The organism is Pseudomonas sp. DY-1, assembly GCF_003626975.1.
Taxonomy (GTDB): Bacteria; Pseudomonadota; Gammaproteobacteria; order Pseudomonadales; family Pseudomonadaceae; genus Metapseudomonas.
Map to the genome: position 1 here is coordinate 4,581,408 of NZ_CP032616.1, position 114,191 is coordinate 4,695,598.

The 114,191-nt window shown below is 63.4% G+C and carries 103 protein-coding genes, 1 tRNA gene and 1 pseudogene (2 of these 105 cut by a window edge); 59 read left to right on the forward strand and 46 right to left on the reverse strand.

What is annotated here, in order from left to right; all coding sequences use genetic code 11:
• The 6 genes from D6Z43_RS21590 to D6Z43_RS21615 form a co-directional block, all read right to left on the reverse strand.
• Positions 1-385 carry the 5' portion of a heme NO-binding domain-containing protein gene (locus D6Z43_RS21590; RefSeq protein ID WP_120654086.1) on the reverse strand. Its footprint begins 167 nt before the window's first position, so only the first 385 of its 552 coding nucleotides appear in the window; it begins with the start codon at positions 383-385; its stop codon lies beyond the left edge, outside the window.
• Between the two features lie 162 nt (positions 386-547).
• A tRNA-Phe gene (locus D6Z43_RS21595) sits at positions 548-623 on the reverse strand.
• Between the two features lie 76 nt (positions 624-699).
• Positions 700-972, reverse strand: coding sequence for an oxidative damage protection protein (locus D6Z43_RS21600; protein ID WP_077525683.1), 273 nt, complete (start codon positions 970-972; stop codon positions 700-702).
• Positions 969-2,036, reverse strand: a complete 1,068-nt coding sequence (gene mutY, locus D6Z43_RS21605; protein WP_120654087.1) for an A/G-specific adenine glycosylase — start codon at positions 2,034-2,036, stop codon at positions 969-971. Before mutY ends, D6Z43_RS21600 begins: the two co-directional genes overlap by 4 nt.
• Positions 2,033-4,264, reverse strand: coding sequence for an AsmA family protein (locus tag D6Z43_RS21610; protein ID WP_120654088.1), 2,232 nt, complete (start codon positions 4,262-4,264; stop codon positions 2,033-2,035). The genes mutY and D6Z43_RS21610 overlap by 4 nt, the downstream gene beginning before the upstream one ends.
• 158 nt (positions 4,265-4,422) lie before the next feature.
• The gene (locus D6Z43_RS21615) at positions 4,423-4,821 is read right to left on the reverse strand and encodes an acetyl-CoA sensor PanZ family protein (protein ID WP_120654089.1); all 399 of its coding nucleotides are present in this window, start codon (positions 4,819-4,821) and stop codon (positions 4,423-4,425) included.
• 130 nt (positions 4,822-4,951) lie between these two features.
• Here D6Z43_RS21615 and hisB point away from each other — a divergent pair, with 130 nt between their 5' ends.
• From hisB to D6Z43_RS21650, 7 genes are all read left to right on the forward strand, one after another.
• Entirely contained in the window at positions 4,952-5,545 is a 594-nt protein-coding gene (gene hisB, locus D6Z43_RS21620) for an imidazoleglycerol-phosphate dehydratase HisB (RefSeq protein ID WP_028629882.1), read from the forward strand.
• Entirely contained in the window at positions 5,545-6,183 is a 639-nt protein-coding gene (gene hisH, locus D6Z43_RS21625) for an imidazole glycerol phosphate synthase subunit HisH (RefSeq protein ID WP_120654090.1), read from the forward strand. The genes hisB and hisH overlap by 1 nt, the downstream gene beginning before the upstream one ends.
• Positions 6,184-6,185: 2 nt before the next feature.
• A complete protein-coding gene (locus D6Z43_RS21630) occupies positions 6,186-6,443 on the forward strand; it encodes a DUF2164 domain-containing protein (RefSeq protein ID WP_120654091.1) in 258 nt (85 codons plus the stop codon).
• 40 nt (positions 6,444-6,483) lie between these two features.
• Positions 6,484-7,221, forward strand: coding sequence for a 1-(5-phosphoribosyl)-5-[(5-phosphoribosylamino)methylideneamino]imidazole-4-carboxamide isomerase (gene hisA, locus D6Z43_RS21635; protein WP_016495212.1), 738 nt, complete (start codon positions 6,484-6,486; stop codon positions 7,219-7,221).
• 180 nt (positions 7,222-7,401) lie between these two features.
• The gene (hisF, locus tag D6Z43_RS21640) at positions 7,402-8,172 is read left to right on the forward strand and encodes an imidazole glycerol phosphate synthase subunit HisF (RefSeq protein ID WP_077525689.1); all 771 of its coding nucleotides are present in this window, start codon (positions 7,402-7,404) and stop codon (positions 8,170-8,172) included.
• A gap of 134 nt (positions 8,173-8,306) precedes the next feature.
• Positions 8,307-9,062: an ABC transporter substrate-binding protein gene (locus D6Z43_RS21645; protein WP_120654092.1), complete on the forward strand. Its 756-nt coding sequence runs from the start codon at positions 8,307-8,309 to the stop codon at positions 9,060-9,062.
• A gap of 160 nt (positions 9,063-9,222) precedes the next feature.
• The gene (locus D6Z43_RS21650) at positions 9,223-9,978 is read left to right on the forward strand and encodes an ABC transporter substrate-binding protein (protein ID WP_120654093.1); all 756 of its coding nucleotides are present in this window, start codon (positions 9,223-9,225) and stop codon (positions 9,976-9,978) included.
• A 139-nt stretch (positions 9,979-10,117) separates the two neighbouring features.
• Here D6Z43_RS21650 and D6Z43_RS21655 read toward each other — a convergent pair whose 3' ends face one another.
• The 4 genes from D6Z43_RS21655 to gpmI form a co-directional block, all read right to left on the reverse strand.
• Entirely contained in the window at positions 10,118-10,882 is a 765-nt protein-coding gene (locus tag D6Z43_RS21655) for a divergent polysaccharide deacetylase family protein (protein ID WP_120654094.1), read from the reverse strand.
• A gap of 1 nt (position 10,883) precedes the next feature.
• Positions 10,884-12,197, reverse strand: coding sequence for a S41 family peptidase (locus tag D6Z43_RS21660; protein WP_120654095.1), 1,314 nt, complete (start codon positions 12,195-12,197; stop codon positions 10,884-10,886).
• A 28-nt stretch (positions 12,198-12,225) separates the two neighbouring features.
• Positions 12,226-13,491, reverse strand: coding sequence for a murein hydrolase activator EnvC (locus tag D6Z43_RS21665; protein ID WP_120654096.1), 1,266 nt, complete (start codon positions 13,489-13,491; stop codon positions 12,226-12,228).
• A 150-nt stretch (positions 13,492-13,641) separates the two neighbouring features.
• Positions 13,642-15,177 (reverse strand): 2,3-bisphosphoglycerate-independent phosphoglycerate mutase, encoded by a 1,536-nt coding sequence (gpmI, locus tag D6Z43_RS21670; protein WP_120654097.1) that lies wholly within the window; start codon positions 15,175-15,177, stop codon positions 13,642-13,644.
• Positions 15,178-15,344: 167 nt separating this feature from the next.
• Here gpmI and D6Z43_RS21675 point away from each other — a divergent pair, with 167 nt between their 5' ends.
• From D6Z43_RS21675 to secB, 3 genes are read left to right on the forward strand one after another with little or no spacing between them, the layout of a single operon-like run.
• On the forward strand, positions 15,345-15,758 hold the full coding sequence (locus D6Z43_RS21675; protein ID WP_120654098.1) for a rhodanese-like domain-containing protein: 414 nt from the start codon (positions 15,345-15,347) through the stop codon (positions 15,756-15,758).
• A gap of 1 nt (position 15,759) precedes the next feature.
• Entirely contained in the window at positions 15,760-16,035 is a 276-nt protein-coding gene (gene grxC / locus D6Z43_RS21680) for a glutaredoxin 3 (RefSeq protein ID WP_120654099.1), read from the forward strand.
• A 14-nt stretch (positions 16,036-16,049) separates the two neighbouring features.
• Positions 16,050-16,520, forward strand: coding sequence for a protein-export chaperone SecB (secB, locus tag D6Z43_RS21685; RefSeq protein ID WP_120654100.1), 471 nt, complete (start codon positions 16,050-16,052; stop codon positions 16,518-16,520).
• A 120-nt stretch (positions 16,521-16,640) separates the two neighbouring features.
• Here the strand turns inward: secB and trmL are convergent, their stop codons facing one another.
• Positions 16,641-17,102 carry a tRNA (uridine(34)/cytosine(34)/5-carboxymethylaminomethyluridine(34)-2'-O)-methyltransferase TrmL gene (gene trmL / locus D6Z43_RS21690; RefSeq protein WP_120654101.1) on the reverse strand — a complete coding sequence of 154 codons (462 nt, stop codon included), beginning with the start codon at positions 17,100-17,102 and terminating at the stop codon, positions 16,641-16,643.
• Positions 17,103-17,178: 76 nt separating this feature from the next.
• On the opposite strand from trmL, the gene D6Z43_RS21695 reads away from it, so the two are divergent.
• Positions 17,179-17,541, forward strand: coding sequence for a hypothetical protein (locus tag D6Z43_RS21695; protein ID WP_305955674.1), 363 nt, complete (start codon positions 17,179-17,181; stop codon positions 17,539-17,541).
• Positions 17,542-18,242: 701 nt separating this feature from the next.
• Here the strand turns inward: D6Z43_RS21695 and D6Z43_RS21700 are convergent.
• The 5 genes from D6Z43_RS21700 to D6Z43_RS21720 form a co-directional block, all read right to left on the reverse strand.
• Positions 18,243-18,494, reverse strand: coding sequence for a hypothetical protein (locus tag D6Z43_RS21700; RefSeq protein ID WP_256660897.1), 252 nt, complete (start codon positions 18,492-18,494; stop codon positions 18,243-18,245).
• 198 nt (positions 18,495-18,692) lie between these two features.
• A complete protein-coding gene (ntrC, locus tag D6Z43_RS21705) occupies positions 18,693-20,129 on the reverse strand; it encodes a nitrogen regulation protein NR(I) (protein ID WP_120654104.1) in 1,437 nt (478 codons plus the stop codon).
• A complete protein-coding gene (glnL, locus tag D6Z43_RS21710; RefSeq protein WP_120654105.1) occupies positions 20,126-21,211 on the reverse strand; it encodes a nitrogen regulation protein NR(II) in 1,086 nt (361 codons plus the stop codon). Before glnL ends, ntrC begins: the two co-directional genes overlap by 4 nt.
• 234 nt (positions 21,212-21,445) lie before the next feature.
• A complete protein-coding gene (locus tag D6Z43_RS21715; protein WP_120654106.1) occupies positions 21,446-22,072 on the reverse strand; it encodes a DUF4124 domain-containing protein in 627 nt (208 codons plus the stop codon).
• A 3-nt stretch (positions 22,073-22,075) separates the two neighbouring features.
• Complete coding sequence (locus D6Z43_RS21720; protein ID WP_120654107.1) at positions 22,076-22,627, reverse strand: DUF4124 domain-containing protein; 552 nt, start codon at positions 22,625-22,627, stop codon at positions 22,076-22,078.
• 278 nt (positions 22,628-22,905) lie between these two features.
• Here D6Z43_RS21720 and D6Z43_RS21725 point away from each other — a divergent pair, with 278 nt between their 5' ends.
• Entirely contained in the window at positions 22,906-25,107 is a 2,202-nt protein-coding gene (locus D6Z43_RS21725; RefSeq protein ID WP_120655329.1) for a mechanosensitive ion channel family protein, read from the forward strand.
• A 251-nt stretch (positions 25,108-25,358) separates the two neighbouring features.
• On the opposite strand, the gene glnA is transcribed toward D6Z43_RS21725, so the two are convergent.
• Positions 25,359-26,762 (reverse strand): glutamate--ammonia ligase, encoded by a 1,404-nt coding sequence (gene glnA, locus D6Z43_RS21730; protein WP_120654108.1) that lies wholly within the window; start codon positions 26,760-26,762, stop codon positions 25,359-25,361.
• 331 nt (positions 26,763-27,093) lie between these two features.
• Between glnA and thiI the strand changes: the two genes are divergently transcribed.
• Complete coding sequence (thiI, locus tag D6Z43_RS21735) at positions 27,094-28,548, forward strand: tRNA uracil 4-sulfurtransferase ThiI (RefSeq protein ID WP_120654109.1); 1,455 nt, start codon at positions 27,094-27,096, stop codon at positions 28,546-28,548.
• 126 nt (positions 28,549-28,674) lie between these two features.
• On the forward strand, positions 28,675-30,492 hold the full coding sequence (gene typA, locus D6Z43_RS21740; protein ID WP_120654110.1) for a translational GTPase TypA: 1,818 nt from the start codon (positions 28,675-28,677) through the stop codon (positions 30,490-30,492).
• Between the two features lie 193 nt (positions 30,493-30,685).
• Here typA and D6Z43_RS21745 read toward each other — a convergent pair whose 3' ends face one another.
• Positions 30,686-31,888 (reverse strand): ISL3 family transposase, encoded by a 1,203-nt coding sequence (locus D6Z43_RS21745; RefSeq protein ID WP_120654111.1) that lies wholly within the window; start codon positions 31,886-31,888, stop codon positions 30,686-30,688.
• Between the two features lie 98 nt (positions 31,889-31,986).
• Here D6Z43_RS21745 and D6Z43_RS21755 point away from each other — a divergent pair.
• Positions 31,987-32,337 (forward strand): annotated as a pseudogene (locus tag D6Z43_RS21755) (GNA1162 family protein); the annotation flags it as partial.
• 402 nt (positions 32,338-32,739) lie between these two features.
• Here the strand turns inward: D6Z43_RS21755 and D6Z43_RS21760 are convergent.
• A complete protein-coding gene (locus D6Z43_RS21760; protein ID WP_120654112.1) occupies positions 32,740-34,497 on the reverse strand; it encodes a carboxylesterase/lipase family protein in 1,758 nt (585 codons plus the stop codon).
• 327 nt (positions 34,498-34,824) lie between these two features.
• Here D6Z43_RS21760 and cptA point away from each other — a divergent pair, with 327 nt between their 5' ends.
• The 3 genes from cptA to D6Z43_RS21775 all read left to right on the forward strand — a co-directional run bounded on the left by cptA (position 34,825) and on the right by D6Z43_RS21775 (position 38,792).
• Entirely contained in the window at positions 34,825-36,597 is a 1,773-nt protein-coding gene (gene cptA / locus D6Z43_RS21765; protein ID WP_371924265.1) for a phosphoethanolamine transferase CptA, read from the forward strand.
• Between the two features lie 76 nt (positions 36,598-36,673).
• Positions 36,674-37,588, forward strand: a complete 915-nt coding sequence (locus D6Z43_RS21770; RefSeq protein WP_120654114.1) for a DUF808 domain-containing protein — start codon at positions 36,674-36,676, stop codon at positions 37,586-37,588.
• A gap of 274 nt (positions 37,589-37,862) precedes the next feature.
• Positions 37,863-38,792, forward strand: a complete 930-nt coding sequence (locus D6Z43_RS21775) for a pentapeptide repeat-containing protein (protein ID WP_120654115.1) — start codon at positions 37,863-37,865, stop codon at positions 38,790-38,792.
• 42 nt (positions 38,793-38,834) lie between these two features.
• On the opposite strand, the gene D6Z43_RS21780 is transcribed toward D6Z43_RS21775, so the two are convergent.
• The gene (locus tag D6Z43_RS21780) at positions 38,835-39,230 is read right to left on the reverse strand and encodes a YkgJ family cysteine cluster protein (protein WP_077524693.1); all 396 of its coding nucleotides are present in this window, start codon (positions 39,228-39,230) and stop codon (positions 38,835-38,837) included.
• A gap of 263 nt (positions 39,231-39,493) precedes the next feature.
• Between D6Z43_RS21780 and D6Z43_RS21785 the strand changes: the two genes are divergently transcribed.
• The 7 genes from D6Z43_RS21785 (at position 39,494) to D6Z43_RS21815 (ending at position 48,957) form a co-directional block, all read left to right on the forward strand.
• A complete protein-coding gene (locus D6Z43_RS21785; protein WP_120655330.1) occupies positions 39,494-43,096 on the forward strand; it encodes a DUF2339 domain-containing protein in 3,603 nt (1,200 codons plus the stop codon).
• Positions 43,093-44,478, forward strand: a complete 1,386-nt coding sequence (locus D6Z43_RS21790; RefSeq protein WP_120654116.1) for a DUF3999 domain-containing protein — start codon at positions 43,093-43,095, stop codon at positions 44,476-44,478. The genes D6Z43_RS21785 and D6Z43_RS21790 overlap by 4 nt, the downstream gene beginning before the upstream one ends.
• Before the next feature lie 172 nt (positions 44,479-44,650).
• Positions 44,651-46,300 (forward strand): histidine kinase N-terminal 7TM domain-containing protein, encoded by a 1,650-nt coding sequence (locus D6Z43_RS21795; RefSeq protein WP_120654117.1) that lies wholly within the window; start codon positions 44,651-44,653, stop codon positions 46,298-46,300.
• A gap of 154 nt (positions 46,301-46,454) precedes the next feature.
• Positions 46,455-47,465: a class 1 fructose-bisphosphatase gene (locus D6Z43_RS21800; RefSeq protein ID WP_120654118.1), complete on the forward strand. Its 1,011-nt coding sequence runs from the start codon at positions 46,455-46,457 to the stop codon at positions 47,463-47,465.
• A gap of 2 nt (positions 47,466-47,467) precedes the next feature.
• Complete coding sequence (locus D6Z43_RS21805; RefSeq protein WP_120654119.1) at positions 47,468-48,067, forward strand: DUF924 family protein; 600 nt, start codon at positions 47,468-47,470, stop codon at positions 48,065-48,067.
• Positions 48,068-48,136: 69 nt separating this feature from the next.
• A complete protein-coding gene (bamE, locus tag D6Z43_RS21810; protein WP_120654120.1) occupies positions 48,137-48,391 on the forward strand; it encodes an outer membrane protein assembly factor BamE in 255 nt (84 codons plus the stop codon).
• The gene (locus D6Z43_RS21815) at positions 48,388-48,957 is read left to right on the forward strand and encodes a lipocalin family protein (RefSeq protein WP_120654121.1); all 570 of its coding nucleotides are present in this window, start codon (positions 48,388-48,390) and stop codon (positions 48,955-48,957) included. Before bamE ends, D6Z43_RS21815 begins: the two co-directional genes overlap by 4 nt.
• Before the next feature lie 123 nt (positions 48,958-49,080).
• Here the strand turns inward: D6Z43_RS21815 and D6Z43_RS21820 are convergent, their stop codons facing one another.
• Positions 49,081-50,445 carry a formimidoylglutamate deiminase gene (locus D6Z43_RS21820; protein ID WP_120654122.1) on the reverse strand — a complete coding sequence of 455 codons (1,365 nt, stop codon included), beginning with the start codon at positions 50,443-50,445 and terminating at the stop codon, positions 49,081-49,083.
• A gap of 179 nt (positions 50,446-50,624) precedes the next feature.
• Here D6Z43_RS21820 and hutC point away from each other — a divergent pair, with 179 nt between their 5' ends.
• From hutC to hutG, 11 genes are all read left to right on the forward strand, one after another.
• Positions 50,625-51,377: a histidine utilization repressor gene (hutC, locus tag D6Z43_RS21825; protein ID WP_120654123.1), complete on the forward strand. Its 753-nt coding sequence runs from the start codon at positions 50,625-50,627 to the stop codon at positions 51,375-51,377.
• Positions 51,374-51,958 carry a HutD family protein gene (locus D6Z43_RS21830; RefSeq protein WP_120654124.1) on the forward strand — a complete coding sequence of 195 codons (585 nt, stop codon included), beginning with the start codon at positions 51,374-51,376 and terminating at the stop codon, positions 51,956-51,958. The genes hutC and D6Z43_RS21830 overlap by 4 nt, the downstream gene beginning before the upstream one ends.
• A 90-nt stretch (positions 51,959-52,048) precedes the next feature.
• Complete coding sequence (locus D6Z43_RS21835) at positions 52,049-53,056, forward strand: ABC transporter substrate-binding protein (protein ID WP_120654125.1); 1,008 nt, start codon at positions 52,049-52,051, stop codon at positions 53,054-53,056.
• A gap of 291 nt (positions 53,057-53,347) precedes the next feature.
• Entirely contained in the window at positions 53,348-55,018 is a 1,671-nt protein-coding gene (gene hutU / locus D6Z43_RS21840; protein WP_120654126.1) for a urocanate hydratase, read from the forward strand.
• Positions 55,015-56,553 (forward strand): histidine ammonia-lyase, encoded by a 1,539-nt coding sequence (hutH, locus tag D6Z43_RS21845; protein ID WP_256661046.1) that lies wholly within the window; start codon positions 55,015-55,017, stop codon positions 56,551-56,553. The genes hutU and hutH (D6Z43_RS21845) overlap by 4 nt, the downstream gene beginning before the upstream one ends.
• 206 nt (positions 56,554-56,759) lie before the next feature.
• On the forward strand, positions 56,760-57,728 hold the full coding sequence (locus D6Z43_RS21850; RefSeq protein WP_120654128.1) for an ABC transporter substrate-binding protein: 969 nt from the start codon (positions 56,760-56,762) through the stop codon (positions 57,726-57,728).
• A gap of 74 nt (positions 57,729-57,802) precedes the next feature.
• Positions 57,803-58,654 carry a proline/glycine betaine ABC transporter permease gene (locus tag D6Z43_RS21855; RefSeq protein WP_028629837.1) on the forward strand — a complete coding sequence of 284 codons (852 nt, stop codon included), beginning with the start codon at positions 57,803-57,805 and terminating at the stop codon, positions 58,652-58,654.
• Entirely contained in the window at positions 58,651-59,481 is an 831-nt protein-coding gene (locus D6Z43_RS21860) for a glycine betaine/L-proline ABC transporter ATP-binding protein (protein WP_120654129.1), read from the forward strand. Before D6Z43_RS21855 ends, D6Z43_RS21860 begins: the two co-directional genes overlap by 4 nt.
• Positions 59,482-59,492: 11 nt before the next feature.
• Positions 59,493-61,025, forward strand: a complete 1,533-nt coding sequence (gene hutH, locus D6Z43_RS21865; RefSeq protein ID WP_120654130.1) for a histidine ammonia-lyase — start codon at positions 59,493-59,495, stop codon at positions 61,023-61,025.
• The gene (hutI, locus tag D6Z43_RS21870; protein ID WP_120654131.1) at positions 61,022-62,230 is read left to right on the forward strand and encodes an imidazolonepropionase; all 1,209 of its coding nucleotides are present in this window, start codon (positions 61,022-61,024) and stop codon (positions 62,228-62,230) included. Before hutH (D6Z43_RS21865) ends, hutI begins: the two co-directional genes overlap by 4 nt.
• Positions 62,223-63,026 carry an N-formylglutamate deformylase gene (hutG, locus tag D6Z43_RS21875; protein WP_120654132.1) on the forward strand — a complete coding sequence of 268 codons (804 nt, stop codon included), beginning with the start codon at positions 62,223-62,225 and terminating at the stop codon, positions 63,024-63,026. The genes hutI and hutG overlap by 8 nt, the downstream gene beginning before the upstream one ends.
• 30 nt (positions 63,027-63,056) lie before the next feature.
• On the opposite strand, the gene D6Z43_RS21880 is transcribed toward hutG, so the two are convergent.
• The 4 genes from D6Z43_RS21880 to D6Z43_RS21895 form a co-directional block, all read right to left on the reverse strand.
• Positions 63,057-64,016: an alpha/beta fold hydrolase gene (locus tag D6Z43_RS21880; protein WP_120654133.1), complete on the reverse strand. Its 960-nt coding sequence runs from the start codon at positions 64,014-64,016 to the stop codon at positions 63,057-63,059.
• A gap of 15 nt (positions 64,017-64,031) precedes the next feature.
• Entirely contained in the window at positions 64,032-65,444 is a 1,413-nt protein-coding gene (locus D6Z43_RS21885) for an FAD/NAD(P)-binding protein (RefSeq protein ID WP_120654134.1), read from the reverse strand.
• Positions 65,445-65,591: 147 nt separating this feature from the next.
• Complete coding sequence (locus D6Z43_RS21890; protein ID WP_120654135.1) at positions 65,592-66,065, reverse strand: NUDIX hydrolase; 474 nt, start codon at positions 66,063-66,065, stop codon at positions 65,592-65,594.
• The gene (locus D6Z43_RS21895; protein WP_120654136.1) at positions 66,062-66,493 is read right to left on the reverse strand and encodes a hypothetical protein; all 432 of its coding nucleotides are present in this window, start codon (positions 66,491-66,493) and stop codon (positions 66,062-66,064) included. The genes D6Z43_RS21890 and D6Z43_RS21895 overlap by 4 nt, the downstream gene beginning before the upstream one ends.
• A gap of 93 nt (positions 66,494-66,586) precedes the next feature.
• On the opposite strand from D6Z43_RS21895, the gene pip reads away from it, so the two are divergent.
• The 5 genes from pip (at position 66,587) to D6Z43_RS21920 (ending at position 70,836) form a co-directional block, all read left to right on the forward strand.
• A complete protein-coding gene (gene pip / locus D6Z43_RS21900) occupies positions 66,587-67,561 on the forward strand; it encodes a prolyl aminopeptidase (RefSeq protein WP_120654137.1) in 975 nt (324 codons plus the stop codon).
• The gene (gene dtd / locus D6Z43_RS21905) at positions 67,561-67,998 is read left to right on the forward strand and encodes a D-aminoacyl-tRNA deacylase (protein WP_120654138.1); all 438 of its coding nucleotides are present in this window, start codon (positions 67,561-67,563) and stop codon (positions 67,996-67,998) included. The genes pip and dtd overlap by 1 nt, the downstream gene beginning before the upstream one ends.
• A gap of 264 nt (positions 67,999-68,262) precedes the next feature.
• A complete protein-coding gene (locus D6Z43_RS21910) occupies positions 68,263-69,054 on the forward strand; it encodes a transporter substrate-binding domain-containing protein (RefSeq protein WP_120654139.1) in 792 nt (263 codons plus the stop codon).
• Between the two features lie 92 nt (positions 69,055-69,146).
• The gene (locus D6Z43_RS21915) at positions 69,147-70,109 is read left to right on the forward strand and encodes an amino acid ABC transporter permease (protein WP_120654140.1); all 963 of its coding nucleotides are present in this window, start codon (positions 69,147-69,149) and stop codon (positions 70,107-70,109) included.
• Entirely contained in the window at positions 70,102-70,836 is a 735-nt protein-coding gene (locus D6Z43_RS21920; protein ID WP_028629825.1) for an amino acid ABC transporter ATP-binding protein, read from the forward strand. The genes D6Z43_RS21915 and D6Z43_RS21920 overlap by 8 nt, the downstream gene beginning before the upstream one ends.
• A gap of 123 nt (positions 70,837-70,959) precedes the next feature.
• Here D6Z43_RS21920 and D6Z43_RS21925 read toward each other — a convergent pair whose 3' ends face one another.
• From D6Z43_RS21925 to ubiE, 10 genes are all read right to left on the reverse strand, one after another.
• Positions 70,960-71,382 (reverse strand): UPF0158 family protein, encoded by a 423-nt coding sequence (locus D6Z43_RS21925; protein WP_120654141.1) that lies wholly within the window; start codon positions 71,380-71,382, stop codon positions 70,960-70,962.
• Positions 71,383-71,435: 53 nt separating this feature from the next.
• Entirely contained in the window at positions 71,436-72,143 is a 708-nt protein-coding gene (locus tag D6Z43_RS21930) for a 16S rRNA (uracil(1498)-N(3))-methyltransferase (RefSeq protein WP_120654142.1), read from the reverse strand.
• The gene (gene tatC, locus D6Z43_RS21935; protein ID WP_077524723.1) at positions 72,140-72,934 is read right to left on the reverse strand and encodes a twin-arginine translocase subunit TatC; all 795 of its coding nucleotides are present in this window, start codon (positions 72,932-72,934) and stop codon (positions 72,140-72,142) included. The genes D6Z43_RS21930 and tatC overlap by 4 nt, the downstream gene beginning before the upstream one ends.
• Positions 72,931-73,434, reverse strand: coding sequence for a Sec-independent protein translocase protein TatB (gene tatB / locus D6Z43_RS21940; protein ID WP_120654143.1), 504 nt, complete (start codon positions 73,432-73,434; stop codon positions 72,931-72,933). Before tatB ends, tatC begins: the two co-directional genes overlap by 4 nt.
• Positions 73,435-73,440: 6 nt before the next feature.
• Positions 73,441-73,701 carry a twin-arginine translocase TatA/TatE family subunit gene (locus D6Z43_RS21945; RefSeq protein WP_120654144.1) on the reverse strand — a complete coding sequence of 87 codons (261 nt, stop codon included), beginning with the start codon at positions 73,699-73,701 and terminating at the stop codon, positions 73,441-73,443.
• Positions 73,702-73,726: 25 nt separating this feature from the next.
• Positions 73,727-74,062: a phosphoribosyl-ATP diphosphatase gene (locus D6Z43_RS21950; RefSeq protein ID WP_120654145.1), complete on the reverse strand. Its 336-nt coding sequence runs from the start codon at positions 74,060-74,062 to the stop codon at positions 73,727-73,729.
• Complete coding sequence (hisI, locus tag D6Z43_RS21955) at positions 74,055-74,456, reverse strand: phosphoribosyl-AMP cyclohydrolase (RefSeq protein ID WP_120654146.1); 402 nt, start codon at positions 74,454-74,456, stop codon at positions 74,055-74,057. The genes D6Z43_RS21950 and hisI overlap by 8 nt, the downstream gene beginning before the upstream one ends.
• Positions 74,457-74,534: 78 nt before the next feature.
• Positions 74,535-76,127: a ubiquinone biosynthesis regulatory protein kinase UbiB gene (ubiB, locus tag D6Z43_RS21960; protein WP_120654147.1), complete on the reverse strand. Its 1,593-nt coding sequence runs from the start codon at positions 76,125-76,127 to the stop codon at positions 74,535-74,537.
• Positions 76,124-76,741: an SCP2 domain-containing protein gene (locus D6Z43_RS21965; protein WP_120654148.1), complete on the reverse strand. Its 618-nt coding sequence runs from the start codon at positions 76,739-76,741 to the stop codon at positions 76,124-76,126. The genes ubiB and D6Z43_RS21965 overlap by 4 nt, the downstream gene beginning before the upstream one ends.
• The gene (gene ubiE / locus D6Z43_RS21970) at positions 76,741-77,511 is read right to left on the reverse strand and encodes a bifunctional demethylmenaquinone methyltransferase/2-methoxy-6-polyprenyl-1,4-benzoquinol methylase UbiE (RefSeq protein WP_120654149.1); all 771 of its coding nucleotides are present in this window, start codon (positions 77,509-77,511) and stop codon (positions 76,741-76,743) included. The genes D6Z43_RS21965 and ubiE overlap by 1 nt, the downstream gene beginning before the upstream one ends.
• A gap of 142 nt (positions 77,512-77,653) precedes the next feature.
• Here ubiE and D6Z43_RS21975 point away from each other — a divergent pair, with 142 nt between their 5' ends.
• The 3 genes from D6Z43_RS21975 to D6Z43_RS21985 all read left to right on the forward strand — a co-directional run bounded on the left by D6Z43_RS21975 (position 77,654) and on the right by D6Z43_RS21985 (position 79,464).
• On the forward strand, positions 77,654-77,929 hold the full coding sequence (locus D6Z43_RS21975) for a polyhydroxyalkanoic acid system family protein (protein ID WP_120654150.1): 276 nt from the start codon (positions 77,654-77,656) through the stop codon (positions 77,927-77,929).
• Positions 77,930-78,104: 175 nt separating this feature from the next.
• A complete protein-coding gene (locus D6Z43_RS21980; protein WP_120654151.1) occupies positions 78,105-78,536 on the forward strand; it encodes a phasin family protein in 432 nt (143 codons plus the stop codon).
• 10 nt (positions 78,537-78,546) lie between these two features.
• A complete protein-coding gene (locus D6Z43_RS21985; RefSeq protein WP_120654152.1) occupies positions 78,547-79,464 on the forward strand; it encodes a phasin family protein in 918 nt (305 codons plus the stop codon).
• Positions 79,465-79,512: 48 nt separating this feature from the next.
• Here the strand turns inward: D6Z43_RS21985 and D6Z43_RS21990 are convergent, their stop codons facing one another.
• From D6Z43_RS21990 to D6Z43_RS22035, 10 genes are all read right to left on the reverse strand, one after another.
• Positions 79,513-80,127: a TetR/AcrR family transcriptional regulator gene (locus D6Z43_RS21990; RefSeq protein WP_120654153.1), complete on the reverse strand. Its 615-nt coding sequence runs from the start codon at positions 80,125-80,127 to the stop codon at positions 79,513-79,515.
• Positions 80,128-80,202: 75 nt separating this feature from the next.
• Positions 80,203-81,885 carry a class II poly(R)-hydroxyalkanoic acid synthase gene (gene phaC / locus D6Z43_RS21995; RefSeq protein WP_120654154.1) on the reverse strand — a complete coding sequence of 561 codons (1,683 nt, stop codon included), beginning with the start codon at positions 81,883-81,885 and terminating at the stop codon, positions 80,203-80,205.
• Positions 81,886-82,056: 171 nt separating this feature from the next.
• Positions 82,057-82,914 carry a poly(3-hydroxyalkanoate) depolymerase gene (phaZ, locus tag D6Z43_RS22000; RefSeq protein ID WP_120654155.1) on the reverse strand — a complete coding sequence of 286 codons (858 nt, stop codon included), beginning with the start codon at positions 82,912-82,914 and terminating at the stop codon, positions 82,057-82,059.
• Between the two features lie 153 nt (positions 82,915-83,067).
• A complete protein-coding gene (gene phaC, locus D6Z43_RS22005; RefSeq protein WP_120654156.1) occupies positions 83,068-84,747 on the reverse strand; it encodes a class II poly(R)-hydroxyalkanoic acid synthase in 1,680 nt (559 codons plus the stop codon).
• A 276-nt stretch (positions 84,748-85,023) separates the two neighbouring features.
• Positions 85,024-85,398 (reverse strand): gamma-butyrobetaine hydroxylase-like domain-containing protein, encoded by a 375-nt coding sequence (locus D6Z43_RS22010; RefSeq protein ID WP_120654157.1) that lies wholly within the window; start codon positions 85,396-85,398, stop codon positions 85,024-85,026.
• Positions 85,399-85,456: 58 nt separating this feature from the next.
• The gene (gene hslU, locus D6Z43_RS22015) at positions 85,457-86,794 is read right to left on the reverse strand and encodes an HslU--HslV peptidase ATPase subunit (protein ID WP_120654158.1); all 1,338 of its coding nucleotides are present in this window, start codon (positions 86,792-86,794) and stop codon (positions 85,457-85,459) included.
• Between the two features lie 29 nt (positions 86,795-86,823).
• The gene (hslV, locus tag D6Z43_RS22020; protein WP_069086003.1) at positions 86,824-87,354 is read right to left on the reverse strand and encodes an ATP-dependent protease subunit HslV; all 531 of its coding nucleotides are present in this window, start codon (positions 87,352-87,354) and stop codon (positions 86,824-86,826) included.
• Between the two features lie 240 nt (positions 87,355-87,594).
• Positions 87,595-88,320, reverse strand: a complete 726-nt coding sequence (locus D6Z43_RS22025) for an SPOR domain-containing protein (protein ID WP_120654159.1) — start codon at positions 88,318-88,320, stop codon at positions 87,595-87,597.
• 6 nt (positions 88,321-88,326) lie between these two features.
• Positions 88,327-90,066 (reverse strand): arginine--tRNA ligase, encoded by a 1,740-nt coding sequence (gene argS, locus D6Z43_RS22030; RefSeq protein WP_120654160.1) that lies wholly within the window; start codon positions 90,064-90,066, stop codon positions 88,327-88,329.
• Between the two features lie 136 nt (positions 90,067-90,202).
• Positions 90,203-92,461, reverse strand: a complete 2,259-nt coding sequence (locus tag D6Z43_RS22035) for a primosomal protein N' (protein WP_162945864.1) — start codon at positions 92,459-92,461, stop codon at positions 90,203-90,205.
• A gap of 130 nt (positions 92,462-92,591) precedes the next feature.
• Here D6Z43_RS22035 and rpmE point away from each other — a divergent pair, with 130 nt between their 5' ends.
• The 4 genes from rpmE (at position 92,592) to D6Z43_RS22055 (ending at position 96,450) form a co-directional block, all read left to right on the forward strand.
• The gene (gene rpmE / locus D6Z43_RS22040; protein WP_028629801.1) at positions 92,592-92,804 is read left to right on the forward strand and encodes a 50S ribosomal protein L31; all 213 of its coding nucleotides are present in this window, start codon (positions 92,592-92,594) and stop codon (positions 92,802-92,804) included.
• A 26-nt stretch (positions 92,805-92,830) separates the two neighbouring features.
• Positions 92,831-93,631, forward strand: a complete 801-nt coding sequence (locus D6Z43_RS22045) for a thermonuclease family protein (protein ID WP_120654162.1) — start codon at positions 92,831-92,833, stop codon at positions 93,629-93,631.
• Positions 93,628-95,082 carry a M48 family metalloprotease gene (locus D6Z43_RS22050; protein ID WP_120654163.1) on the forward strand — a complete coding sequence of 485 codons (1,455 nt, stop codon included), beginning with the start codon at positions 93,628-93,630 and terminating at the stop codon, positions 95,080-95,082. Before D6Z43_RS22045 ends, D6Z43_RS22050 begins: the two co-directional genes overlap by 4 nt.
• 99 nt (positions 95,083-95,181) lie before the next feature.
• Positions 95,182-96,450: a malic enzyme-like NAD(P)-binding protein gene (locus tag D6Z43_RS22055; RefSeq protein ID WP_120654164.1), complete on the forward strand. Its 1,269-nt coding sequence runs from the start codon at positions 95,182-95,184 to the stop codon at positions 96,448-96,450.
• Positions 96,451-96,506: 56 nt separating this feature from the next.
• Here the strand turns inward: D6Z43_RS22055 and D6Z43_RS22060 are convergent, their stop codons facing one another.
• Positions 96,507-98,942: a penicillin-binding protein 1A gene (locus D6Z43_RS22060; RefSeq protein WP_162945865.1), complete on the reverse strand. Its 2,436-nt coding sequence runs from the start codon at positions 98,940-98,942 to the stop codon at positions 96,507-96,509.
• A gap of 184 nt (positions 98,943-99,126) precedes the next feature.
• Here D6Z43_RS22060 and D6Z43_RS22065 point away from each other — a divergent pair, with 184 nt between their 5' ends.
• The 11 genes from D6Z43_RS22065 to hemE all read left to right on the forward strand — a co-directional run.
• Positions 99,127-100,191 (forward strand): pilus assembly protein PilM, encoded by a 1,065-nt coding sequence (locus D6Z43_RS22065; protein ID WP_120654166.1) that lies wholly within the window; start codon positions 99,127-99,129, stop codon positions 100,189-100,191.
• A complete protein-coding gene (gene pilN / locus D6Z43_RS22070; protein ID WP_120654167.1) occupies positions 100,191-100,805 on the forward strand; it encodes a type 4a pilus biogenesis protein PilN in 615 nt (204 codons plus the stop codon). Before D6Z43_RS22065 ends, pilN begins: the two co-directional genes overlap by 1 nt.
• Entirely contained in the window at positions 100,802-101,425 is a 624-nt protein-coding gene (gene pilO / locus D6Z43_RS22075; protein WP_120654168.1) for a type 4a pilus biogenesis protein PilO, read from the forward strand. Before pilN ends, pilO begins: the two co-directional genes overlap by 4 nt.
• Positions 101,422-101,955, forward strand: coding sequence for a type 4a pilus biogenesis lipoprotein PilP (pilP, locus tag D6Z43_RS22080; RefSeq protein ID WP_120654169.1), 534 nt, complete (start codon positions 101,422-101,424; stop codon positions 101,953-101,955). The genes pilO and pilP overlap by 4 nt, the downstream gene beginning before the upstream one ends.
• A gap of 57 nt (positions 101,956-102,012) precedes the next feature.
• Positions 102,013-104,115: a type IV pilus secretin PilQ gene (gene pilQ, locus D6Z43_RS22085; protein WP_120654170.1), complete on the forward strand. Its 2,103-nt coding sequence runs from the start codon at positions 102,013-102,015 to the stop codon at positions 104,113-104,115.
• A gap of 5 nt (positions 104,116-104,120) precedes the next feature.
• Complete coding sequence (gene aroK, locus D6Z43_RS22090) at positions 104,121-104,639, forward strand: shikimate kinase AroK (RefSeq protein ID WP_077524753.1); 519 nt, start codon at positions 104,121-104,123, stop codon at positions 104,637-104,639.
• Between the two features lie 51 nt (positions 104,640-104,690).
• Entirely contained in the window at positions 104,691-105,794 is a 1,104-nt protein-coding gene (gene aroB / locus D6Z43_RS22095; RefSeq protein ID WP_120654171.1) for a 3-dehydroquinate synthase, read from the forward strand.
• A gap of 9 nt (positions 105,795-105,803) precedes the next feature.
• Entirely contained in the window at positions 105,804-107,489 is a 1,686-nt protein-coding gene (locus D6Z43_RS22100) for an AAA family ATPase (protein WP_120654172.1), read from the forward strand.
• A 253-nt stretch (positions 107,490-107,742) separates the two neighbouring features.
• Positions 107,743-112,188 carry a glutamate synthase large subunit gene (gene gltB / locus D6Z43_RS22105; RefSeq protein WP_120654173.1) on the forward strand — a complete coding sequence of 1,482 codons (4,446 nt, stop codon included), beginning with the start codon at positions 107,743-107,745 and terminating at the stop codon, positions 112,186-112,188.
• Between the two features lie 36 nt (positions 112,189-112,224).
• Positions 112,225-113,643: an FAD-dependent oxidoreductase gene (locus D6Z43_RS22110; RefSeq protein WP_120654174.1), complete on the forward strand. Its 1,419-nt coding sequence runs from the start codon at positions 112,225-112,227 to the stop codon at positions 113,641-113,643.
• A gap of 133 nt (positions 113,644-113,776) precedes the next feature.
• Positions 113,777-114,191 carry the start of a uroporphyrinogen decarboxylase gene (gene hemE, locus D6Z43_RS22115; RefSeq protein WP_120655331.1) on the forward strand. It continues 653 nt past the right edge of the window, so the window shows 415 of its 1,068 coding nt (coding positions 1-415); it begins with the start codon at positions 113,777-113,779; its stop codon lies off the right edge, out of view.

Consider the following 114,191-nt stretch of genomic DNA (forward strand, 5'->3'; position numbering starts at 1 on the left):
TCATCAGTGTGCCGTCGGGGTCGTCGCGGAACCCGAAAGTGGGAACGTCCGCGCCGGGATAGATCATGCGAACTTCGGGATGAATGATCTGATTGACGCTGAGGATGAAGGAGTGCGTCGAGTCGTGGGCATCGAAATAGGCCGGGTAGCGTTTGGCTAATAACGGCATGGCCTCGCGGCCGAACCAGCGCAGCACTTCGAAGGAGGGCATGTCGAGGGCCTCGGCGGCGGCGGCCACCAGGCGGTAGATGTGCTCGTCGGGGTAGCTGCCGAGGGCCGTGTATACACCGTCCAGGCCGCTGCCATCCAAAAGGGCGTCCCAGGCATCTTCGCCCTGGTGCCGGGTGACCACTTCTTCGAGCAGGTTGAAGACGATTCCCTTCATGCAGCCCCCCCCAGGTGCCCTCGGGTCGAGTCCCGTTGGGGGCTGCTTCGAGGCGCTTCGCAGTGAGGTTAGCAGCGCCGTTCATATCGTGCCCGGCGGCTTTGAGGGGTGCTGAAAACAAAAAGCCCCAGCACATGGCCGGGGCTCTTTGGATGGTATTAGTGGTGCCCAGGGACGGAATCGAACCGCCGACACGGGGATTTTCAATCCCCTGCTCTACCAACTGAGCTACCTGGGCAACGGGGCGCTATTAAACGGATTTGCCGGCCCCTCGTCAACACCCTTTTGAAAATTTTTTTAGTTATTACGGGCGCTTACGCGCTTGGGGGGACGTAACCCTCTGCCTGGGCGTAGTCCTCGCCGGAAAGGAACTTGTCCATTTCAGCCTGTAGGAACTTGCGGTCCTCGGCGTTCATCATGTTCAGGCGGCGCTCGTTGATCAGCATGGTCTGGTGGGCCTGCCACTCATCCCAGGCCTTCTTCGAGACGTTGTTGAAGATGTCCTCGCCCTTGGCGCCCGGATACGGCGGACGCTCGAGGCCCGGCAGTTCCTCTTTGTATTTGCGGCACATGATGGTGCGGGTCATCGCGGTTCTCCTGCATTCAATACGTCGGCCGCGCGCTTGAGTAGCTTCTTCACCGGGGCTGCTAGCCCCAGGCGCGGCGGGGTGGCGAGGTTATACCAGAGCCAGTCGCCCTCGGCCACGGCGGGGGCGCTGCCTTCCACGGCCACCAGCCAGGGCTCGATGGCCAACTGGAAGTGACTGAACGTATGCGTCAGGCCGGGCAGTTCGCGGCGCTCGCCAAGGCGCAAGGCATGCTGGCTCGCCAGCGGGGCGAGCGCGTCGAGATCGTCCATTTCCGGCAGGCTCCAGAGCCCGCCCCAAAGTCCGCTCGATGGCCGGCGGTAAAGCAGGATGGAGCCATCTCGGCTGGCCAGCAGGGGCATCAGCGTGCGCTTCTGCGGCAGGGACTTGCGCGGCTTCGGGACGGGGTAGTGGGTCTCCCGGCCAAGCTGGTGCGCGCGGCAGCCTTTCTGTAGCGGGCACAGCAGGCAGCTGGGCTTGCTGCGGGTACAAAGGGTGGCGCCCAGGTCCATCATCGCCTGGGTGTAGTTGTTGACCCGCGCATGAGGGGTGAAGCGCTCGGCTACTTCCCAGAGCTGCTTTGCCACTTTCGGCTCGCCCGGGTAACCGTCCTGCGCGACGTAGCGGGCCAGTACGCGCTTGACGTTGCCGTCGAGAATCGGTGCGCGCAATCCCATGGACAGGCTGGCGATGGCGCCGGCGGTGGAGCGGCCAATGCCCGGCAGCTCCGCGAGTTGGTCTACATCGCGCGGGAATTCGCCGCCGTACTCGGCCACGACCTGCTTCGCGGTCTTCTGCAGGTTGCGGGCGCGAGTGTAGTAGCCAAGGCCGGTCCAGAGGTGCAGCACTTCGTCTTCCGGCGCTGCGGCCAGGTCCTGCACGCTGGGCAGGGCTTCCATGAACCGGTCGAAGTAACCCAGGACCGTGCTGACCTGGGTCTGCTGCAGCATGATTTCGGATACCCAGACGCGATAGGGAGTAATGCCCTGCTGCCAGGGCAGATCCTTGCGGCCGTGGCCGTCGTACCAGTCGAGTACGGCGCCGGAGAACTGCTCGGGGGTCATCGTTTGAACAGCCCCTTGAGCGCGTCCTTGAGTTCCGGGCTGACCTTGTCGCCGAGCTTTTCTTCGAGTTTTTCGTTGAGCTTGTCTCCGGCCAGCTTGGCGGCGACCTTGCCCATGCCGTCCTTGTCCAGACGACAGGCCTTGGCGCCCAGTTCCAGCGGGCCGCGGCAGCGCAGTGGCCACTCGATGCCGACATAGCGCTCGTTGACCTGGCAGGCCGGGTCCGGCATTGCGCTCTTGTCACCTTCGATGATCACGCCGACGCGGTAGTCCAGGCCAAGCACGCGCAGGTCCACGGCTCCGTCGCCCTTGACGCTCAGGCCGGGAATGCTGGCGAGCAGGTCGGGGTTGGTGGCTACGCCGTTGTTGAAGGCGAGGGAGCCCTTGAGTTCGCGGAAGGGGGTCTCGCTGCCACCGCGGGTTTCACTCAGGCTCTTGCGATTAAGGGTGGCGATGCCCTGGCAAAGCTGCTGTTCGAGGTTGGCGTCGAGCAATGCCCCGTCGTTCAAGGCAAAGCTGGCCGTGCCGTTAAGGCCATCGATCCACGCCTTCTGGCTATTGCCGCTGCTGGTGATGTTGGTGTTGAGGTCGAGCAGGCCGCGCACCGGGGGTTTCTGGTCCTGGGCCTGGAGGAGTTTCTCCACCGGCACGTTGTTGATGCGTTTCTGCGCCTTGAGCAGCGGCACGGCCGGACGCGCGTCGATCTGCGCGTTGGCCACGAAGCTGCCGCCGAACAGGCCACCGCGCAGGTCTTCCAGTGTCAGCAGGCCGCCTTTGCCGTTGGCCTTGAGGCTGACGTCATCCATGGGCAGCTTGTCGACGGTGAGCTGGCCGAAGTTAAGGGTGGCCTCAAGGTCGACCTTGCGCAGCTGATCCACAGGCAGTACCGGGTTTTCGCTCCAGGCAGCCTGGGTAGGCGCATTGGGCAGAGGCGTGTTGCCCTGGCTGGCTGCGGCCACGGCGGGCTTCACCTCGGCCTGGCGGGCGGTCTGGGCTTCCTGTTTGGCCTTGGACTTGGGCGGCAGGTAGCGATCGAGGTCCAGCTTGTCGCCCTTGAGCTGAATGCGTACGGCTTTCCTGGCGAAGTCAGCCACGGCCAGGCGGCCACTGAGGGTACTGTCGTCGAGCTTCAGGTTCAGGCCTTCAAGAGCGAGGCTGTTGGCGCTGCCGTTGAGCTTGGTGACCAGCTCGAGTTTCTGCAGGGTCGTGGCGTCGCTCATCGGCGGCAACTCCACACCGATGCCGGTGAGGAATTCGCGCAGATTGAGTGGGGCGATGGACAGGCCGCCTTCCAGCCGCGCGTCCTTGTCCAGGTCATGCACTTTCAGTTCGCCGAGGGCGCGCAACTGGTTGCCTGACAGCTTGAGTCCGTTCCACTCGGCGACGTTCGCTGCCAGGTCGGCAAGCAGTTGGCCCTGGGCATTGAAGGTAAGGGTCTTGCCCTTGAACGGTTCGCCCGAGGCTTCGCCGTTCAGCTTCAGGTCTTCCAGCTGGTAGCGCTTGAGTGCGCGTTCGAAGCGCAGGTTGGCAACGAGTTCGGTCTTGGCGCGCAGTACCGGTTGGTTGGTGCCAAAGAAGGCGCTGAGCTTGAGTGGAATACTGGTGCCTTCGCGGATGGCGCCTGTGGTCAGCTCGATGCCTTCAGCGCTGAATTGCTTGCCGCTCTTGGCATCGGTGTAGTCGATGCGGGCGTTGTGCACGGTGAGGCTGTCGATATCCAATTTGATCGGGCGTGCGGGCTCTTCGTCACTGGGCGCCGGTTTGGTCTCTTCCGCAGGGGCGCTGGGCGTTGGGGTGCCTGTCTGGGCGGTTTCCGGCGCCTTGGCCGGGCGGCCGATATCTTCCCAATTACCGCGGCCTTTTTCGTCGCGCTGCAGGTCAAGGTTGAGACCTTCTACACGGATGTCGCTCATCTGCACTTCACGGCGCAGCAGTGGCAGTACGCGCACCGACAGGCCAATCATGTCGAGATTGGCGAAAGGTTTTTCCGGGGTGACGGCGCTGGCCAGGGTCGCCTGGTGCAGTTCGAGGCCAAGCCAGGGGAACAGGCTCCAGCCGATATCGCCGTTCAGGGTAAGTTCCAGGTTGGCCTTGTCCCGGGCCAGTTGCTGGATTTCATCCTTGTAGTCGTTCGGGTCGAACAGGTGGGTCAGGGCGAAGCCCAGGGCCACTATGATCAGCAACAGCCCGACGAAGATAAGGCCCAGAATTTTGCCGAAGGCTTTCATTGGCCAGTCCTTGTGGTGGATCGTGTGTGAATTGAAGGTGCCGAGTATAGCGCCGGGCCATTAGCGATGGCGCGTGGCGGCACGAGGCTCGGTGCCCTGGTCAGGGACTTTGGATGGTGATTTTCGCCGTCGGTTCAGCGCAGCGGCCGGGCGTTGGCTTAGAGGCTTTCCAGCGGCAGGTGCAGATGCGCGGCCAGTGCCTGGCATTCCAGGTGGTCCAGTGGAGCGGCCAGGTGCAGAGATTTGCCTGATTCCCGTGCCAGGCGTACGGCTTCTTCCACAATTCGACGGCCGACGCCGCGATGGCGGGTTACTTTGCGCACGCACAGATGGGACAGTCGCCAATGAGTTTCGCCGCGCTCCAGAAGGGCTGCGCCCAGCAGGCGGTCGTTGAAACGCCCCGTAAAAAGCAGGCCATCGGCCTCGCCGCATGTCACCAGTTCCGCCGCGCTGGCGTAGGGCGCAAGCAACCAGTCAGGGGCGTCGGCGTAGATTTTCGCCAGGTCGCCACGGTCCTGTTCGGAGGGGCTGTTCGGGGTCTCGACGATCACGGGCATGGTGGCTCCTGGAGGGCATTGCGGGCGCGGCCCGGCAGTGTAAACGCCGCCGACCGTCGTCGGTAGCGGCGCTAATGGCCTGCGGCCTATAATGGCGCTCTTTTTCGTGAGCCTTTTTGTGGAGCTGGTGATGGCCGAACGCACGGCGTCCGTCGAACGCAATACCCTGGAAACCCAGATCAAGGTTTCGATCAACCTGGATGGCACCGGCAAGGCACGCTTCGATATCGGCGTACCTTTCCTCGAGCACATGCTCGACCAGATCGCCCGTCATGGCCTGATCGACCTGGATATCGAGTGCAAGGGCGATCTGCATATCGACGACCACCATACCGTGGAAGACGTCGGTATCACCCTTGGCCAGGCCTTCACCCAGGCGATCGGCGACAAGAAGGGCATCGTCCGCTATGGCCATTCCTATGTGCCCCTGGATGAAGCCCTGTCTCGCGTGGTCATCGACTTCTCCGGCCGTCCCGGCCTGCAGATGCACGTGCCCTTCACCCGTGCCGTGGTTGGTGGCTTCGACGTCGACCTGTTCCAGGAATTCTTCCAGGGCTTCGTCAACCACGCTCTGGTGAGCCTGCACATCGACAACCTGCGTGGCCATAACACCCACCACCAGATCGAGACCGTGTTCAAGGCATTCGGTCGTGCCCTGCGCATGGCCGTCGAGCGTGATCCGCGCATGGCTGGCCAGATGCCCTCCACCAAGGGCGTGCTCTGATGCAGACGGTTGCAGTCATCGACTACGGCATGGGCAACCTGCACTCGGTCGCAAAGGCTCTGGAACACGTCGGTGCAGGCCGCGTCCTGGTCAGCAGTGACGCCAACGTGATCCGCGAAGCCGACCGGGTGGTTTTCCCCGGTGTTGGCGCCATCCGCGATTGCATGGCCGAGATCCGTCGCCTGGGCTTCGACGAGCTGGTACGCGAAGTCAGCAAGGATCGCCCGTTCCTCGGCATCTGCGTCGGCATGCAGGCGCTGCTGGAGCGCAGCGAAGAGAACGACGGCGTCGATTGCATCGGCCTGTTCCCTGGCCAGGTACGCTTCTTCGGCAAGGGCCTGGTGGAAGATGGCGAGCACCTGAAGGTGCCGCACATGGGCTGGAACGAGGTGGAGCAGAGCGTCGCCCACCCGCTCTGGCACAACATTCCCGACCGCGCGCGTTTCTACTTCGTGCACAGTTACTACATCGAGGCGGGCAATCCCAAGCAGGTGGCCGGTCGCGGCCATTACGGCAAGGACTTCGCCGCGGCGCTGGCCGAGGGTTCGCGCTTCGCCGTGCAGTTCCACCCGGAAAAGAGCCACACCCACGGCCTGCAGTTGTTGCAGAACTTCGCCGCCTGGGACGGCCGCTGGTAAGCATGAGCCGCGCGAAGAAGGCCCCGGGCCTGCAACTCGACGCCGCCCAGACCGACACTGCGGTGCTGGCGATCAAGCGTTTCATGGCTGATCGCTTCGAGCTGGAGCTGGGGTCCTTCGAGGCTGAGGAAGTGCTCGACTTCTTCGCCCGGGAATTCGCGCCGCATTTCTACAACAAGGCGATCTTCGATGTGCAGGCGCACCTGAAAGACAGGTTCGAGAGCATCGAAAGCGACTTGTGGGCGCTCGAGAAAGACTGAGCGTCAAGCCGATACCACTGACTTCGAACAGGTTGAACCGATGCTGATTATCCCCGCTATCGATCTGAAGGACGGCGCCTGCGTGCGTTTGCGCCAGGGCCGCATGGAAGACTCCACCGTATTCTCCGACGACCCGGTGAGCATGGCTGCCAAATGGGTGGAAGGTGGCTGCCGTCGCCTGCACCTGGTGGACCTCAACGGTGCCTTCGAGGGCAAGCCGGTGAACGGTGAGGTGGTCACTGCAATCGCCAAGCGCTATCCGAACCTGCCGATCCAGATTGGCGGCGGTATCCGCTCCCTGGAAACCATCGAGCACTACGTCAAGGCCGGTGTCAGCTACGTGATCATCGGCACCAAGGCGGTGAAAGAGCCTGAGTTCGTCACCGAGGCCTGCAAGGCTTTCCCGGGCAAGGTCATCGTCGGCCTGGATGCCAAGGATGGATTCGTCGCCACTGACGGCTGGGCTGAAGTCAGCAGCGTGCAGGCCGTCGACCTGGCCAGGCGTTTCGAGGCTGATGGCGTCTCCGCCATCGTCTACACCGACATCGCCAAGGACGGGATGATGCAGGGGTGCAACGTCGAGGCTACTGCAGCCCTGGCCGCTGCCAGCCGCATCCCGGTGATCGCTTCCGGTGGTATCCACAACCTCGGTGACATCGAGAAGCTGCTCGCCGCCAAGGCCCCCGGCATCATCGGTGCCATTACCGGCCGCGCCATCTACGAAGGCACCCTGGACGTCGCCGAGGCCCAGGCCTTCTGCGACAGCTACAAGGGTTAATCGACGGCTAACGGTGCGCGCGGCGCACCCTGCGATAGCTGAAGCCCTCTCTGGCCGAGCGAGCCGCTCAGCCACCAGGCGCCTGGCGCGCAGCGACGAGACAGTACTTCAGGACGGCGAGGAGCGAGCACCACGCAACGACGTGGATGTGCGGCGCAGCCGGTAACAGAGGGTTTCAGTATGGCTTTGGCAAAACGCATCATCCCCTGCCTCGACGTGGACAACGGCCGCGTGGTCAAGGGCGTCAAGTTCGAGAACATCCGCGACGCCGGTGACCCGGTGGAAATCGCCCGCCGCTACGACGAGCAGGGCGCCGACGAGATCACCTTCCTCGACATCACTGCCAGCGTCGACGGTCGTGATACCACCCTGCACACCGTCGAACGCATGGCCAGCCAGGTGTTCATCCCGCTGACCGTTGGCGGTGGCGTGCGCACCGTGCAGGACATCCGCAATCTGCTCAATGCCGGCGCCGACAAGGTATCGATCAACACGGCCGCGGTCTTCACGCCCGAGTTCGTTGGCGAGGCCGCCGCGCGTTTCGGCTCGCAGTGCATCGTGGTCGCGATCGACGCCAAGAAGGTTTCCGCACCTGGGGAAACACCGCGCTGGGAAATTTTCACCCATGGCGGGCGCAAACCCACTGGCCTCGACGCCGTGGCCTGGGCGAAGAAGATGGAAGACCTGGGGGCCGGCGAGATTCTTCTCACCAGCATGGACCAGGACGGCGTGAAGAGCGGCTATGACCTTGGCGTGACCCGTGCCATCAGCGAAACCGTCGGGATTCCGGTGATCGCCTCCGGCGGCGTCGGCAATCTTGAGCACTTGGCGGCCGGTATTCTCGAAGGCAAGGCTGACGCCGTGTTGGCAGCCAGTATCTTCCACTTCGGTGAGTACACCGTGCCCGAGGCCAAGGCGTATCTCGCCAGCCGTGGAATCCTCGTGCGCTGAGCACGATTCTTGCCTAGCATTCGCCCAGGCTGTCTGCGTGACGGACTTCGCAGCCTGGGTTGCTGATGCCCGAGCCTTGCTCCCGCAAGGTTAAGCTCAGCGCATTTCCCATCTCTCCTGGAAGGTAGTCGCATATGTCGAAACGCCTGCTGCTGGCGCTGGCTGGCACCCTGATGGTGTTTGTCGGCGCCGCCCGCGCCGAAGTGGATGAGAACTACAGCGTCGTTCTCCTGACCGAAAACTTCCCGCCCTACAACATGTCGATCAACGGGAAGAACTTCGCCCAGGAAGACAACATCGACGGTATCGCCGTCGACATCGTGCGTGAGATGTTCAAGCGCGCCGGGGTCAAGTACAGCCTGACCCTGCGCTTCCCCTGGGATCGTATCTACAAGCTGGCGCTGGAGAAGCCGGACTACGGCGTCTTCGTGACTGCTCGACTGCCTGAGCGTGAGCAGTCCTTCAAGTGGGTCGGCCCGATCGGTCCGGATGACTGGATCATGCTGGCCCGTGCCGACAGCCAGATCGCACTCGGCAGCCTGGAAGATGCGCGCAAGTACAAGGTGGGTGCCTACAAGGGCGACGCTATCGCCGAATACCTGGGCCAGCAGAAGCTCGAGCCCATCACCGCCCTGCGCGACCAGGAAAACGCGAAGAAACTGGAGAAGGGGCAGATCGATCTCTGGGCAACCGGCGATCCGGCTGGCCGTTACCTGGCCAAGCAGGAAGGCGTGGGCGGCCTGAAGACCGTGCTGCGTTTCAACCAGGCCGAGCTGTTCCTGGCGCTGAACAAGGAGGTCCCCGACGAAGTGGTGAAGAAGCTGCAGGGCGCGCTGGACCAGATGCGCGCCGAAGGTTTCGTCGACGAGATTCTCAACAGCTACCTGTAACGGGTAGCGCTTCGAAAGTAGTTACAAGACCTCAGCGACCGGCCAAAAGCCGGTCGCTTGCCATGGAAGGCAGGACGGGTCGAGCCGTACGTCCGTGGGTGGGGAGCCCACGCAAGGAAGCCGCTTAGCCACAACCACAAATCAAGCGAGCGGTATGACAATGCAGAAGTTGATCCAACGTGCCCTGACCCTGGGCCTGATGTTCCTCGCCTTCACAGCGCGCGCCGAAGTGCCGGCGGATTACAAGGTGGTGTTGCTCACCGAGAACTTCCCGCCGTTCAACATGGCGGTGGATGACAAGAACTTTGCCCGTGACGACGGCATCGACGGTATCAGCACCGATATCGTGCGCGAGATGTTCAAGCGCGCCGGCATCAACTACAGCCTGACCCTGCGCTTCCCCTGGGACCGCCTCTATCGCCTGACCCTGGACAAGCCCAGCTACGGCCTGTTCTCCACCACCTTCACCCCTGAGCGCCAGCCACTGTTCAAGTGGGTCGGCCCCATTGCCAAGACCGAGTGGGTGCTGCTTGCCGCACCGGGCAACAACCTCAGCGTCAAGGACCTGAAAAGCGCCTCCCAGTATCGAATCGGCGCCTACAAGAACGATGCGGTCAGCCAGCACCTGGAGAGCCAGGGCATGGCACCGCAGAACGCCCTGCGCGACCAGGAAAACGTGAAGAAGCTGCTCAAGGGCCAGATCGACCTCTGGGCCACCACCGATCCGGTGGGCCGTTACCTGGCCAAGCAGGAAGGCGTCACCGGTCTGCAGACCGTGCTGCGCTTCAACAGCGCCGAGCTCTATCTGGCCTTCAACAAGGACACGCCGGACGAGGTCATCGAGCGCCTGCAGAAGGCTCTCGACCAGATGCGCAGCGACGGTTACGTCGACGAGATCACCCAGAACTATCTGTAATCGCCGGCTTATTCGCGATGCTTTTCTGTAGGGGCGATTTCAATCGCCAAGGGCGGCGAAGCCGCCCCGTGAGGGCTTGCAGGGCAGACCTGCGGCCTGCTTGGCGAATGAATTCGCCCCTACAAGGTGTCCCGACCGCCTACCGGTAAACCCCCGCCTTGCCATGGGCCGCCATGGCTCGATTGCCGCGCAGGGCGATCAGCATTTCCACATCGATCAGTTCGAAGCCCCTTTCCTTCAGGCGCGGCAACTCGCGCTCGAGCAGCTCCAGGGTCGCCGGATGCGGATGGCCGATCATCAGTGCCGAGCCTTGCTTTCGCGCGAGCTTGAGGGCGGCATCGAACTGCGCGGCTACGGCGGCCGGGCTCTGGTCGTCATCGAGGAAAATGTCCCGCGAGAGGCTGGGCAGCCCGACTTTCTGGGCTTCGGCGGCGGCCACCGTGGCGGCGCTGGTGCGGCTGTCGATGAAGAAGCGGTGCTCCTGCTGCAGGCGATGCATCAGCCAGGACATGGCTGGGCGCTGGGCAGTCATGCGGCTGCCCATGTGGTTGTTCAGGCCGCGTGCGTAAGGCACCTGGCGCAGTGCGGAGTCGAGGCGCTTCTCAAGCTCGGCTGTGGATAACTCAGGGCGCCAGGCGTAAGGACCGGTGGCCGGGTCCATGGGTAGGTGCAGCATCACGGTCTTGCCTGCTGCGTGAGCGGCCTCGGCCAGTTCGCGGGAGTGGCGTGCATCCGGCAGGATGGAAAGCGCCACCGGGCCGGGTAGGGCAAGGACGCGACGGTCTCGGACGGGGGTCTGGCCCAGGTCATCGATCACCAGGGCCAGCCGCGCGACAGGGGCGGCCCAGGCACCAGCTGCCGTCGCGCTCAACCACAGCGCCAGCAGCCAGATGCCCCATTTCATGTCAGTTCTTGCGAGTGACGTTCAGGCCTTTCAACAGGTTGAGGGCCTGACTGAGTTGGAAGTCGTCGTCCTGCGGGCGTGGTTCCGCGGATTTCTTGCTCGAACTCGGGCGGTCGGCGCCGCCATTGCCATTGCCGAGGTGGCCTGCGAGGTCGGCTTCCTTGAAGGTTTCGCCGTCCTGCTCGCGGGTTACCTTGGCACGTGCTACCTCGATATCCGGGACGATGCCCTGGGCCTGGATCGAGCGGCCGTTCGGGGTGTAGTAGAGCGCAGTGGTCAGCTTCAGGGCGCGGTCGTTGTTCAGCGGCAGAACGGTCTGCACCGAACCCTTGCCGAAACTGTCGGTGCCCATCAGAACACCACGCTTGTGGTCCTGCAGCGCGCCGGCAACGATCTCGGCTGCCGAGGCACTGCCGCCATTGATCAGCACCACCAGTGGTACGCCTTCACTGGCGTCGGCCGGGTCGGCGGAGAAGCGAAGCTCGGAGTTGGCGATGCGGCCCTTGGTGTAAACGATCAGACCCTTACGCAGGAAGTGGTCGGAGACTTCCACTGCTGACTGCAACACGCCGCCCGGGTTGTTGCGCAGGTCCAGGACCAGGCCGGAAAGCCGGCTGCCGTTGTCCTTGCGCAGCTTGGCCAGGGCCTTGCCGACTTCTTCGCCGGTGTTGACCTGGAACTGGGTGATGCGCAAGTAGCCATAGCCTTTCTCGAGCAGCTGGCTCTTCACGCTCTTGACCTTGATCGCGGCGCGCACAAGTTCAACGTCGAAGGGCTGCCCGCCATCGCGTACCAGGGTCAGGGTGATCTTGCTGCCGGCCTTGCCGCGCATCTTGTCGACCGCTTCCATCAGCGAGATGCCCTTGGTCGGCTGGCCGTCGATCTTCACGATCAGGTCGCCAGGCTGGATGCCGGCCTTGGATGCCGGCGTGTCATCGATGGGGGAAACCACCTTGACGAAGCCGTCCTCGGTGCCGACCTCGATGCCGAGGCCGCCGAATTCACCACTGGTGCTTTCCTGCAGCTCCTGGAAGTCTTCTGGCTCCAGGTAGGCGGAATGCGGGTCGAGGTTGCTGAGCATGCCCTTGATGGCGTTTTCCAGCAGGGTCTTGTCGTCAACTGGCTCGACGTATGCGGATTTGATGCGGTCCAGCACCTCGGCGAAGGTTCGCAGCTCGTCAAGTGGCAGCGGCGCCTTGCCGTTCACCGCGGTGGCAGGGAGGGTTGCCGGCTCCTCGGCGGCCAGCAGCTGCGAGGCGCCACCGAGCAGCGCCAGTGCCATGGCCAGGGAAGTGAGGCGGGACAAATGCGGCATGCGAAACTCCTGCTAGATGGGATGGCGCCTATCCTTGCGCGCGGCACCACTGTGCCGGGTCGGTGGGTCGGCCCTGCTGGCGAATGGCGAAGTACAGCGCGGGCGTGTCCTGCCCGCCGCTGTTGCCGACGGTGGCGATGGATTCGCCCGCCTTCACGATATCGCCGGCACTTTTCAATAGACGCTGATTGTGTCCGTAGAGACTCAGATAGCCATTGCCATGATCGAGAATGACCAGAAGCCCGGCGCCGCGCAACCAGTCAGCGAAAACCACGCGACCGCCGTGTACAGCGCGGACAGAGCTGCCTTCGCTGGCGCCGATCAGCACGCCATCCCATTTTGCGCGGGAGTCGCCGCCACGGGCCGAGCCGAAACGCGCCACCAGTCGGCCATCCACCGGCCAGGGTAACTTGCCGCGCGCCTGGGCGAAGGGGCCACCGAAGTTGCCACCGGTGCTGGATACCATCGGTCCGCTAGTGGGCCTGGCTGGGCTGCCGGCTGGATGCTCGCGGAGCTGGCGCTGCTGTTCCGCGAGGGCACGCTTGCGGGCTTCCTCAGCCTCGCGGGCCTCACGCTCCTGGCGAGCCAGCGTCTCTTCGATGGTCTTGAGTACCTTGCCGAGCTGCTCCTGGTCCTGCTGGCGGGACTTGAGCTTCTTGTCGCGGTCGCTGACGTCCTGGTTGAGCTTGGCCAGGGCCTGCTGACGCTCCTTGCGCGCCGCCGCCAGTTGCTCGCGACGGCCATCGAGCGCTGCCTTCTGCTCGTTGAGCTGGTTCTGCTGGACAGTAATTTCCTGCTCGACGTTGTTCAGCTGGCGAAGGGTTTCGTTGAATGCGGCCAACTGCTCCAGGCGCGCCTTGCTCAGGTAGTCGTAGTAAGTAAGGGTGCGGGCGAACTTCTCGGGGTGCTGCTGGTTGAGCAGCAGCTTGACATATTCCTGCTGGCCGCTCTGGTAGGCGGCGCGGGCCTGGATACCGATCAGGCGCTGCTGTTCAGCGCGCGCTTCCTGGAGTTTTTTTTTCTCCTCGCCCAGGCGCTGGACTTCGCCTTCGCTGTCCTTGAGCTCCTGCTGCAGGTCTTTGACCTGCTGCTCCAGGTTGCCCATTTCGGTTTCGGTCTTCTTCAGGTCGGCCTGGACGCCGGACTTTTCGTCCTGCAACTGCTTCAGCAGTTTCTTCAGTTCGGCGACATCCTTGCCGGCCTGGTCCAGCTGCTGCTGGGTTTCGGCGCGTTGGTCGGCCATGACCGGGGTGGTCAGGCTGGCGAAGATAACGAGGGCGAGGGCGCGAAGCATGGGGGGTGGGGTACCAGGGGGGAGGACCGGCCTAGTATGCCCGTGGCGCGGGGCAAAAAAAACGCCCGGAACCAGAGGTTCGGGGCGTTTCCTGACAAGGCGCGCAGATTTGCTGCGCCTGGGCCGCGCCATGGCGTCGGCCCGGGTCGATCATTGCAGTTCGACGATGGTCTTGCCGGACATCTCGGCCGGTACCGGCAGGCCCATCAGGGTCAGCAGGGTCGGGGCCACGTCGGCCAGCACGCCGCCTTCGCGGATCTTCGCCGGGCGCTTGCCAACATAGATGAAGGGCACCGGCTCGCAGGTGTGCGCTGTATGGGCCTGACCGGTCATTTCGTCTTCCATCTGCTCGACGTTGCCGTGGTCGGCAGTGATCAGCGCTTCGCCGCCGACCTTGTCCAATGCTTCGACGATGCGGCCGACGCAGTTGTCCAGGCACTCCACGGCCTTGACCGCAGCTTCGAACACGCCGGTGTGGCCGACCATGTCGCCGTTGGCGTAGTTCACCACGATCACGTCGTAGCGCTGGTTCTCGATGGCATCGACGATCTTGTCGGTGACTTCGGGGGCGCTCATTTCCGGCTGCAGGTCATAGGTGGCGACCTTGGGCGACGGGATCAGAATGCGCTCTTCGCCTTCGAAAGGCTCTTCACGGCCACCGGAGAAGAAGAAGGTCACGTGAGCGTACTTCTCGGTCTCGGCGATGCGCAGCTGGGTCTTGCCGTTCTTCGCCAGGTATTCGCCCAGCACGTTTTCCAGGGATTCCGGCTTGAAGGCGCTGGGAGCGGGGATGCTCGCCGCGTACTGGGTCAGCATCACGTAGCCGGCCAGTTTCAGCTCGCGCTGGCGGGCGAACTCCTTGAAACCGGGCTCGACGAAGGCGCGGGACAGTTCACGGGCGCGATCGGCGCGGAAGTTCATGAAGATCACGGCGTCGCCATCTTCCACTTTCACCTGATCGCCAATGCGGGTGGCTTTCACGAACTCATCGCTCTCGCCGCGCTCATAGGCCGCGGCTAGGCCTTCAACCGCGCTGGCAGCGGTGAATTCGGCCTGGCCTTCGGTAATCAGGTTGTAGGCGGCTTCCACGCGGTCCCAGCGATTGTCGCGGTCCATGGCGAAGTAGCGGCCGATGAGGCTGGCGACGCGACCCTTGCCGAGGCGGGCGAAGGTTTCGTCCATCAGCTTGATGGAGGGCTCGGCGCTCTTGGGCGGCGTATCACGGCCGTCGAGGAAGGCGTGCAGGTAGATCTTCTCGGCGCCGCGCTGGGCGGCCAGTTCGGCCATGGCAACCAGGTGGTCCTGATGGCTGTGCACGCCGCCATCGGAAAGCAGGCCCATGAAATGCACGGCCTTGCCGGCAGTCACGGCCTTGTCCACTGCGGTGGTGATTTCCGCGTTGGTGAAGAAGTCACCGTCGCGGATCGACTTGGTCACGCGGGTGAAGTCCTGGTAAACCACGCGGCCTGCACCCAGGTTCATGTGGCCGACTTCGGAGTTGCCCATCTGTCCGTCAGGCAGGCCGACGTCCATGCCGCTACCTGAAATCAGGCCATGGGGCTGGGTGGCGCGCAGGCGATCGTAGACTGGGGTGCTGGCGGCGTAGATGGCGTTGTATTCGGGGCTGTCACTGTGACCGAAACCGTCCAGGATGATCAGGACCAGGGGTTTGGGCGTGGCTGTCATAGTGTCCGACTCGTCTGCGGCAATAGAAGGAAAGTTGCGGGCAAGGCCCCGGAAAAAGGACGCGGCATTCTACGTTCTGGTTCCATCGGCGTCACCGCCGGACGGGGTTTGGCCGACCTGTGGGGCTGTGTATACTGGCCGGCATTTTACCGTCCCGGAAGCCGACGATGCTCGCTAAGCTGATTGAATTTGCCACTAACCACTATGTACTGAGTGGATCGTTCGTGCTGCTGCTGGCCCTGCTGCTGGCCCACGAACTGCGCCGCAGTGGCCGCGCCATCTCCACCCGCGAGCTGACCTCGCTGGTCAACGGCGGTCAGGCCGTAGTGCTGGACGTGCGCGGCACCAAGGATTTCTCCGGCGGCCATATCGTCGACGCCCTGAACATCCCCTACGAAAAGCTCGCCAGCCGCCTCGCCGAACTGGAGAAGCACAAGGACAAGGCCATCATCGTGGTCGACTCCATGGGTCAGCACGCCGGCACTGTCTGCCGCGACCTGAAAAAGGCCGGCTTCAATGCCATCAAGCTGTCCGGCGGTATCGGCACCTGGCGTGGCGACAACCTGCCGCTGGTGAAGTGAGATGGCCGGGACAGTCATCTATTCGAGCGCCTGGTGCCCTTTCTGCATCCGTGCCAAGCAGCTGCTGGACAGCAAGGGCGTGCGCTATGAAGAGATCAGCGTCGACGGCAACCCCGCAATTCGTGCCGAGATGACCCGCAAGGCCGGGCGCACCTCGGTGCCGCAGATCTGGATCGGCCAGACCCACGTGGGCGGCTGTGACGATCTGTACGCCCTGGAACGTGCCGGCAAGCTCGACGCGTTGCTCCAGGCCAGCCCGCAAACGGAAACGCACTAGAACAAGGCAGAACCATGACCGAACAAGCAAGCAACGGCGCCAACCAGAACCCTCAGTTCTCCCTGCAGCGCATCTACGTGCGCGACCTGTCCTTCGAAGCGCCGAAGAGCCCGGAAATCTTCCGCCAGGAGTGGGCGCCGAACGTTGCCCTGGACCTGAACACCCGTCAGAAGCAACTGGACGGCGACTTCCACGAAGTCGTGCTGACCCTGTCCGTGACCGTGAAGAACGGCGAAGAAACCGCCTTCATCGCTGAAGTGCAGCAGGCCGGCATCTTCCTGATCAAGGGCCTGGATGCGGCTTCCATGAGCCACACCCTGGGTGCCTTCTGCCCGAACATCCTGTTCCCCTACGCCCGTGAAACCCTGGATAGCCTGGTTATCCGTGGCTCCTTCCCGGCGCTGATGCTCTCCCCGGTGAACTTCGACGCCCTGTACGCCCAGGAACTGGCGCGTCTGCAGGCTGCTGGCGAAGCCCAGGCCTGATTATCAGGCTCCATGAAAAAGCGCCCTTCGGGGCGCTTTTTCATTGGGGTGAGGAAACCCTGTAGGGGCGAATGAATTCGCCCCTACAGGGAAAGTGCGTCCGGAAACGCTCTGCGCCATTCAATCCAGGCTGAAATCATGCTGCCGCCACGCCTCGTAAACCGCCACGGCAACGGTATTGGACAGGTTCAGGCTGCGGCAGTTGGGGCGCATCGGCAGGCGCAGGCGTTGTTCCGGGGGCAGGCTTTCACGGACTTCCTGGGGCAGGCCACGGCTTTCCGGACCGAAGAGGAAGGCGTCGCCCTTCTCGAAGGCCACTTCATGGAACAGTTTGGTGCCCTTGGTGGTGAAGGCGAATACCCGAGGTTGGCCCAGGGCCGCCAGGCAGCTTTCCAGGTCGCTGTAGCGCTTGAGCGTGGCGTACTCGTGGTAGTCCAGCCCGGCACGGCGCAGACGCTTGTCGTCCAACTCGAAACCGAGGGGTTCGATCAGGTGAAGGTGGCAGCCAGAATTGGCGCACAGCCTGATAATGTTGCCGGTGTTCGGCGGAATTTCCGGTTGAAACAGGATGACGTGAAACATGGGTAGCCCCGGGCCCGAAGACGGGCGGCATTCTACTCCCGATGATGATCCGCGACCGAGCCTATGGCCGCGCTTTTTGTTCTCCCTTGCCCTGCTGGGGCTGCTGGTTGGAATGATGCTCGGCCGCCTGACAGCGCCGGAGCCCGTGCACCTGGAGCGGATCGAAGTGCGCCAGGGTGGCCTGGCTCTCTGGTTCGACCACGAACCCGAAGTGCGCGAGGAAGCGTTGGAAGGCGCCTACGCACTGGTGATGGGTGCGGATGGGCAGTCTGCCAAGGGCCAATTGATCCTGGGCGATGCGCCGGTGAGCTGGAAAGTGTTGCGCTCGACCCACGGGGTGATGGTGCGCTTCGTTGCGGCGCGGCCACTGCACGGAGAGTGGCGCGGTGCCGCGGAGAATGGACGCTGGCGGCTGGAGGTCAGCCTGCGCGCCGAATAAGAAAGGGGATTCCCCGGCCTGCCTGTACCAAGGCCCCCTGAAGGGTGGTCACCCGCCGTGACGAGTGACGCGGTCCTGCATCGGGCCTTGGCGTGGCCCGAGGCGACTGGATTCCAGTGCGCCTGTGGATAAAAGAGGGGATTCCCCGGCCTGCCTGTACCAAGGCCCCCTGAAGGGTGGTCGCCCGCCATGGCGAGTGACGCGGTCCTGCATCGGGCCTTGGCGTGGCCCGAGGCGACTGGATTCCAGTGCGCCTGTGGATAAAAGAGGGGATCCCCGGCCTGCCTGTACCAAGGCCCCCTGAAACCTGGTCGCCCCAGGGCGACGCTGTCTTGCTTAGCCCCTTCTGGGGCCGTGGCGGCTAGAGGTCAGCCTGCCTGTCATAAGAGTGGGGATTCCCTGGCCTGCCTGAACCAGGGGCCCCAAAACCGCTGTTGCCTGGACTATTGCAGGGGGCGTGCCAGTTTTCCGGAGAGTCGTCCGATGAGCCTTATGACCCAGCGGTAAGCCGCGCCATTGCTGACGTTGACGATGGTGTGCGGGCTTCTGGATAGGTGCTTTGGGGTGGATTTCATACCAGCCGTGAAGCACTTTTTTGAGGCGGGAAGGTGAATCTGGCACCAGGGATGATCCTTTTTCCTGGTCCGAACCGGCTGGGAACGATTGAAAAGGACCCCGTCGAGGCGGGGCCCATTTCGGCATCAGTGCTTGGGGGAGGCGAGGTAGTCTTCGGTGGATTGGCACTTGCGCAGCCGCTCCACCTTCAACGAGAAACCCTTCGGCGCGCGAATGCCGATACGTGAACGGCCGCCTTCCATTGGGCCTACCACGATCTCGATGCCTGTCGTTCGAAGCATCTGCGCCAGTTCGGCGTCGCTACAGCCGTCCAGCGCCTTGAGTCTCAGAACGTCTCCTTCCTTTCGAATACCCATATGTAACTGCATGGTTTTCATCCTGTCTCTGGTTCAGGTCCGGGCAGCATCACGCCCTGATTCGCCGGGGTCCACGACCTCAGGGAAAACCAGATTTTTCATACGGGGGAGTTGGAGAAGGAGCGCAGCTGTGATGGCGCAGGTGGCCGGTGTGATAGGCGGAAAGCGCAGCGGGTGTCGGAAGGGGAGTGACGGGGCGCATGGCCCCGCCAGGGTGGATCAGGCGTCGTCACCGTCGTCGTCGTCGCCGCCGTCCACCTTCATGCCCAGTTCCTTGATCTTCCGCGTCAAGGTGTTGCGGCCCCAGCCCAGTAGTACGGCAGCGTCTCGGCGACGTCCTGCGGTGTGCTTGAGGGCGGTCTCGATCATGATTCGCTCGAAGGCCGGCACGGCGGAGTCGAGCAGGCTGGACTGGCCACGGGCCAGGGACTGATCGGCCCATTGGCGCAAGGCCTGCTCCCAGTTGGTCACCGGGGTGGCGTCCTGGGGCTGGGTGAGCAGTTCCGGAGGCAGGTCGTCGACGTGCACCTCTCGACCCGAAGCCATCACGGTGATCCAGCGGCAGGTGTTCTCCAACTGACGCACGTTACCCGGCCAGGGCAGGTGCTTGAGGTAGTCCTCGGTCTCGGCCTTCAGCAGCTTGGGCTCCACCGCCAGTTCCTGGGCGGCGCGGGCGAGGAAGTGCCGCGCCAGTGCCGGGATATCTTCGCGGCGGTCGGACAGGCGCGGAATATGAATGCGGATGACGTTGAGGCGATGGAACAGGTCTTCGCGGAACTTGCCGGCCTGCACCAGGTTTTCCAGGTTCTGGTGAGTGGCGGCGATGATACGCACATCCACTTTCACCGGGGTGTGGCCGCCGACCCGATAGAACTCGCCATCGGCCAGCACTCGCAGCAGGCGGGTCTGGGTATCCGCCGGCATATCGCCTATCTCGTCGAGGAACAGCGTGCCGCCGTCGGCCTGCTCGAAGCGGCCGCGCCGCTGGTTGGCCGCGCCGGTGAAGGCGCCCTTTTCATGACCGAACAACTCGGACTCCATCAGATCCTTCGGGATTGCCGCCATGTTCAGGGCGATGAAGGGTGATGCGGCGCGCGGGCTATGGCGGTGCAGGGCGTGGGCCACCAATTCCTTGCCGGTACCGGATTCGCCGTTGATCAGTACGGTGATGTTGGAGTGGCTGAGACGGCCAATGGCGCGGAAGACCTCTTGCATGGCCGGGGCTTCGCCGATGATTTCCGGAGTGCGCGCCTGGCTTGCTGGTGCCTCCAGGCCTTGCTGCTCCTGGGCGTGCTGGAAGGCGCGCTTGACCAGGGACACCGCTTCGTCCACGTCGAATGGCTTGGGCAGGTACTCGAAGGCACCGCCCTGATAGGAGGCGACCGCGCTGTCCAGGTCGGAATGAGCGGTCATGATGATCACCGGCAGACGCGGATGCGCCTCGCGGATCTGGGCCAGCAGATCGAGGCCGCTGGCGCCGGGCATGCGGATGTCCGAGATGATCACGTCCGGCTGTTGCCTGGAGAGGCGTCCGAGCAGGCTGTCGGCACTCTCGAAACTCTGGGTGGTCATGCCTTCCTGCTGCAGGGCCTTCTCCAGGACCCAGCGGATGGAACGGTCGTCGTCGACGATCCAGACGGTTTCACTACGGCTCATGACGAGGAAGCTCCTTGTTCCAGCGGCAGGAAGATCGAGAAGACGGTATGGCCGGGATGGCTTTCACACTCGATCAGGCCCTGGTGCTGACTGATGATGTTCTGGGCGATGGCCAGGCCCAGCCCGGTACCGTCCGGACGACCGCTGACCATGGGATAGAAGATGGTTTCCTGGAGCTCGGCCGGGATGCCCGGGCCGTTGTCGATGATTTCCACCTTGGTTACCAGCCGATGGCGCGTATGGCCGATGGTGAACTGGCGCAGGGTGCGGGTGCGCAGGGTAATGCGGCCGAGGCGCAGATCGCTCTGGGCGGAGAGGGCCTGCATGGCGTTGCGCACGATATTGAGCACGGCCTGGATCATCTGCTCCTTGTCGATGAACACGTCAGGAATGCTCGGGTCGTAGTCGCGCACCAGATTGATGCCGCCCTGGCTTTCCGCTTCCACCAGGCTGAAGACCCGCTCCAGCACTTCGTGGACGTTGGTCATGGCCAGCGACGGCAGCTTGTTCGAACCGAGCATGCGGTCCACAAGGTTCCGCAGGCGATCGGCCTCTTCGATGATGACGTTGGTGTAGTCCTTCAAGTGCTCTTCCGGCAGTTCCCGGGAGAGCAGCTGCGCGGCACCACGGATACCGCCGAGGGGGTTCTTGATTTCGTGGGCGAGCCCGCGTACCAGCAGCTTGGTGGTTTCCTGTTTGGACAGCTGCGCCTCTTCCTTGGTTATCCGCAATAGGCGGTCACGCGGATGGACTTCCAACAGCAACAGGGTTTCGCCGCGATTGAGGATAGGCGTCACCGCATAGTCCACGGTCAGGGTCTGGCCCGAAAGCGAAGTCAGCATCGCCTCGCGCTTGGTGAAGGGGTGCGCCTGTTCAACCGCCTGGCGTAGCGAGGTGAGGGCTTCGGGAGATTCGGTGAAGAGTTCGCTGATGAACTGGCCATGGCTGCGCTGGCCGCTGACGGCCAGGAGCATTTCCGCCGCCGGGTTCATGTACTCAAGGCGCAGGTCGGCGTTGAGCAGGATCACCGCGGTGGTCAGGTTGTCGAGCAACAGTCGGTGCAGGGCGTCGTTGATGGTCATGGCTTCGGCGCTCGTGGCGATGACAGGAAAATGCAAGAAGCAAACCAAAGCCCTGAAAAGTCGCGTTGATACAGGATTTATGCCGGTGGCGGCCGCTTTTCAGAGCAGATCGTCCGGTTCGAGGTGAACCAAAATGGGGAGAGTATAGAAAGCGGTGCAGTGCGTTGCACCGCAATGGTGCGCATTGGTCGGGTGGGCCAGGGCGAACCTCAGCCCACCGCTGGGAGGGTGGGATCAGATGAACGGCAGGATGGCGATGTCGTCATCCTCTTCCTCGGGCTTGTCCTTGAGTGGGCATTCGGGGCGTACGCCGTAGTCGTCTTTCTCGCAGGGGCGGGCCAGACGCTTCTGCGATAGCGATATACGCACGATATGCACTGGCTGACCGGGGGTGCGCTCAACCATTCGGCCCTGAGCGTCGATGATCTCAACTGCCAGTTGATGGGTGCCGCGGTCCAGGTTCTTCAGCGGGAACACCGGGCTGCGGCCCGGTTCGCCCACAGGTTTGCCGTCCAGCAGCAGGCGATAGCTGTGATTGGCGCGCAGGCCGGGTTCGCTCACCGCACTGACGATCAGGTTGCCTTCGCCATCGCGAATAGTGGCGTCGGGCTCGGGTACCAGGATACGCAGGACCTGATAGCCCTGTTCGCGGGGAATGGGCTTGGGGTAGAGAGGCGGCGGCTGGATATCCCTGGGTGCGTTCATTTCGTTGGGAGCGGGGGCGATTTCCAGGCGCTTGGCGTTGCCCGGCTTGGGCTGGTCGGTGAAGACGCGGTTACCTTCATCGTCGATGTAGGTGTAGACCTCGGCCAGCGCGGGCTGGCCGAGGAGCAGCAGGGCGAGGAGCAGGAATCGGGTCATCAGTCAGTTACTGGGCCGTGGAGTGGGAGCTGGCGGCGGGCGCAGCGCTGGGCTGCTGGTGTTGACCCGCTGGACGGTGAAGGAGACGGGGGCGCTGCTCTGCACCACAGTGGTGCCGGAGAGAACATCCACCGCCACGCTGTGTTCGCCGCGGTCGACGTTCGTCAGTTGCAGGCGCGGCACGTTGGTTGGCGGCCCATAGGGCTCGCCGTCCAGGCGCAGGCGCAGGCTGTGGCCGGGTTGCAGGCGCGGTTCCAGGCGCACGCCGACGCTGAAGGTGCCGTTGTTGGCGCGCAGGGCCTCTTCATCCGGAATGTCGGTCAGTTCTAATACGCGGTAGGCCGCCTGCTGTTCCGCGCTGGCGTCGTTGATCGGTTGGCTCGGCGGCTGGATCTGGACGGCGTTGGTTGGTGGCAGCTCTACCTTCTCGGTGGCGGTGCCATCCGGAGGCTGGTTGGTGAATACCGTGTTGCCGTTGGCGTCCGTGTACTTGTAGATCTGTGCGGCGGCTGGCAGCGCGACGGCAAGCAGCAGGCAACTGATGATGAGGCGCATGGTGGCGGTCTCCGGAAGGTCATGCCAAGCCTTGCACCCGGATGGCGGGCTGGCAAGTCGGGCATTGTGCGACAGCGTCGGGGCCGCCGGTGTGCGCTGCAACACGTTGGGACATTTCTGGAATTCCCGTGCTACTCCCGGCCCGAGCGAACTGTGGGCGACCGCCGCTGTCAGTCTTGCCTTCGTGGCCTGCTCCGCCGCCCGCTGCTTGCGGATGGGCCGGGAGCCGGCTTTTGTATGATGCGGATCGCTTTCATCGTTTGTTGGATGACTCTCTCGTGCCGATACCATCCTTTTTCGCCCCCCGTTTCCTGTATCCGTTGCTCCTCTGCCTGCTCGTCGGACTGCTCTGTCCGGCGCAGGGGCAGGCGGCGCTGCCCAATCCGCTGGCGGGGAGTACCTCGGGCGGCGAGCAGGTCAGCAATGCCCAGCTCGAACAGTCGCTCAACCAGGTGATCAAGACCCTGGAGAACGATCAGCAGCGCACCGACTTGCTGAAGAAACTGAAGCAATTGCGTGACGTTACCGGCAAGGAGAAGGAGAGCGAGAGCGGGGTGCTCGGCTTGATCGGCGATACCCTGGGCAGCCTGGAGAAGCAGTTCCAGGGCGACAACAGTCCGTTGGTGATCTGGAGTAACCAATTCCAACTGGCGCGCGCGGAGGTGGAGGAGCGCCTGCCCGGATGGCGCGACTGGCCGGGCATCGTGTTCAACTTCGCCGTGGTCATCCTGCTCTGGGCCTGCCTGGCCAGCGCCCTGCTCTGGCTGGGGCGGCGCATGCGCGAGCGTTTCGGACTGTCGGCTGAGCTGCCACAGCATCCGAAGACTCGCGACCTCGTGCTGTTCGCACTGCGCAAGCTGGGCCCGTGGCTGATCGCCTTCTTCATAACCCTGTACCTGTCGTTCGTGTTGCCAAGTTCACTGAGCAAGATGCTGGCGATGCTGATGGCCTACGTGCTGGTTTGCGGCACCTTGTTCTCCGCGCTCTGCGTGATCTGCCTGTCACTGCTCAGCGGTCCGCACCGTATTCGGGCACTGGACATCCTGCGTCGCCAGGCTTTCCGACCGCTGTGGTTGATTGGCAGCCTGGCTGCGCTCGGTGAGGCGGCCCATGACCCAAGGCTGATCGCCGGCCTCGGCGAGCACACGGCGATTTGTCTTAGCACCCTGGCCAACGCCACTGCCGCCGTGCTCACTGCGCTGTTCGTGCTGCGTTTCCGTCGTCCCATCGCCCACCTGATCCGCAACCAGCCGCTGGAGCGCCGCCTCAAGCGCCGGGGCCTGCACGAGCTGGTGGAGCTGGTCGGCTCCCTGTGGTTCGTGCCGGTGCTGCTGCTGGTAGGGACCTCGCTGTTCGCCACTTTCGTGTCCGCGGCCGACAGCAGTGTCGCCTTGCGCCGCGCCCTGGTCTGCGCCGTGCTGGCAGTGGTGGCCATGACGGTGATCGGCTTGCTCAGTCGCCGCTCCGGTCGCAGTGGCGATGGGGGCCGGCGCAGTGCTCCTTACATCGAGCAATTGCAGAAGTTCGGTCTCACCCTGGTGCACCTCTTCGTGGTGCTGTTCTTCATCGAGGTGGGGCTGAGGGTCTGGGGCATGTCGCTGATTCGCTACGCCGAAGGCGAGGGTTCGGAAATCAGCATGAAGATGGCCAGCTTCGGCACCACCTTGCTGGTGGCCTGGCTGATCTGGATCCTCACCGACACGGCCGTACAGCACAGCCTCGGCGTTGGTGGCCGGAGCCGGCCGAATACCCGCGCCCTGACCATGCTGCCGCTGATTCGCAATGTGCTGTTCGTTACCATCGCGGTGATCGCCCTTATCGTTGCCCTGGCCAACATGGGCATGAATGTCACGCCGCTGCTGGCCGGCGCCGGCGTAATCGGCCTGGCGATCGGTTTTGGTGCGCAGTCTCTGGTGGCGGACCTGATCACCGGCCTGTTCATCATCATCGAGGACTCGTTGTCCATCGACGACTACGTCGACGTCGGCGGGCACCTTGGCACGGTGGAGGGGCTGACTATCCGCACCGTCCGTCTGCGCGACCTGGATGGTGTGGTGCACACCATCCCGTTCAGTGAGATCAAGAGCATCAAGAACTACTCTCGGCAGTTCGGCTACGCCATGTTCCGCTGGCCAGTGCCGTCGAGCATGCCGATCGACGATGCCGTTTCGCTGGTGCAGGAGGTGGCGAAAGAGCTACGCGGCGATCCGTCGGTCTACCGGAGCCTGTGGTCACCCCTGGAGTTGCAGGGCGTGGAAAGCTTCGACAATGGCCAGGCAATCCTGCGCTTCCGCTTCAAGACCGCTCCGATCAAGCAATGGGAAGTGCAGCGGGCGTTCAACCTGCGCCTGCGCAGGCGTCTCGACCAGAGTGGCCTGGAGTTGGCGATGCCGCGCCTGAACGTGCAGCTCAGCCGGATGCGCCAGCCAAGGGCTGAACCGTCGGAAGGGCAGGGCGTGCCGGCGGATGGCGGGATCTGAGGGGAGGGATCGGCTCCCACGGTACAGGGTGTCCGGGCAACAAAATGGCTTCCCGGACGTAGGTTGGGTAGAGGAGCGAAACCCAACAATAGGGGCATCCAGGCCCGGCGTATGTCGAACCGCACCGCTAATCGTTGGGTTTCGCTGCGCTCTACGCCAACCTACCTTGCGGTCACGCTCCGCGTTTCCTCAATAAAAAAGGCCTCCCGAGGGAGGCCTTAATGTTGACGCTATTTATAGGTATTCGTGGATCAGACGCTGTAGTACAGGTCGTATTCCAGCGGGTGCACGAAGGTGCGCACCTTGATTTCTTCTTCGCTCTTCAGCTCGATGTAGGCATCGATGAAGTCGTCGCTGAACACGCCGCCCTTGGTCAGGAACGCGCGGCCCTTGTCCAGCTCTTCCAGGGCTTCTTTCAGGCTGCCGCAAACCTGCGGGATTTCCTTGGCCTCTTCCGGCGGCAGGTCATACAGGTTCTTGTCAGCGGCATCGCCGGGGTGAATCTTGTTCTGGATACCGTCCAGACCGGCCATCAGCAGAGCTGCGAAGCACAGGTAGGGGTTGGCAGCCGGGTCCGGGAAGCGCGCTTCGATACGGCGGGCTTTCGGGCTGTTCACGTACGGGATACGGATCGAGGCGGAGCGGTTGCGGGCGGAGTAGGCCAGCATTACCGGGGCTTCGAAGCCCGGGACCAGACGCTTGTAGGAGTTGGTCGACGGGTTGGTGAAGCCGTTCAGGGCCTTGCCGTGCTTGATGATGCCGCCGATGAAGTACAGGGCGGTGTCGGACAGGCCGGCATAGCCTTCGCCAGCGAAGGTGTTCTTGCCATCTTTGGAGATGGACATGTGAACGTGCATGCCCGAACCGTTGTCGCCGTACAGCGGCTTCGGCATGAAGGTCACGGTCTTGCCGTAAGCGTCAGCCACGTTGTGCACGCAGTATTTCAGGGTCTGAACTTCGTCAGCCTTGGCAACCAGGGTGTTGAACTTCACGCCGATTTCGTTCTGGCCGGCAGTCGCCACTTCGTGGTGGTGAACTTCCACGACCAGGCCCATTTCTTCCAGTGCGTTGCACATGGCGGTGCGGATTTCGTGGTCGTGGTCGACCGGCGGTACCGGGAAGTAGCCGCCTTTGACGCCCGGACGGTGGCCTTTGTTGCCGCCTTCGATGTCAGCGTCGGTGTTCCAGGAAGCCTGCTCGGAGAAGATCTTGAACATGGAACCGGAAATGTCGGACTTGAACTTCACTTCGTCGAAGATGAAGAACTCCGGCTCCGGGCCTACGAATACGGTGTCACCGATGCCGGTGGTCTTGAGGAACTCCTCGGCGCGGCGGGCAATGGCGCGCGGGTCGCGATCGTAGCCTTGCATGGTGCTCGGCTCGATGATGTCGCAGACCAGGATCACGGTCGGCTCTTCGGTGAACGGGTCCAGAACGGCGGTGCTGTCGTCCGGGAGCAGGATCATGTCGGAGGCTTCGATGCCTTTCCAACCTTCGATGGAGGAGCCGTCGAACATCTTGCCGTGTTCGAAGAAATCGTCATCGGCGTCACGGGCCGGCATGGTCACGTGCTGCTGCTTGCCTTTGGTATCGGTGAAGCGCAGATCAATCCACTTCACGTCGTGTTCTTTAATCAGTTGAAGCGACTTCGACATGTTGTCCTCCAGGTGGTTGGGGGCAGGGACCTTGCCTCCCAAAAAATCGGGGTGAAGCCGGAGCGGGATAGTCCGCCAGGGCGACCTGCCTCACAAGGGAGCAAATTGCGTGCCAGTGCCCCGGAATGGGCAGATGGCCCTAAACTCGCGGCTGGCGGGGGCTTCGCTCCGTTTGTGCACAGTTTTGCGCACCGTTTTCGTGCCATGCGTGGTGCGCGTGATCCAATTTGGTGCAGAGAAAGCTTTGCTGAATGATTTTGGTCAAACCTTGAACAATTTCCGCTATAATCCGCGCCCCTCTTTTTCGGCCGCCGTCGCAAGCGCTGTTTTCATGAAACTCATCGTCAAAGTCTTCCCGGAAATCACCATCAAGAGCCGGCCGGTGCGCAAGCATTTCATCCGTCAGCTCTCGAAGAACATCCGCGCGGTCCTTAAAGACCTGGACCCGGAGCTCGAGGTGACCGGCGTTTGGGACAACCTGGAAGTGCAGACGCGGCAGACCGAGCCGAAGCTGCTGCGCGAGATGATCGAGCGGCTCACTTGCACTCCGGGCATCACGCACTTCCTGGAAGTGCACGAGTACCCGCTGGGCGACTTCGACGACGTACTGGAAAAGTGCAAGCTGCACTACGCCGACCAGATCCCCGGCAAGATTTTCGCCGTGCGCTGCAAGCGCGCCGGCAAGCACGAATTCACCTCCATGGAGCTGGAGCGCCATGTCGGCAGCCGCCTGCGCCAGGAGTGCAACGCAGCCGGCATCTCGCTGAAGAACCCGGAAGTGGAAGTGCGGATGGAAGTGCGCGACCAGCGCCTGTTCGTCATCCACCACCAGCACAATGGCATGGGCGGCTATCCGCTTGGTTCCCTGGAACAGACCCTCGTACTGATGTCCGGCGGCTTCGACTCCACCGTCGCCGCCTATCAGATGATGCGTCGCGGCCTGATGACCCACTTCTGCTTCTTCAATCTGGGCGGGCGTGCCCACGAACTGGGCGTGATGGAAGTGGCCCACTACCTGTGGGAGAAATTCGGCCGTTCCCAGCGCGTGCTATTCATCAGCGTGCCCTTCGAGGAAGTGGTCGGCGAAATCCTCAGCAAGGTCGACAACAGCCAGATGGGCGTGGTGCTCAAACGGATGATGCTGCGCGCCTCGACTCACATGGCGCGCAAGCTGACCCTGGATGCACTGGTGACCGGCGAAGCCATTTCCCAGGTATCCAGCCAGACCCTGCCCAACCTCTCGGTGATCGATTCGGCCACTGACATGCTGGTGCTGCGTCCGCTGATCGCCAGCCACAAGCAGGACATCATCGACACTGCCACTCGCATTGGCACTGCCGAGTTCGCCAAGCACATGCCCGAATACTGCGGCGTGATCTCGGTGAACCCGACCACCAAGGCCAAGCCCGGTCGCATCGAGCACGAGGAAGAACAGTTCGACATGGCCATCCTCGAGCGCGCCCTGGAGCGTGCTCGGCTGGTGCCCATCGATCGCGTGATCGATGAACTGGGCCAGGATGTAGCCGTGGAAGAAGTGTGCGAAGCCCTGCCGGGACAGATCGTCATCGACATCCGTCACCCCGATGCTCAGGAAGACGACCCTTTGGAGTTGCCTGGCATCGAAGTGCAGGCGCTGCCGTTCTATGCGGTCAACAACCGATTCAAGGAACTGGACGCCAATCGCCAGTACCTCCTGTATTGCGACAAGGGCGTAATGAGCCGCCTGCATGCTCACCACTTGCTCAGCGAGGGGCACGCCAATGTGCGCGTTTATCGCCCGGCCTAAGCAACCCGGGCTGTTCGGCGGCAGCATCCGCCACCGCCCTCCCGATTGCCGGCCCTGAGTCGCAGTTCATTCATCTGCGCCGCATAGACTTCGCGGCAAACCGAATCCTCTGATCGAGATACAAACGTGATCGAAAAACTCCGCAATATCGCCATCATCGCCCACGTCGACCATGGCAAGACCACCCTGGTGGACAAGCTCCTGAAGCTGTCCGGCACCCTCGACCGCAAAGAAGCGGAAAGCGAGCGCGTGATGGACTCCAACGACCAGGAAAAAGAGCGCGGCATCACCATCCTGGCGAAGAACACCGCCATCAAATGGAACGGCTACAACATCAACATCGTGGACACCCCCGGCCACGCCGACTTCGGCGGTGAGGTTGAGCGCGTGATGTCCATGGTGGACTCCGTACTGCTGGTGGTCGACGCCCAGGACGGCCCCATGCCGCAGACCCGCTTCGTGACCCAGAAGGCCTTCAAGGCCGGCCTGCGTCCGATCGTGGTGGTGAACAAGATCGACCGTCCGGGCGCGCGTCCTGACTGGGTCATCGACCAGATCTTCGACCTGTTCGACAACCTCGGCGCCACCGACGAGCAGCTGGACTTCCCGATCGTCTATGCCAGCGCCCTGAACGGCATCGCCGGTCTGGACCACGAGAAGATGGACGACAACATGGACGCCCTGTTCCAGGCCATCATCGACCACGTGCCGGTACCGGACGTAGACGTCGACGGTCCGTTCCAGATGCAGATTTCCCAGCTGGACTACAACAGCTTCCTCGGTGTGATCGGCATCGGCCGTATCGCCCGTGGCCGCGTCAAGGCCAACACCCAGGTCGTCGCCGTGAGCGACGACGGCACCAAGCGCAACGGCCGTATCCTGAAAATCATGGGCCACTCCGGCCTGCAGCGCGTGGAAGTGGCTGAAGCCGAAGCCGGCGACATCGTCTGCGTCAGCGGCATGGAAGAACTGTTCATCTCTGACACCCTGTGCGACCCGCAGAACGTCGAAGCGCGTCCGCCGCTGACCGTTGACCAGCCGACCGTGAGCATGACCTTCCAGGTCAACGACTCGCCGTTCGCCGGCAAGGAAGGCAAGTTCGTCACCAGCCGCAACATCAAGGACCGACTGGACAAGGAACTGCTGCACAACGTCGCCCTGCGCGTTGAAGCCGGCGAATCCGCCGAGAAGTTCAAAGTCTCCGGTCGTGGCGAGCTGCACCTCTCCGTACTGATCGAAACCATGCGCCGCGAAGGCTTCGAGATGGCCGTTGGCCGTCCGGAAGTGGTGATCATCGAGAAGGACGGCGAGAAGCAGGAGCCTTACGAGAACGTCACCATCGACATCGAAGAGCAGCACCAGGGCTCCGTGATGGAGCAGATGGGCCTGCGCAAGGGCGATCTCACCAACATGATCCCCGACGGCAAGGGCCGCGTGCGCCTGGAATACACCATCCCGGCGCGTGGCCTGATCGGCTTCCGTAACAACTTCCTGACCCTGACCTCGGGTACCGGCATCCTGACCTCGACCTTCAGCCACTACGGCCCGATCAAGGCTGGCGAAGTCAGCAACCGTCAGAACGGCGTACTGGTCTCCATGGCCACTGGCACCGCACTGACCTACTCGCTGGAAACCCTGCAGAGCCGCGGCAAGCTGTTCCTCGCCCCGGGCGACGAGATCTACGAAGGCCAGCTGTGCGGTATCAACAGCCGTGACAACGACCTGGTGATCAACCCCACCAAGGGCAAGAAGCTCGACAACATGCGCGCTTCCGGCAAGGACGAAGTCATCGCCCTGGTTCCGCCGATCAAGTTCACCCTGGAACAGGCGCTGGAATTCATCGCCGACGACGAGCTGGTGGAAGTGACTCCGAAGTCCATCCGCCTGCGCAAGAAAATGCTGAACGAGAACGACCGCAAGCGCTACGAGCGCACCAAGGTCTAACTCGACCCGCTGCTGAAATCGCCCCCGCCGGCCCTGCCTGCGGGGGCGTTTTCGTTTTGGGCAAGGTCGGCCCGGAAGGCTCAGCTTTCAGTCTTCGTGCGCTCGCTTCGTGCCGCAGCGCTCGTCGTGCGCACCTGTCAGGGGTGGGGATATCCATCAGGTGGAGCCTGCGAAGCTGAGGGAAATATTTGGTTCATCGCGCTTTCCCGGGGAAGGCGGCCTTGATCTTCAGGAAGAAGTAGGCTGAGTCCCGGAAGCCATAGGCCATGCGTTTGATCACCTTGATGCGGTTGTTCACGCCCTCGAGGACGCTGGTGTGCAGGGGGAAGCGAGCACTGGCGAGGATGCCCCGGACGTATTTGCGCAGGTTGCGGGCAAAGCGTTGCAGCGGCGCGAGGCCGCTGTCCCGGGCGTGCCGCAGCCAGGTTCGCCAGCGCCGCCAGCCCTCGCGTACGCTGGGGGCGTACCAGAGGTCCTTTAACGCATCCTTGAGCACATAGACCGTGGCCAGTGGCTGATTGGCCGCGAGCAGTTCCTGCAACTGCACGGCCTGCCCGTCCTTGAGGTTTTCGCGATTGCGCAGCAGCAGCCAGCGGCTCTGCTTGACCACCTTGCGCGCCGGTTTGTCTTCGCGCAGGAGGTTGGCCTGGTCGACCCGAATACGGTCGATCACCTCGCGGCCGTAGCGCGCCACCACATGGAACAGGTCGTACACCACTTCGGCCTGCGGGCAGTGCTGCTGCACTTCCAGGTCGAAAGCGGTGTTCATGTCCATGGCCACCGCCTCGATCTGCTGGCAGCGCGCACCGAGGAGCTCGAAGAACGGGCGAATGGCCTCGCGGCTATTGCCGTGGCCGACCCACAGCACTCGCGTGCGCTCGGCATCCATGATCACCGTGGCGTAGCGATGGCCCTTGTGCAGGGCAAACTCGTCCATCACCAGGCGGCGTACGTCGCCCGGCTCGAAGGCCCCTACTTCAGCCTCCAAACGGCGCTGGTCGAGGGTCTTGAGGGTGTGCCAGTGCAGGCCGGTGAGGCGGCTGACCTGGCTGATCGGCAGCAGTTGCAGCAAGCCCTCGAGCCAGACCCGCAAGCGCTGGGTCAGGCGGGAGGCCGGCGCCAGCCAGTCGATCCGCTCCGTCACGCGCCCGCAGCTGAGGCAGTCGAGGCGACGCACCGGCAATTGCAGCAGCACCCGCTGGTCCAGCAGGTCACGCTCGCGCACCTGGCGCATGCGCCGCTCGTGGATCAACGGGCAGGGCTGGTGGCAGCGGCCACACACCGGCAGACGCTCGGCTTGGGGCTCCAGGCTGATCAACAGCGTGTGGGGATCGGCTTGGCGACAGGCAACGACGTCGTAGCCTGGCCAGAAAGCGGCAAGATCAATAGGATGCACGGCGACAGCAGGGGGTGGGGATTGGTGTGTTTGGCGACTGCCAATCTACCCGCTTCCCTGACTGTCAACTCGCTCTTCCCCCAGACTCCGCGAAGAACCAAATATTTGGGGCGGACGCCGCCCTGTATCTCTCGGTCAAGGAGTACGGCACCAGTTACAAGCTGATCGCCAGCGAGACGGTGGTAACCGTCAGCGCCAGGTTGGTCGACACCAGGACCGGAGTCGCGCTCTGGACGGGCAGCGCACGGGCTTCCAGCGAAGAGAACAACCAGAACAGCGGTGGTCTGGTGGGCATGCTGGTGGCCGCTGCGGTCAAGCAGATCATCAACAGCGTCCAGGAGGATGCGGCATACCCGATCGCCGGCCTGGCGGCCGGGCGTTTGCTGCTTCCCCGGCAACCCGCTGGCATCCTGCATGGGCCTCGCTCACCCCACTACATGACCGACTAGGGCATCGTGGCTCTATGAAGCAAGCCCCCGCCGAATCACCTCGGCGGGGGCTTTCTTATGGGGGCAGTTCTTTAGTTCGCTGCATCCAGCAACCGCAGCACCGCCTTCTCCCCGCTGTCCAGCGCGCTTTCCACCAAGCGCGGGTGGCTGCCGTCGTCGGACGGAAATGGGGACAGATTTATTCTCCCTACTCCAATTTGGGGGGAAGAGCAGGCTTTATCTATCCATGGAGAGAGAATCTAGTCCCCTCTCTCGCAGACACGAAACCCACCAACTCGTCCGTCAAACGTTGGGCTTCGCTGCGCTCTGCACCAACCTACAAAGACCGGTACGCACAGGTGCTGTGTTCGTCCCCTTCCCGAACGCGCGACACTTTGACAAGCGCTGCGTGGTCAATTCCGGTCATTCGTAAGACACGTCTGCATCCTCCAACTGAACCTGCTGCCCCGCCATCACATCCAGCACCCTCTGCCGGTCATCGGTGCCGAGCTGGTTCAGTGCGTTGTTCACGTCCGATAGCCAGACGTCGTGTGAGCTGGTCTTCACCGTGTTATCCAGGATCAGGCGTTTCTGGAAGATCCAGAAGTTCGACCAGTCGTACCAGTCGGGCAGGGCATCGAAGGCCTTGTTGGGGTTGCCGGTGCGCATGAATTGGGACGTGTACTGGGTGAACTTGGCGGATAGCGCGGTGCGCTGGCCTTGGTTGGCGGTGGTGCTGATGAAGCGCAGCAGGTCCTGCTGCGGTGCCACGGGGAAGTTACCGAAGAGGAAGGGCAGGTCCATGCCGTGCACTGCGCCGAAGGCTTCCTGCCAGGGGGCTGGCGAGTCGTCCCAGTCGAAGTTGTAGCGGTAGATGCTGCCTTGCAGCAGGCGCAGGTAGCGGCAGATGTTGTCCACCGTCAGGTCCACGCCCAGGCTCAGGGCGCGGTGCACCGGGCGGTAGGTGGGGTAGAGCTCCGGTTTGACGATGTCGGTGATGGCGAGGCTGGCAGGGTTCTGGTTGTTGACCATGTCCCACATCTGCGCGTGGCTGGGTTTGTAGTAGCGGAGCAGTTCGCCGGCGAAGTAGGTGCCTTCGTCCTTGGTGGTGCCGAGGATCATCGGCACCTTGTGGTAGCCGCCGGCGATGAGGTCGACGTAGCCGGCCCAGGGAATCACGTGGCCGTCGGTGAAGTGGCCCATGACAACGGGCGTCGGCGTATGGCGCACGATGTCGGTCGCCGGCAGCCCCCTCAGGAAGCTGCGAACCCAGGTCGGGCCCTGGCTTGCGCGATAGGCCGCCGCCTGCAGCTTGTCGCTGGCATAGCCCTTCTCCACCAGCAGGCCGTCGATCATGTCGTTGGATTGCAGCTCGCCCAGGGCCTTGGGGTAGGCGTTGGGCAGGCCGGACATGCAGATCATTCGGTCCACCAGCGAATCGGCCAGGGGTGATTGCAACAGGCCCCAGGCATTGATGCAGCCGGCGGATTGCCCGGCGATGGTGACGCTGTTCGGATTGCCGCCGAACTGGGCGATGTTGTCGCGCACCCATTCCAGGCCCTTGATCAGGTCCAGGGTTACGTAGTTACCAGAGTCGTCTTTGGCGTTGCCTTCTTGCAGGGCGGAGTTGTACAGCCAGCCCAGGCTGCCGAGGCGGTAGTTCACCGTCACCACCACCGCGTTGGCGTTGCGGGCGAAGTTGGCGCCGTTGTAGAGCAGTTCCGAGCCAGCACCCTTGAGGTTCGAGCCGCCGTGTATCCAGAACAGCACGGGCAGGTTGCTTTCAGTGCTCTTTGGTCGCCAGACGTTGAGGTAGAGGCAATCTTCCGAGCCAATGGGTTGGCCGAAGGTGGTCGGGTTGGGTGCTCCAAAGAAGCTGCCCAGTTGCGAACAGATGTTGGCGAACTGGCTTGCAGGACGCACGCCGGTCCAGGTCGCGGGGTCGCGAGGCGCCTTCCAGCGCAGCTCCCCAACGGGCGGCGCCGCATAGGGAATGGCGCGCCAGGACTGGGTGTTGTTGGCATCAGTCACGCCCTGCACTTGAGCGCCGCCCAGGGAAGTGATCGAGCGTGTGAGGGACTGGTTGTCGGCGCCTTGACTCAGCTGGGAGAGGGCGGAAAGCACCAGTATCGAGCTGCCGAACAGGCAGCCACGGAAACGCAGCTTTGCAATCGAATTCATTGTTGTTATCTCGATTCGAGCCACTGGATTGGCGGAGCGCTGACTGTTCTAGCCCCGCCGTCGGGTCCATGTGAGTCCAACTGCGAATCCCGAATACGGATATGGCACTCGGGTGCCAGTACTAGTCAGGCTGTGCCCTTCGGTCAAACGCTGGAGCCCCCCGAACCGCTGACCGGTTGGTCACATGTCGTGTCGGAGGAATGAACCGAAGCTGGCGAATTTCTGACCAAAACCGCCGGCCTTTGACGAACTTTTCACACATTCACAGTCATATTCCCTGCTTTTCGATCAGATGGACTGGTCAAGGCTCGACTAGGGCGGATGTCTATGAAGTTCGATCTAAACAACACTGGCGAGCGTCGGTTCGACTGGGCCGGGCTCGGCTGGCTCTTTCTCTTCTTCTGGTATTTCTCGGGTGTCACGCAGCTCCTGATTCAGGTCACCGGTACCAGCGGCTTCACCGGCTTTCGCCAGGCGTTCCTGCTGAGCGGACTGTGGCTGATCCCGGTGCTGTTGTTCCCGGGGCGCACGCGGACCGTCGCGGCGGTCATCGGCGGGCTACTCTGGCTGGCCTCTCTGCCGGCCTTCGGTTACTTCCTGGTATACGGCCAGGAGTTCTCCCAGAGCGTCATCTTCATCATGTTCGAATCGAACGTGGCCGAAGGCTCGGAATACCTGGCCCAGTACTTCGCCTGGTGGATGGTGCCGGCGTTTCTTGGCTATGCACTGGGCGGTGTATTGCTGTGGACGCGGCTGCGTCCGGTCTATCTGCCACGAAACAAGGCGATGGTTGCGAGCCTGGCACTGCTGGCGGCGCTGGTGGGCTATCCGGCGGTCAAGCAGGGACTTGGCAACGATACCTTCGCGGCGGCGCGCGACAGTTTCGAGAAGCGCATGGAGCCGGCAGTGCCCTGGCAGTTGCTGGTCGGCTATCGCCAGTACCGCCAACAACTGGCGGACATGCATGACTTGCTGGAGAACAGCGCCAATATCGCTCCCCTGGCCAACCTGCAGGACGCCAATGCCGGGCTGCCGGCGACCCTGGTGCTGGTGATCGGCGAATCCACCAATCGTCAGCGGATGAGCCTCTATGGCTATCCGCGTGCGACCACGCCGAAGCTCGACCGCATCCGTGACCAGCTGGACGTCTTCGACAACGTCATCACACCGCGCCCCTACACCATCGAAGCCCTGCAGCAGGTTCTGACCTTCGCCGACGAGCGCAATCCAGACCTCTATCTGACCAAGCCTTCGCTGCTGAACATGATGAAGCAGGCCGGGTACAAGACCTACTGGATCACCAACCAGCAGACCCTGACCAAGCGCAACACCATGCTCACCACCTTCTCCAAGCAGGCGGACGATCAGTTCTACCTGAACAACAACCGCAACCAGAACGCGCGCCAGTACGACGACGACGTGCTCCCGCCGTTCGAGAAGGTGCTGGCCGACCCTGCGCCGCGCAAATTCATCGTGGTGCACCTGCTGGGCACCCACATGAGCTACCAGTACCGTTATCCGCCGGAGTACGACCGCTTTACCGATCGCCAGGGCGTTCCGGACTCGGTCACCGACGATCAGCTGCCCACCTACAACAGTTACGACAATGCCGTGCTCTTCAACGACCACGTGGTTTCCAGCCTGATCGAGCGCTTCTCCGGCAGTAACTCCAACGGCTTCCTGCTCTACCTCTCCGACCACGGTGAGGCGGTGTTCGACCCTGAGCAGCCGGATGTCCTGGGGCGCAATGAGGCGGCGCCTACCGCGCCCATGTACACCATCCCCTTCATGCTTTGGCGCTCCCCGCAATGGCGAGCCGCCCATCCACGGGAGCTGTCCTCCAGCCTGCAGCGGCCCTACAGCAGCTCCAGCTTCATCCATACCTGGGCGGATCTGGCCGGTATCGGCTTCGATGACTTCGACCCCAGTCGCAGTGTGGTCAATGCCCGCTTCCAGCCGCGCCCGTTGCTGATCGGCGACCCCTATCAGCCGAAGACGCTGATCGACTTCAGCCTGATCAAGCCCAAAACCAAGGCGCCCGATATGGAAGTGGTCAGCGGGGAGCGTGAACCGACTGGCAGAAAGGCTCCGCCGGGTTGACCGCCGGGGCGTTTTTGTCTGTAGTTCGCCTTCGCCGGACTACGGCGCCCCGTCACTCCCTCTGCAAGGACATCCCATGGCCGGAGCCAGCCTGCTGACCCTGATCGACGACATCGCGACCCTGCTCGATGACGTCTCGGTAATGACCAAAGTCGCCGCGAAGAAAACCGCGGGTGTCCTGGGCGATGACCTGGCGCTGAACGCCCAGCAGGTCAGCGGCGTGCGGGCCGAGCGCGAGTTGCCGGTGGTCTGGGCGGTGGCCAAGGGTTCCCTGGTGAACAAGGCCATCCTGGTGCCCGCAGCCCTGCTGATCAGCGCCTTCATTCCCTGGGCGGTGATCCCGCTGCTGATGCTGGGCGGCGCTTTCCTCTGCTTCGAAGGCTTCGAGAAGCTGGCGCACAAGTGGCTGCACAGCGACGAGGAAGACGCGCAGCACCATGCGGAGCTGGCCGAGGCCGTGGCCAACCCGGAAGTGGATCTGGTGGCCATGGAGAAGGAAAAGATCAAGGGCGCCATCCGCACCGATTTCATCCTTTCCGCCGAAATCATTGTCATCACCTTGGGTACGGTGGCCGATGCCGCCTTCGGCAGGCAGGTGGCGGTTCTCGTGGGCATCGCGCTGATCATGACGGTGGGCGTGTATGGCCTGGTGGCCGGCATCGTCAAGCTGGATGACCTCGGCTTCTACCTGGTGCGCCAGGCCAGCTCGACGGCACAGGCCATCGGCCGCGCCATCCTTGCCGCCGCACCCTGGATGATGAAGGGGCTGTCGGTACTGGGAACCGCTGCAATGTTCCTTGTGGGGGGCAGCATCATCCTCCACGGCATCCCTGCGGCCCATCATCTGCTGGAGCCGGTGCTGGCCGCGGTTGGCGGCTTTGCCTGGCTGGTACAGATTCTGGTGGATGGCCTGGCAGGTATCGCTGCCGGTGCGCTGGTTCTGGCCGGGGTGAGCCTGGTGAAGAAGGTGCTGTCGGCCGTGAAGGGCTGAACTATTGGCTGTACGGGGGGCCAAGGGCAGATGCGCCGCCTTTGGCGATTGAATTGGCTCTGTCTGCGTTAGCTGTTGCGAGAAATTGACCATCGGGCCAAGAGCCTTGTAGGAGCTGGCTTGCCAGCGAAACGCGGCCATTCGCTGGCAAGCCAGCTCCTACGGGCAATGCAGACATAGCCATTGAAATCCCGCCACAGTGTTTCGACGCTGATGCGGCGCGATTCCTGGGGCTTTGGGCTAGGCTGAAAATCCGTACCCCGGGTTTGCCAACATGCTCGACATCCCACCTGAGGACGACTTCTGGCGGGATGCCAAACAGGACAAGTCGCAAGCGCCCGAACTCGGCTCGGCCTTGGAGGCGCGGGCCCGCAGCGGTATGCCGATGCGCGGTTTCTGCCTGAAGAAATGCCAGTTGGCGGGCCTCGATCTGGTGCACCGTGGCAGCCACACCGGGTACGACCTTTCCGGAAGCGATTTCTACCGCGCCAATTTGCGCGGTGCCCATCTGTTCGCCATAAACCTGCGCGGCGCCTCGCTGATGAAGGCCGATCTACGTGATGCCAACCTGCACTGCGCCGACCTGCGTGACGCCAATCTGCTCGGGGTGAAGCTCGACGGTGCCCGTCTGGATAACGTGGTCTGGGACGAGCGGGTGCTACAGGAACGCGAGGCCCGTGACGCCTGCAAGAACAGGCAGCCGGCGTTGATGCTGGACTTCCTGCAACAGGCCGAGGAGGTCTATCGCAACCTGCGCATTCATCTGGAGAAGGCCGGGTTGTTCGAGGAAGCGGGGCGCTTTTTCTATCGCGAAATGGTCATGCGCCGCCTGCAAATGCCGCGTTGGTCAGCCCAGCGGCTGTTTTCCTGGCTGGTGGACCTGTTCTGCGGCTACGGCGAGCAGCCCCTGCGCGTGGTGCTGTTTTCCCTGGGCTTCGTGCTGTTCTGCGCGCTGCTTTATTTCCTGACGGGGATTCACCACGGCGATGTGCGGCTGGCCTTTTCCCTGGAGCAGGACCTGTTGACCAACCTCGAGGAGCTGGGCGCCTGCATGTACTTCAGCGTGGTGACCTTCACCACGCTCGGCTACGGCGACATCGCGCCGCTTGGCTTGTCGCGACCGCTGGCTGCCTTCGAGGCCTTCGTCGGCAGCTTCACCATGGCGCTGTTCGTGGTGGTGTTCGTGAAGAAGATGACGCGCTGAGGCTTTGTCCGAAAGACGGCTTATTGCTGAAAAACCTGGAAATCAGTCCTTCGGCTTGAACGCGCAGTAGCCGGGGCGCGGGCCGATTCTCGGGTGGTTTCGGCAGGTATCCGGGCGCTTGTCGTACACGGTGCACAGGCGACTCTTGCGGTCGAGGAAGTAGCAATCGTTGTTGCCCATGCGGGTGAGCGTGAAAATGCCGGACTTCTGGTTGAAGCGCTCCACCACGCCGTCCTTCATCAGCCTTTTCGCGATGTTCTTCGGCGGTTCGCCACGCTCGAACTCGGCCACCAGTTCCAGGCGGATCAAGTCGTTCAGGCGCGCTTCGACCGGCATGGTGCAGCAGCTGGAAACGCATGCGTGGCACATGGTCTTTTCGTATTTGATCCAGGTGTCCGTCCGGTCGAGGTCGGCACCGACGATCATCATGGTCTTCATGGTCGGCGAGCAGGCTAGGGTAGAAGGGCGGGCATCATAGCGATGTCGGTGAAAAAGTGAACAGTTTCCCGTCGGGGAACGCGAAATTTCCCTTTGTCTCAGCGGATTTGTGTCTATACGACACCGGGTTGTAGGAATCTTCTGTGTCTGTGAGCCAGGACTCAGGCGTCTCTATTGGGACGATGCCGGTTTCCTGTAGCTTCCGGCCGTTCGTGGCTGCGATGGATGCGGCCCCAGTGCTCAATCATCCGGGTAATCGCTGCATGCAATGGATCTTCATGCTGGTTGGCCTGGCCTTCGGGGCCGGGATTGATGAAAGCGTCACCGGAGCCCTGCTCGGCGGCCTGATGGGGCTGGGGCTGGGGCAGGCTATCCGCCTCCAGTGGCTGACGCGGGAAAATGCCGAGCTGCGCAAGTCGCTCGTCAGTTTTGCCGCACGGTTCGACAAGGGCACCCAGGCCATCCATGAGCGCCTGCTCAAGGTGGAGCAGGGAAGGGCGCAGTCGGCCGAGACAGCACCGCCTCAGGCTGTCGAACCCGCCGTGCCGGTTGCCAAAGCCGCGCCCGAGACCGTGGCCGAAGACGATGCCGACCTCGTCTGGGAACTGCCGGCGGATGTGCTGGCCGAGCCTGCGGCTGCCGCATCGCCAGCGCCCACACCTGCACCAGCGGCTGCGGCGCCCGCTGACGCCTGGGGCCGGGAAGCCCGCCCCGCTGTTCCTCCCAAGGCGCCGCCGCGTCCGCCGAAACCCCGCGAACCTTCTCTGCTCGAACGGGGCTTCGCCGCTGCCCGTAACTGGCTGTTCGGCGGCAACACCGTGCTGCGCATCGGCGTCGTGCTGCTGTTCCTCGGCCTGGCCTTCCTGCTGCGCTACGCCACCGAAGGCATGGTGGTGCCCGTGGAGCTCCGCTACGCCGGCGTGGCCCTGGCCGCCATCGCGCTGCTAGGCCTTGGCTGGTGGCTGCGCAGACGCAATCCGAGTTATGGCTTGATGCTTCAGGGCGCCGGCATTGCCGTGCTCTACCTGACAGTGTTCGCTGCCATGCGCCTGCATCCGTTACTGGACCCGAAGATGGCCTTCGGGCTGCTGGTCGCGGTAACCCTGTTTTCCGCCATCCTCGCCGTGGCCCAGGACGCCCTGGGCCTGGCCGCTGCCGCCGCGCTTGGCGGGTTCGCCGCGCCCATCCTCACCTCCAGTGGCAGTGGCAACCATGTGGCGCTGTTCAGCTATTTCGCGCTGCTCAACGCCGGCATCTTCGCCATTGCCTGGTTCAAGGCCTGGCGTCTGCTCAACCTGATCGGCTTCGTCGGCACCTTCGGTATTGGATTTGCCTGGGGCCTGCGTTCCTACCAGCCGGAGCTTTTCGCCAGCACCGAACCTTTCCTGGTGTTGTTCTTCCTGATGTATGTCGGCATCGGTCTGCTGTTCGCCCGGCGCAAGCTGGCAGAGGCGATGGACGCGCCGGCGGAGCGGGACGAGCTGTTGCGCTGGTCGGCGCGCCAGGGCGACACGGTGGACGGCACGGTGCTGTTCGGTCCGCCGATCATCGGCTTCGGCCTGCAGGTGGCGCTGATCCGCCATATCGAGTTCGGCGCGGCCTTCAGCGCGCTGGCCCTGGGGCTGTTCTACATCGTTCTGGCACGGGTCCTGGCCGGCCGTACCGCCGGGCGCGCCTTGCTGCTGGTGGAAACCTGTCTGGCCCTCGGTGTGGTGTTCGGCAGCCTGGCCATCCCGCTGGGGCTGGATGCGCGCTGGACTTCCGCTGCCTGGGCGGTGGAAGGCGCTGGCATCTACTGGCTTGGTCTGCGCCAGGGTCGGCCGCTGGCGCGGGCCTTCGCGCTGTTGCTGCAGTTCGGCGCCGCGATTGCTTTCCTCGGCGGGCTGCGCACCGGCGCCTATACATTGCTCGACGGTTCGCCCCTGGGCGCCCTGATGCTGGGCGCGGCACTGCTGTTCGTGTTCTGGCAACTGCGCCAGGCGCCAGATGACGCTGCCACCGACCTGGAGCAACGCCTCTCGCCGGCTCTCGCTTGTGCCGGGCTGGCGTTCCTTTATCTGATGGCGCCGCTCGCCTTCGCGGCGGAAGGCACCGCCATTGCCTGGGCACTGGCCGGGCTGGCGACGCTTTTCGTCGGGTTGCGACTGAACTCGCGCACCTTCCTCTTCAGCGCGTTCGCCGTGCAGTTGCTCGGCGGCGCGATCTTCTTGCTCGACCTGGACGGCTCGGGCCTGGGCAGCGGCTCCATGCCGGGCTGGCGTGGGCTGATGGTGGCGTCGCTGATCGGTCTGGCGCTGATCGCCGGGATGATCCTGGCTGCTCGCCACCCGCTGGCACGCAGCGATGCGCGATTGTTGCGTGGTCTGTCGCTGGTGCTGCTGGCGGGGCTGGCTTTCGTCAACCTGGCGGTGCTCTTCGTGTTGCCTTGGCGCACCGCCGCTGGGGTCTGGGCCGGCAGCGGTCTGCTGATCCTCTGGCTCAGCTTGCATCTGCAACAGCGCGCCGGGTTCTGGTTCGGTCTGTTCCTGCAATTGTTGGCTGGCATGAGTTTCCTCGCGGTAAGTCCGCTTCTACTGGGCGAGCTGAGTAGCGAAGGCCTGCGACCGCTGGCCCACGCCGGTTTCTGGACGCCGACCGTGCTCGCTCTGGCAGCCTTCGTCGGTGCCTGGCGCTTACAGCGTGCCGCCCGTGCGGAAGCGGCATTGGGCGGGCTGAGCCTCGCACATCTGGCCCAATTGCTGCTGGCCTGGAGTGCCGGCTGGTGGGCGCTGGCCTGGCTGGCGGAGATCGCGCGCTTTGCCAAGCCTGAACTGCAAGTGCCCCTGGCCCTGTTGCTGGCGGCGGCCAGCGTCGCCTTCACCACCTGGCTCGCGGGGCGCGAGCAGTGGCGTGCACTGGCCTTGCTCTGCCTGGTGCTGGCGCCTGCCGGCGTTGTGGCGCTGGCGGTTGCCTGGGACCCGCAGTATCACCCGGCAGCCAGCTTCGGCTGGGCCGGTTGGGGTGCCCTGTTCCTCGTGCACGTGCTGGCCCTGCGCAGGTTGGATCACCTCTTGCCCGCGGGGGCACGTAGTGCCGCCCATGTGCTGGGCTGTTGGTTGCTGCTCGGCGTGCTGGCGCTGGAGTTGCGCTACCTGTTGATGCTGCTCTCCGAGCAATACAACGCCTGGCGCTGGCTGGGTTGGGCCCTGCTGCCGAGCGCCTGGCTGTTGCTGGTGGCTCTGCGTCCGCGCCTGCCTTGGCCGGTGGCGGCTTATCCGCGTGAATACCGTCTGTGGGCGTCGTTGCCGCTGGCGCTGCTGATGCTCGCCTGGTTCTGGATCGCCAACGCCTGGAGCGATGGAGCAGCCGAACCGCTGCCGTACCTGCCGCTGCTCAACCCGCTGGAGCTGGGCCTGCTGTTCGCGCTGCTGGGTATCTGCCTCTGGCTGCGTGACTGCCTGCCGCAGTTCGGTGTGCGCGCACTGCCGGCATGGCTGCCCCAGGGCGTGGCCGGTGTATCGCTGTTCGCCCTGGCGACCGCGGCGGTGTTCCGCTGCGCGCACCATTGGGGTGGCGTGCCCTATCAACTGGAAGCACAACTGGATTCCATGCTGGTGCAGGCTGGCCTGTCCATCGTCTGGACCAGCATCGCCCTGGGCCTGATGGTTGGCGGTCACCTGCGGGCGCGGCGCGAACTCTGGCTGGTGGGCGCGGCGTTGATCGCGTTGGTGGTGGCCAAGTTGTTCTTCGTCGAACTGGGCAATCGCGGTGGCCTGGAACGCATCGTTTCTTTCATTGGCGTCGGCGTCCTGCTGCTGGTCGTCGGCTACTTCGCGCCGCTGCCGCCAAAGCGCGCGGAATCTCAACAGGAACAGGTCAACGCATGATCGGATTGTCTTGTCTGCGCCGCCCCGGCCTGGCCTTGCTGGCCAGCCTGGGATTGCTCTGCCAGCCGCTGCTCGCCGCTGAACAGCCAGACGACTTCACTACGCGCGTCGAGCTGCGGCTGGACGGGCAGGGCCCCTGGTATCGCATGGACCTGCCCATGGCTCTGCACTTCGCCGCGCAGCATGCCGACCTGCGCGACCTACGCGTGTTCAACGCCGAGGGCGAGTCCCTGGCCTATGCCCTGACTCGCAGCAGCGCAAGCGAACGCCGTGCCCGTCACGAACAGACCGTACGCTGGTTCCCCTTGCGTGGTCCGGCGGACGGGAGTGGTGCCTTGCCCAGCGTAAGGATCGAGCGCAGTACTACCGGAACGGTCGTGCAGGTGGTGCCGGAGAATCCCGTGGCCGAAGGTGAGCAATTGCGTGGCTGGTTGCTGGACGTCAGCGGTGTGGGAGCTCCGCTGGAGAAGCTCAGTCTGGAGTGGAACAGCGCAGCTGACGGCTTCCAGCACTTCAGCATCGAGGCCAGCGATGACCTGCAACATTGGGAGTCATGGGGTGATGGACAGGTGGCGCGCCTGTCGTTCGCCGATCAACGCATCGACCAGCGCGAAGTGGCCCTTCCCGGGCGTTCCGCGCGGTACCTCAGGCTTCTCTGGCAGAGCCCTCGGCACGCGGCGGAACTGACTGCGGTGAAGGTATCGAGCGCCAGCCGTGAAAGCCTGCCGGCGGCCATGGCCTGGTCCGCGCCGCTGGACCCGGTCAGCAGCAAGGATGGCCAGTACATCTGGGACCTGCCGCTGGGGTTGCCCATCGAGCGACTGCGCGTTGCCGTGGAGCGGCCCGGCAGCCTGCTGCCGGTGCAGGTGGAGGCTCGCCGCGATGGCGCTCCGCAATGGCAGCCGGTAATGTCCGGCCTGCTTTACCGGTTACCGCAGGACGGAAAGGAGGTCGCCCAGGAGGAGCTGGACCTGCCGGGATGGATGGCGATCAAGCAGCTGCGCCTGACGGTTGATCAGCGTGCCGGCGGCTTCGGCCAGCAGGTACCCCGTCTGGAAGTGGGCATGCATGCCACCCAGGTGGTATTCCTCGCTCGTGGCAATCCGCCGTTCACGCTCGCCCTGGGCAATCTTGAGGCCAGCCGCGCGGAACTGCCCCTGTCCACGCTGGTGCCGGGTTTCGACAGCGCCAGTCTGGAGAAGATGGGGCGCGCCGAAGCAGTGGCGATTCCTGCGCAGACTGGCGTCCATCCGGCAGAGCGGCAGGCGGCCGGTCAGATCGTCTGGAAACGTGTCGGCCTCTGGGCCGTCCTGCTGCTGGGTGTCGGTCTATTAGGGGGCATGGCGTTCAGCTTGCTGCGTCGCCCGGCGGCGCGGTCTTGATGAATTGCGAATGACCATACGGTGATAGTGGCTTTTTGATGTATCTTTGTTCGGTCATTCCAAAGGCCGCAGCAGGCGGCTCCACGTCAGGTCAGGACGATCAGGTGCCCAGCCTTCAGCCGCTCCATCCGGAACCCTTGCCCCCAATTGCCGTGCCCTCCGGGGAGCTGCGTTGAACACCTGCCTGGCCAGTGGATGGAGCTTCAGCGGGCCGGTGGCGCTGACCATTGCCGTCGGTATCGGCGTGGTGTTCATAGCGCTCTGGGTCCGCCGCCAGCCTCATTTTCCTGGTCGCGAAAGCTTTCTCGTCCTGCATGCCGGCATCTGTTGGTGGCTTGCGGCCGCCTGCCTGGAGCTGGCAGCGCAGGGTCCGCAGTGCAAGGTCTTCTGGGCCAGCATGGCCTGGCCGGGCATTATCGGCGTACCGACCTTCTGGGCCGTGTTTCTCTGGCAGTACGTCAACAGCATCCGTGAACCCCTGAGCCCGCGAGCCTTCCTGTTCCTGGGTATTGGTCCGCTGGTCGCCTCCGCCATGGCCCTTAGCAACCCCTGGCACCAACTGTTCTACGGCCCCGGCACCCTGCCGGCGGACGATACGCTGGGGGCGGCGATCCGCTACGACCATGGGCCGCTCTTCGATGCCGTGGCCGTCTACGTCTACGTGTTCATGGTTTTCTGCCTGGCCGTGGTGACCCGCGCCGCCCTGGCCAGCCATGGCCTGCACCGCCGTCACTATCTGGCATTCGTGCTGGTCACCTGCGTGCCCTGGGGCGTCAACCTGAGCTACGTCGTTTACGGCTGGACCTTGTTCGGCTTCGACCCGACGCCGTTCAGCTTCGCCTTCACCCTGGTGGCCTTCACCTTCCTGATTCTCGGCGTTCGTCTTTTCGACCTGGTGCCGGTGGCGCGCCATCTGCTGCTGGAGGAGCTGCCCGACCCGGTGCTGGTGGTTGACCCCAAACGCCGGGTGATCGATGCCAACCCCGCCGCACTGACACTGGCCGGGCAACCCGTGGGCTGGCAGGGCATGGCGCTCTCCAGGTGGCCGGTGTATGGCCTGGAGCTGGAAGCGATGCTGGTGGCGGGGGAGAAGGAGATGCTGCTGGTCCCGGCCAGTTCTTCGCGCTACTTCGAGGTCCGCTCCCGCGATATCGAGCGGGTGACCCGCAGCGGCACATCGATTCTCGGACAGATGCTCTACCTGCGTGACATCACCGAGCGCCACTGCAGTGAACTCAAGCTGGCTGAGGCCCTGGCGACCAGCGAAGAGCGCCTGCGTACCATCACTCGTCTGCATGAACAGTTGCAGGAGCAGGCGCTGCGGGACCCGCTGACCGGTCTCTACAACCGCCGACATCTCGGCGAACTGTTCGCTCGCGAGCAGGCTCGCAGCCAGCGCGAGCGCACGCCCATCGCCCTGGCATTGATCGACCTCGACCACTTCAAGCAACTCAACGACCGTCACGGTCACCTGGTCGGCGACGATGTGTTGCGCGCGGTGGCCATCCATCTCACCGGCAACCTGCGCGGCAGCGACGCGGTATTCCGCATTGGCGGTGAGGAGTTCCTCCTGCTGCTGCCCGGCGCCAGCGGCGATGAGGCGTACGCGCGGTTGCAGGCGCTCTGCCAGGCACTTGCCGGCCTACCGCTGCCGACCCGGGAAGGGCCAGTGTCGGTGACCCTGTCCGCCGGCCTGGCGGTCTGGCCGATGCAGGGCCAGACCCTGGAAGAGCTGATGCAGGTGGCCGATGCCGCGCTCTACGAGGCCAAACGCAACGGCCGTAACCAGGTGCGGAGACTCGCCGCGAACGATGTCGGCTGACCGCTGAACCAGTGGCTGACACCGGCGTCAGATATTTTCGTGGCCTGTGTGGCCCGCATTCACTGCCGATTCAGCACCTTCCATCCCGCTGAGAGGCAATGCCATTCGACTCGCGCTAAACTGCGCGCATTTTTCCACCCTCCGGAGCCATTCCATGTCCCGCGTTACCCTGAGTCGCTACCTGATCGAGCAGACCAGAAGCCACAACACCCCTGCCGATCTGCGCTTCCTCATCGAGGTTGTCGCGCGCGCCTGTAAGGAAATCAGCCATGCGGTGTCCAAGGGCGCGCTGGGCGGCGTGCTCGGCAGCATGGGCACCGAGAACGTGCAGGGCGAAGTGCAGAAGAAGCTGGACGTAATGTCCAACGAAATCCTGCTCGAAGCCAACGAGTGGGGCGGTCACCTGGCCGGCATGGCCTCCGAGGAAATGGACAACGCCTACCAGATCCCCGGCAAGTACCCCAAGGGTGCCTACCTGCTGGTATTCGACCCGCTGGACGGCTCCTCCAACATCGACGTCAACGTGTCGGTAGGCACCATCTTCTCCGTGCTGCGCTGCCCTGAGCAGTACCTGTCGCAGAACGACAGCCTGGACGAAAAGGCTTTCCTTCAGCCGGGTGTTCAGCAGGTTGCCGCCGGTTACGCCATCTACGGTCCGCAGACCATGCTGCTGCTGACCCTGGGCGACGGCGTGAAGGGCTTCACCCTGGATCGCGAGCTGGGCTCCTTCGTGCTCACCCACGACAACATCCGCGTGCCGGAAACCACCGCCGAATTCGCCATCAACATGTCCAACCAGCGCCACTGGGAGGCCCCGGTAAAGCGTTACGTCAGCGAGATGCTGGCCGGTAAGGAAGGCAACCTGGGCAAGAACTACAACATGCGCTGGATCGCCTCCATGGTGGCCGACGTGCATCGTATCCTCACCCGCGGTGGCATCTTCATGTACCCCTGGGATGCCCGTGAGCCGGAGAAACCCGGCAAGCTGCGCCTGATGTACGAGGCCAACCCGATGTCCTTCATCATCGAGCAGGCCGGCGGTGCTTCCACCGATGGTCGCCAGCGCATCCTCGACATCCAGCCGACCTCCTTGCACCAGCGCGTGCCCGTCTTCCTCGGTTCCAAGGAAGAAGTCGCCCGCGTCACCGGTTACCACCAGGAGTAACCGTGCAGCCCTGGCAGCCGTTGCTGGACTGGTGGTTTGGCCCCGAGGCCTCCGCCAGCCAGACCGCCGCAGCGCGCCAGGGGCTGTGGTTCGGCAAGAAGGACCATCAGGACGCCGAAGCCCGCGAGCGCTTCGGTGGCCTGGTTGAACAGGCACTCGATGGCGGTCTCGCCAACTGGGCCGAACAGCCGGACGGCTGGCTGGCGCTGGTGCTGCTGCTGGACCAGCTGCCACGCATGATCTACCGCAACGACCCACGCGCCTTCGCCGGCGACGCCCGCGCGCAGGCGCTGGTGGCCGACGGGCTTGTCCGTGGCCAGGAACGGGGCCTGGCGCCGATCCGCCAGATCTTCATCTATCTGGTGCTGGAGCACGCCGAAGACCTCGCCAGCCAGGAGCGTGCCCTGTATCGCTATCGGCTGCTGCTGGACGCTGCGGACGCCGCCGAGCGCAAGCTGTTCGAGGGCTTCCTCGATTTCTCCGAGCGCCACCGGGTGGTCATTGCCCGATTCGGCCGCTTCCCTCATCGCAATTCCGTGCTCGGACGCGCGTCGAGCGACGAAGAATCCGTTTTCCTGCGGGAACCCGGTTCGCGCTTCTAGAATCGAATGGAACAATCTCGTGACCCGCCGTGTCCGGTCGGTCGCTTTCCATCCGCCAAGGAGTGCTTCATGTCATTGCGTACCCTCGCCCTCTTGTCCTGCTGCCTGGTGCTGGCCGCCTGCAACAAGCTCAACCAGGAGAACTATTCCAAGCTCAAGTCCGGCATGACCAAGGCCGAAGTGGAGCAACTGCTCGGCAGCCCGACCGAGTGCTCCGGCGCCGTGGGATTCACCAGCTGCACCTGGGGTGACGAGAAGGCCTTCGTCAGCGTGCAGTACGCCGGGGAGAAGGTGCTGATGTTCTCCGGCAAGGGGCTCAAGTGAAGCGCGCAGCTGCGCTGCTGGCGGCCCTGTTGCTGGCCGGCTGCGCCAGCCATGGCGGGGCGCCTGTACCGCCGCGTACCGTGTCGGCGGTGGACCTCGGGCGTTACCAGGGCACCTGGTATGAGTTGGCGCGATTGCCGATGTTTTTCCAGCGCGGTTGCGCCCAGTCCGAAGCCCACTACAGCCTGCAAGACGACGGAAGCCTGGGTGTGCTGAACCGCTGCCGTACCCTCGATGGCGACTGGAAAGAGGCACGCGGCAATGCCGTGCCCCAGGTGGAGGGGCGCACCGACAAGCTCTGGGTGCGTTTCGATAACTGGTTCTCCCGGCTACTGCCAGGCATCGCCAAGGGCGATTACTGGGTGCTCTACCTGGACGACGACTACCGCACCGCCTTGGTGGGCAATCCGGATCGCAAGTACCTCTGGCTGCTGTCGCGCACGCCAGTGGTCTCGGAGAAGACTCGCGAGCAATTGCTCGAAGTGGCGGAGGAGCAGGGCTACGACACGGACCTGCTGATCTGGCGTGTGTCGGATGCTGCCCTCTCCTCCCACCCCTCTCCCTGAAGGGCGAGGGGTGCTTGTCCGTGCGATGGCAGGTTCAAAGCCTGGATAGACTCGGAGTAGCCGGTGAGCTTCGTGGTCTCAGGCGCGGGTCACCCCTCTCCTCTTAAGGGGGAGGGTAACGGGTCAGCGCAAGACTTCCCGCAGAACCCCTGCAAAGGCCTGCGCAGTTTCCGCTTCGGCCGCATGCCGGCCATCCCTTACCACCCAGTTCCCGCCCACCATCACATCGCGCACCTGACGATCGCCGCCGGCAAACAGCCAGCGGTTGAGCAGGGCATCGCCTTCGGCGGTGGCCAGGTAGGGATCGTTGCCATCGAGCACCAGCCAGTCGGCGCGCTTGCCGACTTCCAGGGCGCCCACCGGCTGTCCGAGGGCTTGGGCGCCACCGGCCAGGGCAGCGTCGAACAGGGTGCGGCCAACCTGGGGCTGATCGGCGCGATAGAGACGGTTACGACGCTGGTCGCGCAGGCGCTGGCCGTACTCCAGCCAGCGTAGTTCCTCCACCACGCTGACCGACACATGGCTGTCGGAGCCGATGCCGAGGCGACCGCCCCGGGCGAGGAAGTCCACCGCCGGGAAGATGCCGTCACCCAAGTTGGCCTCGGTGGTCAGGCAGAGCCCGGCCACCGCGCCGCTGGATGCCATGGATGTCACTTCTCCCGGCTCCGCATGAGTGGCATGGACCAGGCACCAGCGCTCATCCACCGGGGCATTCTCGTACAACCACTGCAGCGGCCGGCGGCCGCTCCAGGCCAGGCAGTCGTCCACTTCCTTCTGCTGTTCGGCGATATGGATGTGGATGGGGCGCTTGCCCAGTTCCGCTGCCAGCACGGCCTTGATCTGTTCAGGCGTCACCGCGCGCAGCGAGTGGAAGCACAGACCCAGGCGCTGGTTGGGCTGGCGAGCGATTTCTGCGCGCAGGCGTTCCTGCAGGGCCAGGTAGCTGTCGGTGCTGTTGATGAAGCGGCGCTGTCCCTCGTTGGGCGACTGGCCGCCAAAACCGGCGTGGCTGTACAGCACCGGCAGCAGGGTGAGGCCGATGCCGGCATCGCGGGCGGCCTGGCTGACCTGCAGGGACAGCTCGGCGGGGTCGGCATAGCGGCGGCCGTCGACATCGTGGTGCACGTAGTGGAACTCGGCGACGCTGGTGTAGCCGGCCTTGAGCATTTCGATATAGAGCTGACGGGCGATGATCCCGACTTGCTCCGGCGACAATCGCCCTACTAGTCGGTACATCAGGTCGCGCCAGGTCCAGAAGCTGTCATTAGGGTTGCCCGCCACCTCTGCAAGGCCAGCCATGGCGCGCTGGAAGGCATGCGAGTGCAGGTTCGGCATGCCCGCCAGCACCGGGCCTTGCAGGCGTTCGGCGCCTTCTGCGTCGGCATCGGCGAGGACCTGTTGGAGCAGGCCGTCGGAGGAAACTTCGAAGCGGACGTTGCGCGCCCAGCCCTGCGGCAGCAGGGCGCGTTCGGCGAAGAATGCGGACATGGTGAGGGCCCCTGGATGGGTGGTTTTATTTGTATATACATATACAGACGTTTGAGGGTAACGTAAACTCACCGTCAGTCGCACACTTGTCTGGAGTTGTCGAATCCGGTACATGCCGGAGACGGGCGCCACGTTCCGGGCACCGCCAGTTCTGCCTCTTCGCCGACAAGGAGAATCTCGTGTCCAGTTCGCCCTCAGCGCCTTCGTCGCTGGCCGCCCAGATGGGGGGCACCCCCGCGCCGCTCTATGCCCGCGTCAAGCAGATGATCAGCCAGCAGATCCAGAGCGGCGCATGGCCGCCGCACTATCGAGTGCCCTCGGAGAGCGAGTTGGTCAACGAGCTGGGTTTCAGCCGCATGACCATCAACCGTGCCCTGCGCGAGCTGACTGCCGAAGGGCTGCTGGTGCGCATGCAGGGCGTCGGAACCTTCGTCGCCGAGCCCAAGGGCCAGTCGGCGTTGTTCGAAGTGCACAACATCGCCGAAGAGATCGCCGCTCGTGGCCATCGCCATCATTGCGTAGTGGTCAGCCTGGTGGACGAAGTGGCCGGTCCCGAGCGGGCACTGGCGCTTGACCTGCGTGAGGGCCAGCGCGTGTTCCACTCGCGCATCGTGCATTTCGAAAACGATGTGCCGGTGCAGATCGAAGACCGCTTCGTGAACCCGGCCGTCGCCCCCGATTACCTGAAGCAGGACTTCACTCGGCAGACGCCCTACGCCTACCTGTCCCAGGTGGCGCCTCTCACTGAAGGCGAGCATGTGGTGGAGGCCATCCTGGCCGACGCCGATGAGTGCAAGCTGCTGCTGATCGAGCGCGGCGAGCCCTGCCTCCTGATTCGCCGGCGTACCTGGTCCGGACGCAATACCGTGACCAGCGCGCGCCTTCTCTATCCCGGTTCCCGCTACCGCCTCGAAGGACGTTTCGGTTCATGACCCAATCCCGCTTGCTGCGTGCCGCCGATTACCCCCGCATGCCGTGGAAGAACGGCGCAGGTTCCACCCTGGAAATCGCCCGCGACGCAGGCGACGGTCTCGACGGCTTCGGCTGGCGCCTGTCCATCGCGGATGTCGGCGAGTCCGGCGGCTTCTCCGCCTTCACCGGCTATCAGCGGGTAATCACCGTGCTGGAAGGCGCTGGGATGCGCCTTGCGGTAGACGGGCAGCAATCCCGCGACCTGACCGCTCTCGACGCGTTTGCCTTCAATGGTGGCAGTGCGGTGAACTGCGAGCTGATCGACGGCCCCATCCGCGACTTCAACCTCATCTATTCGCCGAAGCGCTATGCCGCTCGCCTGCAATGGCTGCAAGTCGAAGGCGAACTCAAGCTGTTCAGTGCCGCCAGCACCATGCTGTTGTTCGCCGCTGAAGGCGGGGTGAGCCTCACGCTGGATGGCCAGGCATTCGAATTACTCGGCCGACATGATTGCCTGCACATCGAAACCACCAGCGCCCTGGCCGAGGCGAAGCTGGACGGCAAGGGTGCCTGCTGCCTGATCGAGCTGACACCACGCTAAGGCGCACGGCCGATTCTTTTGTAGGGGCACATTGGCGCTACAGGGTCTAAACCTAATCCTGTCGCCCGCCACGCCTATCGGAGCTGCACCATGCCACGCCACAGCGTCCTCGCTGCCGTCGTCCTGTCGCTGGCGCTGTCCGCCTCGCTGGAAGCCGGAGCCGCCGAATGCCCCTATCCCAAGCCCGTGGTGCTGGCCGGGCTGAATTGGGAAAGCGGCATGTTCACCACCGAAGTGCTGCGCTACCTGCTGGAAAAGGGCTACGGCTGCAAGACCGATGTGCTGCCGGGTAACACCCTGACCATGGAAAACGCCTTGCGGCAGAACGACATTCAGGTGATTGCCGAGCAGTGGGCTGGCCGCAGCGAGTTGTGGCGCAAGGCCGAAGCGGCCGGTGAAGTCTTTGCCGTCGGCGAGCCAGTGAAGGGTGCCACCGAGGGCTGGTGGGTGCCGGATTACCTGGTGAAGGGGGAGGGCGCGCCCGCCGCGGACCTGCGTTCGGTGACCGACCTGCCGCGCTTCAAGGCGCTGTTCAAGGACCCGGAAGATCGCAGCAAGGGGCGCTTCTACAACTGCCCCACCGGCTGGACCTGCGAAGGGGTCAATAGTCAGAAGCTCAAGGCGTACGGCCTGGAAGACAGCTATGTGAACTTCCGCACCGGCACGGGACCGGCGCTGGACGCGGCCATTACCTCGGCGATCCGACAGCGCCAACCCATCCTCTTCTACTACTGGTCGCCCACACCGCTGATGGGTCGCTATCAGCTGGTGCAACTGGAAGAGCCGCCCTTCGACCAGAAGGCCTGGGAAACCCTGATCGACCCGAAGAATCCCAAACCGATCGGCACGCGCTCGCTGCCGGCGAAAATCTCCATCGGCGTGTCCCGCGAGCTGCATGAAAAGGCACAGCCCCTCGTGGACGCCTTCGCCCGGTTGGAAATACCCCTGCCACTGTTCAACGGCATCCTTGCGCGCATGGCCGAGCAGCACGCCGACGCCGCTCCCATGGCCATCGACTTCTACCGCCAGCATCGGGATGTCTGGTCGAACTGGGTGCCGAAAGATGTCGCACAGCGCATCGACGACTCCCTGAAGTAACTGTTACCTAAGGCCCCAAGTTGGGGAGCGCATGCTTCTAAATCGGGCATTTCCCCTGTGCGGTAACAGTTTTTTCGCCGTCCGCCTCTCTGCTTGTCTATACATCCTGGCGCTCTGCGACCCTTGTGGCGCAAGGCTTCGAGCGGACTTTTCCGATTGCCTGAGAGAGTTTGGCCTCTCGCTTGCATATGCTTGTATGTACAAGTTTATATGTGTGCAGATGTCCACTGCTTTTCCCGCGCAGTCAGGCAGTAACGTTGCTCACCGCTACCACCCTACGAGGAGCCAGGCATGACCAAATTCCGTGACACCGAAATCCGCGCCCCGCGTGGCAACAAGCTGAACGCCAAGAGCTGGCTGACCGAAGCGCCGCTGCGCATGCTGATGAATAACCTCGACCCCGAGGTGGCGGAGAACCCAAAGGAACTGGTGGTGTATGGCGGCATCGGCCGTGCCGCGCGCAACTGGGAGTGCTACGACAAGATCGTCGAGACCCTTAAAGAGCTGAATGAAGACGAGACTCTGCTGGTGCAGTCCGGCAAGCCGGTCGGCGTCTTCAAGACCCACGCCAACGCCCCGCGCGTGCTGATCGCCAACTCCAACCTGGTGCCCCACTGGGCCACCTGGGAACACTTCAACGAACTGGATGCCAAGGGCCTGGCCATGTACGGCCAGATGACCGCCGGCAGCTGGATCTACATCGGCAGCCAGGGCATCGTCCAGGGCACCTATGAAACCTTCGTCGAGGCGGGCCGTCAGCACTACAACGGCAACCTTGCCGGTCGCTGGGTACTCACCGCCGGCCTCGGCGGCATGGGCGGCGCCCAGCCGCTGGCCGCGACACTGGCCGGCGCCTGCTCGCTGAACATCGAATGCCAGCAGACCAGCATCGATTTCCGCCTGCGCAGCCGTTACGTCGATGAGCAGGCCACCGACCTGGACGACGCCCTGGCGCGCATCGCCAAGTACACCGCCGAAGGCAAGGCGATCTCCATCGCCCTGCTGGGCAACGCCGCCGAGATCCTGCCGGAACTGGTACGTCGGGGCGTACGTCCGGACATGGTCACCGACCAGACCAGCGCCCACGACCCGCTCAATGGTTACCTGCCGATCGGCTGGAGCTGGGAGCAGTACCGCGACCGCGCGAAGAGCGACCCGGCTGCGGTGGTCAAGGCTGCCAAGCAGTCCATGGCCGTCCACGTACAAGCCATGCTGGACTTCCAGAAAATGGGCGTGCCCACCTTCGACTACGGCAACAACATCCGCCAGATGGCCAAGGAAGAGGGCGTGGCCAATGCCTTCGACTTCCCCGGCTTCGTCCCGGCCTACATCCGCCCGCTGTTCTGTCGTGGTATCGGTCCGTTCCGCTGGGCCGCGCTGTCCGGTGATCCGCAGGACATCTACAAGACCGACGCCAAGGTCAAGGAGCTGATTCCGGACGACGCCCACCTGCACCGCTGGCTGGACATGGCCCGCGAGCGCATCAGCTTCCAGGGCCTGCCGGCACGTATCTGCTGGGTTGGCCTGGGCCTGCGTGCCAAGCTCGGCCTGGCCTTCAACGAAATGGTGCGTAGCGGCGAGCTGTCGGCGCCCATCGTCATCGGTCGCGACCACCTGGACTCCGGCTCGGTCTCCAGCCCGAACCGCGAAACCGAAGCCATGCAGGACGGTTCCGACGCCGTTTCCGACTGGCCGCTGCTCAATGCCCTGCTGAACACCGCCAGCGGCGCCACCTGGGTGTCACTGCACCACGGCGGCGGCGTGGGCATGGGCTTCTCCCAGCACTCGGGCATGGTCATTGTCTGCGACGGTACCGACGAAGCCGCTGCTCGCATCGCTCGCGTACTGACCAACGACCCGGGCACCGGCGTGATGCGCCATGCCGATGCGGGCTACCAGATCGCCATTGATTGCGCACGTGAGCAGGGCCTGAACCTGCCCATGATCGGCAAAGGAGACTGAGCGTGAACGCGCTGAACCTGAAACCCGGAAGCCTGACCCTGGCGCAGCTGCGCCAGGTCTTCCACGCGCCCGTGCATGTGACCCTGGATGCCAGTGCCGGCAAGGCCATCGACGCCAGTGTTGCCTGCGTCGAGAGCATCGTCGCTGAAGGCCGCACTGCCTACGGCATCAACACCGGCTTCGGCCTGTTGGCTTCGACCCGCATCGCCCCGGCCGACCTGGAGAAGCTGCAGCGCTCGCTGGTGCTGTCCCACGCCGCAGGTGTTGGCGAAGCCTTGGACGACGCCATGGTGCGCCTGATCATGCTGCTCAAGGTGAACAGCCTGGCGCGCGGTTTTTCCGGCATCCGTCGCAAGGTAATCGACGCTCTGATCGCCCTGATCAACGCCGAGGTCTATCCGCACATTCCTCTGAAGGGTTCGGTAGGCGCTTCCGGCGACCTGGCACCCCTGGCGCACATGTCGCTGCTGCTGCTCGGCGAGAGCAAGGCGCGCCACAAGGGCCAGTGGCTGCCGGCCACCGAAGCACTGGCTGTTGCCGGACTCGAGCCGCTGACCCTGGCTGCCAAGGAGGGCCTGGCCCTGCTCAACGGCACCCAGGTCTCCACCGCCTATGCCCTGCGCGGCCTGTTCGAGGCCGAGGACCTGTTCGCCGGTGCCACCGTCTGCGGCGGTCTCAGCGTCGAGGCCATGCTTGGTTCCCGCGCGCCGTTCGATGCGCGCATCCACGCCGCCCGTGGCCAGCGCGGCCAGATCGACGTGGCTGCTGCCTACCGTGAGCTACTTACTGCCAGCAGCGAGATCGCCCGCTCCCACGAGAAGTGCGACAAGGTGCAGGATCCGTACTCCCTGCGCTGCCAGCCGCAAGTCATGGGCGCCTGCCTGACCCAGCTGCGCCAGGCCGCCGAAGTGCTGGAGATTGAATCCAACGCGGTTTCCGACAACCCGCTGGTATTCGCCGAATCGGGTGATGTGATCTCCGGTGGCAACTTCCACGCCGAGCCGGTGGCCATGGCCGCTGACAACCTGGCGCTTGCCATCGCGGAAATTGGCTCGCTGTCCGAGCGTCGTATCTCGCTGATGATGGACATGCACATGTCCCAGCTGCCGCCCTTCCTGGTGGAGAACGGCGGGGTCAACTCCGGCTTCATGATCGCCCAGGTCACGGCCGCCGCCCTGGCCAGCGACAACAAGGCCCTGGCCCACCCGGCCAGCGTCGATAGCCTGCCCACCTCGGCCAACCAGGAAGACCACGTGTCCATGGCGCCGAACGCCGGCAAGCGTCTCTGGGCCATGGCCGAAAACGTGCGCGGCATCCTCGCCATCGAATGGCTGGGCGCCTGCCAGGGGCTGGACTTCCGCACCGGCCTGAAGAGTTCGCCGAAGCTGGAAGAAGCCCGCGGCCTGCTGCGCTCGAAGGTCTCCTACTACCAGGAAGACCGCTTCTTCGCCCCGGATATCGAAACCGCAAGTGATCTGCTGGCCAGTGGCTGCCTGAATGCACTGGTTCCGGCAAGGCTGCTGCCGAGCCTGTGAACCTGAGGTAGGGAGCGGGAGGGTGGGGCGAGCGTCCCGCCCAGGTCGGGAAGACCGCAACTGCTTGAGGTACCCGGGGCGATCACGAGTCGTGACCGGTCGTCAAAACAACAATTGCCAGTCACTGGCACCGGGAGCCGGCACAACCGGCTTCTGTCGATGAACGAACTGCCTTAACCCTTACCAAGTTTCAGGAGCGTCGGAACATGCAATTCAAGAAGCGAGTGTTGGGTCTGATGTGTGCAGCGGGTCTGCTGGCCGGGACGGCTTCCGCCCAGGCGGCGGGCTGGTGTGAATCCGGCAAACCGGTGAAGTTCGCCGGGCTCAACTGGGAAAGCGGCATGTTGCTCACCGACGTGCTGCAACTGGTGCTGAAGAACGGGTATGGCTGCGAGACCGACAGCCTGCCGGGCAACTCCATCACCATGGAGCAGGCCCTGGGCAACAACGACATCCAGATCTTCGCCGAGGAGTGGATCGGCCGGAGCGACGCCTGGAACAAGGCCGCCTCCGCCGGCAAGGTGGTGGGCGTGGGCGCACCGATCGTCGGCGCCACCGAGGGCTGGTACGTGCCGCGCTACGTGATCGAGGGCGATGCCAAGCGGGGCATCGAGGCCAAGGCGCCGAAGCTCAAGGCCATCGCCGACCTGGGCCAGTACGCCGAACTCTTCCGCGACCCGGAAGAACCGGGCAAGGGCCGTTTCTACAACTGCCCGGCTGGCTGGACCTGCGAGCTGGACAACAGCGAAATGCTGAAGAGCTATGGCCTGGAAGAGAAGTTCACCAACTTCCGCCCCGGCACCGGCCCGGCCCTGGATGCGGCCGTGTTGTCGAGCTATCGCCGTGGCGAGCCTATCCTTTTCTATTACTGGTCGCCGACGCCGCTGATGGGCCAGGCGGACCTGGTAAAGCTGGAGGAGAAGCCCGGCGTGGACAAGAGCGTGACCATCCAGGTCGGCCTGTCCAAGACCTTCCATGACGAGGCTCCGGAACTGGTGGCCGTCCTGGAGAAAGTCAATCTGCCGATCGACCTGCTGAACCAGAACCTGGCGAAGATGGCCAAGGAAAAGATGGATTCCGCCGACCTGGCCAAGGTCTTCCTCAAGGAGCACCCGGAGGTGTGGCACGCCTGGGTGAGCGAGGATGCGGCGAAGAAGATCGAAGCCGCTCTCTGAGGCTGGGGCAGTCCCTAAATCACGGCCCGCTCCTTGGACGGAGGAGCGGGTTCACCACCTGACCGGAGCGAGCTATGTTCCCCGAACGCTTCACCTTTTCCATCGCTGACTGGGTCAATGGCTGGGTAGACAGCCTGGTGACCAACTACGGCGATGTCTTCCGCCACATCTCCGACACCCTGCTCTGGGCCATCGTCTATCTGGAAGGCACCCTGCGCGCCACGCCCTGGTGGCTGGTATTGGCGATAGTCGCCGGCATCACCTGGCATGCCACCCGACGCATCCTGCCGACGGTGGTGATCACCGGCCTGCTGTTCCTCGTTGGTGCGGTGGGGCTCTGGGACAAGCTGATGCAGACCGTGGCGCTGATGCTGGTGGCCACCTTCATCTCGGTGTTGATCGGCATCCCCCTGGGCATCCTTGCGGCCCGCAGCGACCGCCTGCGCGCCGTGCTGATGCCGCTGCTGGACATCATGCAGACCATGCCCAGCTTCGTGTACCTGATCCCGGTGCTGATGCTCTTCGGCCTGGGCAAGGTGCCAGCCATTTTCGCCACCGTTATCTACGCCGCGCCGCCGCTGATCCGCCTGACCGACCTCGGCATCCGCCAGGTTGACGGAGAAGTGATGGAAGCCATCAACGCCTTTGGCGCCAACCGCTGGCAGCAACTGTTCGGCGTGCAGCTGCCGCTGGCCATGCCGAGCATCATGGCCGGTATCAACCAGACCACCATGATGGCCCTGTCGATGGTGGTGATCGCCTCGATGATCGGCGCCCGTGGCCTCGGTGAAGACGTCCTGGTGGGCATCCAGACCCTCAACGTCGGCAAGGGCCTAGAGGCCGGCCTGGCCATCGTCATCCTGGCTGTGGTCTTCGACCGCATCACCCAGGCTTACGGCCGTTCGCGGCACGCAGTCAGCAAATGAGTGGCGAGAACATGAGCAAGATTGTCGTCAAGAACGTATTCAAGATCTTCGGCCAGCGCGCCGAGGAGGCCCTGGCACTGATCCAGCAAGGCAAGAGCAAAGCCGATGTGCTGCAAAACACGGGTTGCGTGGTCGGGGTAAACGACTTGTCGCTGTCCATCGGCGCGGGCGAGATCTTCGTGATCATGGGCCTGTCCGGTTCCGGCAAGTCCACCCTGGTGCGCCACTTCAACCGCCTGATCGACCCCACCAGCGGGCAGATCCTGGTCGATGGCGAAGACATCCTGCGCTACGACATGGAAGAGCTGCGGCAATTCCGTCGCAAGAAGATCAGCATGGTGTTCCAGAGCTTCGGTCTGCTGCCGCACAAGTCGGTGATCGATAACGTGGCCTACGGTCTCAAAGTCCGTGGCGAGACCAAGGAGTACTGCCTGGAGCGCGCCCAGCACTGGATCACCACGGTGGGCCTGAAGGGCTACGAGAAGTCCTACCCGCACCAACTTTCCGGTGGCATGCGCCAACGCGTCGGCCTGGCCCGTGCATTGGCCTCCGACACTGACATCATCCTCATGGACGAAGCCTTCAGCGCCCTCGACCCGCTGATCCGCGCCGACATGCAGGAACAACTGCTGGAACTGCAGAAGACCCTGCAGAAGACCATCGTCTTCATCACCCATGACCTGGACGAAGCCGTGCGCATCGGCAATCGCATCGCCATCCTCAAGGACGGCCAACTGATCCAGGTCGGTACGCCGCGTGAAATCCTCCATCAGCCCGCGGACGATTACGTCGACCGCTTCGTCCAGCGCCGCGTGGCCAATCTGTAAGGAACATCCGAATGTCGTTACCCGAGAAAGTCCTGCTGGGCGATTCACCGCTGAACTGGCGCCAGGTGGTGGCCGTGGCCCGTCACGGCGCCCGCCTGGAGCTGACCCCGGCAGCCTGGGCGCGCATCGAGAATGCCCGTGGCATCGTCGAACGTATCGTCGAACGGGGCGAACGCGCCTACGGGATCAGTACCGGCCTCGGCGCCCTGAGCGACATTGTGCTGAACGCCGAACAATTCGCCGCGCTGTCGCGAAACACGCTGCTCAGCCACGCCTGCGGCGTTGGTCCCGTACTGGCCGATGAGCAGACGCGCGCCATCATCTGCTGCGCCATCGCCAACTACAGCCACGGCCGTTCGGGCCTGCAAAGGGCTGTGGTGGAAGCGCTACTGGCGCTGCTGGAGCGCGGCATTACCCCACGGGTGCCGTCCCAGGGCTCGGTGGGTTACCTGACCCACATGGCCCATGTCGGCATCGCCTTGCTCGGCGTTGGCGAGGTGAGCTATCGCGGCCAGGTGGTGCCTGCCGTCGAGGCTCTGGCCGCCGAAGGGCTGGAGCCCGTGCGCCTGGGCGCCAAGGACGGCCTGTGCCTGGTCAATGGTTTGCCCTGCATGACCGGCCTGACCTGCCTCGCCCTGGACGACGCCGAACGCCTGATGCGCTGGGCTGATGTGATTGGTGCCATGAGTTTCGAAGCCCTGCGCGGGCAGATCGCCGCCTTCGACCCGGACATCATCGCCCTCAAGCCGCACCCGGGCATGCAGACGGTAGGCGCCAACCTGCTGGCCCTGCTCGCTGGCAGCGAGGTGGTTGCCGCCAGCCGCGGCATTCGCACCCAGGATGCCCTGAGCATTCGCTCTATCCCGCAGGTCCACGGCGCCTGCCGCGACCAGTTCGCTCATGCTGCCCGCCAGGTGGATACCGAACTGGCCGCCGCCAATGACAACCCGCTGCTGCTGGGGACGCCGGATGCCTACAAGATCGTCTCCCAGGCCAACCCCCATGGCGAGTCGGTGGCCATGGCGGCCGACCTTCTGGCCATTGCCGTGGCTGAACTGGGTGGCATTGCCGAGCGCCGCCTGGATCGCCTGGTCAATCCGCTGGTCAGCGGACTGCCGGCGTTCCTGGTGAGCCAGCCCGGGGTCAACTCGGGAATGATGATCGCCCAGTACGTCGCTGCCGCCCTGGTCGGTGAGAACCGTCAGCTGGCGCAGCCGGCGGTTGTGGACAACTTCGTCACCTCCGGTCTGCAGGAAGACCACCTCAGCCTCGGTACCAGCGCCGCGCTCAAACTGGGCAAGGCACTGGAGAACTGCGGCCGCATCCTTGCCATCGAGTACCTGTTTGCCGCCCAGGCTTTCGAGTTCCACAAGCCCAGGGGCTTCGGTGCCGGCACAACCGCCGCGTGGGAAACCCTGCGCGAACGGGTGCCGGCTTATGACCAGGACCGTTGGCTGGCACCGGACATCGCCCGTGCCGCCGACCTGTTGCGCGACGGTGCCGCGCTGGAAGGGATAGCCGCTCGCACCGGAGGACTGCAATGAAACACCTCTGGGATAACTGCCACGTCGCCACGATGCGAGGCGGCAAGTACTCGATCATCGAAGACGCTGTACTGGTGACCTATGCCGGGCGCATCGAGTGGATCGGCCCGCGCGAGGCACTGCCGGCGATTCCCTATGACGTGGAAGTCGACCTTAACGGCGCTTGGGTCACCCCGGGGCTGATCGACTGCCACACCCATCTGGTATTCGGCGGCGATCGCAGCCGCGAGTTCGAGCAGCGTCTGGAAGGCGTCAGCTACGCCGAGATTGCCGCCCAGGGCGGCGGCATCGCCAGCACCGTGCGCGCCACCCGCGAGGCCAGTGAGGAGGAGTTGCTGGAAAGCGCTACCCGTCGCGCCCGAAAGCTGCTGCGCGACGGCGTCACCACCCTGGAAGTGAAGTCCGGCTACGGCCTGGACCTGGCCAGCGAGCGCAAGATGCTGCGGGTCGCCAGGCGCCTGGGCGAATCCCTGCCGATCACCGTGCGTGCCACTTGCCTGGCCGCCCACGCCCTGCCACCGGAATATGCGGGGCGTGCCGACGACTACATCGCGCACATCTGCAACGAGATGCTGCCGGCGCTGGCCGATGAAGGGCTAGTGGATGCAGTGGACGCTTTCTGCGAGCACCTGGCGTTCTCCCCGGCCCAGGTGGAGCGCGTCTTCAAGGTGGCGCAGAAACTTGGCCTGCCGGTGAAACTGCATGCCGAGCAACTGTCCTCCCTCCACGGGTCCGCCCTCGCGGCGCGCTACCAGGCGCTGTCGGCGGATCACCTGGAATACATGACCGAGGATGACGCCATCGCCATGGCCAAGTCCGGCACCGTTGCCGTGCTGCTGCCGGGTGCCTTCTACCTGCTGCGGGAAACCCAGCTGCCGCCCATCGAGGCACTGCGTAAGCACGGTGTCGCCATGGCGGTGTCCACTGACCTCAACCCCGGCACGTCCCCGGCGCTGTCGCTGCGGATGATGCTGAACATGGCCTGCACCTCCTTCCGCCTGACCCCGGAGGAAGCGCTGGCCGGCGCCACGTTGCACGCCGCGAAGGCCCTGGGCCTGGCCGATAGCCATGGCAGCCTGGAAAGCGGCAAGGTGGCCGACTTCATCGCCTGGGATATCCAGCGCCCGGCGGAGCTCGCCTATTGGCTGGGCGGCGACCTGCCCAAGCGGGTGATTCGACACGGACAGGAGATCGACTGTGGATAACGTACTGAGCTTCAGCCGCGGCAACGCACCGCTGCTGATCAGCATGCCGCACCCCGGCACCCTTCTGACCCCGGCAGTGGAAGCCGGCATGGTGGAAGCTGGCTGGGACCTCACCGACACCGACTGGCATATCCCGCGCCTCTACGACTTCGCCACCGAACTGGGGGTGAGCACGCTTGCCGCGCAGTACTCGCGCTACGTCATCGACCTGAATCGCCCGGCCGACGACAAGCCGCTCTACGCCACCGCCACCACCGGTCTCTATCCGGCGACGCTGTTCGATGGCGAGCCCCTGTACCACGAGGGCGAAGAACCCACTGCGGCGGAGCGGGCGCGTTACCTGGCGGACATCTGGACCCCGTATCACCAGACCATCAACGAAGAACTGGCGCGGATGAAGGCCGAGTTCGGTTACGCGATGCTGCTCGACGCGCACTCCATCCGTTCCTTCGTGCCGCGACTGTTCGATGGCCGGCTGCCGGACTTCAATCTCGGCACCAACGCCGGGGCCAGTTGCGATCCGGGCCTGGCCGACTCGCTCGTCAGGGTATGCGCCGATGCCCAGGACTATAGCCACGTGCTGAATGGGCGTTTCAAGGGCGGCCACATCACCCGTCACTATGGCCAGCCGGACCAGCACATCCATGCTGTCCAACTGGAGCTCGCGCAGTGCACCTACATGGATGAGCAGGTGCCTTTCGACTACCGCGAGGACCTGGCCGTGCCGACCCAGGTGGTGTTGAAGCAATTGCTGGAGGCGATGTTGGCATGGGGACGCCAGCGTTACGGAGTCTGATCGTCGCTTGATAAGGCAAGCAGCCGGCGATCAGAGCCCGCGCAAGAAGTCCAACAGAAGCTCATTCACGTCCGCAGGGCGTTCCTGCTGCACCCAGTGCCCGGCGCCTTGCAGCAGGTGGCAGCCCCGCAACTCCGGTGCCGTGCGCGGGAGGGCCTCGATCAACTGGGGAATGCCCGGGAAATCCAGAACCGAGTCCCGAGCGCCTGCCATGAACAGGGCCGGCTGCCGGACACGGCAACCACGCCATGGCGACATGAGTTCGCAGGACGTCTTCAGGGTGCGGTACCAGTTCAGCCCACCGCGAAAGCCCGTGCGGGTGAACTCACTGGCGTAATAGGTTATGTCCTCTTCCGTGAGCCAGGGCGACAGCGTCGCCGGCTCCCGCATGTTGCCCAGGAAACCCCTCTCCAGTGCGATGCGACCGAACGCCGGTTCGCCCTGCCAATCGCCGGAGCCACAGTGCAGGATCTTGCGCATGGACGATTCGACGTCCCGCTCCAGCTCTGCCTCCGCCACGCCCGGCGCCTGGAAGTACTGGATGTAGAAGTCGTGGATTCCCCAGGTTTCCAGCGTGCTCAGGACGTCTGTCGGGTCGGGCGGCGAGTAGGGGACGCTTATCCCAACGACGGCCCGGAACAGGTCGGGCCGCAGTAGGGCGGCGGTCCAGGCCACCACGGCCCCCCAGTCGTGGCCGACGATGACTGCCTGCCGTTCCCCCAGGGCGCGGACCAGGCCGACCATGTCGCCTACCAGGTGCAAGCGGGTATAGGCCTCCACTGATGGCGGTGCGCTCGTGCCGCCGTATCCACGCATGTCCGGGGCCGCAACCCGGAATCCGGCGCCGGCCAGCGCCTGGAGCTGGTGTCGCCACGAGTACCAAAGCTCGGGGAAACCGTGGCAAAGGATTACCAGTGGTCCCTTCCCCTGCACCGCCACCCGCATTTGCAACCCGTCCCTGACCAGGGTGTTCAGTTGCAGGTCGCTCATGTCCGTCCCCCTCTGTCAGTTCAGCGTGGCCATGAGTGTCGGCAGGTTCGCCGCTGCCTGCTGCCGCGCCACGGACAGTTCCTTGAGCAGCGCATGGCGCTCCGTGTCCTCCGGCTGCACGTCGCGTATCACGGTCGTCATCAGGAACAGGCGGGAACTGAACAGCCACCGGAACAAGGCCTCGTTCTCGCGCCATTTCAGGAAGTTGCCCAGGTAGCTGTCCCAGATCCTGACCCAGTCCTCCGGGGTGTGTGGAGCCGGAACCGGCCGGCAGTTCGCATTCTTCTCGGCGTTGTCCGCGACGTGGCACTCGACGTAGGCGATCAGGGCCGCGGAAAACACTGGCTGGTTGTTGCTCACAAGGGTGAGGTTGATGCGCTCATCTTCGAACACCTGCGGCACCCGCCAGCCGGCCAGGCCACGGGCGCTGCAGTCGACGATCAGCGCCCCGGCAGGAATCTCGACGCGCCCTCGTTCGAGCTGGATATTCCCTGGCTCGACCGCCAGCACATGGCCCAGCCGGACCTTGTTGCCGATGCTGCGCAGGGCACGGAGTTCGGCCTGGGTGACGGTGGCGCCGCGATAGGCTGTCGGCGTGATGGCGGGATCGATGCGCAGCAGCTGGCCTGATCGTTCGAGGCGCTCGAACAGGTCGGCCAGCGAGCCGGCTGTGGCGATGGCCGAGTACTGTGCAGTGACGCCACGGACGCACTGCTCGAAAAACTCGAGGCCGGGTTGCAGGGTGGCGCGGTCTACCAGCCACGGATCGTTAGGCATGACCCAGTGGATCGACGTTGATGGCACGCCGTTCTTCAGTAGCCACAGGCAGGTGTCGATGCCGGTCTTGCCGCAACCGACCACTACATAGGCCCGCCATGGCTGGCTGATTGACGGCAGCGAATTGGGCGCCAGGCAGGTGACCCCCTGGCCGACCCGGTACCTGGGAGGGTGGGTGGAGGGAACCTCGGTCTGGGCGTGGGTACCGTCCACCAGCTTTCGGCGTACCTGCACGCGCAGTTCCTGGCCACTGAGCCGGGACCGGCAACGATGGTCGGAACCACGGTCGCCGATGTAGTCGTGCATGGGGAGGTAGCGTACCCGTCCCGACGGGAGGAATCGCTGGTTCATGACCTGGTCGTAATAACTGAGGATCTCTGCGGCGGAGGCCAGTTCGTACAGGCCTTCACCCAGCGCGGACAGATCTTTCTTGCCACTGCCAAGCTCTCGTGAGTTGACGCCATAGCAGGCTGAAGGCTGGTGCAGCCGTACAAAGGGGTAAGCATCGTTCCAGTGGCCGCCGGGATGGCCGTGCTGGTCGACCATCAGCACGGTAGCATTCGACTCGCTGAGCAGGGTGTCGACGAAGGCCATTGCCGAAGCCCCCGCGCCGATGACCAGATAATCGGTGTCCAGAAGCTCGGCACTCATGGCGACTGTCTCCGCGCAGCAGGTATACCCAACTGTTCAAGGCTAGCCCCACGGGGCTGGGGCTCCAGAACAAGAGCTGATTGCCGAGATAGCCAAGGACTCTATGACCGGTTGGCGGACGCTCCCGCACAGGGCTGTCGCACGGTTTCAGCGTTGCAGGCCAAGATGGCGGATCACCACGTCCTCGTTCGCCACCCGCTCCCAGACATCGTCCAGTAACTCCGCCGGATAGAAGGGCAGGGTGGTCAGCTCTTCGCGACTGATCCAGCCCACTTCGCGAATCTCGAACTCGTCGCCACCCAGGCCATTCAGGTTGGCCAGGCTGAGTTCGCCGCGCCAGGCATCGATCCGGTAGAACAGTTCCATGTGGAAACGCCCCATGGCCGGCTCGGCGAACTCGCGGACGTAGACCAGTGGGCCGACGTTCACGTCTAGACCGGTTTCTTCCCTGAACTCACGGCGCACCGTGTCGCGGGTGGATTCGTCGCTGACCGATTCGAAGCCGCCGCCAGGTGGAATCCAGTAGGTATCGTCCCCCACCACGTGCTTGACCAGCAGGATGCGGCCCTCGTGCACCAGCAGGCCGGCAGCGCGGATGCGATGGGTGAGTGGCGCGCTCATTGCCAGTCCAGCCGGGCGAGCTTCCATTCACCGTCGTCCAGCCACCATTCCAGCTTCACCGCGTAATGGCGTGCGCTGTCGGGGATAAGCCCCTCGGCGCCGGTGAGGGCCACCTGGGCGTCCGTATAGCCTTTCTCGCGGTAGGTCGGGTCAAGGCTGTTCGCCTTGCTGAGGGCGAGAACGCTGACGTTCTTGTGGCGCATGAAAAGCAGGGTCATGGTGCGCCTGGCCCAGTCCCGGTCGTTCTGTTGCTGGGCAATGAACTGCGGGTGCAACTGCTCCAGCACCGCGGTGGTTTTTTTCGCTTCGAGGTTCTCCTGCAGCCGTTGCACTGCCGCATCCAGCTCCGCTGCCGGGTCGTTCCGGCCACAACCGGCTAGGATTGCCAGAACGTATAGCATCGGCAGAGCGAACTTCCTGAGTAACATGCTGAACTCCTTTTTCCTCGTTATGATGCCCGGCAGATTAGAAGGCCGGACTCGCCCAGGAGTCGACCTTTCGCACAGATTCGGGAGCCCAGAATGCAGACTTTGTATCCGGAGATAAAACCCTACGCCCGGCATGAGCTGGCGGTGGATGCACCGCACGTACTCTACGTGGACGAGAGTGGCACGCCGGAAGGCCTGCCGGTGGTGTTCATCCACGGTGGCCCAGGAGCCGGCTGCGATGCCTTGAGCAGACGCTTCTTCGACCCGAACCTGTACCGCATCGTCACCTTCGACCAGCGCGGTTGTGGCCGTTCGACGCCGCACGCGACCCTGGAATCGAACACCACCTGGGACCTGGTCGCGGACCTCGAGCGCATTCGCCAGCACCTCGGGATCGACAAGTGGGTACTGTTCGGCGGCTCCTGGGGTTCCACCCTGTCCCTGGCGTACGCCCAGGCGCATCCGGAGCGCGTGCTCGGGCTGATCCTGCGCGGCATCTTCCTGTGCCGTCCGCAGGACTTCCACTGGTTCTACCAGGAAGGCTGCAGCCGGATGTTCCCGGACTACTGGGAGGATTACCTGGCGCCGATTCCGGCCGAGGAACACGGTGACCTGATGCAGGCGTTCTACAAGCGCCTGACCGGTCCCGACCAGATCGCCCAGATGCACGCCGCCAAGGCCTGGTCCACCTGGGAGGGCCGCACCGCGACCCTGCGCCCCAGCGCGCCGGTGGTGGAGCGCTTCAGCGAGCCGATGCGTGCCCTGTCCATCGCCCGCATCGAATGCCACTACTTCGTCAACAACGCCTTCCTCGAACCCAACCAGCTGCTTCGCGACATGCCGCGTATCGCGCATTTGCCGGGCGTGATCGTGCACGGCCGCTATGACGTCATCTGCCCCCTGGACAACGCCTGGGCGCTGCACAAAGCCTGGCCCAACAGTGAGTTGCAGATCGTCCGCGACGCCGGCCACGCCGCGTCCGAGGCTGGCATCACCGATGCCCTGGTGCGCGCTGCCAACCAGATGGCGCGCCGCCTGCTGGAACTGCCGCCCGAGGAAGACGCCTGATGAAGGCACTGCTGCAACGGGTCAGTGCCGCCCGCGTCGAAGTTGAAGGGGAGGTAGTCGGGGCCATCGACCAGGGCCTGCTGGTGCTGGTCGGCGTTGAGCCGCAGGACACCGAGACCAGCGCCGACAAACTACTGCACAAGCTGGTCAACTACCGCGTATTCGCCGATGCCGAGGGCAAGATGAACCTGTCCCTCGGGGCGGTCGGCGGCGGCCTGCTACTGGTTTCCCAGTTCACCCTGGCTGCCGATACGAAGAGCGGCCTGCGTCCCAGCTTTTCCACCGCCGCGTCGCCAGCGCGCGGCGAAGAGCTGTTCGACTACCTGGTGCACCAGGCTCGCCTCAAGCATCCACAGGTCGCCACTGGCCGCTTCGGCGCCAACATGCAGGTGCATCTGGTCAACGACGGGCCGGTCACTTTCCTGCTCGAAAGCTGAGCTGGCCCGATATCTGCTTCCTGCGACTCGCCATCCACGAAGATGCGGTTTAGCATGCGCGCCATGCCCCGTCGTTCGCGGGCTGGACAACAACAACGAGCTGCCCCATTAGCAGGCTGCTGAAAAACTACCTGCGTTGCCGATGCGTCGTTAAAGACAAACTCAAAATGCTCATTTACAGCACGTAAATTCCGCTTTTTCGTCTGTTTTTGCCTAGCCTCGACTGCCTCGTTAACGTTTTTCAACAAGCCGTTAGGAGAAAGAATGAAAAAGTTTCTCGCGTCACTGCTGTTCGCCGCCAGCGCGCTGACTGGCCTGGCCCACGCTGGCATGGTCGATGATGCAGTCAAGCGCGGCACCCTGCGTGTCGGCATGGACCCGACCTACATGCCCTTCGAAATGACCAACAAGCGCGGTGAAATCATCGGCTTCGAAGTCGACCTGCTCAAAGCCATGTCCAAGGCCATGGGCGTGAAGCTGGAACTGGTGTCCACCAGCTACGACGGCATCATCCCGGCCCTGCTGACCGACAAGTTCGACATGATCGGTTCCGGCATGACCCTGACCCAGGAGCGCAACCTGCGCATCAACTTCTCCGAGCCCTTCATCGTGGTTGGCCAGACCCTGCTGATCCGCAAGGAACTGCAAGGTGACATCAAGTCCTACAAGGACCTGAACGATGCCAAGTACCGCATCACCTCCAAGATCGGCACCACCGGCGAGATGGTCGCCAAGAAGCTGATCTCCAAGGCCCAGTACCACGGCTTCGACAACGAGCAGGAAGCGGTGATGGACGTGGTCAACGGCAAGGCCGACGCCTTCATCTACGACGCCCCGTACAACGTCGTTGCGGTGAACAAGGCCGGCGCCGGCAAGCTGGTGTTCCTGGAAGAGCCCTTCACCTTCGAACCCCTGGCCTTCGGCCTGAAGAAGGGCGACTACGACAGCCTGAACTGGATCAATAACTGGATGCACCAGATCCGCAACGACGGTACCTACGAGCGCATCCATGCCAAGTGGTTCAAGAAGACCGATTGGCTGAAAGAGATGGAATAAGCCCTGCGACGGCACTGCCCGCGCTGGCTCGACAGGCCCGGCCCACAAGGCCGGGCCTGCCTTTTGTTCCCCCGCCATGAGCGAGATTACCCTTGACTAGAAAACATCGCCGCAACTGGCCTTGGCACATCCTGACCGGACTGATCCTGGTCGTGATCGGATGGGGCCTCTGGTACTCCACTTCCCTGATTTCCTACGAATGGCGCTGGAATCGTGTGCCCCAGTACTTCGCCTACCAGGCGGAGGAAAGCCATCGCGCTGCCGATTACAGCACCGTCAGTGCCATTGCCGACGCCGGCGACAACGCCCGCGTGACCCTGACCGCCGAGGGCGGCGAGGAGCAGGTGCTGGAAGTGGCTCGCGACAGTCTGCAGGTGAGCCAGGGCGACGATGTTTCCGAGGGCGACCAGATTGGTGTTACCCGCCACTGGGCTGCTGGCCCACTGCTCTGGGGCCTCTGGACCACCCTGTGGATATCTGTCGTGTCCGGCGCCTTCGGCCTGGTGCTCGGCCTGTTCACCGGCCTTTGCCGCCTGTCCGGCAATCCCACTCTGCGCGACCTTTCAACCGTGTACGTCGAACTGGTACGTGGTACGCCGCTGCTGGTGCAGATATTCATCTTCTACTTCTTCATCGGCACCGTGCTGAACCTCTCCCGCGAATTCGCCGGAGTGGCGGCGCTAGCCCTGTTCACCGGTGCCTACGTGGGCGAGATCGTCCGCGCTGGCGTGCAGTCCATCGCCCGTGGCCAGAACGAGGCAGCGCGCTCCCTGGGCCTGACCGCCGGCCAGTCGATGCGTCACGTGATCCTGCCGCAAGCGTTCAAGCGCGTGCTGCCGCCCCTGGCTGGCCAGTTCATCAGCCTAGTCAAGGACACCTCGCTGGTGTCGGTAATCGCCATCACTGAACTGACCAAGAGCGGCCGCGAGGCGATCACGACCTCCTTCTCAACTTTCGAGATCTGGTTCTGCGTTGCCGCGCTCTACCTCGTCATCAACCTGCCGCTGTCGCAAATCGCCAGCCGTCTGGAGCGGAGGCTCGGGAAAAGTGATTGAAGTCAGAAATTTGGTGAAAGTCTTCGATGCCCGTGGCCATGAAGTGCGGGCTGTGGATAACGTCACCACGCAGGTGAAGCGTGGCGAAGTGGTGGTTGTGATCGGTCCCTCGGGCTCCGGCAAGTCCACCTTCCTGCGCTGCCTGAACGGTTTGGAAGAGCTGGATTCCGGTTCGGTGAGCATCGACGGTGTCGATCTCGCCAACCCGAAAACCGACGTGAACGCCTACCGCCGCGAAGTGGGCATGGTGTTCCAGCACTTCAACCTGTTCCCGCACATGACCGTACTGGAGAACCTCTGCCTGGCCCAGAAGGTCGTGCGCAAGCGCGGCAAGGCCGAGCGCGAGGCCAAGGCCCAAGCGCTGCTGGCCAAGGTCGGCATTGGGCAGAAGGCCAACGAGTACCCCTCGCGCCTGTCCGGTGGTCAGCAGCAGCGTGTCGCCATTGCCCGCGCCCTGTGCATGGAGCCCAAGGTGATGCTGTTCGACGAGCCCACCTCGGCGCTCGATCCGGAAATGGTCGGCGAAGTGCTGGACGTGATGAAGCAGCTCGCCCAGGAAGGCATGACCATGGTCTGCGTGACCCACGAGATGGGTTTTGCCCGCGAAGTGGCAGACCGGGTGCTGTTCTTCGACCACGGCAAGCTGCTGGAAGACGCGCCCCCCGCGCAATTCTTCGAGAAGCCGCAGGACCCGCGCGCGCAGAGCTTCCTGCGCCAGGTGCTCTGATCGATCCCAGTGGTGTCGGCTTTTTGTGGGGGCGAATTCATTCGCCAAGGGCAGCAACGCTGCCCCCTCCAACCTGCCAAGCGATTGAAATCGCCCCCCAGAAGGGCGTTGATACCGGGTATCTCAGTGCAGCGGCGTTGCCGGTTGCAGCTCATTCTCCGCCAGCCAGTCCTGGGCCAGCTCGCGTAGCCGCGCGGCCTCGAACTGGTGCCAGGCCTCCAGCAGCACTGGGTATTCCATCAGCACGTGGCGAAACGTGCGCGCCGGCTTGCGGCTCGCCAGGGCCTGTTCCAGGGCGGAATAGGCATGGGGATGGACCACTTCGTGGAGAAATTCCTGCATCAGCCGTAGCTCGTCGGCTTGGCCAAGGGGTTCCACCAGCAGAAAACGCTCGGGCTCCTCGCGCAGCAGGGCTTCCAGTTCGGGATCGGCGTCTTCTTCAGGGATCAGCAGCACCTTGCCGCTGAGAAGGTCGAGGTAGTGGTCGAGCCCCATGGTGTTGAGGGCGAAGGCAAGTTGGTCGAGGTCGATGGTCAGCGGGCGCATGGCTCAATCTCGATAGCGGAAAGGATGTTGTCAGCCTACGCCAGCGTCGCTTATCAGAACAGCCGCGCGAGCAGGGCGGTTACCGCTGTCTCCACACGCAGGATGCGTTCTCCGAGCTGCACCGGTTGTAGGCCGGCCTCGTGCAGTTTCTCGACCTCGTAAGGAATCCAGCCACCCTCGGGGCCAATGGCAAGGGTGATGGGTTCCTCTACCGCGCGGGGGCAGGGCGGGTGGTCGCCGGGGTGGCCCACCAGTCCCAGGGTGCCTGCGGCGAGTTGCGGCAGGCGGTCTTCGACGAAGGGCTTGAAGCGCTTCTCGATGATCACCTCGGGCAGCACGGTGTCCCTCGCTTGTTCAAGGCCCAGGATCAGCTGCTCACGGATGGCTGCAGGTTCCAGGAAGGGCGTTTGCCAGAAGCTTTTTTCCACGCGGTAGCTGTTCAGCAGGACCAGGCGCGGAACGCCCATGGCTGCGACGGTCTGGAGTACACGGCGGAGCATCTTCGGCCGGGGGAGGGCCAGCAGCAGGGTGATGGGAAGCTTGGCTGGCGGCGGCTGGTCGAAACTGACTTCCAGCTCCGCGTAGCTGGCTTCGAGGCTCAGCAGGCGGCCCTGGCCCATCTGGCCGCCGAGGCGGCCCACCCGCAGGCTGTCGCCTGCCTCAGCACGGTGGACCTCATGCAGGTGCTTGAGGCGACGGCCTTCCAGCCGTGCCCGGTCCGCCGCGATGAAGTCGGCGTCTTCGAGAAGAAGCAGGTTCACGGGCGAGTGGCGGGCGGCTGGTCGCCAGGTTCTTCCGCGTCGTCTTCCGGATGATCGCCACGTTTGCGGATCAGGCCACCGAAGAACACGCCGACCTCGAACAGCAGCCACATGGGCACGGCCAGCAAGGTCTGGGAGAAGATATCCGGCGGGGTCAGGACCATGCCCACCACGAAGCAACCGATGATCACGTAGGGGCGGATGCGCTTGAGGTAGCTCACATCCACCACACCGATCCAGATCAGCAGGATGACGGCCACGGGAATCTCGAAGGCCACGCCGAAGGCGAAGAACAGCGTCATCACGAAGTCGAGATAGCTGCTGATGTCGGTCATCATTGACACGCCTTCGGGCGTCACGCTGGCGAAGAAGTGGAAGATCAGCGGGAACACCAGGAAGTAGGCGAAGGCCATGCCGCCGTAGAACAGCACGATGCTCGAGACCAGCAGGGGCAGGGCGACGCGCTTCTCGTGCTTGTACAGGCCGGGCGCGATGAAGCCCCAGACCTGGTGCAGGATTACCGGCATGGCGAGGAACAGCGCCACCACCATGGTCAGCTTGAAGGGCGTGAGGAAGGGCGATGCCACGTCGGTGGCGATCATGGTTGCGCCTTCCGGCAGGTACTGGCGCAGCGGCGCCGATACCAGGGTGTAGATCTTCTGGGCGAAGTAGAACAGGCCGGCGAAGATCAGGAAGATCGCCGCCACGCAGCGCAGGAGGCGCGTACGCAGTTCAGTGAGGTGCGAGACCAGGGGCATTTCCTGGTCTTGTTCCGGCTTCTGGTCGCTCATGGGATGCGGGACGGCTGCTGCGGTTCAATGGGTGCCTGGGGCGATGGCTGAGACGGCGACGCGGCGTTGGAGGCCTGGACGGGCGCTGCCGGGTCGGTCTGGCTGGGGGCTGCCGTGCCTGGAGTTGCCGGGGCCTTGGCGGTTGCCGGTGCCGGCGCTGCCTGCACGGTTTGCGCAGCCGGGGCGCCGGGCGCCGGACTTGCCGGTGCGGAGTCGCCTTCAGGCTCTGCCTCGGAAAGCAGGGATTCGACCGTGGGAGGCACGATGCTTTCCTTGATCTGCTTTTCGAGCGCCATGATGTGTTCGTTATGCAGCTGGCGGCGGATCTCGTCGGCGCCGATTTCGCGCTCGACCTCGGTCTTGATCGCGTTGAAGCTGCGCTTGAGGCGCCCGATCCAGAGACCGGCCGTGCGCGCCGCGCCGGGCAGCCGTTCGGGCCCGAGCACCAGGAGTGCGATCAGGCCGATCAGCAGCAGTTCACCGAAGCTGATACCGAACATGGGTCATCAGTCCTTGCGGGTCACCGGGTCCTGCACCTGCTGAGCCTGGCCGTCGATGGTATGCGGCTGGTTCAGCGTGGCACCGGGTTGCTGCGCGGCAGTGGTCTGCTCGGGGGCCTTGTCGCCTTCCTCGGTGTTCATCGCCTTGCGGAAGCCCTTGATGGCTTCGCCGACGTCGGAACCGAGGTTTTTCAGGCGCTTGGTGCCGAAGACCAGCACGACGACGATGAGAATGACCAGCCAGTGTTTCCAGTCGAAGATGCCCATGGTGTGTTCCTCTTGATTGTCTTTGTCAGGCGGAGGGCTGGCGGGCGGCCTTTTCGGCGTGCCCGGACAGGCCAAAGCGACGGTCCAGTTCATCCAGTACGGCTTGGGGGTGCTGGCCGAGGGCGGCGAGCATGACCAGGCTATGGAACCAGAGGTCGGCGGTTTCGTAGATCAGGTCGCTGGCGTCGCCACTGACGGCGGCATCCTTGGCGGCGAGTATGGTTTCCACCGCTTCTTCACCGACCTTTTCCAAGATCTTGTTCAGGCCCTTGTGGTACAGGCTGGCGACGTAGGAGCTGTCGGCAGCGGCGTTCTTGCGCTCCTCCAGCACCTCGGCCAGGCGGGCGAGGGTATCACTCATGGCTGTTTCCTGCGGCATAGATGGCATGCGGATCCTTGAGTACGGGGTCAACGGTCTTCCAGCCACCATCCTCGAAGACACGGTAGAAGCAGCTTTCGCGACCAGTATGGCAGGCGATCCCGCCCAGCTGTTCGACCATCAGGATGACGACGTCGGCGTCGCAATCCAGGCGCAATTCGTGGAGACGCTGCACATGACCGGATTCCTCGCCCTTGCGCCACAACTTGCCACGGGAGCGTGACCAGTAGATGGCGCGGTTTTCGGCGGCGGTGAGGGTAAGGGCTTCGCGGTTCATCCAGGCCATCATCAGCACGCGGCCCGTCTTGTAGTCCTGGGCGATCGCCGGGACCAGGCCATCGGCGTTCCAGTGAATCTCTTCCAGCCAGTCTTTCATCGCGTCTTCCACAACTGGGCCGGCCTCAAGGGCCGGCGCTCGGATTCGAAATAGTGTGCCAGTGCCGTTCGGGGCTGGCTATCGGCGCAGCACCAGATATAGACCGCCGGCCAGCATAAGCCAGCTCGGCCAGGTGTCGGCAGTGGGGGCCAGGCCCTGTGTGGCTGCGCCGGCGATCAGCAGGGCGCCCAGCAGGCGCGCTGGCCATTGGTCGCTGGCTGGCTTCTCGGCCTTCTGCGGTGCGCTGGCGGGCAGCGCCAGGCGCTCCAGGGTGTCGCGGGCGATCTGCGACAGGTGCGGTACCTGCTCGGCCTGCTGCTGCAGGTTGCGCAGCAGTTGCAGCGGGCTGATGCGTTCGCGCATCCAGCGTTCGAGGAAGGGCTGGGCGGTGTTCCAAAGGTCCAGGTCCGGGTAGAGCTGGCGGCCCAGTCCTTCGATGTTCAACAGGGTCTTCTGCAGCAGCACGAGTTGCGGCTGGACTTCCATGTTGAAGCGGCGGGCGGTCTGGAACAGGCGCAGCAGCAGCTGGCCGAAGGAGATGTCTTTCAGCGGCTTCTCGAAGATGGGTTCGCAGACGGTGCGGATAGCCGCTTCGAAATCGTTGACCTTGGTTTCCGGCGGCACCCAGCCCGAGTCGATGTGGAGCTGGGCTACGCGGCGGTAGTCGCGCTTGAAGAAGGCGATCAGGTTGCGTGCGAGGTAGTCCTGGTCTTCTGGGGTGAGGCTGCCGATGATGCCGCAGTCGATGGCTATGTACTGCGGGTTCCAGGGTTGGCGGGTGGCGACGAAAATGTTGCCGGGGTGCATATCAGCGTGGAAGAAACTGTCGCGGAATACCTGGGTGAAGAAGATTTCCACGCCGCGTTCGGCCAGCAATTTCATATCGGTGCGTTGGTCGGCGAGGGTAGCGAGGTCCGTTACCGGAATGCCGTAGATGCGCTCCATCACCAGCACCTTGGGGCGGCACCAGTCCCAGTAGACCTGGGGCACGTAGAGCAGCGGCGAGCCATCGAAGTTGCGTCGCAGCTGGCTGGCGTTGGCTGCCTCTCGGAGCAGATCGAGCTCGTCGTAGATGGTCTTCTCGTAGTCGTCCACCACCTCCACCGGGCGCAGACGGCGGGCATCGGCGGATACGCGCTCGGCGAGCCGGGCGAGGATGAACAGCCAGGCGAGGTCCTGGCGAATGATCGGCCGCAGGTTGGGGCGGATCACCTTCACCACCACTTCTTCGCCGCTTTTCAGTTGCGCAGCATGGACCTGGGCCACCGACGCCGAGGCCAGTGGCTCGACGTCGAACCGGGCGAACACTTCGCTGACCTTGGCGCCCAATTGCTCTTCGATGCGCGCGACGGCTTTCGCCGGGGCGAATGGCGGTACCTGGTCCTGCAAGCGTGCCAACTCGTCGGCGATATCCGGTGGCATCAGGTCGCGGCGAGTCGAGAGCAACTGGCCGAACTTGATGAAGATCGGGCCGAGGTCTTCCAGGGCCAGGCGCAGGCGCTCGCCGCGGGACAGGCTGAGTTCCTTGCGCGGCAACCAGCGCCAGGGCAGGACGTGGCTCAGCGTGCGCAGCCACCAGGGCAGCGGCAGTTCGAGCAGCAGGTCATCGAGGCGGTAGCGGATGACGACCTGCTGGATGCGCAACAGGCGGCGGGCGGCGAGCAGCTTCATGCGTTGGGTTTGATTCTCTGGTTCAGACGCTCGACGCGAGCGTCGAGGCGATCGAGGGCGAGCTTGAGGCGGTCCAGTTCAGCGAAGCGTGCGTCGGCTTCGCGGCGGCCCACCAGGGTGCGCGACTCTTCGGCTAGGTAGTCGGCGAGATTCTGGCGCAGGCTTTCCAGGCCCTGTCCCGCCCAATTGGCGCGGAGCTTCAGATGGCCTGCGAGCAACTGGGTGCCGACTGGCCCGAGCCAGCGCGACAGCTCGTATTCCCAATCCAGTTCGAGGTCCTGGAGAATGGCGGCCAGCTCCAGCAACACGGCGCTGTCGCCTTCAAGGGTGACTTCCGGGCTGTGCAGGACGGCGGTCTTTTCCCGCGCTGTGGCCAGCTTCAGGAGGCTGCTGGCCGGAGCACGCAGACGGCAATCGGCGGGAGCGGACCAGTGGGCGGAAAGCTTCAGGCCGTCGCCACCAGGCAGCAGGAAAAGCGTCAGTGCCGGACTCTGGCAGTCGACTTCGATGACACTGCCCTCAAGGGCTGTCATGCGCGGCAGCGCCGTGCTGTCCAGCGTCAGCACCCGGTTCAGGCCGAGCTCGATACCGGCCAGCAGCGCCTGGGTCAGCATCAGGGCTTGATGCCGCGGTGCAGGGCGACGATGCCGCCGGTCATGTTGTGGTAGGTGACGCGTTCGAAGCCCGCCTCGACCATCATCGCCTTCAACGTTTCCTGGTCCGGGTGCATGCGGATCGACTCGGCCAGATAACGGTAGCTTTCAGCGTCATTGGTAATCAGCTTGCCCATCAGCGGCAGCAGGCTGAAGGAGTAGGCGTCGTAGGCCTTGGACAGCAGGCCGCTGGTGGGCTTGGAGAATTCCAGCACCAGAAGGCGGCCACCCGGCTTCAGCACGCGCAGCATCGAACGAATGGCTTCGTCCTTGTGAGTGACGTTGCGCAGGCCGAAGGCGATGGTGACCACGTCGAAGTGGTTATCGGGGAAAGGCAGCTTCTCGGCGTCGGCCTGGACGAAGCTGACGTTGCCGGCCACGCCGCTGTCCAGCAGCTTGTCGCGGCCTACCTTGAGCATGGAGGCGTTGATGTCGGCCAGCACCACTTCGCCGGTCATGCCGACCAGGCGGGAGAACTGGCGGGTGAGGTCGCCGGTACCACCGGCAATGTCCAGCACGCGGTTGCCCGGGCGTACGCCGGAAAGCTCGATGGTGAAGCGCTTCCACAGGCGGTGGACGCCCCCGGACATCAGGTCGTTCATCAGGTCGTACTTGGCCGCTACCGAGTGGAATACCTCGGCGACCTTGTCGGCCTTCTGGCTTTCGGGAACCTGCTGATAACCGAAGTGGGTCGTGGGTTCGGCGTCGTTGCCTTTGCGCTGATCGTTCATGTCGCTGCCACCGGAATTGAATGGCGGCCATTCTAATGCCCGCGTCCGGCTTTGTCTTGACGCCCGACGGCGGGGGACGCGGTCAGGGACCGTGGGCGCTGGTATATTCACGCGACCAAAGGTCGCAGTTCAGGAACCCCACATGTCCCGCATCCAAGTCGAACGTTCCCATGCCCTCGGTCGCGAGGCCGTCCGTGATAAAGCCGAGAAGCTGGCCGAGCGCCTGGCGCGCGAGTACGACGTGCGCTACCAATGGCGCGGAGACACCCTGGAATTCAAGCGCAGCGGCGCCGATGGGCAGATCGAAGTGAGCGCTTCGAAGGTGCGCGTGGAGGTCAAGCTGGGCCTGCTGCTGTCGGCCATGAGCGGCAGTATCAAGCGCGAGATCGAAAAAGCGCTGGACGAATACCTGGCCTGAATCAGAACCTCTCCGGGGCCGCCTTGCGGCCCTTCGCGAATGCAATCGCTTCCACTGGCAACTCACCTGAAGCAGCCAATCTCGCGGCTAGTATGCGGTTTCTAATTTTCCTCGCTACCTTGCGCTCAAGTCCTGAAAAAGGACGAGTCATCTACCATTCCGCGTGAGGTGCACCATGGCCAAAGTAGCCGTCAAGAAGAAACTCGAGAAAGCCGAAAGCAAGTCCACCGTCATTGGCGACGTGAAGCTCTACGCCCGCAAGATCTGGCTGGCTGGCCTGGGTGCCTATGCCAAGGCCGGCGCCGAAGGCGTCGATTACTTCAAGGAGCTGGTCAAGGCCGGCGAAGGCGTCGAGAAGCAGGGCAAGAAGCTCGTCGACGAGCAGGTCGAGGCGGCCAACAGCCAGTTCGACAGCGTGAAGAGCAGTGTCACCGGCGTGAAGGAAAAGGTCGAAGTTCAACTCGACAAGATCGAGAAGGCGTTCGACAACCGTGTGGCCAGTGCTCTCAATCGCATTGGTATTCCCTCCCGGCAGGACGTTGAGGCACTCTCTGCTAAGCTTGATGAGCTGAGCGCGTTGCTCGAGCACGTCGCGCGAACCAAATAAGGAGAGCAGGATGGCTGGCAAGAAGAAAACCGATAAAGACACCAACTCCTGGATCGGCGAGATCGAGAAATACTCGCGCCAGATCTGGCTGGCTGGCTTGGGGGCCTACTCGAAGGTCAGTAACGACGGCTCCAAGCTGTTCGATACGCTGGTCAAGGATGGTGAGAAGGCTGAAAAGCAGGCCAAGACCGAAGTGGACAAGCAGGTAGACGCGGTCAAGTCGAAGGTCGGCGCCCGCGTGGGCACGGCCAAGTCCAAGGTTGAAGAGGTCAAGGGCAAGGCGATCGGCAAATGGGGTGAGCTGGAGGAGGCTTTCGACAAGCGTCTGAATAGCGCCATTTCCCGTCTCGGCGTGCCCAGCCGCAGTGAAGTCAAGGACCTGCAAGGCAAGGTGGATTCCCTGACCAAGCAGCTCGAGAAGCTCACCGGCGTGTCGGCGAAATCGGTCAAGCCCGCTGCTGCAAAGACTGCCGCCAAACCGGCTGCCAAAGCTGCTGCGAAACCCGCCGCCAAGCCTGCTGCGAAACCTGCTGCCAAGGTTGCCGCTGCCAAGCCGGCACCCAAGGCTGCGGCTGCCAAACATGCTGCTGCAAAACCGGCCGCCAAGCCAGCTGCAAAGGCTGCTGCGAAGCCGGCGGCTGCGGCCAAGCCCGCTGCCAAACCAGCGGCGAAGCCTGCTGCCTCGAAGCCCGCCGCAGCGAAACCTGCTGCCAAGCCGGCAGCTGCAAAACCGGCAGTGGCCAAACCCGCCGCCGCGAAAAAACCGGCAGTGAAGAAGCCCGCTGCGCCCAAGGCGGCCGCCAAGCCTGCCGCTCCGGCAGCTGCTCCCGCGGCACCGGTTGCAGCCGCTACCCCGGCGCCCAGCGCGGCACCGGCAGCAGCACCGGCTCCGGCAGCACCGGCAACTCCGCCGGCCAGCCAGTCCTGAGCTTTATCGGTATGACGAAAACGCCCGGCTTTGCCGGGCGTTTTCGTTTCAGGTTTCCCGGTAGCGCCGGGCGAGGTTTTCGGCAGCGTGCCGGGAGCCTGGGCGCAAATGCGGGGCGACCAGCATCATCACCTGATAGACCACCAGACGTATCTCGCCGCCGCTGCCCAGCACGCGCTGGTAGTCGAGGGAGAACAACAGGGTCAGGGTGATCTGCTCCACCAGTTGGCCAAGGGCCTCGGTATCGCTCACCAACTGGTCCTCGGACTTCAAACGTGCCAGCAGGGCAGCCAGGGTACGCTTGAGGTGGTTCAGCCAGTTGCGCATGCCGCGGGCCAGCTTGGGAAGGCGGCCGGCCAGGTTGGACAAGTCCTGGAACAGGAAACGGTACTGGGACAGGCGCTCCACGATCAGATGCAGGAACAGCCAGTAATCCTCGGCGTCGAGTTGCGCGTCGGCTGGCGGGTCAAGCAGCGGTGCCAGCTCTTCCTGGAAGCGCTCGAACAGCGCCATCACCAGCGGTTCCTTACCATGGAAGTGGTAGTAGAGATTGCCGGGGCTGATGCCCAGTTCGGTGGCTATTTCCAGGGTGGTGACGTTGGGTTCGCCGTTGAGGTTGAACAGCTCGAGGGCGCATTCGAGGATGCGGTCGCGGGTCTTCATCCAGGTTTCTTGCCAGGCACTCAAAGAAGAATTGAAGGGCCGGCCGGCTACTTGCCCGGCCGGCCCGCATAGGTATCAGCGCACGTGAACGTAAGTGCCGGGGGCGGCCTCCATCGGCGGATAGTCCTGATTGCCCAGCGCCATGATGGTTTCCCGTTGCTCGCCGGAGCGCTCCTGGATCCAGCCCAACCACTTGCCCCACCAGCTACCTTGCACATGCTTGGCATCGTAGTACCAGGCGCGGGGATCGGAGCTGAGTTTGCCGTTCTCGTAGTAGTTCGCCTTGGGGTTGCCCGGCGGATTGAGGATGCTCTGGATGTGGCCGCTGTTGGACAGTACGAAATGACTGTCTCCACCCAGCAGCAGCGCGGATCGGTAGACCGCGTCCCAGGGGGTGATGTGGTCGTTGATGCCGGCCACGCTGAAGCTGTCCACCGTGACCTTCTGCAGGTCGATGGAGGTGCCGCAGATCTCCAGCCCACCGCTGCGGGCCAGCGGGTTGTGCTTGAAGAAGTCCAGCATGTCGCCGTGCAGCGCGGCGGGCAGGCGGGTGTTGTCGTTGTTCCAGTAGAGGATGTCGAACGCCGGTGGTTCGCGGCCCAGCAGGTAGTTGTTGACGAAGTAGTTCCACACCAGGTCGTTGGGACGCATCCAGGCGAAGATCTTGGCCATGTCCTTGCCGTCCAGGACGCCAGCCTGGTACGACCGACGCTTGGCAGCTTCCAGGGTCTGCTCATCGGCGAAAAGCGCGGCGGGACTGTCCACCTGGCTGTCCAGCAGGCTGACCAGGTAAGTGGCACTGGTGACCTTGCGCAATTGACGACGCGCTTGCAAGTGGCCCTGCAGTGCGGCAATGGTGAGGCCCCCTGCGCAAGCGCCCGCCAGGTTGACTTCCTTGCTGCCAGTGATGGCGCGGCAGGCCTCGAAGGCCTCTTCGAGGGCCTGCACATAGGTCGACAAGCCCCATTCGCGGTGTCGCGCATCAGGGTTGCGCCAGCTCACCATGAACACCTGCAGGCCATTCTTAAGGGCGTACTGGACGAAGCTCTTATCCGGGGCGAGGTCGAAGATGTAGTACTTGTTGATCTGCGGTGGCACCACCAGCAGTGGGCGCAGGTACTGCTTCTCGCTCATCGGCTTGTACTGGATCAGCTCCAGCAGCTCGTTGCGGTAGACCACTGCACCCGGCGTGTTGGCGAGGTTGCGGCCGATCTCGAAGGCATGTTTGCTGACCTGACTGGGCATGCCGTCGTTGTGCAGCAGGTCGTCCACCAGATGGCCGATACCCTTGATCAGGCTGAGGCCGCCGGTGTTGAACAGCTCCTTCACTGCTAGCGGGTTGAGCAGGCTGTTGGTAGGCGACAGGGCATCGCTGAGCTGGGCCATCACGAAGCGAGCCCGGGCGCGGTCGTCGTCGCTGAGGTCGCTCTCGTCGATCCAGGTGCTGAGTTGCTTCTGCCAGGCGAGGTAAACCTGCAGGCCTCGGCGGTAAAAGGGGTTGTGCTGCCAGGACGGGTCGGCGAAGCGGCTGTCCTGCGGATTGGGCTGGTGCAGGGTATCGCCGAGCAGTACGCGACCGACCTGGCCACCGAAGGCGAGCATGTGTCGTGCGCTGTGCACCGGATGCCGCAGTCCTTGCAGCGCCAGGTTGCGTACGGTGGAAAACAGATCCTTGCCGCGCAGGCCGACAATGGCGTTCTGTGCGTTCATGAATGCGGCTGGTGCCGGCAAGGTGCCCGGGACTTGTTTTTCTCGCATGGGGCAGCGCTCCGTATTCGGTCCGTGGTTCAGGAGGTCTACAGCAAGGGTTGTACCATCACGAGCCCGAAGTGCATTCCAGACTATCGCGGGCAGAATTCAAGTTGATGACAGCGCGCACCGCTCTGGTTCGGGCGCCTGGCTGCCGCCCCACAAGGGAGCGGTAGCGTTTCAGCCACTACGTAGCGGCTGTGCTTGTGGGTGGATCACCGCGCGGTGACGCTCCTCGGCAAGGAACTTCATGATGATCGGAGCCACCGTTTCGGCACGCGTCACGAGGAACAGGTGACCGTCGTCGATGACGTGAAGTTCCGCATTGGGAATTCGCCAGGCCAGCAGGCGCATGTTCACCAGGGGAATGATCGGATCGTCGTCGCCTGCCAGGACCAGGGTGGGTTGGCGGATGCGGTGCAGCCAGTGAATGCTGGTCCAGCCGAGGCCTGCGAACAGCTGCCAGTAGTAGCCCATCTTACCGGACGAGCGCACCTTGCTGGCGTGGGCCATGGCCAGACCAGGGTCGCGGCGGAACGCGCCGCCATAGATGTCCGGCGCGATGTGTACGCCGTAAGAAGGCTGTATGTAGCGTCGCGGGCTCGCCATGCGCCAGAGCACCTTGGGCTTGCCGGGCACCATCACGGCGCCGGCCGAGGTGGCGGCGAGAATCAGTTTCTTGCAGCGCTCCGGGTAGTCGTAGGCGAACTGCTGTGCCAGTGCGCCGCCCCAGGACACACCGATGGCGCTGACCTGGCCGTAATCCAGATAGTCCAGCATGCGCGCGGCGAGCTTTGCCAGGCCGGAGAAACGGTAGGGCGTGCGCGGGGTGGATGAACCGCCGACACCGGGTACGTCGAAGGCGATTACTTCCAGGTCCGGGTCCAGGGCCTGGACGAAGGGGAACACCAACTCGAGGTTGGCGCCGATGCCATTGAAGATCAGCAGCGGCGTCATGTGCGACTGCCCGGGGCGTACGGCGGTGCGGATGGTCTGGCCATCCAGCTCGATGGTGCGAAATACGAAAGGTAGCGGCATGCGCAAAGCCCTATTGATTAGAAAACCGAGGGAAGCCTTCGCAGGCTCCCCCCGAATCCGCCAGGCTGTGCCTGACCTGCGCCACTGGCGGATGCCAGCAGCGCGTAGGGCACTTCCCGGTGCCATGGGCAGTAGTGCGCAGGGCGCAGTCTGTCATCGCTCGTGCACATAGGTACCGGGCGAAGCTTCACCGGCCGGGAAGGCCTTGTTGCCCAGGGTGAAGTTGGCTTTCTTGGTTTTGCCGGAGCGCTCGCCGATCCATTGCTGCCAGTGCAGCCACCAGGAGTCGGCGTGCTTGGTGGCATTCTCCAGCCAGAGTTTGGGATCGGCCGGCATTTCGCTGCTGGTGGAGAAGCGTGCCTTGGGATTGCCCGGTGGGTTCAGGATGCTCTGGATGTGGCCGCTGTTGGACAGCACGAACTCGCACTTGCCGCCGAGCAGTCGCGCCGAGCGATAGCAGGCTTCCCAGGGCGTGATGTGGTCCGAGGTGCCGGCCAGGCAGTAGAAGTCGCAGGTGACCTGCTTGAGATCGATGGGTGTGCCGCAGACTTCCAGGGCGTTGGGGCGGGTCAACGGGTTGGTCTTGAACATCTCCACCAGCTCGCCGTGGAAGGCGGCGGGCAGGCGCGTGGTGTCGTTGTTCCAGTAGAGGATGTCGAATGCCGGCGGCTCGTTGCCGAGCAAGTAGTTGTTGACCCAGTAGTTCCAGATCAGGTCGTTGGGGCGCATCCAGGCGAAGACCTTGGCCATATCCTTGCCTTCCAGCACACCGGCCTGGTACGAGCGGCGCTTGGCGGCTTCCAGGGTTTGTTCATCGGCGAACAGGGCGACCTGGGTGTCGAGGTTGAAGTCGAGCACGCTGACCATCTGGGTAAAGGCGTTGACCTTGTTCTCGCCAATGGCCTGGTAGTGGCCGAGCAGGGCGACGGTGGTGATGCCGCCGGAGCAGGCCCCAAGCATGTTGAGGTCCTTGCTGCCAGTGATCTTCAAGACTACGTCGATCGTGTCCTTGAGGGCCTGGATGTAGGTGGACAGACCCCATTCGCGCTGTGCCTTGGTCGGGTTGCGCCAGCTGATGATGAAAGTCTGCAGGCCGTTGCGCAGGCAGAAGCGCGCCAGGCTTTTTTCCGGTGATAGGTCGAAGACGTAGAACTTGTTGATCTGCGGCGGTACTACCAGCAACGGGCGTTCGTGCACGCTTTCGGTGATGGGTTTGTACTGGATCAGTTCGAGGACATCGTTGCGATAGACCACGGCACCTTCGGTGGTGGCGACGTTCTGGCCGACCTCGAAGGCATCCATGTTCACCTGGCTGGGCATGCCGCCGTTGTTCACCAGGTCCTTGGCCAGATGGGAGAGGCCATCGAGCAGGCTCTTGCCGCCCGTCTCGAAGAAGCGCTTGACCGCGGCCGGGTTGGCCATGCTGTTGGTGGGCGCCATGGCTTCGGTCATCAGATTGATGACGAAGTGTCCGCGGCTGGTGTCCTGGCTCGACAGGTTGCTTTCCTCGATCCAGCTATGCAGCTCCTTGCGCCAGGCCAGGTAAGTCTGCAGGTAGCGCCTGTAGAGCGGGTTCTGGCTCCAGGCCGGGTCATTGAAACGGCGGTCATCGGCTTCTGGTTGCAGCCCGGATTGGCCGAGCAGCACGTTCTTCAGTTCCAGGCCGAAATGGGCGACGTGTCTTGCACTGTGGAAAGGCTGCCTGATGGCCTGCAACAGCACCATCCGCGCTGAAGACAGCAAGTCCTTGCCGCGGATCCCTATAACCGGATTGAGGTTCAGGGTGTTATCCGAGGCCTGGCGCTGCAAATCTTCATTGTTCTTGTTGCTCATCTACGACGCTCCATTGTCCTGAGTCGAACAGCGCCCTGGCGGAACAGCGCGCTGACACGCTCGGGTTACCGGGAAGGCGAAGCGAACTTCGCGAATTTCTCTGTATCTGGCGATGCCAAATGCATGGAACTTGCCAGAACTTGGTTACCCGAGTTTGTCAGTTTGCGCAAGCAGACCGCAGAGAGTTCGCTGCAGCGGGAGTATGTCGCGAGCGTTTAGAAAAAGCGCCCTAACCTTGGGCGGTCAGGGCTGGATTGGGGCGCGGCCTGCACCGCTTCAGAGCATGAGCTTGACGACGGACTCATCCGGGTCGCGGGAGCGGCCGGCAGCTGCAAGCTCCTGCAGATAATCGCTCCACAGTGCTTGCTGGCGGGTGGCGAGTTCGTAGAGGTAGTCCCAGGTGAAGAGACCGCTGTCGTGACCGTCGTCGAAGGTCAATTTCAGGGCATAGTTGCCAGCCGGCTCAAGCTTGGTCAGGCCGACGTTCAGCTTGCCGTACTGGAGGATGGGCTTGCCGTGGCCCTGTACTTCCGCTGAGGGGGAATGCACGCGCAGGAACTCTGCGCTCAGCGTGTAGCTTTCATCCGGCCCGTACTTCAGCGTCAAGGTCCTGGAGGCCTTGTGCAGTTCGATACCGCTGGGGATGCGCATGTCGGGGTCTCCAAACGAAGATAGCCGGCGCGTGCCGGCTATCTTCAGTGTGCACCTGTCAGAGAATGTAGCGCGACAGGTCTTCGTCCTGGGCAAGCTCGCCGAGATGGCCGTTCACGTAGGCAGCATCAATGTGGATCGGCGTCTCGTCGTGTTGCGCGGCGAGGTCGCCGGCGCTGAAGGAAACCTCTTCCAGCAGGCGCTCGAGCAGGGTGTGCAGGCGACGGGCGCCGATGTTCTCGGTCTTCTCGTTGACCTGCCAGGCAATCTCGGCAAGACGTTTGATGCCGTCCGGGGCGAACTCGATGTTCAGGCCTTCGGTCTTCAGCAACGCGCTGTACTGTTCGGTCAGCGATGCATGGGGCTCGGTGAGGATGCGTTCGAAGTCTTCCGGCGACAGTGCCTTGAGCTCGACGCGGATCGGCAGGCGGCCCTGCAGTTCCGGCACCAGGTCGCTGGGCTTGGACAGGTGGAACGCGCCGGAGGCGATGAACAGGATGTGGTCGGTCTTCACCATGCCCAGCTTGGTGTTCACGGTGCAGCCTTCGATCAACGGCAGCAGATCGCGCTGCACGCCCTCGCGGGAGACATCGGCGCCGCCGACATTGCCGCGCTTGGCCACCTTGTCGATCTCATCGATGAAGACGATGCCGTTCTGTTCCACGGCTTCCAGCGCGGCGGCTTTCAGCTCGTCCTCGTTGACCAGGCGCGCTGCTTCTTCGTCGCGCACCAGCTTCATGGCTTCCTTGACCTTCAGCTTGCGGGCCTTGCGCTTGCCCTTGCCGAGGTTGGAGAAGAGGTTCTGCAGCTGGTTGGTCATTTCCTCCATGCCGGGCGGGGCCATGATTTCGACGCCGGCCGGGGACTCGGCAACTTCGATGTCGATTTCCTTGTCATCGAGTTGGCCTTCGCGCAGGCGCTTGCGGAACAGCTGGCGGGTGTTGGAATCCTCACGGGGCTGCTCGTCGCCGAAACCGGTGCGTGCCGGGGGCAGCAGGGCGTCGAGGATGCGATCTTCGGCGGCGTCTTCGGCGCGATAGCGCACGCGATGCATTTCCTGCTCGCGCATCATCTTCACGGCGGCGTCGGCCAGGTCGCGAATGATCGACTCGACGTCGCGGCCGACGTAGCCCACCTCGGTGAACTTGGTCGCTTCGACCTTGATGAAGGGCGCGTTGGCGAGCTTCGCCAGGCGGCGAGCGATCTCGGTCTTGCCGACGCCGGTCGGGCCGATCATCAGGATGTTCTTCGGCGTTACTTCGGCGCGCAGCTCGGCCGGCAGCTGCATGCGGCGCCAGCGGTTGCGCAAGGCGATGGCGACTGCGCGCTTGGCGTCGTCCTGGCCCACGATGTGGCGGTTGAGTTCGTGGACGATTTCGCGGGGCGTCATGGACATGAAAGTGGCTCCATTGCGGGACGGCGGCCTTACTCGGCGCTGTCCAGCTCCTCGATGGTCAGGTTCTGGTTGGTGAACACGCAAATGGAGCCGGCGATGTTCAGGGCGGTCTCGGTCACTTCGCGGGCGGACAGCTCGGTATGTTGCAGCAGCGCCAGGGCGGCGGCCTGGGCGAATCCGCCGCCGGAGCCCATGGCGATCAGGCCCTGTTCGGGTTCGACCACGTCACCGTTGCCGGTGATGATCAGCGAGGCATCCTTGTTGGCCACGGCGAGCATGGCTTCCAGGCGACTCAGGGAGCGATCGGTGCGCCAGTCCTTGGCCAGCTCGACGGCGGCCCGGACGAGGTGGCCCTGATGTTTTTCCAGCTGGCCTTCGAAGCGCTCGAACAGGGTGAAGGCGTCAGCGGTGGCACCGGCGAAGCCGGCCAGGACCTGGCCGTGGTAAAGACGGCGGACCTTGCGGGCATTGCTTTTCATGACGGTGTTGCCGAGGGAAACCTGGCCGTCGCCGCCCATGACGACTTTGCCGTTGCGGCGGACTGAAACGATGGTGGTCAAGGGGAGAGTCTCCACGCAGCGGGGCGAAATGCCCGAATGGAAACTCAGATGGGGGGCCGTGCCCGGGTTTTCAACCGGGCACGGACGATTGGCAGACTGTTGAAGAACTACCTGCGTTGCCTGTGCTCGCTTTGAAACAGGCTGAAAATGCTCATTTACAACGCGTAAACTCCGCTTTCTCGCCTGTTTCTGCCTCGCATCGACTGCATCGCCGACGTTTTTCAACGAGCCGTCGGCAGCTCAACGGCTTTGGCGCTGCTGTAACAGCAAATTGCTGAATCCGCTGCCGGCCAGTTGCTTCTGCGCCGAGGCGAGTTGTTCGCGATTGGCGTAGGGCCCGACGAGGACGCGGTACCAGGTTTCCTCGCGAACGGTGCCGGATTCCACCTGGACATTCTGTCCGAGAAGGATGATCTGCGCTCGCACCCGGTCGGCGTCGTCGCGCTTGCGGAACGAGCCGGCCTGGAGGAAGAACTGATTGGTGACCGGCGCCTTGGCTACCACCGGCGGCGCGGGTGGCGGGGTCTCGCCGTTGAGAGCGGCCTGGGCACGCGCAGCGTCGATCTTCGCGGCTTCTTCCGGGGTAACCGGCTTCTGCTCCGGCGGCGTGGCTGGTGTCTCCTTGGGCACAGCTTCCGGCGGCACTATCACTTCTGATTCCGGCAACAGCGTGTAGAAGTCGTACTTTGGCTTCGCCGGCTCCTGGGGGGGCGGCGTTGTCGGCTTGCCCTGGACCTGGGCCTTGCCGACATCGCTGGCGGTCTTGCCGCTGGCGGCACCGGTCGCGGCCTGTTCGGGCTTGGTCCGGCGCACTTCGTCGCGGCCCGGCTCGAGCTGGTTCAGGAATACCACGAAACCACCGATGACCAGGCCGATGGCCAGCCAGACCCAGCCGGGCACCGGCTTCTTGGCCGGCGCCTGGTAGCGGCTGGCCCCGCGCTTGGGTGCAGCTTTTTTCTTCGCCATAGTCCGTTACATGCGTTCCAGGGTTTGCAGGCCGAGCAGCTCCAGGCCTTGCTTGAGGGTACGACCGGTCAGCGCAGCAAGGCGCAGGCGGCTCTGTTGGGTGGCCTGCTCTTCGGCACTGAGGATCGGGCAGTTCTCGTAGAAGCTGGAGAACAGGCCGGCCAGGTCGTAGAGGTAGGCGCAGAGGATGTGCGGTACGCCTTTCTCGGCAACGTTGCCCAGGGTGTCGGCGAACTGCGCCAGCTTGGCGGCCAGGGCCTGCTCCTGCTCGGCGGCGAGGATGATCTGGCCGTCGATCTCGGAGAAGTCCTTGCCCAGCTTGCGGAACACGCTGGCGACACGGGTGTATGCGTAGAGCAGGTAGGGAGCGGTGTTGCCCTCGAAGCTCAGCATCAGCTCGAAGTTGAAGCTGTAGTCGCTGGTGCGGTGCTTGGACAGATCCGCGTACTTCACAGCACCGATACCCACTGCCCGGGCGATCTGGCGCAGTTCGGCTTCTTCCAGGTCAGGGTTCTTGCCCTTCACCAGTTCATAGGCGCGCTGCTCGGCTTCGTCCAGCAGGTCGATGAGCTTGACGGTACCGCCGTCGCGAGTCTTGAACGGACGGCCGTCAGCACCGTTCATGGTGCCGAACCCCATGTGCTCCATCTCGAAGCTGGCGGGCACGAAACCGGCCAGGCGGGCGCAGGCGAAGACCATCTGGAAGTGCAGGGCCTGGCGCTGGTCAACGAAGTAGAGCGCGCGGTCGGCCCTGAGCACACCGCTGCGGTAGCGGGTCGCTGCCAGGTCGGTGGTGGCGTAGAGGTAACCACCGCCGGCCTTCTGCACGATCAGCGGCAGCGGGTTGCCTTCGGCATTCTTGAATTCGTCCATGAACACGCACAGCGCGCCGTCGCTCTCGGTGAGCAGGCCCTTGGCGCGCAGGTCGGCGACTACGTTTGCCAGATCGTCGTTGTAGGCGCTTTCGCCCTTCACGTCGGCCATGGTGAGTTTCACGCCCAGGCGGTCGTAGACGGCCTGGCAGTGGCTCAGGGAAATATCGTTGAAGCGGGTCCAGAGCTTCAGGCATTCGGGATCGCCGGCCTGGAGCTTGACCACCAGTTCGCGGGCACGGTCGGCGAACTCGGCGGACTCGTCGAAGCGCTTCTTGGCCGCCCGGTAGAACGACTCCAGATCGGACAGTTCGGCGTCGCTGCCGACCGGCTGTTCCTGCATGTAGGCCAGCAACATGCCGAACTGGGTGCCCCAGTCGCCCACGTGGTTCTGGCGGATCACGGTATCGCCGAGGAACTCCAGGACGCGTGCGACGCCGTCACCGATGATGGTGGAACGCAGGTGGCCGACGTGCATTTCCTTGGCGAGGTTCGGCGCAGACAGGTCGATGACTACGCGCTGTTGCGGACCATTCTTGCGCACGCCGAGACGGTCGTCGGCCAGTGCGGCTTCCAGGCGCTGGGCCAGCGCCTGGGTGTTCTGGAAGAAGTTGAGGAAGCCGGGGCCGGCGATCTCGACCTTGGCCACCTGATCGTCCTGGGGAAGGGCGTTGATCAGTTTTTCTGCCAGGTCGCGCGGCTTCATGCCGGCGGGTTTGGCCAGCATCATGGCGATGTTGCTGGCGAAGTCGCCGTGGCTCTTGTCCTTGGTGTTCTCCACCTGGATAGCCGGGCTGAGGCCTTCGGGCAGCACGCCCTCGCTGGCGAGACGGGTCAGGGCTTGCTGGATCAGCTGGCGAATGGTGTCTTTCATCTTCTGCTCTTCCGGCCGCCCATGGAGGGCTGGCGCTGGTTGAAAACTGTGCATTATCGGCGGGCTGCGGCCGCAGCTTCAAGTTTTAAGCTGCGGGCTGCAAGGACCAGTCGGCAATATCGGCTGGGTGGTCGTTCTAGAAAAGATCGATGGGGTCCACATCCAGCGACCAACGCACTGCACGGCCGCCGGGCAACTGCTCCAAGGCATGGCTCCACGGAGTTAGCAGCCGGTGCAGGGGTGCCCGGGCGTTGGCCTGCAGCAGCAATTGCGCCCGATAGCGCCCGGCACGTCGTTCCATGGGGGCGGGAACAGGGCCGAGAAGCTCGACGCCATTGAGGCCCATCTCGGCAAGCTGCTGCTCAGCTTCCACGCAGGCGCTGTCGAGGAATTCTTCCGCCTGGCCCGGCTTGTGCGCCTCAGCGCGCAGCAGGGCGAGGTGCGCGAAGGGCGGCAGGCCAGCGGCGCGGCGTTCGGAAAGGGCCTGGTCGGCAAAGGCGAAATAACCTTGCTCGGTGAGCTGCACCAGTAGCGGGTGCTCGGCCAAGTGGGTCTGGATGATCACTTTGCCCGGCTCCTCGGCGCGTCCAGCACGTCCGGCGACTTGGACGATGAGCTGGGCCATGCGCTCGCTGGCGCGGAAGTCCGCGGAGAACAGGCCGCCGTCGGCATCGAGGATTGCCACCAGCGTCACGCGTGGGAAGTGGTGTCCCTTGGCGAGCATCTGGGTGCCGACGAGGATGCAGGGTTCGCCGCGCTGGATGGTGGTGAACAGCTTGTCCATGGCGTCCTTGCGCGACGTGCTGTCGCGGTCGATACGCAATACCTGCGTCTTCGGGAAGAGGATCGCCAGGCGTTCTTCGGCGCGCTCGGTGCCAGCGCCAACCGGGCGCAGGTCGACCCGGCCACAATCGGGGCAGCAGGCTGGCTGGCGCTGAGTGTGGCCGCAATGATGACAGCGCAGTTCGTTGAACCTCTGGTGCAGGGTCATGCGCGCGTCGCAGCGCGGGCACTGGCTGATCCAGCCACAGTCATGGCACAGCAGGGTGGGCGCGAATCCGCGACGGTTGAGGAATACCAGCACCTGCTGGCCTGCCGCCAGGGTCTGGGCGATTGCCTGTTGCAGGGGCATGGAGATGCCGGAGTCCAGCGGCAGGCTCTTCACGTCCAGGCGAAGGAAACGTGGCTGCTTGGCACCGCCGGCACGCTGGGTCAGGCGCAGCAGGCCGTAGCGGCCGGCGTGGGCGTTCTGCAGGCTTTCCAGCGAGGGCGTGGCCGAGCCCAGCAGGATCGGGATGTTCTCCTGGCGGGCGCGCACAAGTGCCAGGTCACGAGCGTGATAGCGCAGTCCCTCCTGCTGTTTATAGGAAGCGTCGTGTTCCTCGTCGATGATGATCAGTCCCGGATTCTTCATTGGCGTGAACAGCGCCGAGCGCGTACCGATGATGATATCGGCCTCTCCATCACGGGCGGCCAGCCAGGCGTCCAGGCGTTCGCGGTCGTTCACTGCCGAGTGCAGCAGGGCGATTCGTGCATTGAAGCGGCGAGAAAAACGTTCGAGAGTCTGCGGACCGAGGTTGATTTCTGGAATCAGCACCAGAGCCTGTTTGCCGGCCTCAAGGGTCTGGCGGATCAGTTGCAGGTAGACCTCGGTCTTGCCGCTACCAGTGACGCCGGCCAGAAGCAGGGCGTTGAAGCTGCCGAACGATGCATGCACTGCGTCGAAGGCGGCGCGTTGCTCTGGGTTGAGGGGCAGCTCCGGTTGTGCCAGTAACGGCCCGTGGCGTTCGCAGGGGGCATGGCGGCGCACTTCCACCCGGGCGAGGCCCTTCTCAAGCAGGATTTCCAGGCTGTCCTTGTTCAACTGCAGTTGCCCGAGCAGTTGGTGGGCAACGCCGTGGGGATGCTGGGCGAGGGTGGCGAGGGCCTGGCGCTGGCGTGGCGCGCGGGCCAGGCGTGGATCTTCGAGGCTGGCGCCGGGCGTCGCGTGCCAGAAACGCTCCTGACGGGCCTCTGCCGGCTCGCCCTGGCGCAGCAGAACCGGGAGTGCCCAACTGAGGGTGTCGCCAAGGCTGTGCTGGTAGTACTGGGCGGTCCATAGGCACAACTTGAACAACGCCGGCGGCAGCGGCGGGCGATTGTCGAGTAGCTCCAATGCAGGCTTGAGCTTATCGGCAGGAACCTCGCTCTTGTCGGCCAGCTCCACCAGGACGCCGATTATCTCGCGGCGGCCGAAGGGTACCCGCAAGCGCACGCCCGGTTGCAAGGCAGCGCGGGGTACGCCGGCTGGTGCCCGATAGTCGAACAGGCGGCGCAGCGGGGAGGGCAGCGCGAGGCGCAAGATGGGAGCGTCAGGCAAGCGGGGATCCTGTCGGAAAAGGCGCGATGTTAGCATGGTGCCGCACGACAGCCGGCGCGGCAGGCAGGTTGCAACGCACACCCACTCTGGTATCATCCGCCGCCTGTTTCCGTGCGGTACTCGACATAGGGTCGGGTGGCGGCACGCCAGACCTGAGGATCAAGCAATGAAACCGGAAATCCATCCCGAGTACGTAGCGATCGAAGCTACTTGCAGCTGCGGCAACGTCATCAAGACCCGCTCCACCCTCGGTAAGAACATCAGCCTCGACGTATGCTCCGAGTGCCACCCGTTCTACACCGGCAAGCAGAAGGTCCTGGACACCGGCGGCCGTATCGATCGCTTCAAGCAGCGTTTCGGCGTGTTCGGCACCAAGTAAGTGCCGAAATAGCCCGGGAAGGCCCGATGGCCATGTCCCCGCTGACGAAAAAGGCGCCTCTGACAGGCGCCTTTTTCTTTTTTCTGATCCTGAGTTTCTCCCTTCACGCCGCCTGCCCGGTTCCTAGGAACCTTCCTACCTACCAGGTCCGGAAAGTCGTCGATGGAGACACCCTGCGCCTGGTCGACGGACGAAGTGTTCGTCTGATCGGTCTGAATGCGCCAGAGTTGGCTCGCAAGGGACGGTCGGCTGAGCCTTACGCCACAACGGCACGCCAGCGACTCGCAGGTTTGGTGCAAGCCAGTGGCGGACGAGTAGCGCTTCGGTTGGGGCGCGAGTCGAAGGACCGTTACGGCCGCACTCTGGCGCATCTCTATGACAATCGCGGGCGCAATCTCGAAGAGCTCCTGCTCGCTGACGGGTTGGCGTTTCGTATCGCCATTGCCCCCAATGCAGCCCTGAATAATTGTCATGCGGCAGCTGAGCGATCGGCTCGTCGGGCTGGTCGTGGGCTTTGGCGTCACGCGCCTCAGCAAACACCCTGGCAGCTGAGGCGCGGCGGATTTGCGCTGGTGCAAGGACGAGTCGCCAGGGTTGAGCGCAACCGGGGCGGAATCTGGCTGGAGCTGGAAGGGCCGCTGGTGCTGCGGGTCGATCTCAGGCATCTGCGCCAGTTCGACGTCGCCGCGCTGCAACAGCTGGTGGGGCGGCGCGTAGAGGCACGGGGCTGGGTCATTGACCGTGCGCGCAACGGCGGCGTAAATACGAAGGTTTCCCGCTGGATGCTCCCCCTTACCCACAATGGAATGCTTGAGGTGATTCGATGAGATCCCCTGCGCTCGCCATGGCGCTGCTTCTCGCTTTTTCCCTGCTTGCTGGCTGTGCAGTCAACCCTGCCACCGGCAAGACCAATTTCGTGATGATGAGCGAACAGCAGGAGCTGGATCTCGGTCGTCGTTACAACCAGGAAATCGTCAAGCAGAACCCGCCCTATGCCGATGCAAAGCTGCAGGCCTATGTGCAGGAAGTAGGACGGCGCGTCGCCAGTCACAGCCATCGCAGCAGCATCCCCTACCACTTCACCCTGGTCGATTCGCCGGATATCAACGCTTTCGCCCTTCCGGGCGGCTACATCTATATCAATCGTGGCCTGCTTGCTTACCTGAACTCGGAAGCGGAACTCGCCGCGGTACTCGGGCATGAGGTGGGGCACGTCACGGCGCGGCACAGCGTGCAGCAGCAGAGTCAGTCCACCGCTTGGAACATCCTCGGGCAGGCGGTTGCAATCGGCACTGGCGTCGGTGCGGCCGGCGATCTGACCAATGTACTGGGGACTGCCTTCGTACGCGGATATGGTCGTGACATGGAGCTGGAGGCTGACGGCCTCGGCGCCCAGTATCTGGCACGCAGCGGATACGACCCTCAAGCCATGATCGAAGTGGTGAAAGTGCTGAAGAACCAGGAGGAATTTGCTCGTGACCAGGCCCGACGCAAGGGCCAGGAGGCGCCTCCGTCGGGTTATCACGGCTTGTTCGATACCCATCCGGACAATGACACCCGGTTGCAGCAGGTGGTGGGGCCGGCCAGGTCACTGGCTGGCGGTAACCAGGTGGTGAACCGGGAGGTCTTTCTCAAGCACCTGGAGGGGCTGCCTTTCGGTGATTCGGCTGAAACCGGCGTGCGTCGCGGGCAGGATTTCTATCACGCAGAGCTGGGCTTCACCTTCCATTTCCCCGATGGCTGGGGGCTGGTCAATCGTCCGGATGCGGTGATCAGTCATAGCGCCGACCAGCAGGCCTTCATCGCCATGACCCTTGACGGTAGCAAGCCCAGTTTGCCCCCCGCGGACTACCTCCGGCAGAAGGCCGGCAGTCAGCGCCTGTCCATGGAAGAGTCGCTGCAGCAGGACGGTCTCCAGGGCGCCACGGCAGTGCTGCCGGGCAATCCCGCGCGACGCGTGGCGGTGATCTACAAGGACGACAAGGCCTATCTTTTCGTTGGGGCGATCCGCAACAAGGCGTCCCTGGAAAGTGAGGATGACAAGTTCCTCTCGGTGATCCATAGCTTCCGTCCGATGAAGAAGGAAGAATTGGCTCTGGCCCAGCCGTTGCGCCTTCATCTGATCCAGGTGAAGTCCGGCCAGACCGTCGCCAGCCTGGCTCGGGAAAGCAAATTGCCGGGACCTCAAGCGGATCTGGAAAATCGTATCCGATTGCTTAATAATTTGTATCCAATTGGCGAGCCAAAGCCCGGAGACTGGCTAAAAGTCGTACGTTAGAGGGGTTGACGTGGAGTGACTGAACGGTCTTGTTAGCCCCCAGCATCTTGCGTATGCTCGCCCGTCACGTCTGTCACAAGCAAAAGCGGAAATGCCAAAATGTCTGATCTGAAAACGGCCGCTCTCGAATACCATGCCCAACCCCGCCCCGGGAAACTCAGCGTCGAGCTGACCAAGCCGACCGCCACCGCCCGCGACCTTTCGCTGGCCTACAGCCCGGGCGTCGCCGAGCCGGTACGCGAGATCGCGCGTGATCCCGAACTGGCCTACAAGTACACCGGCAAGGGTAACCTGGTAGCGGTCATTTCCGATGGCACTGCAATTCTCGGCCTGGGTAACCTCGGTCCGCTGGCTTCCAAGCCGGTAATGGAAGGCAAGGGCGTCCTGTTCAAGCGCTTCGCTGGCATCGACGTATTCGACATCGAAGTGGACGCTGAAAGCCCTCAAGCCTTCATCGACACCGTCAAGCGCATTTCCATCACCTTCGGTGGCATCAACCTCGAAGACATCAAGGCACCCGAGTGCTTCGAGATCGAACGCACACTGATCGAGCAGTGCGACATCCCGGTCTTCCACGACGACCAGCATGGCACCGCCATCGTGACTGCTGCCGGCATGCTCAACGCCCTGGAAATTGCTGGCAAGAACCTGGCTGAAGCCAAGATCGTCTGCCTCGGTGCCGGTGCGGCCGCCATCTCCTGCATGAAACTGCTGGTGAGCATGGGCGCCAAGGTCGAGAACATCTTCATGATCGACCGCAAGGGCGTGGTTCACGCCGGTCGCGACGATCTGAACCAGTACAAGGCCGTCTTCGCCCACGAAACCGACAAGCGCACCCTGTCCGAAGCTCTGGATGGTGCTGACGTGTTCGTTGGCCTTTCTGGCGCCAACCTGCTGAGCCCGGAAGACCTGAAGCGCATGGCGGCCAACCCGATCGTCTTCGCCTGCTCCAACCCGGACCCGGAAATCAAGCCGGAACTGGCTCACGAGACCCGCAACGACGTGATCATGGCCACCGGTCGTTCCGACTACCCCAACCAGGTCAACAACGTTCTGGGCTTCCCCTTCATCTTCCGCGGTGCCCTGGACGTGCGCGCCACTCGCATCAACGAAGAGATGAAGATCGCCGCTGCCCTGGCCCTGCGCGATCTGGCCAAACTGCCGGTGCCCAAGGACGTCTGCGACGCCTACAACGTGAGCTCTCTGGAGTTCGGTCGCGAGTACATCATTCCGAAACCCATGGACAAGCGTCTGATCACCGTCGTTTCCGACGCTGTGGCCAAGGCTGCCATCGAGTCCGGTGTGGCGACCCTGCCTTATCCGAAACACTATCCGCTGAAGTCGGTGGATGAAGTGTTCAACGGCTAAGCCGAGACGCAAAAAAAGCCCCGCCAATGCGGGGCTTTTTTATGCGTGCCTGTTTCTCAGAACAGGTCGATAGGCGCGGCTTCGTCGGCCGGCAGCGGGCTGCCGGGAATGGCCAGACCGGGCTCGAGTTCGCTCATAGGCGGTGGGGTGTCCTCGCTCTTGAACAGCTCGAAGAAGGCATCCGGCGTTCCGGGGCTGGCTGCGCGGCCGCTGAGTGGGTCGATGCGCAGCGTCAGCAGGCCGGCGGGCTCAGGCTGGACATGGGCTGGCTTGTCTTTCAGTGCGGCGCTCATGTAGTCCATCCAGATCGGAAGTGCGACGGTGCCGCCGTACTCATGTCGACCCAGGCTTTCCGGCTGGTCGAAGCCGACCCAGACGGTGGTCACGTAATCGGCGTTGTAGCCGGAGAACCAGCTGTCCTTCGATTCGTTGGTGGTCCCGGTCTTGCCGGCGATATCGCTACGCCCCATGGACAGGGCTCGGCGACCGGTGCCGCGCTTGATCACATCCTGCAGCATGCTGTTGAGGATGAATGTGGTGCGGGGGTCGATGATGCGCTCGGCCAAGGCCGGAGCCGGGCTCTGAGGTGCGGCCGCATCGGCGGAAGCGAGCAGGGTGTCTGGCGCTGCGGTGGATTGTGCGACCTCGCTAGCTTGCACTTCCCCCTCCGGAACCCGTGGCGGGTTGGCGACGAACAGGGTCTTGCCATCCCGACTCTCGATGCGCTCGATCAGATAGGGCTGAACCTTGTAACCGCCGTTGGCGAAAGTGCTCCAGCCGCCGGCGATTTCCAGCGGCGTGAGGTTGGCGGTGCCCAGGGCAAGGGACAGGTTGCGCGGCAGGTCATCCTTGTTGAAGCCGAAACGGCTGACATAGTTCAGTGCGTAGTCGATCCCGACTGCCTGCAGAACACGGATTGATACCAGGTTGCGCGACTTGTACAGCGCTTCGCGCAGACGGATCGGGCCGAGGAAGGTGTTGTTGTCGTTCTTCGGACGCCAGGCTTCTTCCATGCCCGCCTCCTGGAAGACGATCGGGGCGTCGTTCACCAGGCTCGCGGCAGTGAAGCCGTTGTCGAGGGCGGCGGCATAAAGGAAGGGCTTGAAGCTGGAGCCCGGTTGGCGCTTGGCCTGGGCGGCGCGGTTGTAGTTGCTCTGTTCGAACGAGAAACCGCCGACCAGCGAACGAATGGCGCCGTCGTTCGGGTCCAGGGAAACCAGTGCGCTTTGCGCCGCGGGCAACTGGACGAAACGCAGACTGCCATCGGTCTGGCGCTGAACGCGGACCAGATCGCCAACTTGGGTTACGTCCGCGGGCTGCTGAGGGCGAGGGCCGAGGCTGTTGGTGTTGAGGAAGGGGCGGGCCCATTTCATGCTGTCCCAGCCCACTGCTTCTTCCTGGCCGCTGCGAGTCAGGACCAGGATGCCGCTCTTCTCTACCTGGGTAACGATGGCCGGTTCCAGGCCGCCCAGGGATTTCTGCTTGGCCAGTTCCTGCAGCCAGGTCTCCTTGGTCATGCCTGGCAGGCGGGTTTCGGGGCCGCGATAGCCGTGGCGCTGGTCATAGTCGATCAGGCCCTCGCGCAGGGCGGAGTTGGCGGCCTGCTGAAGGTCGCTGGGAACCGTGGTGGTGACCCGGAAACCTTCGGTATAGGCGTCGCTGCCATAGCGACCTACCATTTCGGCTCGGGCCATCTCTGCGATATAGGGAGCAGCGAGCTCCGGGGTCGGAACGTGGTAGCTGGCGTCGATCGGCTCGTTGAGGGCCTGCTGGTAGCGGGCCTCGTCGATTCGTCCGAGCTTGTACATGCGGCCAAGAATCCAGTCGCGACGCTCTTTGCTGCGGGTCGGATTGACCAGCGGGTTGAAGCGGGAGGGTGCCTTGGGTAAGCCGGCGATCATGGCCATCTGCGCCAGGCTGATTTCGCGAATGGACTTGCCGTAATAGACCTGTGCGGCGGCCTCGATACCGTATGCACGGTTACCGAGGTAGATCTTGTTCACATAAAGTTCAAGAATTTCGTCTTTGCTGAGTTCCCGTTCAATTTGAAGGGCCAGCAATATTTCATTGATCTTGCGGGAGAAACTTCTTTCGCTGGTTAGGAAGTAGTTCTTCGCTACCTGCATGGTGATGGTGCTGCCGCCCGTCTGGATGTGGCCGGTCTTCAATAATTGCGTGGCAGCGCGCATCAGGCTGGTGAGGTCGACGCCATAATGGTTCGCGAAATTGTCGTCTTCGGCGGCTAGCAGCGCCTGGATGAAATCAGGCGGAATGTCGGCGAAACGCACCGGAGAACGGCGCATCTCGCCGAATTCGGCGATCAGCTTGCCGTCGCTGCTATATACGCGCAGCGGGATCTGGAGCTGAATTCGGCGCAGCGAGTCGACGGACGGAAGGCTGGGGCTAAGATAGAGGTAGGCGCCGCTGAAACTGAGCAATAGGCCACAGAAAACGGCAACGAAAGACCACCAGAAAAACTTCAGCAGGCGCATCAAGGCTTGTGGATTTCCAGACAAAAGAATGAGTTAAGCGAAAGGCGATGATAAAAGGCAAAAGCCGATCACATTATAAGCGTTTTTTTTCCGGGGGAGCCATTTGCGCTTCTGTCAAGACTGCTATTTAATGTGGAAAAACATAAATCGTCCGTAAGTCTCGGACGCTGATAGGAAATCGGTCGTGCTAGGGCTCTTCAATAAGAAAGCGAATTCGCTGTTGGGGATCGACATCAGCTCGACCTCAGTCAAGCTCCTTGAATTGAGTCGCTCGGGAAGCCGCTTCAAAGTGGAGTCCTATGCCGTCGAGCCACTCCCTCCAAATGCGGTTGTCGAAAAGAACATCGCGGAACTGGAGGGCGTTGGGCAGGCGCTTTCCCGCGTTGTCACCAAGGCGCGAACCGGGGTCAAGGCCGCTGCGGTCGCCGTGGCAGGCTCGGCCGTGATTACCAAGACCATCGAGATGGAAGCCGGTCTCTCCGATGATGATCTGGAGAATCAGCTGAAAATCGAGGCCGACCAATACATTCCCTATCCGTTGGAAGAAGTCGCCATCGACTTCGAGGTGCAAGGCGCCTCGGCTCGCAATCCGGAGCGGGTCGACGTACTTCTGGCTGCTTGCCGGAAGGAAAACGTCGAAGTACGTGAGGCAGCGCTTGCCCTGGCAGGACTTACCGCCAAGGTCGTCGATGTCGAGGCTTACGCGTTGGAACGCGCCTATTCACTGCTTTCGGCCCAGCTCGGTGATTCCCACGACGAACTTACCGTGGCGGTTGTTGATATCGGCGCCACCATGACGACCCTCAGCGTGCTGCACAACGGTCGTACCATTTATACGCGGGAGCAGCTTTTCGGTGGTCGCCAGTTGACCGAGGAGATTCAGCGTCGCTATGGGCTTTCGGTCGAGGAAGCTGGTCTTGCCAAGAAGCAAGGCGGTCTTCCGGATGACTACGACAGCGAGGTCCTTCAACCGTTCAAGGATGCCGTCGTCCAGCAGGTATCCCGATCGCTGCAGTTCTTCTTCGCCGCGGGCCAGTACAACGACGTGGACTACATCCTCCTGGCCGGCGGTACGGCCTCGATTCCTGATCTGGATCGCCTGATCCAGCAGAAGATCGGTACGCCGACCCTGGTTGCCAACCCCTTCGCCGACATGGCGCTGAGTAGCAAGGTCAATGCGGGTGCCCTGGCCAGCGATGCGCCTGCGCTGATGATTGCTTGCGGCTTGGCGATGAGGAGTTTCGACTGATGGCGCGCATCAACCTACTCCCTTGGCGTGAGCAGCTACGCGAGGAACGCAAACAGCGATTCCTGATCGCGCTCGGGGTCATTCTGGCCCTGGGCGCTGGCGCAGTGTTCCTCGGCGACCAATACCTGAACAGCGCAATCGAGAACCAGCAGGCGCGCAACGACTTCGTGCGCAAGGAAATCGCTGTCCTGGACGCCAGGATCAAGGAAATCAGTGAGCTGAAGACTCGTCGTCAGCAGCTTCTCGAGCGGATGAAGATCATCCAGGACCTTCAGGGCAACCGGCCGATCATCGGTCGCGTATTCGATCAGTTGGTTCGGACGCTGCCTGATGGCGTCTTCTTCACGGGCGTGAAGATGACAGGCAAGAGCATCGCCATCGTTGGTGCGGCTGAGTCGAACAATCGGGTTTCCAACCTGATGCGCAACCTGGATGCCTCCGAGTGGCTGACCGCACCCAACCTAACCGGCGTCAAGGCGGTTACCGCTGGTGCGGTGGATCAGGCCAACGTATTCCAGTTGACTGTGCAGCAGACCCAGCCGGGCGCAGAGGAAGAAAACGGCAAGCCTGGTGCTGCGAACGCGAACACCGCCAATAAAGGAGCCGCGAAATGAGTTTCTCCGACTCCCTGGAAAGTCTGCGCAAGATCGATCTCGCCGATCTCGACGTCAACAACCTCGGCTCCTGGCCCATCGCGGTCAAGGTCATTGCCTGCATCTTGCTGCTGATTCTCGTGCTCGTGCTGGGTTACAACTTCCACCTCAAGGACCTCGAGCTCCAGTGGGACTCGAAGCGCGCCGAAGAAGCAACCTTGAAGGAACAGTTCGCTACCAAGGCGTTCCAGGCTGCCAACCTGGAAGCCTACAAGGAGCAGATGAAGGAGATGGAAACCTCCTTCGGTGCCTTGCTGCGCCAGCTGCCGAGCGACACCGAGGTGCCGGGTTTGCTGGAAGACATTACCCGTACCGGCCTGGGCAGTGGTCTCGAGTTCGAGGAAATCAAGCTGCTTCCGGAAGCGGCCCAGCAGTTTTATATCGAGCTGCCGATTCAGATTTCCGTAGTAGGCGGCTATCACGACCTGGCTACCTTCGTCAGTGGCGTGGCCAGCCTGCCGCGAATCGTGACTTTGCATGATTTTGAGATCAAGCCGGTTTCCGACGACAGCGGTTCCAAGCTGCGCATGTCGATCCTGGCCAAGACCTACCGTTACAACGACAAGGGGCTGCAGAAATGAGTAGTCCTCGCGCCCGACTGGTGCTCTGTGCCCTGATGCTGGCCGGCCTTTCCGGCTGTGGCGTCGGCAACGACTTTGGCGATCTACAGGCCTACATGGATGAAGTGCGCGCCCGACCCAAGGGCTCCATAGAACCCTTGCCGAAGTTCCAGCCTTACGAGGCGTTTACCTATAGCGCTGCCGCCTTGCGCAGCCCCTTCCAGCCGCCGATCAAGATCGACCTGGCAAAGCAGCAGAAGGGTTCGAAGGACATTCACCCGGATGAAACTCGGGTCAAGCAGTTCCTCGAAGGCTTCAATATCGAATCCTTCGAGATGGTGGGCACGTTGTCCAACGGCTCGGGGACCTTTGCCTTGGTCAGTGGCGCTGGAGGGGTGCACCGGGTCAAGGTTGGGGATTATCTGGGGCGCAACCATGGCCGTGTCGTCGATATCGACGAAGCCAAGGTCGACGTGATCGAGATCGTCCCGGACGGGGAAGGCGGATGGCTGGAGCGTCCACGTAGTCTCGCGCTCAGGGAGCGCTCTTGAGGGCGAGGTGAATCACCGATGAAGAATAACTACCGGTCTGCACAACGGAACCAGATGATGAAAAGCTCGCTATCGCGCCTTGGTATCACGCTATTGGCCGCCCTGCTGTCGCCAGCGCTATTGGCTGCGAACCTGCAGGCATTGGATGTCGCGGCTCTCCCAGGCGACAGGGTTGAACTCAAACTGGCATTCGACGAGCCCGTGACGGCTCCGCGTGGCTATACCATCGAGCAGCCTGCGCGTATCGCCCTGGATTTGCCAGGTGTGTCCAACAAGCTGGGTTCCAAGAACCGCGAATTGGGTGTAGGGAACGCTCGTAGCGTGACCGTGGTGGAAGCCAAGGATCGCACTCGCCTGATCATCAACCTGTCGACCCTGGTGCCCTACAGCACCCGTGTTGATGGCCGCAATCTCTATGTGCTGGTGGGCGATTCCGCGACTTCGTCTACAGCGCCTCGCCCCGTGGCATCCGCCCCGGCTCCCGTGGCCGCGCCCCTGACTGCTTCCCAGTCGGCCAAGAGCTACGCCAGTACTGGGCGTGCCATCGAGAATATCGACTTCCAGCGCGGCGAGCAGGGTGAGGGTAATGTGGTCATCACCCTGTCAGACCCCAGTGTCAGCCCGGATATCCAGGAACAGGGCGGAAAGATTCGCCTGGACTTCTCCAAGACTCAGATCCCTGAGCCGCTGCGCGTCCGTCTCGACGTGAAGGATTTTGCCACTCCGGTGCAGTTCGTCAGCGCTTCCGGCTCCGGCAGTAACGCCAGTATCAGTATCGAACCCACCGGGTACTACGACTACCTCGCCTACCAGACCGACAACAAACTGACCGTCAGTATCAAGCCGCTGACTCAGGATGACGTGGAAAAACGCAAGACTGAGCGTTTCGCCTACTCCGGCGAGAAGCTGTCTCTGAATTTCCAGGACATCGACGTTCGTTCCGTACTCCAACTGATCGCCGACTTCACCGACCTCAACCTGGTGGCGTCGGATACCGTTCAGGGGAACATCACCCTGCGGCTGCAGAACGTGCCTTGGGATCAGGCGCTGGATCTGGTCCTGAAGACCAAGGGCCTGGACAAGCGCAAAGTGGGTAACGTGTTGCTGGTCGCGCCTGCAGACGAGATCGCTGCCCGCGAACGCCAGGAACTGGAATCGCAGAAACAGATCGCTGAACTGGCTCCACTGCGTCGTGAGCTGATCCAGGTGAACTACGCCAAGGCCGCGGACATTGCCAAGCTGTTCCAGTCCGTCACCAGCGGTGACCCGAGTGCTGCCGGCGCTGATGAGCGCGGCTCCATTACTGTGGATGACCGCACCAACAGCATCATCGCCTATCAGACCCAGGACAAACTGGAAGAGCTGCGTCGTATCGTGACCCAGCTGGATATCCCGGTTCGCCAGGTAATGATCGAAGCGCGCATCGTCGAAGCCAACGTCGACTACGACAAGGCGCTTGGCGTCAACTGGCGTGGTGCGAGCATTGGCGACAACAACTTTGTCATCGGTGGCGGTGGTGCCGGCCGTCCGGCTGCCAACCAGGCTGGCAACGTGAACCTGGCCAACGCGCCCTTCGTCGATCTGGGCGCCACTGGCGCAACCTCGAGCATCGGCATCGGCTTCATTACCGACAACACCATCCTCGACCTTGAGCTGTCGGCGATGGAAAAGACCGGTAACGGCGAAATCGTATCGCAGCCCAAGGTGGTCACCTCCGACAAGGAAACCGCGAAGATCCTCAAGGGCCAGGAAGTGCCTTATCAGGAAGCCAGCTCCAGCGGCGCCACCAGCACCTCCTTCAAGGAAGCGGCCCTTTCCCTTGAAGTGACTCCGCAGATCACTCCGGACAACCGCATCATCATGGAGGTCAAGGTCACCAAGGACGCTCCGGACTTCGGCAACGCCCTGAACGGTGTGCCGCCGATCAACAAGAACGAGGTAAACGCCAAGGTACTGGTCAATGATGGTGAAACCATCGTGATAGGTGGGGTATTCTCCAACACCCAAACCAAGGCGGTGGACAAGGTGCCCTTCCTCGGCGACCTGCCCTTCCTCGGCCGCATGTTCCGTCGCGACGTGGTTCAGGACAAGAAATCCGAGCTCCTGGTATTCCTCACTCCCCGCATTATGAATAACCAGGCCATTGCGGTGAGTCGCTGATATCGGTGCGAAATTTGATTCTGATTGGCCCGATGGGAGCAGGAAAAAGCACCATCGGGCGTTTGCTTGCTAAAGAACTGCGACTTCCCTTCAAGGACTCCGATAAGGAAATCGAACAGCGCACTGGAGCGGATATCCCATGGATATTCGACGTCGAAGGCGAGCAGGGTTTTCGCGATCGCGAACAGTCGATGATCGAGGAACTCTGCGGTCATGACGGCGTCGTTTTGGCGACTGGCGGTGGCGCGGTTCTGCGTCCGGCCAATCGCCAGGCTCTGCGTGGCGGTGGTCGGGTCGTCTATCTGCACACCTCGGTGGAGCAGCAGATCGAGCGCACCTCGCGTGATCGTAATCGACCGTTGTTGCGGTCAGCCGATCCGGGCAAGGTGCTGCGCGACCTGATGGCCATTCGCGATCCGCTCTACCGGGAGATCGCTGACATCATCATCGAAACCGATGAGCGGCCGCCGCGCATGGTGGTTCAAGAAATACTGGCGCGCCTACAGGCACTCCCGCCCCGTTAAAGCGCGGGCGGAACTGCGCTATCCTTTAGCCCTTTTTATATCGGGGGCCCCATGCGGACACTTCAGGTCGATCTTGGCGAGCGTAGCTATCCCATCCATATTGGTTCCGGGCTGCTATCGCGTCCGGAACTTTTCACGCCGCACATCGCCGGTCGCAAGGTGGCCATCGTCACCAACGAGACTGTGGCGCCCCTCTATCTTGAAAAGCTGACCCAGACCTTGCAGGGCTACTCGGTCCTGCCGGTGGTATTGCCCGACGGCGAGGCGCACAAGAACTGGGAAACTTTGCAGCTGATCTTCGACGCTCTGCTGGGTGATCGCCATGATCGCCGCACTACTGTGATCGCCCTGGGGGGCGGGGTTATTGGCGACATGGCCGGCTTTGCCGCCGCGTGCTACCAGCGTGGCGTGGACTTCATCCAGGTGCCTACGACGCTGCTGTCTCAGGTGGACTCCTCGGTTGGCGGCAAGACCGGGATCAACCATCCGCTGGGCAAGAACATGGTGGGTGCGTTCTACCAGCCCAAGGCGGTGATCATCGATACGGACAGCCTGCGCACGCTGCCGGAGCGCGAGTTGTCTGCCGGACTGGCCGAAGTGATCAAGTACGGCCTGATCTGCGACGAACCTTTCCTGCCGTGGCTGGAAGGGAAGATGACTGCCCTGCGCGGTCTCGACGCCGGCAGTTTGACCGAGGCCATCGAGCGCTCCTGTGCCGCCAAAGCGCGGGTGGTGGGCGTGGATGAGCGTGAGTCCGGGCTGCGCGCCATCCTCAACCTGGGCCACACCTTTGGTCACGCCATCGAGACCCATATGGGTTATGGTGCCTGGCTGCATGGCGAGGCGGTATCCGCGGGTACCGTCATGGCCCTGGAGATGTCCAGCCGTCTGGGCTGGATTTCCACCGACGAGCGCGACGCGGCGATTCGCTTGCTGCGCAGTGCCGGCTTGCCGGTCGTACCGCCAATGGACATGACGCCGGAACATTTCCTCCAGCACATGGCCGTAGACAAGAAGGTACTCGATGGCCAATTGCGCCTGGTGCTGTTGCGCCGGATTGGTGATGCCGTCGTGACTGCCGATTATTCGCGTGACGTGCTCGAGGCCACCCTGGCCGCCGACTATCGCGCCCTGGCCGACAAGCTTGGAGAGTAAAGGATTCCCATGAGCAGCCTGCACGCCGACGAGGCCTACCTAGGTCACTACCAGTTCACCCATGACCCGTTCGCGGCGCGGGTGCCTGGCTTCAAGTTCTTTCCGGCCCAGCGCAAGCCGGTGCTGGGTCAACTGCACCACCTGGCGCGCTACAGCCAGTTGATGCTGGTGGTGAGCGGCCCCCATGGCAGTGGCAAGACTCTGCTGCGTCAGGCCCTCGTGGCGAGCACCAATAAGCAAGCGGTTCAGAGTCTGGTGGTTTCGGCGCGTAATTCGGTCGAGGCTGGCGGAATGCTGCGCCAGATCGCTCAGGGACTGAGCGTTGCGCAGGCTGATGTACGCTCCATTCTTGCCCAGGTCGGCCAGCTTGCCCTGACCGGTCAGGAGGTCTACCTCCTCGTGGACGACGCGGAGGAACTGGACGACGCCTCCCTGGAAAACCTGCTGTCCCTTGCCGAGGGCAATGTCGAAGCGCGCACTCACGTTTTCCTGTTCGGCGAGGACTCCCTGCTTGCGCGCCTGGATGCGCTGGTTGAGGGCGAGGAGCGATTCCATGTAATCGAGCTGCAGCCCTATGGCCCGGAAGAAACTCGCGAGTACCTCGCCCAGCGCCTGGAAGGTGCGGGACGCGGGATCGAGTTGCTCAGCGATGAGCAGGTGGAAGAAATTCATCTGCAGTCCGGCGGCTGGCCGGGTTCGATCAACCAGGTTGCGCGCGATCTCATGATCGAAACCATGCTCGCAGAGCGCGGAGCTTCGCGGAAATCCACTGGTGGCTTCAGTCTGCCGAAGAAGCACCTGCTCGCCCTGGCCGTGGTCGGGGTCGGTGTGATTGCTGCCTGGATGATGCAGGGTCGCAACGAAAGTACCGCTGAGACTGCATCCGCCACTGCCCAATTGCCCTTGGGGCAGGCGCCTGCCGGTCAGGCGGCCAGTGGTGGGGATGCCGGCTCGCCAGCCGTAGAGTTCGCGGGTTCCTCGCAGCCGCTGCCGTTGCCGTTGGTGGGCGAGGCCCAGCCGGTGATTCGTGAGCCGTTGGCCCAGGCTGCTGGTCAGGGTGAGCCGGAAGACAGCCCGGCGCCTGAAGGGGGTGCCAGCCTACCGCCTACGGTCACCACCACTGCGCCGCCGCAGGGCGCGACCGCTGGCCCGGCACCGACTGCGCCTGTGGAGCCCATCGCGTCGGCGCAGCCATTGCCCACGCCGGCCCAGCCCATTGCTGCGGTCCCTGCCGCTCCGGTAGCTGCGCCCAAACCGGCTGCCCCTGCATCGGCATCGGCTACCGCGCCGGCCGCCGCAACTAAGCCTGCCGCTGCTGCCAAACCAGCTGTTGTTCCTGCTCAGGCTGCTGCCAAGCCGGCTGAGAAGCCTGCGCCTGCGCCAACGGCGGCTGCATCGACCGGCGGTGCTGCGGGCAATGGCTGGTACAGTGGCCAGACGGGCAGCCATTTCGCTCTGCAGGTGCTCGGTACCAGTTCGGAAAATAGCGCCAAGGCCTTCGTTCAGCAGAATGGGGGGCAGTACCGCTATTTCAAGAAGCAACACCAGGGCAAGACGCTTTACGTCGTAACCTACGGCAGCTTCCCAAGCCGAACCGCAGCACAGGCTGCGATCAAATCTTTGCCGGCCAAGGTTCAGGCTGGTAAACCCTGGCCGAAGACTTTCGCCAGCATCAAGCAGGAAATGGCTCGCTAGTATTCTGCGAGCCTGATCCCCCGCCTTTTGACTGGGTGGTCGCTAGCACGACCTCCCGGTTCATTCATTCATTTTTGCGACATTGGCTTTCATTGATTGGTCGCGAAGATTTGTGATCGACCAATGGGCTATGTACAATGACCTCCCTTTGCCCTACGCAAAAGCTGGCGTCAAGTCCTGCGCGTATGGTAAGGAGTTGAATTACAAAGCAATTCTGCCTTTTTCTGAAGGCAACCCTGGTGAGAGTTCCCCTATGAAAGCAGGTCTGTACCATCCTGATGAATTCAAGGATAACTGCGGTTTCGGCTTGATCGCCCATATGCAGGGCGAGGCGAGCCACCATCTTCTTAAAACCGCCATTGAAGCCCTGACCTGCATGACCCACCGCGGCGGCATCAATGCCGACGGCAAGACCGGCGACGGTTGTGGTCTGTTGATCCAGAAGCCCGACCTTTTCCTGCGCGCGATTGCCAAGGAAACTTTCTCGGTCGAGCTGCCTGCCCAGTACGCGGTCGGCATGGTCTTCTTCAACCAGGACCCGGCTCGCGCCGAAGCGGCTCGCGAAAACATGAATCGCGAAATCCTTGCTGCCGGCCTGCAACTGATTGGCTGGCGCAAGGTGCCAGTGGACACTAGCGTCCTCGGCCGCCTGGCCCTGGAGCGCCTGCCGCAGATCGAGCAGGTGTTCATCGGTGGTGAAGGCCTGGGCGACCAGGAAATGGCAGTCAAGCTGTTCAGCGCCCGTCGTCGCTCCTCCGTGGCCAATGCCGCGGACGCCGACCACTACATCTGCAGCTTCTCCCACAAGACCATCATCTACAAAGGCCTGATGATGCCGGCCGACCTGCAGCAGTTCTACCCGGACCTGGGTGACGAACGCCTGCAGACCGCTATCTGCGTCTTCCATCAGCGCTTCTCCACCAACACTCTGCCGAAGTGGCCGCTGGCGCAGCCCTTCCGCTTCCTCGCCCACAACGGCGAAATCAACACCATCACCGGTAACCGCAACTGGGCGGTTGCCCGTCGCACCAAGTTCGCCAACGAGCAGCTACCCGACATCGACGAGCTGGGCCCGCTGGTCAACCGCGTGGGCTCCGACTCCTCCAGCATGGACAACATGCTCGAGCTGATGGTCACCGGCGGCATCGACCTGTTCCGTGGCGTGCGCATGATCATCCCGCCGGCCTGGCAGAACATGGAAACCATGGATGCCGACCTGCGCGCCTTCTATGAATACAACTCCATGCACATGGAGCCCTGGGACGGCCCCGCCGGTGTCGTGCTCACCGATGGCCGTTATGCCGTCTGCTTGCTGGACCGCAACGGCCTGCGTCCGGCCCGTTGGGTGACCACCAAGAACGGCTATATCACCCTCGCCTCGGAAATCGGCGTGTGGGACTACAAGCCGGAAGATGTGCTCGCCAAGGGGCGTGTCGGCCCGGGCCAGATTCTTGCGGTGGACACCGAGACCGGTCAGATCCTCAACACCGAAGACATCGACAGCCGCCTGAAGTCGCGTCACCCGTACAAGCAGTGGCTTCGCCAGAGCGCTGTGCGCATCCAGGCCAAGCTGGATGACGACCACGGTGTGGCCAGCTACGACAGCGACCAGCTCAAGCAGTACATGAAGATGTTCCAGGTCACCTTCGAAGAACGTGATCAGGTACTGCGCCCGCTGGCCGAGCAAGGGCAGGAAGCGGTCGGATCCATGGGCGACGATACGCCCATGGCCGTGCTGTCCCAGCGCGTGCGTTCGCCGTTCGACTACTTCCGCCAGCAGTTCGCTCAGGTCACCAACCCCCCGATCGACCCGTTGCGCGAAGCCATCGTGATGTCCCTGGAGATCTGCCTCGGCGCCGAGCGCAACATCTTCAGCGAGTCGCCTGACCATGCCACCCGCGTGATCCTCAGCAGCCCGGTGATCTCCCCGGCCAAGTGGAGCGCGCTGATGAGCCTGGACCGTCCGGGCTTCGAGCGGCAGATCATCGACCTGAACTACGAAGAGAGTCTCGGCCTCGAAGCCGCCGTACGCAACTTCGCCGACCAGGCCGAAGAGGCTGTGCGTTCCGGCAAGTCCCTGCTGGTGTTGACCGACCGCCACATCGCCCCTGGCAAGCTGCCGGCTCACGCCTCCCTGGCTGTTGGCGCCGTGCATCATCGCCTGGTGGAGAAAGGCCTGCGGTGCGACTGCAACATCCTGGTCGAGACCGCCACTGCCCGGGACCCGCACCATTTCGCAGTGCTGGTTGGCTTCGGTGCGTCCGCGGTCTATCCGTTCCTCGCCTATGAAGTGCTGGCTGACCTGATCCGCACCGGTGAAGTGCTGGGCGATCTGTACGAGGTCTTCAAGCACTACCGCAAAGGCATCTCCAAGGGCTTGCTGAAGATCCTGTCGAAGATGGGCATCTCCACCATCGCTTCCTACCGTGGCGCACAGCTGTTCGAAGCTGTGGGTCTCTCGGAAGAAGTGGTGGACCTCAGCTTCCGTGGCGTTGCCAGCCGCATCAAAGGTGCGCGCTTCGTCGACATCGAGTCCGAGCAGAAGCTGCTGGCCTTCGAAGCCTGGAACAACCGCAAGGCCATCCAGCAAGGCGGCCTGCTGAAGTTCGTCTACGGCGGTGAGTACCACGCGTACAACCCGGACGTGGTGAACACCCTGCAAGCAGCCGTGCAGCAGGGCAACTACGAGAAGTTCAAGGAATACACCGCACTGGTGGACAGCCGTCCGGTATCGATGCTGCGCGACCTGCTCAAGGTCAAGACCATCGACCAGCCGCTGTCGTTGGACGAAATCGAGCCGCTGGAGTCCATCTTCAAGCGCTTCGATGCGGCGGGCATTTCCCTGGGCGCACTTTCCCCCGAGGCCCACGAGGCCCTGGCCGAAGCCATGAACCGCCTGGGCGGCCGCTCCAACTCCGGTGAGGGTGGTGAAGACCCGGCGCGCTACGGCACGGTGAAGAGCTCCAAGATCAAGCAGGTGGCGACCGGCCGCTTCGGCGTCACCCCGGAATACCTGGTCAACGCCGAAGTGCTGCAGATCAAGGTTGCCCAAGGCGCCAAGCCCGGTGAGGGCGGCCAGCTGCCCGGTGGCAAGGTCAACGGTCTGATTGCCCGTCTGCGCTATGCAGTGCCTGGCGTCACCCTGATCTCGCCGCCGCCGCACCACGACATCTACTCCATCGAAGACCTGGCCCAGCTGATCTATGACCTCAAGCAGGTCAACCCGCAGGCGCTGGTCTCGGTGAAGCTCGTGGCTGAAGCTGGCGTCGGCACCATCGCCGCTGGCGTGGCTAAGGCCTATGCCGACCTGATCACTATCTCCGGTTACGACGGCGGCACCGGCGCATCCCCGCTGACCTCGATCAAGTACGCCGGCAGCCCGTGGGAACTGGGTCTGGCGGAAACCCACCAGACCCTGCGCGGCAACGACCTGCGTGGCAAGGTACGTGTACAGACCGACGGCGGCCTGAAAACAGGCCTCGACGTGATCAAGGCCGCCATCCTCGGCGCCGAAAGCTTCGGCTTCGGTACCGCCCCGATGATTGCCCTGGGTTGCAAGTACCTGCGTATCTGCCACCTGAACAACTGCGCCACTGGCGTCGCCACCCAGAACGACAAGCTGCGCAAGGACCACTTCATCGGCACCGTCGAAATGGTGATGAACTTCTTCACCTACATTGCCGAAGAAACCCGTGAATGGCTGGCCAAGCTGGGCGTGCGCAGCTTGAGCGAACTGATCGGTCGTACCGACCTGCTGGAATTGCTGCCGGGTGATACCGAGAAGCAGGGCCACCTGGATCTCAGCCCGCTGCTGGGCAGCGACCATGTGCCGGCCGACAAGCCACAGTTCTGCGAAGTGGAGAAGAACCCGCCCTTCGACCCGGGCCTGTTGGCCGAGAAGATGTGGGACATTTCCAAAGCGGCCGTCGAAGGCAAGACTGGCGGCGTCTACGATCTGGACATCTGCAACTGCGACCGCTCCATTGGCGCGCGGATTTCCGGCGAGATCGCCCGTCGTCACGGCAACCAGGGCATGAAAGACGCCCCGGTGACCTTCCGCTTCCGTGGTACCGCAGGCCAGAGCTTCGGCGTGTGGAACGCCGGCGGTCTGAACCTCTACCTCGAAGGCGATGCCAACGACTATGTGGGCAAGGGCATGACCGGCGGCAAGGTCGTGATCACTCCGCCCAAAGGCAGCCCGTTCAAGAGCCAGGATTCGGCTATCGTCGGCAACACCTGCCTCTACGGCGCCACCGGCGGCAAACTATTCGCTGCGGGTACCGCAGGCGAGCGTTTCGCAGTGCGTAACTCCGGTGCCCACACCGTGGTGGAAGGCACTGGCGACCACTGCTGCGAGTACATGACCGGCGGCTTCGTCTGCGTCCTCGGCAAGACCGGCTACAACTTCGGCTCCGGTATGACCGGCGGCTTTGCCTATGTGCTCGACCAGGACAACAGCTTCGTCGACCGCGTCAACCACGAACTGGTGGAGATCCAGCGTATCAGCAACGAGTCCATGGAGGCCTACCGTAGCCACCTGCACGGCGTGCTGGTCGAGTACGTGAAGGAAACTTCCAGCGATTGGGGTGCCCATCTGCTGGAAAACCTGGACGATTACCTGCGCAAGTTCTGGCTGGTCAAGCCGAAAGCCGCGAGCCTCGCTTCGCTGCTCTCCAGCACCCGTGCCAACCCGCAATAACAACAGCGCCTGAAGTGGTTTGATGAGGTTTTTTTAATGACTGAACGTCTGAACAACGACTTCCAGTTCATCGAGGTCGGGCGCAAGGATCCGAAGAAGAAGCTTCTGCGCCAGCGCAAGAAGGAATTCGTCGAGATCTATGATCTGTTCAAGCCGCAGCAAGCGGCTGACCAGGCTCATCGCTGCCTCGGCTGCGGCAACCCGTATTGCGAGTGGAAGTGCCCGGTGCACAACTTCATTCCGAACTGGCTGAAGCTGGTATCGGAAGGCAACATCCTGGCCGCCGCCGAGCTGTCGCACCAGACCAACACCCTGCCGGAAGTCTGTGGCCGGGTGTGCCCGCAGGACCGCCTCTGTGAAGGCGCCTGCACCCTGAACGACGGCTTCGGTGCGGTGACCATCGGCTCGGTGGAGAAGTACATCACCGACACCGCCTTCGCCATGGGCTGGCGTCCGGATATGTCCAAGGTCAAGCCCACCGGCAAGCGCGTTGCCGTCATCGGTGCGGGCCCGGCTGGCCTGGGCTGCGCCGATGTCCTGGTGCGCAACGGCGTGACCCCGGTGGTCTTCGACAAGAACCCGGAGATCGGTGGTCTGCTGACCTTCGGTATCCCCGAGTTCAAGCTCGAGAAGCAGGTACTGAGCCGTCGCCGCGAAGTCTTCACCGGCATGGGAATCGAGTTCCGCCTGAACACTGAAGTGGGCAAGGACGTGACCATGGACCAGCTGCTCGAAGAGTTCGATGCAGTGTTCATGGGCATGGGCACCTACACCTACATGAAGGGCGGCTTCCCGGGCGAGGACCTGCCGGGTGTGCACGACGCGCTGGACTTCCTGATCGCCAACGTCAACCGCAACCTCGGCTTCGAGAAGTCCCCCGCGGACTTCGTCGACATGAAGGGCAAGCGCGTGGTGGTCCTGGGTGGTGGCGACACCGCGATGGACTGCAACCGCACTTCCATTCGCCAGGGCGCCAAGGCCGTTACTTGTGCCTACCGCCGTGACGAAGAGAACATGCCGGGTTCGCGCAAAGAGGTGAAGAACGCCAAGGAAGAGGGCGTGAAGTTCCTCTTCAACCGCCAGCCCATCGCGATTGTCGGTGAAGACAAGGTGGAAGGCGTGAAGGTGGTCGAGACCCGTCTTGGCGAGCCGGACGCCCGTGGCCGTCGCAGCCCCGAGCCGATCCCGGGCTCCGAGGAGATCATCCCGGCCGAAGCCGTGCTGATCGCTTTTGGTTTCCGTCCGAGCCCGGCTCCCTGGTTCGAGCAGTTCGACATCAGCCTGGACAGCCAAGGTCGCGTGGTAGCCCCTGCGCAGTCGCAATTCAAGCACCAGACCAGCAACCCGAAGATCTTCGCCGGTGGCGACATGGTCCGTGGTTCCGACCTGGTGGTGACGGCGATCTTCGAAGGACGTACCGCCGCCGAGGGCATCCTCGACTACCTCGGCGTCTAAGCCGCGCGCTCGCGACGCTTGGAAATACCGGATGGCGCGTCAATTCGTCGCGATGGACAAAAGGCACGGCACCCGCCGTGCCTTTTGCATTGGGCTCTGCGAAAATGCCCGCACTTTTTCGTTGGACACTGCCATGACCGTCTTGAAGAACGACCGTTTCCTCCGCGCCCTGCTCAAGCAGCCCGTTGATGTCACTCCCGTCTGGATGATGCGCCAGGCCGGTCGTTACCTGCCGGAATACCGTGCCACCCGCGCCAAGGCCGGTGACTTCGTCAGCCTGATGAAGAACCCCGAGCTGGCGTGCGAAGTCACCGTTCAGCCGCTGGATCGTTATCCCCAGCTGGACGCGGCGATCCTCTTCTCCGACATCCTCACCATCCCCGACGCTATGGGCCAGGGGTTGTTCTTCGAGACCGGCGAAGGTCCGCGCTTCAAGAAAGTCGTGAGCAGCCTGGCCGACATCGAAGCCCTGCCGATCCCGGACCCGGAGCAGGACCTGGGCTACGTGATGGATGCCGTCCGCAACATCCGCCGAGAACTGAACGGCC

Bases quoted from the DNA above. Each gene is read 5' to 3' on its own strand.
- D6Z43_RS21600 (WP_077525683.1), bottom strand. From the start codon at position 972: ATGACCCGCACCATCATGTGCCGCAAATACAAAGAGGAACTGCCGGGC.
- mutY (WP_120654087.1), bottom strand. From the start codon at position 2,036: ATGACCCCCGAGCAGTTCTCCGGCGCCGTACTCGACTGGTACGACGGC.
- D6Z43_RS21610 (WP_120654088.1), bottom strand. From the start codon at position 4,264: ATGAAAGCCTTCGGCAAAATTCTGGGCCTTATCTTCGTCGGGCTGTTG.
- D6Z43_RS21615 (WP_120654089.1), bottom strand. From the start codon at position 4,821: ATGCCCGTGATCGTCGAGACCCCGAACAGCCCCTCCGAACAGGACCGT.
- hisB (WP_028629882.1), top strand. From the start codon at position 4,952: ATGGCCGAACGCACGGCGTCCGTCGAACGCAATACCCTGGAAACCCAG.
- hisH (WP_120654090.1), top strand. From the start codon at position 5,545: ATGCAGACGGTTGCAGTCATCGACTACGGCATGGGCAACCTGCACTCG.
- D6Z43_RS21630 (WP_120654091.1), top strand. From the start codon at position 6,186: ATGAGCCGCGCGAAGAAGGCCCCGGGCCTGCAACTCGACGCCGCCCAG.
- hisA (WP_016495212.1), top strand. From the start codon at position 6,484: ATGCTGATTATCCCCGCTATCGATCTGAAGGACGGCGCCTGCGTGCGT.
- hisF (WP_077525689.1), top strand. From the start codon at position 7,402: ATGGCTTTGGCAAAACGCATCATCCCCTGCCTCGACGTGGACAACGGC.
- D6Z43_RS21645 (WP_120654092.1), top strand. From the start codon at position 8,307: ATGTCGAAACGCCTGCTGCTGGCGCTGGCTGGCACCCTGATGGTGTTT.
- D6Z43_RS21650 (WP_120654093.1), top strand. From the start codon at position 9,223: ATGCAGAAGTTGATCCAACGTGCCCTGACCCTGGGCCTGATGTTCCTC.
- D6Z43_RS21655 (WP_120654094.1), bottom strand. From the start codon at position 10,882: ATGAAATGGGGCATCTGGCTGCTGGCGCTGTGGTTGAGCGCGACGGCA.
- D6Z43_RS21660 (WP_120654095.1), bottom strand. From the start codon at position 12,197: ATGCCGCATTTGTCCCGCCTCACTTCCCTGGCCATGGCACTGGCGCTG.
- D6Z43_RS21665 (WP_120654096.1), bottom strand. From the start codon at position 13,491: ATGCTTCGCGCCCTCGCCCTCGTTATCTTCGCCAGCCTGACCACCCCG.
- gpmI (WP_120654097.1), bottom strand. From the start codon at position 15,177: ATGACAGCCACGCCCAAACCCCTGGTCCTGATCATCCTGGACGGTTTC.
- D6Z43_RS21675 (WP_120654098.1), top strand. From the start codon at position 15,345: ATGCTCGCTAAGCTGATTGAATTTGCCACTAACCACTATGTACTGAGT.
- grxC (WP_120654099.1), top strand. From the start codon at position 15,760: ATGGCCGGGACAGTCATCTATTCGAGCGCCTGGTGCCCTTTCTGCATC.
- secB (WP_120654100.1), top strand. From the start codon at position 16,050: ATGACCGAACAAGCAAGCAACGGCGCCAACCAGAACCCTCAGTTCTCC.
- trmL (WP_120654101.1), bottom strand. From the start codon at position 17,102: ATGTTTCACGTCATCCTGTTTCAACCGGAAATTCCGCCGAACACCGGC.
- D6Z43_RS21700 (WP_256660897.1), bottom strand. From the start codon at position 18,494: ATGAAAACCATGCAGTTACATATGGGTATTCGAAAGGAAGGAGACGTT.
- ntrC (WP_120654104.1), bottom strand. From the start codon at position 20,129: ATGAGCCGTAGTGAAACCGTCTGGATCGTCGACGACGACCGTTCCATC.
- glnL (WP_120654105.1), bottom strand. From the start codon at position 21,211: ATGACCATCAACGACGCCCTGCACCGACTGTTGCTCGACAACCTGACC.
- D6Z43_RS21715 (WP_120654106.1), bottom strand. From the start codon at position 22,072: ATGACCCGATTCCTGCTCCTCGCCCTGCTGCTCCTCGGCCAGCCCGCG.
- D6Z43_RS21720 (WP_120654107.1), bottom strand. From the start codon at position 22,627: ATGCGCCTCATCATCAGTTGCCTGCTGCTTGCCGTCGCGCTGCCAGCC.
- glnA (WP_120654108.1), bottom strand. From the start codon at position 26,762: ATGTCGAAGTCGCTTCAACTGATTAAAGAACACGACGTGAAGTGGATT.
- thiI (WP_120654109.1), top strand. From the start codon at position 27,094: ATGAAACTCATCGTCAAAGTCTTCCCGGAAATCACCATCAAGAGCCGG.
- D6Z43_RS21760 (WP_120654112.1), bottom strand. From the start codon at position 34,497: ATGAATTCGATTGCAAAGCTGCGTTTCCGTGGCTGCCTGTTCGGCAGC.
- cptA (WP_371924265.1), top strand. From the start codon at position 34,825: ATGAAGTTCGATCTAAACAACACTGGCGAGCGTCGGTTCGACTGGGCC.
- D6Z43_RS21770 (WP_120654114.1), top strand. From the start codon at position 36,674: ATGGCCGGAGCCAGCCTGCTGACCCTGATCGACGACATCGCGACCCTG.
- D6Z43_RS21775 (WP_120654115.1), top strand. From the start codon at position 37,863: ATGCTCGACATCCCACCTGAGGACGACTTCTGGCGGGATGCCAAACAG.
- D6Z43_RS21780 (WP_077524693.1), bottom strand. From the start codon at position 39,230: ATGAAGACCATGATGATCGTCGGTGCCGACCTCGACCGGACGGACACC.
- D6Z43_RS21785 (WP_120655330.1), top strand. From the start codon at position 39,494: ATGCAATGGATCTTCATGCTGGTTGGCCTGGCCTTCGGGGCCGGGATT.
- D6Z43_RS21790 (WP_120654116.1), top strand. From the start codon at position 43,093: ATGATCGGATTGTCTTGTCTGCGCCGCCCCGGCCTGGCCTTGCTGGCC.
- D6Z43_RS21800 (WP_120654118.1), top strand. From the start codon at position 46,455: ATGTCCCGCGTTACCCTGAGTCGCTACCTGATCGAGCAGACCAGAAGC.
- bamE (WP_120654120.1), top strand. From the start codon at position 48,137: ATGTCATTGCGTACCCTCGCCCTCTTGTCCTGCTGCCTGGTGCTGGCC.
- D6Z43_RS21820 (WP_120654122.1), bottom strand. From the start codon at position 50,445: ATGTCCGCATTCTTCGCCGAACGCGCCCTGCTGCCGCAGGGCTGGGCG.
- D6Z43_RS21830 (WP_120654124.1), top strand. From the start codon at position 51,374: ATGACCCAATCCCGCTTGCTGCGTGCCGCCGATTACCCCCGCATGCCG.
- D6Z43_RS21835 (WP_120654125.1), top strand. From the start codon at position 52,049: ATGCCACGCCACAGCGTCCTCGCTGCCGTCGTCCTGTCGCTGGCGCTG.
- hutU (WP_120654126.1), top strand. From the start codon at position 53,348: ATGACCAAATTCCGTGACACCGAAATCCGCGCCCCGCGTGGCAACAAG.
- D6Z43_RS21850 (WP_120654128.1), top strand. From the start codon at position 56,760: ATGCAATTCAAGAAGCGAGTGTTGGGTCTGATGTGTGCAGCGGGTCTG.
- D6Z43_RS21855 (WP_028629837.1), top strand. From the start codon at position 57,803: ATGTTCCCCGAACGCTTCACCTTTTCCATCGCTGACTGGGTCAATGGC.
- D6Z43_RS21860 (WP_120654129.1), top strand. From the start codon at position 58,651: ATGAGTGGCGAGAACATGAGCAAGATTGTCGTCAAGAACGTATTCAAG.
- hutH (WP_120654130.1), top strand. From the start codon at position 59,493: ATGTCGTTACCCGAGAAAGTCCTGCTGGGCGATTCACCGCTGAACTGG.
- hutI (WP_120654131.1), top strand. From the start codon at position 61,022: ATGAAACACCTCTGGGATAACTGCCACGTCGCCACGATGCGAGGCGGC.
- D6Z43_RS21880 (WP_120654133.1), bottom strand. From the start codon at position 64,016: ATGAGCGACCTGCAACTGAACACCCTGGTCAGGGACGGGTTGCAAATG.
- D6Z43_RS21885 (WP_120654134.1), bottom strand. From the start codon at position 65,444: ATGAGTGCCGAGCTTCTGGACACCGATTATCTGGTCATCGGCGCGGGG.
- D6Z43_RS21890 (WP_120654135.1), bottom strand. From the start codon at position 66,065: ATGAGCGCGCCACTCACCCATCGCATCCGCGCTGCCGGCCTGCTGGTG.
- D6Z43_RS21895 (WP_120654136.1), bottom strand. From the start codon at position 66,493: ATGTTACTCAGGAAGTTCGCTCTGCCGATGCTATACGTTCTGGCAATC.
- pip (WP_120654137.1), top strand. From the start codon at position 66,587: ATGCAGACTTTGTATCCGGAGATAAAACCCTACGCCCGGCATGAGCTG.
- dtd (WP_120654138.1), top strand. From the start codon at position 67,561: ATGAAGGCACTGCTGCAACGGGTCAGTGCCGCCCGCGTCGAAGTTGAA.
- D6Z43_RS21910 (WP_120654139.1), top strand. From the start codon at position 68,263: ATGAAAAAGTTTCTCGCGTCACTGCTGTTCGCCGCCAGCGCGCTGACT.
- D6Z43_RS21925 (WP_120654141.1), bottom strand. From the start codon at position 71,382: ATGCGCCCGCTGACCATCGACCTCGACCAACTTGCCTTCGCCCTCAAC.
- tatC (WP_077524723.1), bottom strand. From the start codon at position 72,934: ATGAGCGACCAGAAGCCGGAACAAGACCAGGAAATGCCCCTGGTCTCG.
- tatB (WP_120654143.1), bottom strand. From the start codon at position 73,434: ATGTTCGGTATCAGCTTCGGTGAACTGCTGCTGATCGGCCTGATCGCA.
- D6Z43_RS21945 (WP_120654144.1), bottom strand. From the start codon at position 73,701: ATGGGCATCTTCGACTGGAAACACTGGCTGGTCATTCTCATCGTCGTC.
- D6Z43_RS21950 (WP_120654145.1), bottom strand. From the start codon at position 74,062: ATGAGTGATACCCTCGCCCGCCTGGCCGAGGTGCTGGAGGAGCGCAAG.
- hisI (WP_120654146.1), bottom strand. From the start codon at position 74,456: ATGAAAGACTGGCTGGAAGAGATTCACTGGAACGCCGATGGCCTGGTC.
- ubiB (WP_120654147.1), bottom strand. From the start codon at position 76,127: ATGAAGCTGCTCGCCGCCCGCCGCCTGTTGCGCATCCAGCAGGTCGTC.
- D6Z43_RS21965 (WP_120654148.1), bottom strand. From the start codon at position 76,741: ATGCTGACCCAGGCGCTGCTGGCCGGTATCGAGCTCGGCCTGAACCGG.
- ubiE (WP_120654149.1), bottom strand. From the start codon at position 77,511: ATGAACGATCAGCGCAAAGGCAACGACGCCGAACCCACGACCCACTTC.
- D6Z43_RS21975 (WP_120654150.1), top strand. From the start codon at position 77,654: ATGTCCCGCATCCAAGTCGAACGTTCCCATGCCCTCGGTCGCGAGGCC.
- D6Z43_RS21980 (WP_120654151.1), top strand. From the start codon at position 78,105: ATGGCCAAAGTAGCCGTCAAGAAGAAACTCGAGAAAGCCGAAAGCAAG.
- D6Z43_RS21985 (WP_120654152.1), top strand. From the start codon at position 78,547: ATGGCTGGCAAGAAGAAAACCGATAAAGACACCAACTCCTGGATCGGC.
- D6Z43_RS21990 (WP_120654153.1), bottom strand. From the start codon at position 80,127: ATGAAGACCCGCGACCGCATCCTCGAATGCGCCCTCGAGCTGTTCAAC.
- phaC (WP_120654154.1), bottom strand. From the start codon at position 81,885: ATGCGAGAAAAACAAGTCCCGGGCACCTTGCCGGCACCAGCCGCATTC.
- phaZ (WP_120654155.1), bottom strand. From the start codon at position 82,914: ATGCCGCTACCTTTCGTATTTCGCACCATCGAGCTGGATGGCCAGACC.
- phaC (WP_120654156.1), bottom strand. From the start codon at position 84,747: ATGAGCAACAAGAACAATGAAGATTTGCAGCGCCAGGCCTCGGATAAC.
- D6Z43_RS22010 (WP_120654157.1), bottom strand. From the start codon at position 85,398: ATGCGCATCCCCAGCGGTATCGAACTGCACAAGGCCTCCAGGACCTTG.
- hslU (WP_120654158.1), bottom strand. From the start codon at position 86,794: ATGTCCATGACGCCCCGCGAAATCGTCCACGAACTCAACCGCCACATC.
- D6Z43_RS22025 (WP_120654159.1), bottom strand. From the start codon at position 88,320: ATGGCGAAGAAAAAAGCTGCACCCAAGCGCGGGGCCAGCCGCTACCAG.
- argS (WP_120654160.1), bottom strand. From the start codon at position 90,066: ATGAAAGACACCATTCGCCAGCTGATCCAGCAAGCCCTGACCCGTCTC.
- D6Z43_RS22035 (WP_162945864.1), bottom strand. From the start codon at position 92,461: ATGCTAACATCGCGCCTTTTCCGACAGGATCCCCGCTTGCCTGACGCT.
- rpmE (WP_028629801.1), top strand. From the start codon at position 92,592: ATGAAACCGGAAATCCATCCCGAGTACGTAGCGATCGAAGCTACTTGC.
- D6Z43_RS22045 (WP_120654162.1), top strand. From the start codon at position 92,831: ATGGCCATGTCCCCGCTGACGAAAAAGGCGCCTCTGACAGGCGCCTTT.
- D6Z43_RS22050 (WP_120654163.1), top strand. From the start codon at position 93,628: ATGAGATCCCCTGCGCTCGCCATGGCGCTGCTTCTCGCTTTTTCCCTG.
- D6Z43_RS22055 (WP_120654164.1), top strand. From the start codon at position 95,182: ATGTCTGATCTGAAAACGGCCGCTCTCGAATACCATGCCCAACCCCGC.
- D6Z43_RS22060 (WP_162945865.1), bottom strand. From the start codon at position 98,942: ATGCGCCTGCTGAAGTTTTTCTGGTGGTCTTTCGTTGCCGTTTTCTGT.
- pilN (WP_120654167.1), top strand. From the start codon at position 100,191: ATGGCGCGCATCAACCTACTCCCTTGGCGTGAGCAGCTACGCGAGGAA.
- pilO (WP_120654168.1), top strand. From the start codon at position 100,802: ATGAGTTTCTCCGACTCCCTGGAAAGTCTGCGCAAGATCGATCTCGCC.
- pilP (WP_120654169.1), top strand. From the start codon at position 101,422: ATGAGTAGTCCTCGCGCCCGACTGGTGCTCTGTGCCCTGATGCTGGCC.
- pilQ (WP_120654170.1), top strand. From the start codon at position 102,013: ATGAAAAGCTCGCTATCGCGCCTTGGTATCACGCTATTGGCCGCCCTG.
- aroB (WP_120654171.1), top strand. From the start codon at position 104,691: ATGCGGACACTTCAGGTCGATCTTGGCGAGCGTAGCTATCCCATCCAT.
- D6Z43_RS22100 (WP_120654172.1), top strand. From the start codon at position 105,804: ATGAGCAGCCTGCACGCCGACGAGGCCTACCTAGGTCACTACCAGTTC.
- gltB (WP_120654173.1), top strand. From the start codon at position 107,743: ATGAAAGCAGGTCTGTACCATCCTGATGAATTCAAGGATAACTGCGGT.
- D6Z43_RS22110 (WP_120654174.1), top strand. From the start codon at position 112,225: ATGACTGAACGTCTGAACAACGACTTCCAGTTCATCGAGGTCGGGCGC.